Origin of the sequence: Enterovibrio baiacu, from assembly GCF_004120195.1 — a bacterium.
Lineage (GTDB): Bacteria > Pseudomonadota > Gammaproteobacteria > Enterobacterales > Vibrionaceae > Enterovibrio > Enterovibrio baiacui.
This window is the reverse complement of record NZ_SCHN01000006.1, coordinates 1-115343: the sequence shown is the minus strand read 5'-3', so window position 1 is coordinate 115343 and position 115343 is coordinate 1. Positions and strand designations below refer to the sequence as shown.

The 115343-nt window shown below is 48.3% G+C and carries 97 protein-coding genes (1 of these 97 running past the window's edge); 37 read left to right on the top strand and 60 right to left on the bottom strand.

Annotation, left to right across the window (positions count from 1 at the left end; genetic code table 11):
• The 10 genes from EQP46_RS03140 to EQP46_RS03095 form a co-directional block, all read right to left on the bottom strand.
• A protein-coding gene (locus tag EQP46_RS03140; protein WP_129492269.1) for an ATP-binding protein crosses the window boundary here: on the bottom strand, window positions 1-750 show its start. Its footprint begins 1587 nt before the window's first position; the window shows 750 of its 2337 coding nt (coding positions 1-750); it begins with the start codon at window positions 748-750; its stop codon lies off the left edge, out of view.
• Window positions 743-1801: a cytochrome-c peroxidase gene (locus tag EQP46_RS03135; RefSeq protein ID WP_129492268.1), complete on the bottom strand. Its 1059-nt coding sequence runs from the start codon at window positions 1799-1801 to the stop codon at window positions 743-745. The genes EQP46_RS03140 and EQP46_RS03135 overlap by 8 nt, the downstream gene beginning before the upstream one ends.
• A gap of 199 nt (window positions 1802-2000) precedes the next feature.
• Complete coding sequence (locus EQP46_RS03130) at window positions 2001-5333, bottom strand: efflux RND transporter permease subunit (RefSeq protein WP_129492267.1); 3333 nt, start codon at window positions 5331-5333, stop codon at window positions 2001-2003.
• Complete coding sequence (locus EQP46_RS03125; RefSeq protein ID WP_129492266.1) at window positions 5330-6478, bottom strand: efflux RND transporter periplasmic adaptor subunit; 1149 nt, start codon at window positions 6476-6478, stop codon at window positions 5330-5332. The genes EQP46_RS03130 and EQP46_RS03125 overlap by 4 nt, the downstream gene beginning before the upstream one ends.
• Entirely contained in the window at window positions 6475-8076 is a 1602-nt protein-coding gene (locus EQP46_RS03120) for a class I adenylate-forming enzyme family protein (RefSeq protein ID WP_129492265.1), read from the bottom strand. Before EQP46_RS03120 ends, EQP46_RS03125 begins: the two co-directional genes overlap by 4 nt.
• Before the next feature lie 12 nt (window positions 8077-8088).
• Window positions 8089-9444 carry an MATE family efflux transporter gene (locus EQP46_RS03115; protein ID WP_129492264.1) on the bottom strand — a complete coding sequence of 452 codons (1356 nt, stop codon included), beginning with the start codon at window positions 9442-9444 and terminating at the stop codon, window positions 8089-8091.
• Window positions 9441-10553: an acyl-CoA dehydrogenase family protein gene (locus EQP46_RS03110; protein ID WP_129492263.1), complete on the bottom strand. Its 1113-nt coding sequence runs from the start codon at window positions 10551-10553 to the stop codon at window positions 9441-9443. The genes EQP46_RS03115 and EQP46_RS03110 overlap by 4 nt, the downstream gene beginning before the upstream one ends.
• Window positions 10550-11158 carry a hypothetical protein gene (locus tag EQP46_RS03105; RefSeq protein ID WP_129492262.1) on the bottom strand — a complete coding sequence of 203 codons (609 nt, stop codon included), beginning with the start codon at window positions 11156-11158 and terminating at the stop codon, window positions 10550-10552. The genes EQP46_RS03110 and EQP46_RS03105 overlap by 4 nt, the downstream gene beginning before the upstream one ends.
• A complete protein-coding gene (locus EQP46_RS03100) occupies window positions 11158-11976 on the bottom strand; it encodes a hypothetical protein (protein ID WP_129492261.1) in 819 nt (272 codons plus the stop codon). Before EQP46_RS03100 ends, EQP46_RS03105 begins: the two co-directional genes overlap by 1 nt.
• Window positions 11977-12050: 74 nt before the next feature.
• Window positions 12051-12320, bottom strand: a complete 270-nt coding sequence (locus tag EQP46_RS03095; RefSeq protein ID WP_017009302.1) for an acyl carrier protein — start codon at window positions 12318-12320, stop codon at window positions 12051-12053.
• 590 nt (window positions 12321-12910) lie between these two features.
• Here EQP46_RS03095 and EQP46_RS03090 point away from each other — a divergent pair.
• Together EQP46_RS03090 and EQP46_RS03085 are read left to right on the top strand one after the other, a co-directional pair.
• Entirely contained in the window at window positions 12911-13843 is a 933-nt protein-coding gene (locus tag EQP46_RS03090) for a hypothetical protein (RefSeq protein ID WP_240671650.1), read from the top strand.
• Between the two features lie 210 nt (window positions 13844-14053).
• Window positions 14054-14758 carry a VC0807 family protein gene (locus EQP46_RS03085; RefSeq protein WP_129492259.1) on the top strand — a complete coding sequence of 235 codons (705 nt, stop codon included), beginning with the start codon at window positions 14054-14056 and terminating at the stop codon, window positions 14756-14758.
• Window positions 14759-14904: 146 nt separating this feature from the next.
• On the opposite strand, the gene EQP46_RS03080 is transcribed toward EQP46_RS03085, so the two are convergent.
• Window positions 14905-16404, bottom strand: a complete 1500-nt coding sequence (locus EQP46_RS03080) for an Ig-like domain-containing protein (protein WP_129492258.1) — start codon at window positions 16402-16404, stop codon at window positions 14905-14907.
• A 244-nt stretch (window positions 16405-16648) separates the two neighbouring features.
• Here EQP46_RS03080 and EQP46_RS03075 point away from each other — a divergent pair, with 244 nt between their 5' ends.
• On the top strand, window positions 16649-17062 hold the full coding sequence (locus tag EQP46_RS03075) for a GNAT family N-acetyltransferase (protein WP_129492257.1): 414 nt from the start codon (window positions 16649-16651) through the stop codon (window positions 17060-17062).
• Window positions 17063-17174: 112 nt separating this feature from the next.
• Here the strand turns inward: EQP46_RS03075 and EQP46_RS24185 are convergent, their stop codons facing one another.
• The 14 genes from EQP46_RS24185 to EQP46_RS03010 all read right to left on the bottom strand — a co-directional run bounded on the left by EQP46_RS24185 (window position 17175) and on the right by EQP46_RS03010 (window position 31875).
• Complete coding sequence (locus tag EQP46_RS24185; RefSeq protein ID WP_167482745.1) at window positions 17175-17312, bottom strand: hypothetical protein; 138 nt, start codon at window positions 17310-17312, stop codon at window positions 17175-17177.
• Between the two features lie 136 nt (window positions 17313-17448).
• On the bottom strand, window positions 17449-18618 hold the full coding sequence (locus EQP46_RS03070) for a hypothetical protein (RefSeq protein WP_129492256.1): 1170 nt from the start codon (window positions 18616-18618) through the stop codon (window positions 17449-17451).
• 220 nt (window positions 18619-18838) lie between these two features.
• Window positions 18839-19729, bottom strand: a complete 891-nt coding sequence (locus EQP46_RS03065) for a toxin-antitoxin system YwqK family antitoxin (RefSeq protein ID WP_129492255.1) — start codon at window positions 19727-19729, stop codon at window positions 18839-18841.
• 252 nt (window positions 19730-19981) lie between these two features.
• Window positions 19982-20365, bottom strand: coding sequence for a GFA family protein (locus EQP46_RS03060; protein WP_129492254.1), 384 nt, complete (start codon window positions 20363-20365; stop codon window positions 19982-19984).
• Between the two features lie 372 nt (window positions 20366-20737).
• Window positions 20738-21790 (bottom strand): ATP-binding protein, encoded by a 1053-nt coding sequence (locus EQP46_RS03055; protein WP_129492253.1) that lies wholly within the window; start codon window positions 21788-21790, stop codon window positions 20738-20740.
• A gap of 2 nt (window positions 21791-21792) precedes the next feature.
• Entirely contained in the window at window positions 21793-22452 is a 660-nt protein-coding gene (locus tag EQP46_RS03050; protein ID WP_129492252.1) for a DNA-binding transcriptional response regulator, read from the bottom strand.
• A 371-nt stretch (window positions 22453-22823) separates the two neighbouring features.
• The gene (locus EQP46_RS03045; RefSeq protein ID WP_129492251.1) at window positions 22824-23828 is read right to left on the bottom strand and encodes an alpha/beta hydrolase family protein; all 1005 of its coding nucleotides are present in this window, start codon (window positions 23826-23828) and stop codon (window positions 22824-22826) included.
• Window positions 23825-24811 carry a 3-oxoacyl-[acyl-carrier-protein] synthase III C-terminal domain-containing protein gene (locus EQP46_RS03040; protein ID WP_129492250.1) on the bottom strand — a complete coding sequence of 329 codons (987 nt, stop codon included), beginning with the start codon at window positions 24809-24811 and terminating at the stop codon, window positions 23825-23827. Before EQP46_RS03040 ends, EQP46_RS03045 begins: the two co-directional genes overlap by 4 nt.
• The gene (locus tag EQP46_RS03035) at window positions 24798-25766 is read right to left on the bottom strand and encodes a transglutaminase family protein (protein ID WP_129492249.1); all 969 of its coding nucleotides are present in this window, start codon (window positions 25764-25766) and stop codon (window positions 24798-24800) included. Before EQP46_RS03035 ends, EQP46_RS03040 begins: the two co-directional genes overlap by 14 nt.
• Window positions 25763-26749: an alpha/beta hydrolase gene (locus EQP46_RS03030; RefSeq protein ID WP_129492248.1), complete on the bottom strand. Its 987-nt coding sequence runs from the start codon at window positions 26747-26749 to the stop codon at window positions 25763-25765. The genes EQP46_RS03035 and EQP46_RS03030 overlap by 4 nt, the downstream gene beginning before the upstream one ends.
• Complete coding sequence (locus EQP46_RS03025; RefSeq protein WP_129492247.1) at window positions 26742-28289, bottom strand: AMP-binding protein; 1548 nt, start codon at window positions 28287-28289, stop codon at window positions 26742-26744. Before EQP46_RS03025 ends, EQP46_RS03030 begins: the two co-directional genes overlap by 8 nt.
• Window positions 28270-29280, bottom strand: a complete 1011-nt coding sequence (locus EQP46_RS03020) for a 3-oxoacyl-[acyl-carrier-protein] synthase III C-terminal domain-containing protein (RefSeq protein WP_129492246.1) — start codon at window positions 29278-29280, stop codon at window positions 28270-28272. The genes EQP46_RS03025 and EQP46_RS03020 overlap by 20 nt, the downstream gene beginning before the upstream one ends.
• The gene (locus EQP46_RS03015; RefSeq protein WP_129492245.1) at window positions 29277-30866 is read right to left on the bottom strand and encodes an AMP-binding protein; all 1590 of its coding nucleotides are present in this window, start codon (window positions 30864-30866) and stop codon (window positions 29277-29279) included. Before EQP46_RS03015 ends, EQP46_RS03020 begins: the two co-directional genes overlap by 4 nt.
• Complete coding sequence (locus tag EQP46_RS03010; RefSeq protein ID WP_129492244.1) at window positions 30859-31875, bottom strand: beta-ketoacyl-[acyl-carrier-protein] synthase family protein; 1017 nt, start codon at window positions 31873-31875, stop codon at window positions 30859-30861. Before EQP46_RS03010 ends, EQP46_RS03015 begins: the two co-directional genes overlap by 8 nt.
• Window positions 31876-32123: 248 nt before the next feature.
• Between EQP46_RS03010 and EQP46_RS03005 the strand changes: the two genes are divergently transcribed.
• Entirely contained in the window at window positions 32124-32492 is a 369-nt protein-coding gene (locus EQP46_RS03005; protein ID WP_129492551.1) for a hypothetical protein, read from the top strand.
• A gap of 29 nt (window positions 32493-32521) precedes the next feature.
• Window positions 32522-33856, top strand: a complete 1335-nt coding sequence (locus tag EQP46_RS03000) for a type III PLP-dependent enzyme domain-containing protein (protein WP_129492243.1) — start codon at window positions 32522-32524, stop codon at window positions 33854-33856.
• 92 nt (window positions 33857-33948) lie between these two features.
• On the opposite strand, the gene EQP46_RS02995 is transcribed toward EQP46_RS03000, so the two are convergent.
• Together EQP46_RS02995 and EQP46_RS02990 are read right to left on the bottom strand one after the other, a co-directional pair.
• Window positions 33949-34689, bottom strand: coding sequence for a LuxR family transcriptional regulator (locus EQP46_RS02995; RefSeq protein WP_129492242.1), 741 nt, complete (start codon window positions 34687-34689; stop codon window positions 33949-33951).
• Between the two features lie 575 nt (window positions 34690-35264).
• The gene (locus tag EQP46_RS02990) at window positions 35265-36188 is read right to left on the bottom strand and encodes a hypothetical protein (protein WP_240671632.1); all 924 of its coding nucleotides are present in this window, start codon (window positions 36186-36188) and stop codon (window positions 35265-35267) included.
• A 336-nt stretch (window positions 36189-36524) separates the two neighbouring features.
• Between EQP46_RS02990 and EQP46_RS02985 the strand changes: the two genes are divergently transcribed.
• Window positions 36525-37112, top strand: a complete 588-nt coding sequence (locus EQP46_RS02985; RefSeq protein WP_129492240.1) for an acyl-homoserine-lactone synthase — start codon at window positions 36525-36527, stop codon at window positions 37110-37112.
• Between the two features lie 141 nt (window positions 37113-37253).
• Here the strand turns inward: EQP46_RS02985 and EQP46_RS02980 are convergent, their stop codons facing one another.
• From EQP46_RS02980 to EQP46_RS02960, 5 genes are all read right to left on the bottom strand, one after another.
• Window positions 37254-37916: a response regulator transcription factor gene (locus EQP46_RS02980; protein WP_129492239.1), complete on the bottom strand. Its 663-nt coding sequence runs from the start codon at window positions 37914-37916 to the stop codon at window positions 37254-37256.
• 53 nt (window positions 37917-37969) lie between these two features.
• Entirely contained in the window at window positions 37970-39337 is a 1368-nt protein-coding gene (locus tag EQP46_RS02975; RefSeq protein ID WP_129492238.1) for a cache domain-containing protein, read from the bottom strand.
• A gap of 218 nt (window positions 39338-39555) precedes the next feature.
• The gene (locus EQP46_RS02970; protein WP_017010617.1) at window positions 39556-40839 is read right to left on the bottom strand and encodes a TRAP transporter large permease; all 1284 of its coding nucleotides are present in this window, start codon (window positions 40837-40839) and stop codon (window positions 39556-39558) included.
• Window positions 40836-41363 (bottom strand): TRAP transporter small permease subunit, encoded by a 528-nt coding sequence (locus EQP46_RS02965; RefSeq protein WP_017002964.1) that lies wholly within the window; start codon window positions 41361-41363, stop codon window positions 40836-40838. The genes EQP46_RS02970 and EQP46_RS02965 overlap by 4 nt, the downstream gene beginning before the upstream one ends.
• A gap of 58 nt (window positions 41364-41421) precedes the next feature.
• Window positions 41422-42477, bottom strand: a complete 1056-nt coding sequence (locus EQP46_RS02960) for a TRAP transporter substrate-binding protein (protein ID WP_371734831.1) — start codon at window positions 42475-42477, stop codon at window positions 41422-41424.
• A 542-nt stretch (window positions 42478-43019) separates the two neighbouring features.
• Here EQP46_RS02960 and pta point away from each other — a divergent pair.
• Together pta and EQP46_RS02950 are read left to right on the top strand one after the other, a co-directional pair.
• Window positions 43020-44051, top strand: a complete 1032-nt coding sequence (pta, locus tag EQP46_RS02955; protein ID WP_129492236.1) for a phosphate acetyltransferase — start codon at window positions 43020-43022, stop codon at window positions 44049-44051.
• 241 nt (window positions 44052-44292) lie between these two features.
• Entirely contained in the window at window positions 44293-45084 is a 792-nt protein-coding gene (locus EQP46_RS02950) for an FRG domain-containing protein (protein WP_129492235.1), read from the top strand.
• Window positions 45085-45212: 128 nt separating this feature from the next.
• Here EQP46_RS02950 and EQP46_RS02945 read toward each other — a convergent pair whose 3' ends face one another.
• From EQP46_RS02945 to EQP46_RS02930, 4 genes are all read right to left on the bottom strand, one after another.
• Complete coding sequence (locus tag EQP46_RS02945; RefSeq protein ID WP_240671630.1) at window positions 45213-45425, bottom strand: nuclear transport factor 2 family protein; 213 nt, start codon at window positions 45423-45425, stop codon at window positions 45213-45215.
• A gap of 370 nt (window positions 45426-45795) precedes the next feature.
• Window positions 45796-47022, bottom strand: coding sequence for a sodium/glutamate symporter (gene gltS, locus EQP46_RS02940; protein WP_129492234.1), 1227 nt, complete (start codon window positions 47020-47022; stop codon window positions 45796-45798).
• Window positions 47023-47436: 414 nt separating this feature from the next.
• Complete coding sequence (locus EQP46_RS02935) at window positions 47437-49236, bottom strand: amidohydrolase (RefSeq protein ID WP_129492233.1); 1800 nt, start codon at window positions 49234-49236, stop codon at window positions 47437-47439.
• A 79-nt stretch (window positions 49237-49315) separates the two neighbouring features.
• Window positions 49316-50329, bottom strand: a complete 1014-nt coding sequence (locus EQP46_RS02930; RefSeq protein WP_129492232.1) for an adenosine deaminase — start codon at window positions 50327-50329, stop codon at window positions 49316-49318.
• A gap of 409 nt (window positions 50330-50738) precedes the next feature.
• On the opposite strand from EQP46_RS02930, the gene EQP46_RS02925 reads away from it, so the two are divergent.
• Entirely contained in the window at window positions 50739-51209 is a 471-nt protein-coding gene (locus EQP46_RS02925) for a phosphatase PAP2 family protein (protein ID WP_129492231.1), read from the top strand.
• Window positions 51210-51357: 148 nt separating this feature from the next.
• On the opposite strand, the gene EQP46_RS02920 is transcribed toward EQP46_RS02925, so the two are convergent.
• Both EQP46_RS02920 and EQP46_RS02915 read right to left on the bottom strand, forming a co-directional pair.
• Window positions 51358-53187 carry a response regulator gene (locus tag EQP46_RS02920; protein WP_129492230.1) on the bottom strand — a complete coding sequence of 610 codons (1830 nt, stop codon included), beginning with the start codon at window positions 53185-53187 and terminating at the stop codon, window positions 51358-51360.
• Between the two features lie 186 nt (window positions 53188-53373).
• A complete protein-coding gene (locus tag EQP46_RS02915; RefSeq protein WP_129492229.1) occupies window positions 53374-54267 on the bottom strand; it encodes a helix-turn-helix domain-containing protein in 894 nt (297 codons plus the stop codon).
• Between the two features lie 123 nt (window positions 54268-54390).
• Between EQP46_RS02915 and EQP46_RS02910 the strand changes: the two genes are divergently transcribed.
• The 8 genes from EQP46_RS02910 to EQP46_RS02875 all read left to right on the top strand — a co-directional run bounded on the left by EQP46_RS02910 (window position 54391) and on the right by EQP46_RS02875 (window position 61712).
• A complete protein-coding gene (locus EQP46_RS02910; RefSeq protein WP_129492228.1) occupies window positions 54391-55467 on the top strand; it encodes a 4-oxalomesaconate tautomerase in 1077 nt (358 codons plus the stop codon).
• A 100-nt stretch (window positions 55468-55567) separates the two neighbouring features.
• Window positions 55568-56440, top strand: coding sequence for an amidohydrolase family protein (locus tag EQP46_RS02905; RefSeq protein ID WP_129492227.1), 873 nt, complete (start codon window positions 55568-55570; stop codon window positions 56438-56440).
• A gap of 10 nt (window positions 56441-56450) precedes the next feature.
• On the top strand, window positions 56451-57161 hold the full coding sequence (locus EQP46_RS02900; RefSeq protein WP_129492226.1) for a 4-carboxy-4-hydroxy-2-oxoadipate aldolase/oxaloacetate decarboxylase: 711 nt from the start codon (window positions 56451-56453) through the stop codon (window positions 57159-57161).
• Window positions 57158-58207 carry an amidohydrolase family protein gene (locus tag EQP46_RS02895; protein WP_129492225.1) on the top strand — a complete coding sequence of 350 codons (1050 nt, stop codon included), beginning with the start codon at window positions 57158-57160 and terminating at the stop codon, window positions 58205-58207. The genes EQP46_RS02900 and EQP46_RS02895 overlap by 4 nt, the downstream gene beginning before the upstream one ends.
• Window positions 58208-58228: 21 nt before the next feature.
• The gene (ligA, locus tag EQP46_RS02890) at window positions 58229-58726 is read left to right on the top strand and encodes a protocatechuate 4,5-dioxygenase subunit alpha (protein ID WP_129492224.1); all 498 of its coding nucleotides are present in this window, start codon (window positions 58229-58231) and stop codon (window positions 58724-58726) included.
• Window positions 58719-59612 carry a class III extradiol dioxygenase subunit beta gene (locus tag EQP46_RS02885; RefSeq protein ID WP_129492223.1) on the top strand — a complete coding sequence of 298 codons (894 nt, stop codon included), beginning with the start codon at window positions 58719-58721 and terminating at the stop codon, window positions 59610-59612. The genes ligA and EQP46_RS02885 overlap by 8 nt, the downstream gene beginning before the upstream one ends.
• Window positions 59613-59629: 17 nt before the next feature.
• Window positions 59630-60571, top strand: coding sequence for a Gfo/Idh/MocA family oxidoreductase (locus EQP46_RS02880; RefSeq protein WP_074928746.1), 942 nt, complete (start codon window positions 59630-59632; stop codon window positions 60569-60571).
• Between the two features lie 130 nt (window positions 60572-60701).
• On the top strand, window positions 60702-61712 hold the full coding sequence (locus EQP46_RS02875; protein WP_129492222.1) for an aldo/keto reductase: 1011 nt from the start codon (window positions 60702-60704) through the stop codon (window positions 61710-61712).
• 78 nt (window positions 61713-61790) lie between these two features.
• On the opposite strand, the gene EQP46_RS02870 is transcribed toward EQP46_RS02875, so the two are convergent.
• Window positions 61791-63011 carry an NRAMP family divalent metal transporter gene (locus EQP46_RS02870; protein WP_129492221.1) on the bottom strand — a complete coding sequence of 407 codons (1221 nt, stop codon included), beginning with the start codon at window positions 63009-63011 and terminating at the stop codon, window positions 61791-61793.
• Window positions 63012-63412: 401 nt separating this feature from the next.
• On the opposite strand from EQP46_RS02870, the gene EQP46_RS02865 reads away from it, so the two are divergent.
• A complete protein-coding gene (locus EQP46_RS02865; protein WP_129492220.1) occupies window positions 63413-63907 on the top strand; it encodes a DUF2867 domain-containing protein in 495 nt (164 codons plus the stop codon).
• Window positions 63908-63951: 44 nt separating this feature from the next.
• On the opposite strand, the gene EQP46_RS02860 is transcribed toward EQP46_RS02865, so the two are convergent.
• Window positions 63952-65589 carry an MFS transporter gene (locus EQP46_RS02860; protein ID WP_129492219.1) on the bottom strand — a complete coding sequence of 546 codons (1638 nt, stop codon included), beginning with the start codon at window positions 65587-65589 and terminating at the stop codon, window positions 63952-63954.
• Between the two features lie 436 nt (window positions 65590-66025).
• Between EQP46_RS02860 and EQP46_RS02855 the strand changes: the two genes are divergently transcribed.
• Window positions 66026-66463 carry a GNAT family N-acetyltransferase gene (locus tag EQP46_RS02855; protein ID WP_129492218.1) on the top strand — a complete coding sequence of 146 codons (438 nt, stop codon included), beginning with the start codon at window positions 66026-66028 and terminating at the stop codon, window positions 66461-66463.
• Between the two features lie 628 nt (window positions 66464-67091).
• A complete protein-coding gene (locus tag EQP46_RS02850; protein ID WP_129492217.1) occupies window positions 67092-68885 on the top strand; it encodes a M28 family metallopeptidase in 1794 nt (597 codons plus the stop codon).
• A 75-nt stretch (window positions 68886-68960) separates the two neighbouring features.
• On the opposite strand, the gene EQP46_RS02845 is transcribed toward EQP46_RS02850, so the two are convergent.
• The 4 genes from EQP46_RS02845 to EQP46_RS02830 form a co-directional block, all read right to left on the bottom strand.
• Window positions 68961-70814, bottom strand: coding sequence for a bifunctional sugar phosphate isomerase/epimerase/4-hydroxyphenylpyruvate dioxygenase family protein (locus EQP46_RS02845; protein WP_129492216.1), 1854 nt, complete (start codon window positions 70812-70814; stop codon window positions 68961-68963).
• Entirely contained in the window at window positions 70811-71269 is a 459-nt protein-coding gene (gene aroQ, locus EQP46_RS02840; protein WP_129492215.1) for a type II 3-dehydroquinate dehydratase, read from the bottom strand. Before aroQ ends, EQP46_RS02845 begins: the two co-directional genes overlap by 4 nt.
• 28 nt (window positions 71270-71297) lie before the next feature.
• The gene (locus tag EQP46_RS02835; protein WP_129492214.1) at window positions 71298-72362 is read right to left on the bottom strand and encodes a Gfo/Idh/MocA family protein; all 1065 of its coding nucleotides are present in this window, start codon (window positions 72360-72362) and stop codon (window positions 71298-71300) included.
• Window positions 72363-72440: 78 nt separating this feature from the next.
• Window positions 72441-73085 (bottom strand): GntR family transcriptional regulator, encoded by a 645-nt coding sequence (locus EQP46_RS02830; RefSeq protein WP_129492213.1) that lies wholly within the window; start codon window positions 73083-73085, stop codon window positions 72441-72443.
• A gap of 325 nt (window positions 73086-73410) precedes the next feature.
• Between EQP46_RS02830 and EQP46_RS02825 the strand changes: the two genes are divergently transcribed.
• From EQP46_RS02825 to EQP46_RS02810, 4 genes are all read left to right on the top strand, one after another.
• Window positions 73411-74415 carry a sialic acid TRAP transporter substrate-binding protein SiaP gene (locus EQP46_RS02825; protein WP_129492212.1) on the top strand — a complete coding sequence of 335 codons (1005 nt, stop codon included), beginning with the start codon at window positions 73411-73413 and terminating at the stop codon, window positions 74413-74415.
• A gap of 11 nt (window positions 74416-74426) precedes the next feature.
• Window positions 74427-74945 carry a TRAP transporter small permease gene (locus EQP46_RS02820; RefSeq protein WP_240671627.1) on the top strand — a complete coding sequence of 173 codons (519 nt, stop codon included), beginning with the start codon at window positions 74427-74429 and terminating at the stop codon, window positions 74943-74945.
• The gene (locus EQP46_RS02815) at window positions 74942-76237 is read left to right on the top strand and encodes a TRAP transporter large permease (protein WP_129492210.1); all 1296 of its coding nucleotides are present in this window, start codon (window positions 74942-74944) and stop codon (window positions 76235-76237) included. The genes EQP46_RS02820 and EQP46_RS02815 overlap by 4 nt, the downstream gene beginning before the upstream one ends.
• Before the next feature lie 260 nt (window positions 76238-76497).
• Window positions 76498-76851, top strand: coding sequence for a DUF4870 family protein (locus EQP46_RS02810; RefSeq protein WP_129492209.1), 354 nt, complete (start codon window positions 76498-76500; stop codon window positions 76849-76851).
• A gap of 105 nt (window positions 76852-76956) precedes the next feature.
• Here the strand turns inward: EQP46_RS02810 and EQP46_RS02805 are convergent, their stop codons facing one another.
• A complete protein-coding gene (locus EQP46_RS02805; RefSeq protein ID WP_129492208.1) occupies window positions 76957-77892 on the bottom strand; it encodes an AraC family transcriptional regulator in 936 nt (311 codons plus the stop codon).
• A gap of 103 nt (window positions 77893-77995) precedes the next feature.
• Between EQP46_RS02805 and EQP46_RS02800 the strand changes: the two genes are divergently transcribed.
• Window positions 77996-78640 carry a cytochrome P460 family protein gene (locus tag EQP46_RS02800; protein WP_129492207.1) on the top strand — a complete coding sequence of 215 codons (645 nt, stop codon included), beginning with the start codon at window positions 77996-77998 and terminating at the stop codon, window positions 78638-78640.
• Window positions 78641-78651: 11 nt separating this feature from the next.
• Window positions 78652-79203, top strand: coding sequence for a cytochrome P460 family protein (locus EQP46_RS02795; RefSeq protein WP_129492206.1), 552 nt, complete (start codon window positions 78652-78654; stop codon window positions 79201-79203).
• A gap of 136 nt (window positions 79204-79339) precedes the next feature.
• Here EQP46_RS02795 and uraH read toward each other — a convergent pair whose 3' ends face one another.
• Both uraH and EQP46_RS02785 read right to left on the bottom strand, forming a co-directional pair.
• On the bottom strand, window positions 79340-79693 hold the full coding sequence (uraH, locus tag EQP46_RS02790) for a hydroxyisourate hydrolase (protein ID WP_129492205.1): 354 nt from the start codon (window positions 79691-79693) through the stop codon (window positions 79340-79342).
• A 323-nt stretch (window positions 79694-80016) separates the two neighbouring features.
• Window positions 80017-81225 carry an MFS transporter gene (locus EQP46_RS02785; RefSeq protein ID WP_129492204.1) on the bottom strand — a complete coding sequence of 403 codons (1209 nt, stop codon included), beginning with the start codon at window positions 81223-81225 and terminating at the stop codon, window positions 80017-80019.
• Window positions 81226-82348: 1123 nt separating this feature from the next.
• Between EQP46_RS02785 and potE the strand changes: the two genes are divergently transcribed.
• Both potE and adiA read left to right on the top strand, forming a co-directional pair.
• The gene (potE, locus tag EQP46_RS02775) at window positions 82349-83701 is read left to right on the top strand and encodes a putrescine-ornithine antiporter (RefSeq protein WP_129492202.1); all 1353 of its coding nucleotides are present in this window, start codon (window positions 82349-82351) and stop codon (window positions 83699-83701) included.
• A gap of 305 nt (window positions 83702-84006) precedes the next feature.
• Window positions 84007-86304: an arginine decarboxylase gene (gene adiA / locus EQP46_RS02770; protein WP_129492201.1), complete on the top strand. Its 2298-nt coding sequence runs from the start codon at window positions 84007-84009 to the stop codon at window positions 86302-86304.
• 69 nt (window positions 86305-86373) lie between these two features.
• Here the strand turns inward: adiA and EQP46_RS02765 are convergent, their stop codons facing one another.
• On the bottom strand, window positions 86374-87252 hold the full coding sequence (locus EQP46_RS02765; RefSeq protein WP_129492200.1) for a sulfotransferase: 879 nt from the start codon (window positions 87250-87252) through the stop codon (window positions 86374-86376).
• 279 nt (window positions 87253-87531) lie between these two features.
• On the bottom strand, window positions 87532-88275 hold the full coding sequence (locus EQP46_RS02760; protein WP_129492199.1) for a glutamine amidotransferase-related protein: 744 nt from the start codon (window positions 88273-88275) through the stop codon (window positions 87532-87534).
• A 423-nt stretch (window positions 88276-88698) separates the two neighbouring features.
• Here EQP46_RS02760 and uvrY point away from each other — a divergent pair, with 423 nt between their 5' ends.
• Genes uvrY through pgsA form a run of 3 tightly spaced genes read left to right on the top strand, consistent with a single transcriptional unit; the run spans window position 88699 to window position 91780 of the window.
• Window positions 88699-89343, top strand: coding sequence for a UvrY/SirA/GacA family response regulator transcription factor (uvrY, locus tag EQP46_RS02755; RefSeq protein ID WP_102318377.1), 645 nt, complete (start codon window positions 88699-88701; stop codon window positions 89341-89343).
• Window positions 89344-89358: 15 nt separating this feature from the next.
• Window positions 89359-91185 (top strand): excinuclease ABC subunit UvrC, encoded by a 1827-nt coding sequence (gene uvrC / locus EQP46_RS02750; RefSeq protein WP_129492198.1) that lies wholly within the window; start codon window positions 89359-89361, stop codon window positions 91183-91185.
• A gap of 43 nt (window positions 91186-91228) precedes the next feature.
• The gene (pgsA, locus tag EQP46_RS02745) at window positions 91229-91780 is read left to right on the top strand and encodes a CDP-diacylglycerol--glycerol-3-phosphate 3-phosphatidyltransferase (protein ID WP_129492197.1); all 552 of its coding nucleotides are present in this window, start codon (window positions 91229-91231) and stop codon (window positions 91778-91780) included.
• Window positions 91781-92109: 329 nt separating this feature from the next.
• Here the strand turns inward: pgsA and EQP46_RS02740 are convergent, their stop codons facing one another.
• The 5 genes from EQP46_RS02740 to EQP46_RS02720 form a co-directional block, all read right to left on the bottom strand.
• Entirely contained in the window at window positions 92110-93639 is a 1530-nt protein-coding gene (locus tag EQP46_RS02740) for an O-antigen ligase family protein (RefSeq protein WP_129492196.1), read from the bottom strand.
• Window positions 93640-93820: 181 nt separating this feature from the next.
• Window positions 93821-95185, bottom strand: coding sequence for an ATP-binding protein (locus EQP46_RS02735; protein ID WP_129492195.1), 1365 nt, complete (start codon window positions 95183-95185; stop codon window positions 93821-93823).
• A 27-nt stretch (window positions 95186-95212) separates the two neighbouring features.
• Window positions 95213-95887 (bottom strand): response regulator, encoded by a 675-nt coding sequence (locus tag EQP46_RS02730; RefSeq protein ID WP_129492194.1) that lies wholly within the window; start codon window positions 95885-95887, stop codon window positions 95213-95215.
• A 190-nt stretch (window positions 95888-96077) separates the two neighbouring features.
• The gene (locus EQP46_RS02725; RefSeq protein ID WP_129492193.1) at window positions 96078-97763 is read right to left on the bottom strand and encodes an aspartate:alanine antiporter; all 1686 of its coding nucleotides are present in this window, start codon (window positions 97761-97763) and stop codon (window positions 96078-96080) included.
• 295 nt (window positions 97764-98058) lie between these two features.
• Window positions 98059-98325: a GrxA family glutaredoxin gene (locus tag EQP46_RS02720; RefSeq protein ID WP_017011768.1), complete on the bottom strand. Its 267-nt coding sequence runs from the start codon at window positions 98323-98325 to the stop codon at window positions 98059-98061.
• Between the two features lie 314 nt (window positions 98326-98639).
• Here EQP46_RS02720 and EQP46_RS02715 point away from each other — a divergent pair, with 314 nt between their 5' ends.
• The 4 genes from EQP46_RS02715 (at window position 98640) to EQP46_RS02700 (ending at window position 103333) form a co-directional block, all read left to right on the top strand.
• On the top strand, window positions 98640-99821 hold the full coding sequence (locus tag EQP46_RS02715; RefSeq protein WP_129492192.1) for an iron-containing alcohol dehydrogenase: 1182 nt from the start codon (window positions 98640-98642) through the stop codon (window positions 99819-99821).
• Window positions 99822-99931: 110 nt separating this feature from the next.
• Window positions 99932-100654, top strand: a complete 723-nt coding sequence (gene nfsA / locus EQP46_RS02710) for an oxygen-insensitive NADPH nitroreductase (protein WP_129492191.1) — start codon at window positions 99932-99934, stop codon at window positions 100652-100654.
• 422 nt (window positions 100655-101076) lie between these two features.
• A complete protein-coding gene (locus tag EQP46_RS02705) occupies window positions 101077-102294 on the top strand; it encodes an L-lactate MFS transporter (protein ID WP_129492190.1) in 1218 nt (405 codons plus the stop codon).
• 454 nt (window positions 102295-102748) lie between these two features.
• Window positions 102749-103333, top strand: a complete 585-nt coding sequence (locus tag EQP46_RS02700) for an RNA polymerase sigma factor (protein WP_017011775.1) — start codon at window positions 102749-102751, stop codon at window positions 103331-103333.
• A gap of 111 nt (window positions 103334-103444) precedes the next feature.
• Here the strand turns inward: EQP46_RS02700 and EQP46_RS02695 are convergent, their stop codons facing one another.
• The 4 genes from EQP46_RS02695 to pabB form a co-directional block, all read right to left on the bottom strand.
• The gene (locus EQP46_RS02695) at window positions 103445-104806 is read right to left on the bottom strand and encodes an L-serine ammonia-lyase (protein ID WP_129492189.1); all 1362 of its coding nucleotides are present in this window, start codon (window positions 104804-104806) and stop codon (window positions 103445-103447) included.
• A 196-nt stretch (window positions 104807-105002) separates the two neighbouring features.
• Window positions 105003-106271, bottom strand: coding sequence for a serine/threonine transporter (locus tag EQP46_RS02690; RefSeq protein ID WP_129492188.1), 1269 nt, complete (start codon window positions 106269-106271; stop codon window positions 105003-105005).
• Between the two features lie 243 nt (window positions 106272-106514).
• A complete protein-coding gene (locus tag EQP46_RS02685; RefSeq protein WP_129492187.1) occupies window positions 106515-107207 on the bottom strand; it encodes a CoA pyrophosphatase in 693 nt (230 codons plus the stop codon).
• Between the two features lie 85 nt (window positions 107208-107292).
• Window positions 107293-108690, bottom strand: a complete 1398-nt coding sequence (gene pabB / locus EQP46_RS02680) for an aminodeoxychorismate synthase component I (protein WP_129492550.1) — start codon at window positions 108688-108690, stop codon at window positions 107293-107295.
• A gap of 490 nt (window positions 108691-109180) precedes the next feature.
• Between pabB and EQP46_RS02675 the strand changes: the two genes are divergently transcribed.
• Window positions 109181-110695 carry a fumarate hydratase gene (locus EQP46_RS02675; protein ID WP_129492186.1) on the top strand — a complete coding sequence of 505 codons (1515 nt, stop codon included), beginning with the start codon at window positions 109181-109183 and terminating at the stop codon, window positions 110693-110695.
• A gap of 168 nt (window positions 110696-110863) precedes the next feature.
• Here the strand turns inward: EQP46_RS02675 and EQP46_RS02670 are convergent, their stop codons facing one another.
• Window positions 110864-111829: an integron integrase gene (locus EQP46_RS02670; protein WP_129492185.1), complete on the bottom strand. Its 966-nt coding sequence runs from the start codon at window positions 111827-111829 to the stop codon at window positions 110864-110866.
• 338 nt (window positions 111830-112167) lie between these two features.
• On the opposite strand from EQP46_RS02670, the gene EQP46_RS02665 reads away from it, so the two are divergent.
• Window positions 112168-113874, top strand: a complete 1707-nt coding sequence (locus tag EQP46_RS02665; RefSeq protein WP_129492184.1) for an ATP-dependent nuclease — start codon at window positions 112168-112170, stop codon at window positions 113872-113874.
• A 374-nt stretch (window positions 113875-114248) separates the two neighbouring features.
• On the opposite strand, the gene EQP46_RS02655 is transcribed toward EQP46_RS02665, so the two are convergent.
• Window positions 114249-115271 (bottom strand): IS110 family RNA-guided transposase, encoded by a 1023-nt coding sequence (locus tag EQP46_RS02655; RefSeq protein WP_129492182.1) that lies wholly within the window; start codon window positions 115269-115271, stop codon window positions 114249-114251.
• Window positions 115272-115343 lie beyond the last annotated feature (72 nt).

Below are 115343 nucleotides of genomic sequence, written 5' to 3'. Positions count from 1 at the left end.
GCGCTCGGCGTTTTCCGTCATTTCAGTAAGCTTTGCGTTTACTTCGCTCAACTTATCAACGCGATACCATGAAGATAAAAGAATGAACCCAATGAGGCTGACAAGTGACAGGCTGAAGAGCAACACAGACGTTTGGAATGATTGGTATTCCATGTCTTTCAATGCGTGTTCTGTGTTTTCGACAAACTCGCTATGCTGACCAAGCACCATGTCGTTAATCAATCGCGATATTTCACTGTTCAACGTGTTATATCGCTCAACAAATCGGGTGTTCTCAGGGGTTAACACCCCCAAGTTTGCCGTTAATTCAGCGGGCAATCCATTCGCTGATTTGTCGGGTTCAGACAGGGCGTGAATGGCACCGTTTCGGGAAATAATCAATGCGACAAGGTTGTCGATAGACTGGGCGAGGTGCGTAAACTCAGCAGAAAATGTTTCGATGGCGCTGTTGATGAGTTGGGTATTTTTGTCGAAAAACGCAAGGTGAGAGGTATGCGATTCCGCTAAGAAGCGCTCTAAGGCTTTTTCGGTGTTAACGACCCCACGGTTGATGAGATGGGGGGTGACAATATGCCCCGAATTGAAAGCGATCGCCTCATCGCGTAAATACAGAATGTCATGGCCGAGAGACGTGATTTCGGTACTGAGGTGGGCGAGTCTATTTTTGGCGATGTAACCGTTGGCAGCCATCAGCAGCAACACGGCGGAAAGAAAGAGAAAAACATATCGGAAGTGAGGGAGTTTATTCACGTTCTAAAATCTCCAGAACCTTTGGCCTTGGTGCGCTAAGGGCATGCAGGAATGCTGATATATCGTTTATCACTGACTGTTCTAAGGATTGTCCTAATTGAACCTTCGCCATGATTTCGATGGCTTCTTCCAAGTTGTTTGTTCTGCCGTCATGAAAATAGGGCGGTGTGTCTGCAACGTTCCTCAAGCTGGCAACGCGAAAGAGGTATTTGTCTGCATTGTTTTGGGTCATTTGGAAGCGTCCAGTATCGAGATTGCTTGCACTTGAGGTGTTTTTCGTTTCGCTGTCGTAGTAGCCAAAACGTTGCATCAAACTTCCACCGATGTTTTGCCCTTGGTGGCAATTGATGCACCCCAATTTTTGGAATGCCATCCAGCCTTTTTTCGCCGGTGAATCAATGGCGTATTGATCACCGTTGAGATAGCGATCAAAAGGGGAGTGTGGTGTAAGAAGTGACTCTTGGAAAGCAACCAGCGCATGCTGAATGGAATCTGCGCTGATGGGTAAAATCTCCGCTTCTTCAAACAGGGTTTCGTACTCAGGACTAGAGGCCACGTATTCAACAATGGCTGCCCATGACGATGCCAATTCGAGCGGGGCATGAACAGGACCGTCTATTTGTTTTTTCAGGGTGTTTGTTCTTCCATCCCAAAAGAATCGGTAGTTCAGTGCGGCGTTAAACACGGTTAGCGAATTTCGCGCGCCAGCACCACCCACGCCAACAGAAACAGCCGTGTTTGCAGCGCCATTTGTTTGCAGATTATGGCAACTCTCGCAGCTGACGCGGTTGTTTGACGACAGGCCTTTGTCTCTAAAAAGTGTCCAGCCGACTCTGATTAAAGGAAGATCGTAATCCCGATGTTCCTGAATAGGCAAAACGAGGGCGGTTTGGCTTCGATAGCTCACGTCACGGCTTGTTCCATGGTTGTCATTGTCGTGACCATGACCGTGTCCATCACTCAGCGAATGAGTCGGCCAAAAGATGCTACTTAAACCAATGATGATCGCTAGGGAGAGGCACCCGATAAGCAAAACGCGATGATTAACCATATTTTTTATATGTATGAATACTCATGCATAAAGCGTAGTTCACCATGAAGGTTTGTCGAGTCTGTTTTCCTCTAAATACTGTTATAAATATTTATAAAATAATGAGTTTATTGTCACTGATGTTCCAGATCAATCAAGGTGTCATGTATTTGTATTTACCAATTAAACGGCAAGCTCAGCTTGCCGTTTTTGTGTGTATTTAAACAGGTCGTGCTTTATGGTCAGGAATTAGGTGTTCATTGACGGTGTTTACAAAGCCAAGCAGTTTGCAGTACGCACGTTTTGGCAAGCTCATCATCACCAGCGGCACGAGGTACAACACGGTGAAGAACGACGTGGTCATGCAGAACACAATCACCACCGCGATGTTGTATTTCGCCACTGCACCAAAGTTGAATTGGAAGACCAAAGGCAACACGCCGAGGATCAGTGAGAACGAGGTCATAAACACCGCATTGAAGCGCTGAGAACAGCCTTCGATAATCGCGTCTTTCAGTTTGGCGGGGTCTGCATGTTCACGCGCAATGCGAATCACTTCGTACACCATGATCACCGCTTGTTTGGACGACAAACCCACCGCCGTTAATATCGACAAGCGGGTATAGATATTGTCGGACAGGCCAAACAGATCTAGCGCGATATACCCCGAAAAATAGGTCACTGGTACAGTGGAAAGCACGATGATCAGCGGCGCGACCACAGAATCGAACAACACCGTCAGCAGCAAGAAAATCAGCAGTAACGAGAACAAGGTAATGTTCATGTGCTCGGTCACTGACGACGAAATCGAGCGGCTTGAGCCAATGAAGGTGATGTTGTGTTCAGCAATGCCTTTCGACATCAGAATGTCTTTCAAGGTATGAATTGCATCGTACTTGTTCACGTCAGACAACGTAATGCCGCGAATTTGAACACTTGGTAGGCCGTTGGTTTTATTGATGTTCAATGGCTCGAAGGAAGGCTCTACATGCTGAATCGCACTTTTCATGATTTTACGGTCGCCATCGTCATACAAGGCGTAATCATCAATGGTGGTGGTTGCCTGCCCATTGCTTTGCATGGAACTGTGTAAGTTGCTGTTGTGCTCAGACGGGTTCACCCCAAGATAGACCTTCACATTGTCGTTCGCATGGGGCGTTTTACCGATGTAATTCGGCTGAGAAAACGCTGCAATCAATGAAGCAAAGTAGCGACGCTCTGCGCTGCCATACGTTGTCGAATCCACCAAGGTATCGATCTTAAACTGGTTCGATACGTATTTCGCATCGTGCACCAAAAACTCGTAAAGCCCCGTTGCACGCGCTTCTCGCAATGCTGCTTCTACCTTATCCAACACTTGTTCCGTGTCGCTGCCCATGATCGCCATGTCGATAGGGAAGGTAGACGCGCCTGGAATGTCCGTTGGCAAAATCACAAACGAGCGGCTCAATGTTTCTTGGGCGAGCATCGACGCCAAGCGCTCAGATTGCTCAACCAGCAAATTGTTTTTCTGCGGGTTATCAACGAACTGCTGCAGCGTGTTTTGCATCGGCAGCGTGATGTGTTCCCACCACGCCAGATTGTCGTTGCTTTCCTGCGTTTCAAAGACAGGTTCTTTCAGGCGCACGTAATGGGTGATCATGTTGCTGTCAGGCAGGCCAGTGACATAGTTGGTGGAATCCACCCAATCGAGCGCCAAAATACGTTGCGTCAGTTTGCTGGCTTGCGCCTGCACGTCGGATGACGTTGCATTCGGACTGACCTCACTCAGCACGAGCAGCAAGCGCTTGTCTTCCGGCGGTGCCACTTCACTGTCGCCGTTTTGCCATGCGTAAAAGCCTGCGACTAACACACCCATGATGACCACCGCTGTCAAAGAACGCATCATGCGGCTTTCCGCGAAATGGCACAGAGATTGGTGATACGCGCGCAACACCGGGTTTTGATACGCTTCGTTTGTGATGTTGCTTGCTGTGTTATGTGGAGTGTTGTTTGCCGCCTGATTTGCATACGCGCGCGTGCTCGGCAACAGCTTGGGTGTGATAAGCACAGACACAAACAAAGAACACAGCAGGGCGATGGAAATGGCGATGCCGAACTCTTTGCTGACCACACTGTAATCGGCACTCGAGAAAATATACGGTAAGTACACCACCACCAAGGTCAGCGTAATCGCGACCAATACCATCAAGATGGCGCGTAATCGCATCAACTGGCTACCAGATTGTGTGCTGGCTGTGGTTGGCGCGGAACTGTGTCCATTTAAGTAATCTGTCACCACAATGGAATCATCCACCACAAGGCCAATGGCAATGATGAGCGCCGTAATCGTGATCAGGTTGATGGAATCGAGCGACACGGAATAGAACGCAAAGGCCAACAGCAACGAAAGGGGAATCGACAGAGAAATCGCAAAGGCCGAGGCGACGGAACGCGTGGTGAAATACACGATCAAGCAAGTGACCGCGATAGACAAGATAATCGAGAGCAGGGTTTCCTTGATGGAGCCATACAGCATCACGGTGCTGTCCATGATTTCCTGCGCTTTAATGTCTGGCTCACCGACCAAGAAATCGGTGATCATGGTTTTCACTTCTGTTGAAACCGAAAGCGGGTTAGCGCGGCCATCGAAGGTCGCCAACATCACCACGCCGTCTTTGTCATTAAACTTGGCTTTCACGCGGGTGTATTCGTTGGCGACACGAAATGTCGCAATGTCCGACAGCGCGTGAACCCCTTGCGTGCCGTCATCCTCAAGACGCAAGGTCGCCATTTTTTGAATGCCGTTATCGACGGCTTTATGGTGGTAAATCTCGTAGTTTTCACCGTCCACCAAATAGCTCGCTGGCTGAGTGAATGCCGATTGCACCGTGTCATACACTTGGTTGAGCGCAAGGCCTGCGGCGTTCAAGCGATCTTGATCCACGTCGATGTAAATTGCGTCGCTCGGGCCGTAAAGTGCGACCGATTGAATGCCGGGCAAGCTGCGAAGAATCGGCGTTACCTCACTTTCCAGCAAGCGACTCACCAAGGAATCAGACCGCTCGGCAGAGGTAAAGACATAGCCCAAGTCGGGGGCGAAATCGCCTTTATCTAAACCCGATGTCAGCTCATCAAGGTTGTTTTGCACCATCGGGCGGTTGGTGAGTTGGTTACTGATGTCGCGGGCGACGGCATCAATGTCCACGCTTTTGTCGAATTTCCCCGTGACGCGCAGTGAGTTATTGCCCACGGTGAGGCGGGTGTATTCCAAGCCGTCTTGCTCCGCGAAGATGTCTTCAATGTCGCTCGCGACATGAGTGGCAATGTACTTCGCAGGCTTATCGTAAAATTGGGCGGAAACAAAAATGGTGCTGCTGCGAGAGTAGGGGAAAGACGTGAGCGTGACGAATTTCAGCGCCGCCAACCCGCACATTGTGATGAGCAACATCAGAATGATGTAGCCCATGCGGGATTCGAAGTAGCGTCCTAGCCAAGAGGCCGTTGAGTTATTCATGCCGTTATCCATCGCTCCATGTTTTCCCGCATCAGGTTTCATCGGACCACGTTTCATCTGACCATTCCCACCAGTTGTTCGGAATCATTGGTTTCTGTGTTTGACGGTGTGTCGCGTTTTAAGACAGGTCTTTTCACGCGCACCAGCTCGTTATCCAGCAACTTGAATGACCCCGCCGTGGCGATGTGATCGCCTGGATTCACACCGCTTTCAAGTTCCAGCACACCGTCGTCGTACCAACTGACTTGAACATAACTTTTCTTTACGCGGCGACCATCAAGCTTGAATACATAAAAGCCTTTGTAATCCAAATGCACATACTTGTTTTCAAGGAAAATACCTCGGTCAGCGTGTTGCAGCGGCAAGTTAGACATGCAGCGTTCGAAAAGTGAATGGTTCACCAAGTTGGCGGGTGTCCTCGTGCTTTCCATCATCACATCGTCTGGGCTTAACGTGCCGTATAAAGTGACAAATTCGCCGTTGTCTTCTGGCTCGTGGTGGCTGTATTGCGCCGTGGCAATCACGTCACCGTTATCGACAGAGCGCAGGGCGATTTCATCCCGAAGCGCGATGGAAGAGAAGATGTGCAGCGGGATTTTCGAGGTGAACTCGAAGGTTTGGTTACCGTAAAACGTCAAGACAGACACGCCCGGGCTCACGCGGTCATACTGCTTCACTGTTGGGGTCTCAAACACGCCGTCTTCCGGCGCATAAAACTTGAAAGACTCAAACAGTGCGCGTTGATACGCCACTTCAGCCCGAAGGTTATCGACCTTCAATTGCAGTTCATCGGTTTCTTGTTTCGAATTTTTCACGCGGAGTGAACGGTAGCGTTTCAGATTCAATTCGTTGAGGCGCAAATTGTTTTGCGCCACTTGATAGTGATAACGCACCGATTCGTTTTCAATTTCGAGCAATAACTCGCCCTTCTTCACCTGATGGCCGCCTTTGCGCACATACACCACTTCCCCTTCCACTTTGGGTGCGAGGTGGTAAATGTTCTGCGGTGCGATCATACAAGCGGATTGATAGATCTTGTTGCGACGTTCCGTCTGTACCAGCAGGCTTTCCACGGTTTTCATTTGAAAGCCCGCAGGAATGTCCGTGTTGGGCGTTTTTTTCTTCACGCCCGCAACAGAAAACAAGGAAGCACCGAGTGCGACAGCAAAAACAGGGATGAGAAGTGCGAGTTTATTGTTCATAGTGTCTCTGCTAACTGTCTTGGTTGAACATGGGTGATTGGCTCAGGCAGCTGCCATTCAACGAGGTCATTGTCGAGCAAGGCTTGTTTCAGCTTCTGCTTGTTGTGCTTGCCGTTGTCGTTGATGGGAATATCCACCAAACGTTCCACGCGCTTCGGCAAGTGCGATGACAAGGCAGAGCGTTTCAACAAGCGTTCGCGCAGCAGTTCGTCAGACATTGATTCGCCGACTTCTTCCACGATAAAGGCCGTGATTGCCATGGTGTCTCCGTTCACCAAAATGCAGGCATCGCGGATTTCAGGCTGCGATTTCAACCACTGCTCATGCTCTTTGCAGGAATACTTCAAGCCATCAATTTTGAACACTTCGTCTTTGCGGCCACTGAGGTAGAGGTAGCCTTCGCTGTCCATGCGGCCAAAATCACCGGTTGCGAGTTTCTTCTGGCGGTCATTCTCGTCAAAGAAAATTGCCTTGCGGGTCGCGTCTGGGTTATCTAAATACTCTGTCATGACATGCGGGCCAGACACCACGATTTGCCCTTCAGTGCCAGCGGGAACAGGTTGATTGTTCTCATCCAAGATCTCGATGCGTGTCCCCGGAATCGCAATGCCGACGCTGTCAGGTTTTTTCGCGTACTCGTCTGGGTGCAGCCAGGTGGTGCGTTTGCACTCGGTCAAGCCATACATGGAGAAGAAGCGGCAGTTCGGGAAAATGGTTTGCATGTATTCCACTTCACCGCGGTGAATCGCTTCGCCGGTATTGGTGATGGTGGTGACAGATTCAAGTTGCTTGGCACTGCCGAACTGCTTAATCAAACGCGCCATCGACGGCACGATAGGGAAGTGGGTTGCGCTGATTTTTTGCACTTCCATCAAGTTCTTCTGCGGGATCATGAAAGAGTTGGTCAAGAAGGTCTGACAGCCCGTAAAAAGCGGGAACAAGATTTGATAGAAACCGTAATCAAAGTTCAGCGGCAAGGCGTTGTAAATCACGTCATCGCCATCAATTTCGAGGTACTCGATGATGGATTGCGCCGCAAACAAGACGTTGGAATGGCTCAGGGCTACGCCTTTCGAGCGGCCAGTTGAACCTGAAGTGAAGAACACCAAACCAATGTCGCTCGCCACAGGTTTGCGGTTGCGTTGTTGCGCAGACACGTCGGTTTCGTTCACGCCTGTTGCACGGTCATTTCTGATCCAGCTTGGCGCATCCAGCGACGATGTTTCCACCTCGCGATAGTAGCTCAACTGATAACTGGCTTTGCCTGCGTGTTCAGGGGCAATCAGCAACATATCTGCTTCGTATTGGTCTATGATGGATTGGTTTTTGAGCTGGTCGGCGCGCGCATCAATGGTGGCGAACAACACGCCAAGTTTGTTGGCGGCAAGCAGCAGTGGCAAGGTGTTCATGCCACGACCTGCGATGTACAGCAGGCGGTCGCCCAGCCCTAAGCCTTCCTTCACCAGCGCGTCTGCATGGCTGTTGGCTTTGTTGAGCAAATCCGTGAAGGTCCAATCGTTTTTCGCGTCACTCAGGCAAACTTTGTTGGGTTGCTGTTGTTGGATGTGTACCAACTGATCGTAAAGTGTCGTTTTCATAGGGATATTCCTTTATAGAGTCACAGACTGCATTTTCTGCATGAGGTGGTATTCGTAGCGTGAGCGACCAATTTCAAACAGGATGAAAATAGCGGACGCAAAGAAGGCCACGGCGAGTAAGGCATAGAGTTCAGAGCTGGTGGTGCAATAAGGACGAACAATCTCAATCAGCGCGATTTCACCGCCGAGATAGAGCGCGTTGTAGATAAAGGCGCGACGCGAGCGGAAGGTTTGCTCCATGTACACCGTCATGCCGACATAGGTGGAGAGCACCAAGAGTGCTGGCGAAATCATGCGAAGGTATTCGGCACATTCCGCGGCAATGGACGGTTCGTTAACCAGCCACAGTGCAATGTTTTCGCTGAAGATAAACACCGCCAGCAGCACAGGGATTTGGTACAGAATTGATTGGCTCACAAACTGCGTCACACTGTTTTTCAGCATGCTGTAGTCGTAATCTGCCGAGTTCTTGTTGAAGCGAATCGCTTGGCTGACACCCACTGCAATCGACAACATGATGATGAGGTTCTGAATGCGTGCATAAAGCGGGAAGGCAGAAGCCGCAGCATCGCTGTATTGCAGCAAGACGTACGTGATGTAAAACAACCAAGCAATCAGTAACAAGTAGCTGGAAAATATAGGCACAATAATGGACAGCAGTTGCTTCACTTGGGCTTGCATGGCAGAGAAATACGCCAATGCGCGAGGCGCAATGATTTGGCGCAATGTGGGCGATAGCGTCAGTCCCATCGTGATGGCAACCACGGTTGAACATGCCGCCGCGTAAGGCATAGACATCACGCCGTGGCCTTGCTTAGCGAACAGGAAGATCAAGCTAAGCTGCAACACGTTGGCGACAACCACTATGCTGGTGGCGAGCGCGTTTTTCTCTTTCGCAAACAGACAGGTCGTTAGAATGGAAGAGACAGTGATTGGCAAGAACACCAAGGTCATGGCGAGCAGCAAATCAGAAAAATCGAGATAGGCGACGATAGGCAAGTGGAAATAAGATTGGAGCAGGGGCATGAGCCCCCACACCATCGCGCCTAACCCACCAAACACCACCAATGCCATACCAAACAAAGTGGCAACTGCGCTGTGAACCTCGGCTGAGCCGGCATCTTCATGGCTTGATACGATAGGCAGCGCGCCAGCTCGCATCGCATCCGACAAAGACGACAAGGTGAAGCCAAACGGCATAAACACCGTCAGGATCAGCAGCGCGCGTTGGTCTTCTTGGCTGATTAACCACACCGCCAGCAATTGCGTGACAAAGGTGGACGATGACGACGCGAAAATGGACAGCGTCGATGCAACCGAGGAGAAGGAAGAACCAACCGAAGAGAAGATAGAGGCGATATTTTTCATAGTCCGCTCCATGGGCTCACGTAATCGTTCCGCTTCAGGATGTTGACCAAGTTATGCTTCTGGATAACGTGCGTGCCTTCCATAAAATCAAAGGCGTAGCTGTCACGCATGAACTTGCGAACATGGGTGAAGTGGTCAGATTGAAGCTTGCTGACGTGCTGGAACAAGAACGGGCGCATTTGTTTTACCAAATCATCCAGTTCGATCTTCGCCAGCGACGAATACGCCATGTTGTCAGGCTCTTTATCCGCTGTTTGCGCCGCAACCAAATTCACGTCACGAATGGTGGCGAGAATGGTGTTGAAGTGACGACACGCTTCAAGCGGAATACCGGCCTCTTTGCCGTGATCAAGCAGCACATCTACGGCGGCTTGGGCATAGCCAATGCTGAGGCCAACCACGCAGGGGCGCATTTTGTTGAAGGTGCGGATCATCGAAAACAAGCCGCGTTCACACGGGTGAAGGTGTTCACCGAGCAACTGTTCCTGTGGGATGGGCAACCCATCAAACTTTAAGTAAGACAAGCGTGCGCCACGCAAACAATGTTGCTTCAACAAACGGCGTTCAACCTGCGGCGACTCAATCATCTCCTTGGTGAGCAAGGCCGCGCGAGTTGCCAGTGGGCTAGCCCCCGTTTTGAACAGCACCACGCCCATGTCGCCTTTGGTGCCGTTGCCAATCAGCCATTTTTCGCCGCTGAGCGTGCCTTCGGTGTAGCGCGATTCCAAGCGCCCCGCATCACTGCCTTTGCTCGGTTCAGTGACCGCAAAGAAGGTGCGGCAGTTATGTTCTTTCAGGTAATCGTAGAACTGGGCTTTCTGTTCTTCTGAGCCGGCTTCATTCAAGATCACCCCAGACAAACTTGGGCCTGGTGAGAACAGCAATGCGCCGGGGTCGCCGTAAGAAAGCTGCTCAAACATGCGCACCCGTTCTTCCGTGGTCATGGAGAAACTGCTCAGGAGCAGCGCGTCTAATTGCTCATTGCGGAAGTCCGTGTTGCCGTGAATGTCTTGGTAGTTATCGACCGCGCTGGCCACCTCGCGAAGCCACTCAATGTGTTCGCCGTATTTCTCGCCGTAGGTTGCGGCATATCTGTCTAAATTGATCATCGCCATTGCTCCAAATCGTTCAGTAAAAGGGCATATTGCAGGTGATGTTCGACGCCGCTTCCGGCAAGAATGGAAATGCCGCCTTGCAGGTTCGAAATAAGGTTTGAGGCCAAAAGCACACGCTCTGACACCGGCGCAAGTGAATCTGGCAGGGTCTCCGAGGCAAACTGGAGTTGGAACAGAAAGCGGTGATAGTCGGTAACGGACAAGCTGACGTTTTCAATATCGAGCAAGGTGTTATCGCCGACCTTCTTCGTTTTCAGCCGTGTTACGAGGTGGCGGAAAAACACCGACATTTCTGTGTGGAAGCAAGAGAGGGATTGCTTAACGAAATGTGCCCATGCGTCTTGCGTGTGTTCTGAGGAAGGCAGGCTTTTTCCTGAGCGCGATGGCACCTTCACCAGATAGGTATTGGGGAGCGCGACGAGGTTTTCAGCCTCAATCGCATCAATGCTGACGGTTTCCCCGTTGGCATTGCCTCGGCGGTCTATCATCACGAAGGTGCTGTCAGCACCGTGAAAAACAGAGACCAAGGTTCCTTTTAGTTGCTCTTCTTGCAGATCATCAATGATGCTGCAACTGTTTTCGAAATCGAGACGATACATTACAACGGCCTCAACAAGCTGATGGTTGTATTTAGCGATTCGGCATCTTCGTCAATGAAAATCCAAATACTGCTGCGAAATGAATCGGGGCTTCTCTGATATTCATCCAAGAGTTTCGGTAGCGTATTAACGGAATACTCTGGCGATAAGTAGTGCGCGTTCTTTAATAACTCTGGCGAGATTTCTCGTTTGTCAGATAAATAATCTAACTGTTTAAACGCGGCCGTATTTCGATGAAGGAACAAGGTGCAATCGCCAGCGCCTAATGTGTGCTTATTTAGCAGGGTTTTTAATTCCTCTGCCAATGCAAAGCTCGACGAATAGATTTTGTTCTCATTCAAAAATACGGAGTCTTCAAGTTTAAACAGCGCACCGTCGCTGTTGGCTTGGCTGACAAACATTGCTGAGCCACTCGAACTGCCCGGCATGATGTTGTGGTCAGGCAGATAGCGCGGCACAGAATTTTGCTCCATGCCCACCAAGATTTTGGTGCGAGAATCTTCCAAGCTGTCGGTATTGAAAAGGATGTGAAGTGCCGTGGTGGTTGCGATTGAACCCACATCGCACACATCAATAATCTCAGCCTCTAGGTCGCTTTTCCAAAGGAAGTAGGTCGCAAAGGCGGAGTACTCTGGGTCCCACTCGGGTGTCCAATAGCTAAAGGCGACATCAGAAATATCTGGGTAAGCGGCAAGCGGTAAATCGCTCTCAAGTACCGTATCAATGATGTTGGTGTAGCTATATTGGTCACCCGTTAAAAAGGTTTCTTGCGACAGGTCTTTATCGGAAATTCGGTATAAATCCTTAAAGTAGGTCATATACCGATCCCGCGGTTCCTGTCGTAGGCTCCTTTTTTCAAGTGGGAAATATTGGCAATAATTAATGTACATAATTAAGCAGCCGGTGCGAGTTCTACATTTTCAACAATGTAATCAACCATTGCGCCAATTGAACTGAAATGGCGCTCTTCCAAACTTTCAGGATTAATTGAAAAACCATCAATCGATTCTTCAAGTTCCATTAAGAATGTCAGCGAACCCAATGAATCCATGCCTAAATCGTCTCGAAGGCTCGTATTTTCCGTTAATACAACATCCTCTGGAATCGTGATGGTTGATTTCAGGATGGCTACCATATTTTGATACGCGTTATCTCTTTGCATAATTAACTCCATTTACGTGCTTTGGTTAGGTTGTGTGTTGCTCAAATTCCATGTGTTCAAATTAAGCGTGGGAGGGTGATTTGATAACCTGACACTTTTAACAGTAAGGGGGTAAAACGAGAGATTTGAACGAGGGTGTTGTTTGTATGTGTCTGAAAAATATAAAAATAAATAAAGGAGATAGTGGGCACGGGGTTAAGGTGAAAGTGGTACTGTCATTTGTGACAGGCGAGGGGGTGCATAATGCGTAAGAGCAGAGAAGAGCAGATTTGAGTTTCGAGATACGAGATAAGAGATAAGAGCGAGAGAACAGAGCAGGAAGAGTAGGGTTGAGTTTCGAGATTGCTAGATAAGAGCAAGATAAGAGCAAGATAAGAGCGAGAGAAAGGCGCAGAGCAAAAGGGAGAGGCTCGCTATGACTGCGCTGTAAGCGAGACCTGTATCCTTATTAGTACATGTACCAATGAGTAACTGTTGAATATGGACAGGTTAAAATTTGAGCGTTAGCCTAACCTTGATGAGTCATTACTCAAATAATAAGGCACTAAAGAATGCATCAAGCGAAGACACAGGTTGCCCTATGGGCGGGAATGACAATGGCGTTAAGTTTTCCAATTCAAGGGCTTTCAGCGTCAAGTGGGGCTTATCAAGGGACAGGCAGTATTACCCAAGGTGCTGCGACAACGATTGAAACATCCATGTTTGAATGTAAGAACGGCCGCAGCCGCGTGTCGGGTGTTGGTGAAATCAAAGACAGTGACGGCAATGTCTGGGTTGTGCCTGCAGATACACAGTATTTAACCGCGACGAAAGCGGTCGATCTCTACGAAGAATGTGCCAACATTACGCCAAAAAACATCGATCAGGTTGATCTCGACAGCGTGCCAGTTGTGACAGTGGATGAGGATGGTGATGTGGTGACGGGCTACATTTTTGCGGATAACTACTTTGAGCTTTACGTGAATGGCAAATTCATCGCGCTGGACTCCGTGCCGTTTACGCCTTTCAATTCAAGTGTCGTGAAGTTCAAAGTCAGCAAACCTTACACAATCGCTGTAAAACTGGTCGATTGGGAAGAGAACCTTGGTTTGGGTTCTGAAAACAACCGTGGCAAGAAATACCACGCAGGCGATGGCGGTTTTATTGCCAGTTTTAGTGATGGCACCGTCACTAATGCAGAGTGGAAAGCACAGGCTTTCTACACCTCGCCAATCTACGATCTCACCTGTTTGAGCGAAGAGAACGGCGCGAGACTGTCAACGGAGTGCACCACCGAAGGAACCGATGATGGCGCAGATGGGTACGGCGTTCACTGGAAAACGCCTGAGAAGTGGATGGATGAAGCATTCGATTCTGCCTCATGGCCACAAGCCACGCTGTACACAGAAGATGAAATTGGTGTGAATAACAAAAAGTCTTACATGAATTTCAGAGAGAAATTTGCAGGCGCGGGCGCGAGCTTCATTTGGTCTACCAATGTTGTGCTCGATAACGAAGTCTTGCTGAGATACACCGTAAAATAAACGCCGCGTTATGGTGACAACATCACCGCTATTTCGCATATCAAAAGCGCCTTAACACCTTTTACTTCGTCCGAAGTTTGCGGTGTTAAGGCGTCTGCATATTCGCTTTGAAACTATTTCGAACAAAAAAGGCCTAACAGATGCCTACCCATTGAATTTCCTATTCGATAGTATTGGCGATGTCTTCGAAATAGTTTGGAAAACGACACAATGAAGAGTGTTCCTACACACAAGCCACGTCCTATGGTTGACCTTCTGGTCAGTATTGTTGTCCCTGCATTTATTCTCATGAAATTGAGTGGTGAGAATGAATTGGGTGCGAGTGGCGGTTTGATCCTAGCGTTGAGCTTCCCATTGGGATGGGGTTTGTTCGAGCTAGTGAAATACAGAAAGTTTAATTTCATCGCTTTGCTGGGTTTAGTGAACGTTCTGCTAACGGGGGGCATTGGCTTGCTTGAACTTGATACTAAATGGTTAGCCATCAAAGAAGCGGCCATTCCTGGTGCTATCGGCCTTGCGGTACTTGCCTCAACCTTTACCTCATCACCAATGATCAAAGCATTGCTGTTTAACCCATCAGTGATGGACGTTGAGAAAATCAACGAGCGTCTACAACAACATAACAGTGTGGCGGAATTTGAGGCGCGTTTGCTAAAAGCCACTTACTTTGTCGCTGGCTCGTTTGCTTTCTCTTCCACCATGAATTACATCCTTGCGAAATGGCTCGTCACCAGCCCAGCAGGGACGCCAGAATTTAACGAGCAATTGGGTCAGCTAACCCTCTACAGTTACCCAATGATTGCACTGCCTTCTACCGTAATGATGATGGCCATTTTCTACTACCTATGGCGTACCATTCATGGTTTGACTGGGTTGAAGCTCGAAGAAGTGCTGGCGAACAAATCTGCGGGTTAAACATGCGCAAGTGATAGCGACATTGATAAAACACGAAAAGGCCGCTGAGAAATCAGCGGCCTCGTTCTATGTTCTTTCGATGATTAATGCCCCATGCAACCAGCTTTGAATACGTGTGGATTACGGAGTTAATGGGTTCGCAATGACTAAGGATCAGACACACAAGATGCGTAGCCATCATAAGCGATGGAGAATGCAGTCTGACTATCTTGTCGCAGAGAATGCAGGTAATACGCGTTTGAACTAAAGCCAGTGGAACTGCCGTAGCGCAGGCTAACCGGCCAGCCATACGACTGCATGCTCCCTTGATTGGCATACAGATTGTCTAATTCAGTGAGGGAAGGAACACGCCAATTCTGTCGCTGGTTAAATCGAATGTTTGATAGGTTTTCACAATATCGGTCCAATTGCCCACCTTGCCCATAGGTCGGGCTGGCGATGTCATTATTCCACCCGTTGCCAGCTTTTCTAAACGTCGCCACATTACCAGAAATATAGCTATCGCTGACTATCGAATCGTAGGTTTGTCCGGTATTTGAGTTATTTACTGAACGGGAGTAGCCCAGTGCGAGAATCGCCGATTCACTCGGTGTCCCGGTAAACAACATCCCCGTGCTGAGGTAATCGACGACTTTAATACACGCCCCCGTTGCATTGCTGCCATCACTGTCATTCACCGCGCCACCGCAGAGCGGGAAGGTGCTAACAGACAGTGAACTCGTGTTACTGGTGACAGCATTTAGCGTTGCACTAATGGATGATGAGCCTGCCGCATCACCCGTCGCTGTATTGCTAGAAAACGACGCAACCCCTGTATCTGAGCTTTGCCAGCTCACACTGCTTGATATATTGATGACATTCCCGTCGGAATACGTGCCATTTGCGGTATAAGCTTGCGTCGCGTTAAACGCAATGCTGCTTGTGGTGGGCGTAATCGCAATGGAATCGAGTTCAGCGGCGGAAACGGTCAATGTTGCGTCATTCGATGTGATGCCATCGTATTCAGCGGATATCGTTGTGGTTCCCGTTGATAGGGTGGTTGAAACGCCCAGCGATATGGTTGATACAGCCACATTACTGCTTTGCCAGTTCACCAAGTTAGACGCGTCTGCCGTTGAGTTATCGCTGTAGGTGGCTGTTGCGGTGAATGTTGTATTTCGCCCCAGAGCAACGGACGTGGAGGTCGGGCTAAGGGAAAGTTGGGTCACGTAAGGGGCAGATACCGTGATGGTGAGAACGTTGCTGGTAATTCCATCGTAAAAACAGGTGATGACCGCGCTGCCTGGCGATACAGCGATAAGTTTATCGCCTTCAACTTTGGCGACGGTAGCATCGGAGCTAGAAAATTCAGCCTCAGAGGTGATGTTCTGTGACGCACTATTTGAATATTCAGCCGACACACTAAGGGTAATTTCATCGCCTGTGTTGAGAGTCGATGCCTGATCACCGTTATCAGAGACAGTGAGTACGATTGCGGAAGGGGCATCAGAAGACGGGCTGGTTTGGTTGGAACTATAGTGAATCCACGTTGGGTTACAGCCAGCAAGTAGCAAGCTGATGGCAACAACCCACCAACACCTTAACCATGTATTTTTCACCCACGCCCGCAAAGCACCCACACGACAACCATATTCAATGTCTTTCATTTACTTTTAAAGCGTAGTTGGACTAAACGGAATGCTATGTGTTAATGCTTTGTCGATAATTGAAACTGTGAAGGACAACATTGTTCCACTTGATTCAGCATCAATATCAAAAGCGACACCTCGATTTCATTCTCATCATTTCGGAGGCGCGGTGCTCGCAGATTCATATTGAGAGGGAGTGCTTGCCCTAGCGAGCCAGTCTCGATAGGTTATGTAATCAATCACATACGAGAAGGAAGACGCAGTGACGATCACTTATGAAGTTAACCGTGTCATTACCGCAGCAGAATTTATCGACGTATTGGCACATTCGAGCCTTGGCGTGCGCCGTCCGATAGATAATTTGGCAACCATGGAGGGCATGGTAAAGAACGCCGACCTTACAGTGACTGCGTGGGATGGTGAAACAATCGTCGGTGTGTCACGGTCTATCACCGATTTTCACTATGCGTGTTATTTATCCGACTTGGCGGTGAAAGAAGCCTATCAAGGGCTAGGTATTGGCAAGAAGCTGATCCAATTAACGAACGAGCAGTTAGGGCATCATTGCAAACTATTGCTGATTTCAGCGCCAGCCGCCAGCGAGTATTACCCGAAGCTAGGCTTCGTAAAGAATGATAGAGCGTGGGAATTACCACGTGATAAGCAAATATCTTGAATATTCGAACTGCCGATAAATGGCCGCTGAGAAATCAGCGGCCTTTTCGTTCTTAGCATATGTTATGCGTCGATTTCAGCCAGAATGCAGAGGCTGGCAAAGGGGTATTCGTTTAGTAGTGACCGCCATGGTCACACCCGAATATTGAGAAGCTCGGCATATCCAAACCGTGTGTCCAATGCCCATCAAACGCAAATGCCGTTCCCATCAAACCAAACAGAACCAAAGCGCCAATTGCGAGTTTTTTCATTGAGTTATTTCCTTTTAGTTAGAACTCAAGTTTCGGCGCTAGTATCGCCATTTTCACTGGGATGAGAAGGCGATTTACGTAGCTTTACTTTGCTTTACGGTTTGATAACTCGCAGCGTCCGTCTCAGGAATATGGGTCAGTTGATCCAACAGTTCCCGTTGACTTGATCGTTGATGTTTACCCAAAACCGAGAGGTTTCGATCGGGTTTCCGTATGCCATGAAATTCCATCCCCAGCCGTCATGAAACTCAGCCACGCGCCAGTCTTCACCAAAGGTCTTCTCACAGAACTTGTTCACCTCACTCACCGAGTCAAAATTCTCCGCTTCTGGGGAAACCGCAGGAGACGTCGCGATAACGCCGCCAGACCACTGATGATATTTATTCGGTTCGCTTAGCCACCCTGGTTGATAAATACCAAGGTTGCCTTCGGGTTTCGTAAAATTAGAAGGGTGAATACACAACACGGGGCGACGTTCAGTGCAGAGCGTATCCCCTTGTCTCGGATCGCATTTGTCTACCCCGTTCCCGCAGCCCACATCCACAACCGCGGCGACATCCCCTTCGCTGTTCTTTTCCCATGTCATTCCCTTTCTTCCGGGGTCACACGCGTAAATATTTTCAACGTTGATGGTAACGCTTCGCGAGCTGCTGCACGTGAGAGAAGAGGGGCTCCAAATGTTCGACAGGTTATATGTTTTAGAGCCCGTCACCGTAAACATCTGGGAAGACATCAGAGAAGCAGTGGGATTCGGAATGGTGCTTGAATTCAAGCCCGAAGCGGGCGACCACGAATACGCGTCTGCGCCAGTGGCGGTGAGTTGCACATTCTCGCCTTGGCAGGCTTGTGTGCTCGGTGTTGGTGTGGTCAAAACGGTGGGCTTAAACGTCGATAAATTGATGTTGTCGCCTCTCTCCGCATTCGCCGCAATCCCAGTGCCGTAATGCTGCACCCTGAGGTTTAGCCCGCCGCCCGTAAAGCTTTGGCATACCTGAATACTTTTCACTTCACCGTAAGCCCAACTGTCCGCCGTGAAGGTGGCAATCAATTGATACGGCACGCGGCGAAACACCTTGTATGTTCCTGTGTTCAACGCATTGCCGATTGGGCTGTTGTTTGCGCCGTGAGTAGAGAGATTTTTTAGGTAGATATTTTCACATTTACAGATGGCGCGATTGTGCACGTCATTCCCCCCGCTTGAATCCGTAAAGAGGAAATTGGCGTGAAAGTTTTGAAGATCTGCAGCAAGGGAATACACGGGAAACATAAGAGCGAAAATGAAAGCTACCTTTGCAAAACGACTCATAGTAAGCGCCTATAGGAATGTTCGAACATTTGAATGCTGTAAACGTAGACGCACAGTCAAAGCGGAAAGATCCTTTGTAATAACGCCTAAATAAAACAACAGGAAAGCGCAATAAAACACATTGCGTCGTTTGAACTTAGCAAAGGTGAACACGGGTACATGCGTCGTTATTGGGAATTGTTTGCTTGCGAGGTTTTTTCGTGCTTTTAGACGCTTTTAATTAAAAAGGAGACGCCTCAAAAATAATTGTCACGTCGCGCCATAGGATTCCAATCCCACCGACGGGTTCATTGTCATGAACCTCTCTTTCTTGAACTACTTCCATTTTCTTGTCGCCATTGAAATCATACTCCACCTTTACCCTGCGGGCTTTGTCGTTTATATCTAACGTGTTGTCTTCATTGTAGGTTATGCGCTTTTCGACAAAACCAAAACCATCCCAAAACGCCGTGTGTTTTAACGTGGCGGTTGGAGCAATACGGCAATCATTGACGAGAGTTTTTTCTACGTTGTTACAGTGGTAATAGTATATTTCGCGCGTCGTTAATTCATTGGTGACGTTCTTGGTATAGCGTAATGAACCATCAAAGAAATAGTGAGAAACAACATAGTCCTTTGCATTATTGCTATAAACTTCTTTGGTGCTTACGGTGCCGTTTTCTTGAAAATTTATCCATTCTCCCTCAGGAAATCCCTCTTTATAGTTGTTTGAGAATTTTTTATTCCCATTGGAGTAATACCACTCCCATTTTACTTGCTCATTATTCTGATAATAAACAACCTGCTTTTCACCATCGTCATAGTATTCAGTAACCGTTTTCGATGCAGGGTCGGCTATCACTTCTTCTCTGAACAACCGCTTGTCACGCGTGTACGCTCTAAATTGGTAGAGAGCGCCGTCTCTTACGTACCATTCACGCGTTGAGCCATCTTCACCAACAGCATGAACCACCCCATTGCAGCGTGTATCAGACTCCTTTTCGAAGCAGATATTTTTTTTGATGTCCGTGTTTTCCGCCGTGTAGTGTCTTAGACCATCATCAGCCATGGCACTTACGCTGACACCAAGTGCAAGAAAAACAAACCCAAATAGCTTGCTGATACTTCTCATACCGTCTCATCTTCCGCTAAACAAGCATGAACATAGTATCTGTATTGGTCTTAGAGTGGTGATTTAAGTCGCAAAGTGGGATGTGTGTCAATCGTTCGAAATCGCACTCAATGGCGAATTTTTCTTTGAACGAAAAGCGGAAGGCGTGCAAGTCACGAGGGGCGAGATAGGGGTAAAAGACGAGAAGCGAGATCGCGAGTGTCGAGATAAGAGAAAGAGCCAAAGCGAGCTGGCTCTTTGGTTCTCCCCACGTTACAAATTAATCGAGTCTTTGGGATGGTGAATACCATCGTAGATTTTCACAGGCTCTAGGTCGTAGGGATTAATGCCTTCTAAACACGCAACATTTATCGCAAATTGATGCGGGTTCGAACGTCTTTGGTGGTGCGTATAAATGCCACACGTTTTACAAAAGTAATGCTTTGCCGTCATTGTATTGAACTGATAAAGCGTCAGATTCTCTTCGCCTTTGATGATTTTTAAATTTTCTAACAATACTGAAGCTGCAATTGCACCGCGTTTCCGACACATAGAACATGAACAACGACGCGGGTCTTCAAGGCCATTGGGTAACCGCAATTCAAGCTCGACCGCGCCACAATGACATTTTGCGATGTGAACCTTTTTCACTTCCATTTCCTCTTCTCCCTGTCTATGCGCAGATTGGTGTTTTATAGCTCATTCTCGGGTCTAGCCTACCCGATACGTCATGAATGCCTCTACGAACGTAGCATACAGACGCAATGCATCGGTTGAATGATGTGTGGTATTGCGACAGGAGTAATAGGTCAGGGGCGAGAGGTGAGATAAGCGCGAGGGACTAGAGGTGAGATTGCGAGTGTCGAGATAAGAGCAAGGGACGAGAAGTGAGATTGCGAGTCTCGAGATAAGAGAAAGAGCCTGAAGCGTGAGCTAAATGGCTCTTAGATCCTCCCCACTTTTCAAGGAGGAGTTATAGGGGGTCATTGTGACGGAAAGTAGTATTTAAAATGCATCACCCCGCATGATCTATCTTTCAACTTCCAGAGTTAAGGTGAAATCTCCAAATTGAATGCCATTTAATTCGAACATTGGTGCTCCAGATTTAACTGATATTTTGATATTGTGCATATCACAAATCATCTTGGCAAAATACAAACCATACCCACCACCTGTCCCATCAAATAACTCAGCTTGATTTCCTCTATACTTTTTACAGAATATTTTCTCTATTTCGGATTCGGTATTGCAGGGGCCTATAGAAGATACTGAAACACTTAAAGAACTCTGGTTTACCTCTTCAAAATGTACGGATACGCTTTGATCTTCGGGTGAGTATTTTATTGCGTTCTCAAGGATGACAAATGGAATGAGGTCGAAGATTTGATACATGTCGATTGTCATATGTGACGTGCCGCGAAACGGCATGATTCTTACACCTCTATCTCTAGCATAAGTGTCAAGGCAGTGGCTGGCTTTTTGAAATTTCTTGAAAATACCCGTGTTGAACTTTGACTGAGATGTTATTACTTCAGGGTTTTCCTCTAGATCGAAAGCGTTTAGCCTTACAGATATTAAAGAGCTAGATGCAAAGATGTTTTTAACTTTCTTCTGTACATGAGCTAGATCGTTCTCTTTGATTAGCAGAAGCTCTTCACTGACTCGTTTTATTTCACCATTGAATCTACGCACCTCATGTATTGAAAAATCAACCATATCAGAGTCAATCTTACTTCCTCTTACAGGATTGTTCAGCAGTGCTCGCGACTTGTTGATGCTTGCAAGGAAAACTTGAGGCGGCATTGTAGGAAGATAATCTGGTAACTTTTTAGTTTTGGTTACATCATAATATCCCTGAACCTTAATGGATGAATATAAGCTAGGTTCAGCATCTCCGGTACTGTAACTTGTTAACCCAAAGGGGCAAATGTGAAACCCTTTCACGTTTCTTATTTTTTCGTAATGCTTCACGCAAGTTCTAGTCTTTGCCTTAAGGCATTGCGTTGATACATTTAAAAATGTGCCATCTATAATTTTGTTATTATTAATATCCCATACAGGGAATGCGCTAATATTTTTCATTGTTAACCTATCACCAACTTAAAGACTAGGCTGGCAATAAAACCTTGAATTACACCCCTTACATCTTGAGATAGTAGATTAATGGTTTTTGGCTTTGCAAATTTAGATGCGTCTTTGTTTAATACGGCAGATATATATTCTTGCTCTAGTTGGAATATAATTTTTGTTGATGTGTTATTATCGACTAAATACTGGCGTATTCTTTTCCACTGTTCTGTTGGTGATGTGATTTTTCTCACTGTGTCATCCAAAGTATCTACCCATTGATCTGAGTCTATATCCTTGGATAAGACATAATCTGACATCTTGAAGTATTTATTGTATTTCGCATCAAATTGATGGCCGGAGAAAGCTATGACAACTTTTGAAGGATAGTGCTTTTTTATCTCTTGGATGATGTGCCCTCCCTCAAAAGGAGAATTAAAAGCTTTGCCAACACCTTTAATATCACAGATTACAATAGGGTAATCTGCCACAGATTTGATATCTTCAATATCTCTTAACACTCTAATGCTGAAACCATGATGACGTATTATTTCTTCATATTGAAGACCTTGGTCATCAATGCAGAGTATGTCGACTGCATTTCTCTTAAATTCAGATTCTCTATTTAAGCTGTCTAGCTCGCTTAATTCATGGGTTCTACCAAAAAACCAAACCATTTATTATCTCCAATTTTTATAAACAATCTATATTAAAATTTTATGATTGTGTAATTAATATTAAAAATCATCAGCTTTAAAAATTTTTTTTATTTTAATTATCATCTTCGGTTATAGGTAATAGGCATGCTGAATGACAGGTAAACTGGTCATCAAGCGCATCATGGTGTGATAATAAAGGCATATAGAAGTATGGCTTATTGATATGACTCATAATTTTGAACAATGAGTGGTAAAAAATGATGTTATTCAAGGGGATGGTTTCAGTGTGAGAGTTGTTCTTGTGGCTGGTTGTGCCAGGAACCAACACTAAGCACATCTATCCAGACATGCTTAGCGCCATTCAGTATTATTTCTCACCGACGTTCGTTCTAATTCGCGCCTACTAAATTCTCATCAAAAAACGCCACCAATTCGTTCGCTAACGCGGTTTGCTTGGGTGCGCGCTCAATCGGTTTCGGGTCTTTGCAGTTCTCCATAAAGAGGGAGAGCGGCCAAGGGCAGGATGGGAGGTACACATAATGGCCGGCATCTTCCAGCTCCTTGTGTGCCTTAATGTAGTTGTGCGATTGCGCGAGGGATTGCATGTCCGTCGGGCTCACGTATTCATCTAACTGACCGTTGGCAAGAAACACGGGTGGAGTGTTTTCTTGGTCTGCCATGTCCACAAGTTGCGTGTAAGCCGGTGCAAGCAATGCAATGGCGGATGCTGGAATGGCTGGGGTTTGGCTGCGAGCGGCGGCATTCGGTTCTTGTGCCAGAATCGCTTGAATGCGTTGCCCAAAGCGCGGGTTACATAACAAGATGTTTTCGCCGCGTGGCTGGGTTTCACAAAACGCGGGTTGCTTGTCGAGCACTGGCGGAAATGCAGTGCTGGTGAGCGCGGCATAGCCACCGAGGGAGTAACCCAGAATGCCAACAGGTAAGTTGCGCAGGGTGTTTTGTTCATCACTCGCGTAAAGCTGTTCGAGCAATAGCTGCAAGTGGCGCTGTCTTGCGACCATGGGGTCGTTTTCTACCAGGCCGCTGCGCAAACCTTTGAGATCGTCATGGGTGACGGCGGCGACCACATAGCCAGCGCGCGCCAGTTGGGCGGCATAAACACGCAATGTGCCTGCAGTGGCGGAAAACCCGTGAGACATCAAGATCACGCCTTTTGGTGGCTCCGCGTTCTCAGTGGGAACTTGCCACACTTGGGCGGTAAGTTCGGTTTGGCCTGTTGCATCTTCCACGGTGAATTTAGAGACCTGTAAACCTTTCTCTAGCGCGGGGTCGACGGGCGGGCGTTGCAGCAGAAAAACTGCCAACACGATAACGCCAAGCACGACGATAGTGGAAATCAGAAAAATACTCATTTTCTTCAATCGACCTCTCATTCAGTTTCCTTTCCTTTAGATATGCCGAAGAGGGTGGCACCAAATGAGGCACCAATACCTGCCGCAACTGCCAAGCAGGTGACGGTTTGGGGGCTATCTAACTCGTTATACAAATCATTGAGATTGACGAACAGATCACCACCGAAGCAGTGACCATATCGGGCGATGTTTTTGGTGTAAACCTTATCAATAGGGATGCCCAATTTTGCAGCCAATTTCTTCCATGTTTGTGCGTTCACGTTGTGTGGCAACACCACATCAATGTCTTCTCGGGTGAGGTTGGCCTCCGCTAAACAGCGATCGACCACTTTCTCGACGTTGATTTGGTAGAACGCGTTGTACTTCTCTTGAATACCGTCATTGGATTCAAGGTAAATCCCGCCGGAAAACTGGCCGTCGAACAAGGTCGCGACAGACAACACGGAGATATCGCTCGGGGTGCGGCTGAGTTTCACCATGTTGATGGTGTCTGAACTCAAGGCGACGGGGTTGACGCGCATGTCCACGTTGTCTGCAATGTCACCCGTGACCAACAAGATGTTGTTGAGGGCGCGGTTGCGCTCGAAGTATTTCATGAGCTGCATGGGCGTGGCGCATTTGGCGGCAGACGAGGAAAAGGGCAACCAATTGCTGTCTTCTGCATCGTCGTTGCTGAGTGTGGCGCGACTGCTTCGCAGCATGACGCGCTCGCCGAACACGCCGCACAATGCGCCGGTATGGTTATGTACCACGGCATCGTAAGTGTGAGGTTCAGTGGCCGGCGCAGTGCTGCTTTTCGCATCGTCCGATTCCACGTAGGTTTGCAACGCCTGTTGGTAATACTCGGTACAGGGTGTGTGATCGTAAAACGGCAGTTCGTTAAACCCATACCACTGGCTAAACACTTTGGCGGAGGATGCGCTCAGGAACAGCGCATCGTGGTCGTCCAACACATTCAGCACCCGCGGCGCGTCAGCCGTGATGTTGCGACTAATATAGAACATAGTCTTCCTTCCTTACTGACAGGGTTGAACGTTTGCCAAGGGTGGGTGATACGCTGATTTCACCGTCAGGCAAAAAGCGTTCGTCTTGCACCAGCAGTTGATAGCATTCGGCGAAGGCTTGCTCATCCAAAAAGTCGGTGGCGGCGATGCTGTCGAGCGCCTCTAGGTGCGGCTTGAACTTCGGCATCACGCCGGGTTTTGAATCGGTCAAATAGCCCCATAAATCGAACACATCGGCTTCGTATCGGCACAGGCTCGCCAAATCAAACAGCATGATTTTTCTCACGTACCACAAGCCCATTTGTGCATTGGGTGTTGTGCCGCTGAACCATTCTGCGCGCATGTTTTTATTGCGGATGTTGTGCCACGCTCGCGGGCCATTGATGAATTTCTTCGGATCAACGTCGATGGGGTTAATGCCCAGATCTTGGTGTGCCATCAAACGCGAGCTGCCGCGCGGCTCTAGGATCTTCCAGCGTCCCTCATCGAAATATTCCACCACCACATGGTCTGCCAGCGCGCGTTTTGTGTCGTAATACATGTGGGTGAAGCCAAAGCGAAGGCGAGCGGGCACGCCTTGGGCGCGAAATTGGCTACACACCAGCAGCGCCAAGTCGCGGCAGCGTCCACCCACAGGGGTGACGGGCGCTGAAGCGTCGCTGTTCAGTTCGTGGTAACGCGCGATGATGTCGTTCACCGAGCGCAATTCGAGATCGTCAGCGCGCTCTGGCGCCATTTTGTGAAACTCTGAATGGTTGTAGTGCGCGACCAACTCATTGGCCAAATCAATCGCGCTTTGTGGGTCAGACAAAATGTCGTCGCCATAGGCGGGGTTGAAGCGGCTCCAATCAGCAAACGCGGTGTAAGGCGTTGGGGTGGCGTAAACGTCATTGATGTTGGTCATGACGGTGCGTGCATCTTGGGCGTTAAGGGTTTGTGTGGTTGTTGAGCTCATCGTGTTTCTCCATGAATCAGACTGTCGAGAACCGCCAAGCATTCCTGCTTTACCGCGCGCTCGTGTTGGGATTGGGCGAACCCGCCGGTGGGCGTGGTGTTCGTGTCTTTGGTGACGGACAACGGAAGGTGAATGAAATCGTAGTGTTCACCTTTTGACAGCAAGTGAAGCTGCGTTTGTGACGCATCAAAAAAGGTTAAGTAGTGCAATGGGTCGCCAAACGTGGGGTGCGTGTCTTGCGCTGAATGAATCAGGTCCATTCGGGATATGGGTGCCTGGGCGAGCAACTCCCCCAAGCCTGGGGTAGCGGATAACCCCGGTGCCATCAGCAATAGGCGGTGTTGCCACTGTGGGCAATGGCCTTTTCTGACTGCGCGCACCAGCGGATATATGCCCGCGGAAAACGAGGCATAGCGAATTTCGCCTAAGGTCTCAGGTGTGACGGAAAGCCCTGTTAGCTGAGTAAATGCCTGCAAGATAGAGGGATAGGCCGCGTAAGCATCTTCAAGGGCGAGGGCGATTTTGTCCGGATCGTCACTCGGCTTGAGTTCAGGGTTGATGTAACACCCCACGGACATGACCCAATATCCTGCATTGGCGAGCGCTTCAGCTAAGTGAAACTGATCTAACGGCCCGCCGTTGAAGCCGGGGAAGATCAGGCAGAACTTGCTTACCTGAATATCGGGCTTGGCCTGAATGCAGCGTGCTTTTATCGCGCCGCCTTTGTGCGTGAGGTAATAACGCATGGGCTTGGCGGGCGCAGATGCATCGGCGTGTTCTGCAGTTTCCTCTTCCGGAGCCCAGATCGCCACGTTGGTCGGCTTGCCATCAATGGGCACGAGCCGATTAAACACACGGATCGCCTGTTGCCGTGCAGGCAGCGCATCAGTGGTCGGCTGCACCTGTGGTTGCAGTGGAATAGCAGACTGCATTTGGGGCTGAGTCGGGGTTAACGCCATCAAAGGCGTATCGTGATCAAACATGGCAGGCCACCTTTTCCATCAAGGCTTTCTTGTCGAGTTTGCCGTTTCGGTTCATCGGCAGCTCAGAGACGTTGACGAAGTGCGGCTGCACATAATTATCGTATTGGTCGCGGAATATGCGGGCTAACGCGGCTTCGCTGATTTTGGCGTTCACGGTGACCACCAACAGACGATCGAAGGTGGCTTCGTTGCTGTGGGAAAAAGGCGTGACCACCACATCTTCTGCCTGCGATTTTTCTTCGACAAAGGTGCGACAGGCCGCAGTGTTAAAGCGGTAACCCCCGATTTTAATGTCGTCATCTTGGCGTGCGATAAACACGTGGTTGCCGTCTTCTTCGATGCGAATGATGTCGCCCGTGCGGAAGAGATAGCCGTGTTCAGGGTGATAAGAAAAACGCAGCGCCGTTTGTTCTGGGTTCTTCCAATAAGCTTTCAGTACTTGTGGTCCGGCAATGTAGGCTTCGCCCGTGCCTGTTGCATGAAATGCGCCGTCGGCCTCGGTTTGAATCAATAAACGGTGTCCGCCGAACGGCCTGCCAAGGGGCATGTGTTGGGCGTACTCTTTGGTTGGGTCATACCAACACGCCATCATGGCGACGGTGCATTCGGTAGGGCCGTAATAGCTGTACACGGTGCAATTCGGTGCGGCGAGTGTCAGGGTGTGCAGCAATGAGGGTTGCACGGGTTCGCCACCGACAAACGCCAAGCGCAGTGCTGGGTATTGGCTCGGGTTCAACTGGCGGGTTTTGTTCAAATACGCCACGGTGGACGGCACGGATGCCCACACGCTTACCGCGTGGCGGGTGAGATACCCTGAGAAGTTGAATTTGTCGTTTTCACGCAGCACGGCAATCGCGGCTTGATTGAACAAGGCAATGAAGATTTCGTGAATGCTGAAATCAAAACTGAGCGGGGAAATGTGGCTCAGTACATCGTCAGCATGAATACCGAATTCGTCTCGCGTGGCTTCGAGGTAGTTGAGCAGGTTGTGCGTTTCAACACTCACGCCTTTCGGGTTGCCCGTGCTGCCTGAAGTGAAAATCAAATACAGATCGGGGTTATCTTGGCTGGGTGTAGCAAGCCATTCGCTGTTGGTTTCAAGCGGCGGTAAGGGTTGATTGAATTTCCCTTCACTCAAGGGCTTGCCGCGCGCGGCGACGAAGGTTGGGCAAGCGGCTTGCTGGGCGACGGAGAGCAGCCGTGACGAGCCGGTATCGTTAAGCGTGTCGGTAAAGAAGAAAGCCACGGGCAATTCGTTGATCAAACGCGCTAGGGAACGGTTGTCGATCTCCGCCGTCACGGGCACAAGGGTGTAGCCATACACCACGCTGAACACGTACATCACCACACTGGTGTAAGAACGCTCAGCGGACATGAGTATGTGTGTGCCCGTTGGCGTGCCTCTTGCCGCGGTGTTTAGCTGCGCGTGTAGGCATGCGGCGTCGTCTAAGACGTCGCGATAACGGTAGGTTTTATCTTGGTCGAGAACGGCAACGCGGTCTGCCGCTTCCACCATGATCTTATATAGCGTGTCTCTCATTGCGTAATCCTTCTAGCTGCATAACATCAAGCACACAGGCGCCGAACATCCCGCCAGCGCCAGCGGCCACGGCGAGAAAACGTAATGGGTTTTCAGCGGTGGGAGGTGTGTCTTCATGGGCGAATGCTTCAAGTGCATCGCTGAGGTTGATCACCATGTCATTGCAGAAGCAGTGACCTTCGGTCTGTATGTTTCGCGAGAACAAACGCGATTCAGACACGTCGAGCGATTGGCAAAGAAAACGCCATGATTTGATGTTGATGTTGTGTGGGAGTAAGTGGTCTATCTGTGACAGGGTGACGCCCGCTTTGTCTAACGCGCGATGGATCACCTGATGCATGTTCTGCCGATAGTTTTCTTCGTAGGCTTTGGTTTCGACGTTGTCGCCCCAAATGCCCCGCGCAAAGCGACGGTCGTAATGCAAATGCACGCTGCTCACCCGAATTTTCGGGGTGTCGGTGTGGCTCAATCGCAAGCTGGTGTTGCTGTCGCCTTGCACGGATAAGCCACGGGTGATGCGCATTTCTTTACTGAACGCGAGTTCGGTATTGTGAATGCAGTATTGACGCGGCGCAGGGGCTGAACGCGCAATCATGTCGAGTTGCTTAAACAGCGACACACAGCGGTTAGCGTTGCTTAACCCAAGCGGCGTGAGGTCGTGAATGCGCGCGAGTGCACGATCAACCGATTGCCCGAACTGCGCCCGCATTGCCCCAGTGTTGGCGCTACGAAGTTCTACATCGTTGCCGTATTCTGTGCTCGCTTCTTCCTTCGAAAGTGACACTAACGGCATCATGAGCGCCTCGTGCGGTTTGCCTTCGGGCAGCACATTGACGGTTTCAATGCCCATCATCTTTTTCAGAATGTGGGCGTTGAACGAGGAGCAGTGCACGGCGTCAAACTCATCCACCAACACGAGCTTTTTCTTCGGCCTGACGACGCGAATGGCGTCTATCGACAGGGCGACGCTGTTGTTATCTTCGAGCCTCATGAAGTTTCCGCCTCTGGGTTCACGTGCGTATACAGCTTCTTGTGGTCAATCTTCATGTTTTTGTTCATCGGCAATGGGCCGATATTGATCTTTAGCGGCAGGGCATAGCTGGGCAACGTGGCTGCCAATCGGCGACGAATATCGACTTCTTGCAGGTTCTCCCCAGAGATGAACAACACGATGCCGATGGTGGTGCCGTTGCAGGAATTTTTTTCGACCACGGCGAGGTTAGAGCACGGAATGGTTTGGCAAATCAGGTGCAGAATCTCGTTCTTTTGGATGCGATGTCCGCGAATTTGCAGCTGATCGTCGCCACGTCCGAGGTAGTGGTTCGGCTTGTTGGGTGAAAGCTCTACGTTGTCGCCCGTGCGGTAAAGCAGTTGCCCGCTTTGCGGCTCTTCGACCAGTTTTTCTCGGCAGACGCTGCCTTCGCGAAAGTACCCATCAAAGACTTGTGGCCCGCCAACAAGCAATTCGCCGCGTCCTTCTTGGCTGATGTGTCCTTCATTGAGCACGTAGAACAGGGTGTTATCCCAGGCTTCGCCGATGGTGAGCACGCCATTTCGAATGTCGTCTTGCTGCGGGTAGGTGATGTCTTTCCCTGAAACGGAAACAGTGCATTCAGTCGGGCCGTACAAGTTAAAAATGCGGCTGTTTGGGGCGAGGGCGCGCCAGGCTTGTTGAATCACTAACGTCAGCGCTTCACCGCAAATCATGGTTTTGCGAATGCGGTTGAAGGTGTTGCTGTTGAACTTGCGTAAGTGGTCTAAATGGTTGATGAAAGAGGGCACGCAAGACCAGAAGGTAACGCCGTGGCGTTCAACGAATTTGCTGACGGTTGCGGGGCTAAGCAAGTCAGATTTATCCGCGATGCACAGGCAGCCATGATTGTGGATGGGTAGGTACAATTCATGGATGTTGAAGTCGAAACAGACATCGTGGATCACGGAGAAATGCTCATCCTGTTCGACGCCAAAAAAGCGCGTGGCGGCAGACAAGTAGGCATCGAGATTGTGGCTTTTTATCGGCACAGATTTCGGCACACCCGTGGAGCCTGACGTTGACAGTATGTAGACGCACTCATCGAGGGAAAGGTGATTGTCTCCCGCGTTTTCAGGGCGCGAATGGGTGCGGTAAGACAAGTCTTCATCGGCAATCACCGTGAGGCTGGCACGGGCGGAAATTGGGCCCAGCTCACTCTCGGTGTGGGTGTCTGTCAGCAAGATGAAGTTTTGCCATTTACTCGCTTTGGCAATGGCGCGATCAAACGGTTCATTGAGTGACAGCGGCTCGTAGGGAATGCCTTCCAGCCCAAGTAAAAGGTTGAATATGTTGGCAAACAGTGGCGATCGTGAGCAGGTCAAAATCGGCACGTTTTTCTGAATGCCACCGTGTGCATCTAGCATGTCGCGAAGCTGGCTGGCGAGCACCAACAAGCCGCGATAGCTGTAGGTTGAACCACGATATCGCACCGCGGGTTTATCGCCAAATTGGTCGATGTTCGCCACGATGGTGCGTCGCAGTGCTGTGCTTTTTTGCATTGAGTCGTGCGCGGTTACACGCTCATTCGAGGGAGTGTTAGTCATAAGACGGGTCCTTATTGGTATCGGTCCGTTTCAGCGTCACGCTTGAGAAGAAACCACCCACACCCGCGGTCACACACAGGAAGTAATCGGGTATCGGGTGAGGTGGCGAATGGGGGGCGTCGTATTGTTCTGCAGAGTCTTTTTCTACAGAGAGTTGCGCGGCATGGCGCTGTTCGAGCAATTGCAGGTTGATGAAGGCATCGCTGCCGTAGCAGTGTCCGTGGTCAGCCACGCCGTCGGTGAAGAAGGAAAGTTGTGGGTTGTTGAGTTTCTTTTCGATGGCTTTCCAGGTGTACACATTGACATTGTGAGGCACGATGGCGATGCGACTTTCTGCATCTAACGTCAGCCCAGCCAATGATTGTTCGATCAGTGCAACAATCCGATCTTTATAGGTTTTCTCGTAAACCGAATGCTTTTCTTCGTCTTCCCACGCGCCGCCAAAATGGGCGGGGTAAACCTGCGATTCGTAACTGATCAATTGGTAGTCGCCCGCTGCGCTGTCATCCAAGCAAATCGCACTGCGTGCATCGCCTGTGACGGTTGAACCGGGAATGTCTTTGAGGATCGGCGTGAAGCCCGTATCGCAGGTCACGATAACGTGGCGTTTTCTCGCCGATGCGTTGCTGTCTGCGTGTTGCTGACGGCGGCGATACAAGTCGATGACTTTGAACGTGGACGCGCAATTGCAGGCGGTTGAGCCAAACAGCGCGCCATTTCCGCGACTTGAACGGTTTAGCGAGCGCAAGCATGACTGCCCAAAGGGATACACTTCCTGCCCTGTGTGGGTGTAGGTGAGTGCGTCGGATTCCAGCAGCTCGGTTTGCTGACAAAAGGCGTCTTGCATCAAATATTGCTGCGGCGACAGTTTAGATACTGGCGTTTGTGCAATGCGGAATATCTTCTTGATGATGCCGACATAGCCGGCGTCATAGCCGAGATGGGAGAGGGTCGTTTCTACAGGCTCTCTGTTGGTTGCTGTGTCCGACCAGTAATTCAATTGGGTCATAGTGCCTATCCACTTGCGAACGTATGACTCACATTGTTGTTGGTTATTTGTTCTTCACCCAGCTGTCAATTCTGACAGTTAGCCCCATTCCTTCGATATGCGATGGTGTATAGCACAGTGGGAATTTCCCCATCCCGCCTTGATGCGCGTTTGCTTCTAAAACCGGCTGAGACCCCTTCAGGTGAGTGATGTTAAGTGCGCGAGGAAAGGTGACAGCGTTATACCAAGGAGGATTTATGTTTAGGTCTATGTTCAACACCCTAATGAAGAAACGCTACGTGCTCGCGCTTTTGCTGGTGGTGCCGTTTGCGAGTGCCAAATCCAGCTTCGATAAAGCGGAAGTGCGGAACATGTTGAACGGCCATGAGCTGTCTGGCAGCCCGTGGGTGTTTGAGGAAAGCGATGAAATTAACCATTTCATGTTTCTGCGCGAAGAACGTAATCAAGAGTATCTCGAATACTTTGTTTACATGAGCTTACGCGCTGAAAAGGCATGCCATAACGTGCTGAGCCTTATCACGATCAACACCAATAACGATGAGTTGGAATCGGTAGACATGGTGCACCACGCCCCTGCAAAACGCTGCCTGACTTACGTTGAGTTTAAGAATCCGTAAAGGAAAGCACCCCGAATAGGACGTTTAAGATGTTAAAGACTTCGATGCCTCATACGCCATTTTATGTGTATGACCAAGCTGGGATTCAGCAGCAATGTGATCGCTTAAAAACCGTGACTCTGCCGGATGTCGCCACTGTATTGTATTCCCTGAAAGCTAACCCAAATCCGTCGCTGGTTGAGACCATTGTGAACCAAGGGCTAGGCTGCGATGTGAGCAGTGCTTTTGAGCTAGACGTGGCACTTTCAAGCGGTGTTGCGCCGAAAAACATTGGGTGTGTTGGCCCCTATAAATCTACACGACTTCTCACCGAATGTGTGCGAAATAACATCGCGTTTGTTGCTGTAGAAAGTGCCGAAGAGCTGGTGGAGCTTGGAGCGCTAAAAAGGCGCTATGGTTCGGACACGGCGATCTTATTGCGCTTAAACCCGAACGTGGAAATCTCTGGCGGTTCAATGAAAATGGGCGGCGCGGCATCGCAATTTGGTATTACGGAAGACGACTTGCCGACCGTGTTGGCGCTCGCCAAATCCCACCAAGTCGCGATTTCTGGCGTGCACATTTACGCCACGACGCGGGTGCTCGACCCTGACAGTTTTATCGCTAATTTTTCGGCGCTGTGTGAGTGCTTGATTGATCTGCAAACGCGTTTTGCATTGCCGCTTGATGCGATCAATTTGGGGGGCGGTTTTGGCATTCCTTATTACAAAGGGGAAGCGGCACTTGCCGTCGAGCCGATGCGAGAGGCTTTGTTATCTTTGCAGCAGAACTTGATTGAAAAAACAGGGGCGACACGCCTGTTTTTCGAAAGTGGTCGCTTTATCGTCGGCGAGAACGGCAAGGCCGTGATTCAGGTGAAATCCATTAAGCAGTCGGGCGGCAAAACCTTTGTGGTGTGTGATGGCGGCTATAACCTGTTTCATGGTGCAACGGCGTTTGCGAACTTGATGCGAAAACCGTATTTCATCAATAAAGCAACGCGCTTGAACGTGGCTGAGATTGCATGCGCGGCGTTGCCAAATCGTGAGAACACAGCGTGTGGTGAAGCTCTTTCAGGAACAAAAGCAGAAGCACAGCGATACACCCTTGTAGGCCCGCTGTGTACGCCGTCTGACATCATTGCTGACAAGTTTGATTCTGCACCGCTCGCCGTTGGGGATTACTTGGTGGTGCATCAAGTGGGCGCGTACGCGATCACCAGTTCCCCTGGGCTGTTTATTGGCCACGGTTTCCCGGCTGAATATTTGGTGACGCCAACCGGGGTTCAACAAGTGGGTAAGCAAGATTCCATCGAAGAGATGAAGCGCAGATACACAAACATCGAACAGGAAATGGCTTCAGAATCGCTGCGACGAGTGAGCTAATGCGAACGTTATGCGCAAAAACGCGGAGCCTTTGGGCTCCGCGTTTTTCGTTGTGCGAGGGGAAGGCGAGAAACGCCTTTTTCACCGCGCTGCTATAGATTGGGCTTGAGTAATCCTTTTTTAACCGCTAGGGCAACCGCGTGTTGGCGGTTCGAGGCAGCGAGTTTTTTGGTGCAGTTATTCAGGTGAAACAACACGGTTCGTTCAGACACATTGATGATCTTTGAAATTTCCCATGCGGTTTTCCCTTCACTTGCCCAAAACAGACAATCGGTTTCTCGTTTGGTGAGAGACACTTCTTCGCAGTCTTGGTTTTTGATCTTCATGGTGAGGTAGCACTCAAGAAGATGGGTGGCGAGCGTGTGTGCGAAAGGGATGGCGGCATTGAGCTTTTCGCATTGGTTTTCAACATCCCCAATGGCCATGCTGAGCAAGACAAAATCCCCGGATGCAGATTTGATCGGTACGGTGAACCCATTACACAGGCCATATTGGCTGGCGAGTGCCATCAGTTCTTGTTGCTGAGGCGCTTGAAATTCTTCACGTTGAACAAGGGAATCCCAGCGTATCGGTGCTTGCTGCGTCATGATGTAGCTCACCACAGGATCGACACGTTGTTTATTCTGTTGAAAATATTTTTCTAACCAAGGTGCTGGATAATTAGTGAACGTATGAATGACGGGCGCATAAAGTGATTCTTGCTCAATGACACCAAATAAATAATAGGGGAGTTCAACGAGTTCACAGAATTGTTCGCACAAAGATTCAAGCTGTTCTTTATTTTTTACATCGTTCAGTTTTTCAATAATGGTATATAGCTGATCGGTATCCATAAATACTACATTTTCATCCTTGATGTGAAAGGCTGAGTGAGGCGAATTAGACATCGTTATCGAGTGAGGGCGATACGGTTTGCGGCGACGTACTTGTGCCACGGTTCGCTCTAACGCTTGCTGTATCAAGTTATCAATGCACTAAAACATAGCACTGCGTTCCAGAAACGGTCAAACGAAAGGCCAGTTTTTTGGGCGGTATTGGATGCATTTTCCATATTGAATCTAAAGTGAGAAAAATAAAGTAATTGCTCTTGTCGCTTTATTAGAATGTCCTGACGTGTGATAGGGAAATATCAAGAAAAGAATGAGATCAAAATTTGGTTATTTTTTAATCATTACTGTCATTGGAATTAAATAATGTGCACTGAGTGTGAGAAATATAATAGTGCTGCTGCCAGTTTTAATTAAACATGAGTTTAATCTGTTTATATCTATTTAGATGAAGGGGTTAATATTCGTGGGCAAAACGAAAGGATACAGAAGAGACGCTCAGTGTGGTGGCGTGGTTTTACTCACTTCAATTCTCTGTTTTCTATTCATAAAATCGAAGTGAGCATTCCAAGGCGTGGAGATCAGACATCTATTGCGCTTGCTTCATCCATATATTGGATTTTACGGCGCATTTGGATCAGTACACCTGCATCAAAACTGTGGGTGGATGTTACCTGCCAACCAAAAAGGCTCGGTACTGCTTGTGCTTGCTTTCCAAACGATGCAGTCAACGGCTGAAAGGTTGGCAATTCGGTTAATGCGACATAAGTTCGACATTCATCCACGGTGTTGGCGTTCGCGAGTTCACAAAAGAAGGCGTAGTCGCACAGGGTGACTAAGGTGCTTTGTCCGCCACGGGCGAGTTTGTTCTGCAATTGAACAAGGGCATCGGCACTTTCTATTTCGATGGCGCAGCATTTCTCTTTGATTGCGTTTAGCTGAGGGTCGCACTGGGTCAGGCCTTTCTGGATGGCCACAATCGTATGCTTGGTTAACGTGTGATGAAAGGTACTTTCCGCACCAAACCCTGATAAAAAGTGATCGTATTTCACCCCCTGACCTTGGCTGTTCATCGAAATAAAGCAGGTTGTCCAAGGCCTATGGTGCTTTTCGAGCATGGCGGGACCAAAGAAAATCGATTCGCTTTTTGGGCTCAAAGTGGGGGTCGTTAGGGTGTAATTCTCTGGCTCATGAGCTTCGACCGCCAAAGCGCTGTTCATGGCGTCCGACAACTGGGGGAAGCAGACCAAATCAAGCTCCCATGTTTCTGCGACTTCTTCCAGTTCACTGCTCTTATAGGAATGACGATGAGGTGGGGAGGAGATATAAAGACGACGCTGATGCGCCGCAGGCTTCACGCGTTCTAAAGACGCGAACATGGGGTCACCTGCAAAGCCGCTATAACTCGCAATGAGCTGATTCTTTTCGAACATCAACCAAGCAACGCCGTTACGACTCGAAAGCGCTTTCGCCTTGTTTAATGCCATGACTAATTCATCTGGCATTGCGTTTTCCTCTTGTGAAGAACTGAGTATCGTCTGCGCAAATGCGCGTTTTCTATTTGGATTATCCAAGGTGTTCTATTCCTGTTTCCTCACGCGATTTTGCCGCGCTTTTGTATAGTCCAACCATAGAAAAATGCTGCCTAAAAATCCCCTGTTACAAGTGATAGGGAGGGGGTTGTATCAAGATAAAAATGCTTTTTATCAACAAGATAAAGTGTCCAGATTTATGACTGTTATTTCCGACAGCTTACCGATGTCGAGGGGCTGCCATAGCCTTGAACTCGTTCTCAAGCAATCGCCTTAAACGATTACCACCGACAAGTTGAAGGAATAACCATGAGCCAGCTAATTACCCTGACACCAGAATCAAAATTCAATAATCCTGCTGTTCTGAACAATATCTTCCGTCTACGTCATCGCAGCTTTTTGGAGCGCTTAGGGTGGGAAGTCGATTCAACGCAAGAAATGGAATCAGATAACTTTGATGAAATGGATCAAACCAGTTACGTCGCACTGACGGAAGAAAACCAAGAAGTGATTGGTTGCTGGCGTGCCATGCCAACACAAGGCGAATACATGCTGAAAGACGTGTTCCCCCAATTGCTGCAAGGCGAAGAAGCGCCAATGGAAGAGGGCGTTTGGGAAATCTCGCGCTTCACGACGTCGAAAGAGAGCTACGAAAACACCAACGGCTGGTTCGGCAACAACGCCCTGACACTCATCCGTTCGTTCTACGATTTCGCCCAAGAAAACGACATCCGCGCTTACGTGCTTGTTACCACCGTCGGCTGCGAAAGAATGCTCCGCTCACTCGGCCTAAACATGCGCCGCATGGGGGATGGAAAATCCCTAAAAGTCGGTAAAGAGCGCTCAGTTGCCTTACGCTTGGAAGTGGATGAGAGCTTGAAGATCAATATTAATTGAGCTCATTAACAAACAGATGCTAATGCCGACATGCTTCTCTTTTGTTCCTACTTTTATGTCGTCTTTACAAAAAGAAATCCCGCCTAGTTGGCGGGATTTTTTCTTCATTCTCATCACTGTTTAATCCTCAACCTTCAATCATCACCCAACCCCATCAATCAGCCCGGCTTGCACGGCATAAGTGATCATTTCGGCGGTGGAGGTAATGTCGAGTTTGTGTTTGATGTTTTGGCGGTGGGTTTCGACGGTTCTGACGCTGATGTCGAGTTCTTGGGCGATGTGTTTGCTGCTTTTCCCTTCGGTGACGAGCAGGAGTACGGTGATTTCTCGGCGGCTGAGGACAGATTTTGTAGTGGTTTTTACAGGGCTCTCTTCTGGGGTGTTGAACAGGGCTTTGCTGGCGGATTGACAGAAGTAGCTTGCGCCGGAATGCACGGTTTCAATGGCTTTGACCATTTCCTCGGCGGAAACATCTTTCAGGATGTAGCCGGACGCGCCGCATTGCATCACTTCCAGAATGTATTCGCGGTTGTCGTGCATGGTGAGCATGAGGATTTTGGTGTTGGGATGTTCTTGCTTGAACAAAGCGGTGGCTTCTAGGCCGTTGAGGATCGGCATAGTGATGTCCATGAGCACAACGTCAGGGTCAAGCACTTTGGCTTGTTCGAGGGCTTCAACGCCGTTGCTGGCGGTGCCGACGACAGCAATACCCGGTTCGCTTTCCAGCCTTGCGATAAAGCCTTCGATGACGACGCGGTGATCATCTACCAGTAATACGCGAATGTCGTCTGTGTCTTGGCGCATGGCTTATCTACTCCTGTAAATCCTTGAACACCCAGATCCCGTAACGTCCCTGATTACACGTCTTTGGTGATTACTGATAAGTCTAACAACACCATGATTTCCGTGCCGTTTGCGGTGCTAGAACTGATTTCCAGATCACCCCCAATGAACTCGATGCGCTCTCGCATGTTGCGTAAACCAATGCCGCGACCTTTCAGTGCGTCTGACACTTTAAAGCCAATGCCGTTGTCTCGAATAATGAGTTGAAGGCGCTCGCCAAGCTGTGTCACTTCAAGCTCAACAAGGGAACTGCCACTGTGTTTTTCAACGTTCACCAAGGATTCTTGCACCACGCGATACAAGGTGGTGACCACATCCGGGGGCAGGGTGGCATCAATTTGGTCGAGGTGAGTATCGACTTGAACATTTGTGGCTGACGCAAAGTCAGTGGCGAGGCTTTCTAGCGCCGCGGTCAGGCCGATGTCATCAAGTGTGGTTGGGCGAAGAGTACGAGACATTCGGCGCACTTCACTGATGGCCATCACCAAGGAACGTTCACTCTTTTGAAGGTGGGTGAGTTCGCTGTCTTCGTTTCGATAGAGTACGCTTTTGGCCAGCAACTCCAAGTGGCATTTGGCAGATACGAGTAGCTGATTAATGCCGTCGTGCAATTCGCGTGAGAGGTGTTTTTTCTCGTCTTCTTGCATCATGACAGTGCGGTAGGCGAGTTCCCTGAGCCGCATATCGGCAATGCGGTGTTCGTGTAAATTCACCGCCAACGCTATCACGATCATGATCACTACAGAGGTAATGAGCACCACAATGATGGCGAGGTAAGTGGTGTTGATACTGGCTTGAACCGACGTTTTTACTTCCTCTATTTGATGACCAATGTCTTCAATGTACAAGCCCGAGCCGACCATCCATTTCCATTTGGGCAACCACACGGAATAGCTGAGCTTGGGCACGATTTCATCGGTAGACGGTTTGTGCCAAAGGTACTCATGAAAACCGCCACCTGCTTTGGCGGAGGCAATCAGGTTTTGGATCAGAAAATCTCCGTTTGAATCTTGAAGGCCAATGAGGTTTTGGCCTTCAAGCTCCGGCATGATCGGGTGAACAAGGTTGTAGCCGTTTTCATCGTAAACAAAGAAGTAGCCGTCATCGCTGTAACGCATCTCGCGCAAGATCTCTAGTACCTGCAGCTTGGCCTCAGCGTCATTCGCATCGGCGTTATCGTATATGTGCTTGATGCTTTGTGTCGCGAGGTTCACGTAATCTTTGATCGATTGCTCACGGGAAGAGAGCATGCTGGCACGAAAGGTGGAAACCTCTTTCACTCCCAATGACTCCGCTTGCTGAATGGTGATCCAGCCAATCATGTAACTGATGACAATCAGCGGGATCACCGTCAGTAAAATGATTTTAAGTTTGAGTGTCATCCACTGCTCTCCCTGCGTGACCACCATGACTCCCCTCAGTGTAGAACCCTTTTTGTAGCGTTTGTGGCGACTTTCTACTGCGTTATCGGCTTCTCATGTAGGCCTGCTACACATCGAAGCCTCCGCCTTGTATAAAGCCGCCACAAACTGTTGCAAGAATTACCAATATTCGTCAAGCCATAGGCGATACTCGCGAAGGGTTTAGCTCGTCTCCAACATCAAAACCCATACAGTTCTGGCAAGAGCAAAATACTGGCAAGCACCGCCACTTGGATAAAGATAAAGGGCATGACACCGCGGTAAATGTCCCGCGTTGTTATCCCATCAGGGGCACAGCCTTTTAGGTAGAACAAGCTGAACCCGAACGGCGGCGTTAAGAAGGAGGACTGTAAGTTCATCGCAATCAAAATCGCAAACCACGTCATGTTGATGCCCATCAGCTCCGCAACAGGGGCAAGGATCGGCACAATGATGAAACAGATTTCAACGAAGTCGATAAAGAAGCCCAACAGCAAAATCACGAGCATGGTGATGATCAAAAATCCCCATTTTTCACCCGGCAGCGCCAGCATCCACTCTTCAACCAAATAGTCGCCGCCCGTGTAGGTAAACGCCATGGAAAAGGCGGTCGCACCCAGCAAAATACCGAACACCATGGCCGTCACTTTGACGGTTTCAAAGGCACTGTCATACAACAGCTTCCACGAAAACTGGCGATAGATCAGAGACAGAAGAATCGCGCCAATGCCGCCCAAAGCAGCAGACTCTGTTGGTGTCGCAATGCCCGCGAAAATTGAACCAAGCACCACGATGATCAGTGCCAGCGGCGGAATGACCGCTTTCAAGGCTTCGATGATTTCTTCTTTGCGTGATTGGCCTTCAACGGGCTCCATGGCTTGCGCGGCTTCAGGGTGGCGAAAGGCGAAATAGAGGATGTAGAGAATGTATGCGCCGACCAGCATTAAACCCGGCCAAACGGCTGCTTGGAACAAATCGCCGACGGGAATGCCGAGCACATCGCCAAGCAGGATGAGCACGATAGACGGGGGAATGATCTGCCCCAAGGTGCCGGACGCACAAATAGTGCCGCAGGCGAGGCCTTTGTCGTATTGGTACTTGAGCATGACAGGCAATGAAATTAAGCCCATTGCCACGACAGATGCGCCCACCACGCCGGTTGATGCCGCGAGCAAACTGCCCACTAACACCGTTGAAATGGCAAGCCCACCGCGCACGCCACCAAACAGGCGTGCCATGGCTTCGAGCAATTGCTCCGCTAGACGTGTTTTCTGCAGCACAAGGCCCATAAACACAAACAGCGGCACCGCCATAAGTACGGTGTTTTGCATGATGCTCATGATCCGAAACGGCATGAACGCGAAGATATCGAGACCTTCCGCCCACACACCGAACAGCAACGCAATGCCACCGAAGGTAAAGGCAACAGGAAAGCCGATCAGCAAGGCAAACAGGGCGACAACAAACATGATAATGCCAATCATTGGAGACTCCCTGATACGGCTGGGCGAAGAAGACGCGAGAGGGCGTTAAGGATTAACCCTAACCCGGTGACGGCGATAAAGAAGAAGGAAAACGGGATCATGGCTTTGATGATCCAGCGATGTGGCAAACCACCGGGGTCGCCACTACTTTCGCCAAGCTGCAAGGACTCATTGGCGAAGTCAATGCCGAAATAAACGATGAGAATGGCAAACGGCATCAGGAAAAGGACACAACCGAGCAGGTCGACCAGCGCCTGCGTTTTCTCGCTCCAGCGTTCATACAGCACATCAATGCGCACGTGTCCGCCTGCTTTCACGGCGTAAGGCACGCCCAATAGAAAAACGGCAGAAAACAAATGCCATTCCATTTCTTGCAGTGCGATAGACACGCTGTCGAAGGCGTAACGCATTACCACGTTGTAAAATACATTGAGCATCAATAAGAGAAATAAGGAACTGGCTATCCAACCGAGCGCGTCGGCGATGCGGTTTATGAGCCGTTCCAGAACTATCAGGCTTTGCATAAGACATCCTGTTCAAGCAAAACGAAAAAGGCGCCGAACAATTGCTCGGCGCAAAAGGCTACTCAGCGGTCTGCTGACTGTTGAGGTATGCCTTGTCTGAAATCGTGGTCCAGCGGCGGGCTTTCTTGAGGTATTCCGCTTGTGAATCGAGAATTTTCTTGGCTTGTGCGTCGTTTGCTGCGTGTTCAGCGAGCAAGGCATCGTTGGCGGTTTTCATGGCCGTAAGCACAGATTCTGGGAACTGCTTCACTTGGATATCGGGGTACTCATTCAACATGGTTTCCCACGCTTCTGCACTGGCATGGGCGTTTTGAATATACATGTCGTAAGAGGCAGTGCGCATGGCAACGCGCAGGATTTCTTGCAGATCTTCTGGCAGCCTGTCCCAGCTACGTTTGTTGAACAGGAACTGCAATTCCGTTGCTGGCTCATGCCAACCTGTGTAGTAAAGGGGGGCAACTTTGTGGAAGCCCATGCGCAAATCAAGACCTGGGCCAACCCACTCAAGAGCATCAATCGTGCGGCGTTCTAGCGCTGTGTAGAGTTCGCCCGGCGCAATGTTGGTTGGGCTTGCCCCAAGTTTGGCAAGCACTTCGCCCGCAAAGCCGGGAATGCGCATTTTCAGGCCATTCAGATCATCAACACTGTTGATTTCTTTTTGAAACCAACCGCCCATCTGCACGCCAGTGTTACCGCCAGGGAATGATAGCAAGTTGTGCGGGGAATACACCTCTTCCATCAGTGCCATGCCACCGCCGTGGTAGAACCATGCGTATTGTTCAGAGGCGACCATGCCGAATGGCATTGTGGTGAAATACAGGGTATTCGGGACTTTTCCTTTCCAGTAGTAAGAGGCGGAATGTCCCATGTCGTACTGGCCTGCTTTTACCATGTCAAACACACCAAACGGTGCTTTGTGCTTGTTTGATGAGTCGATACGGATTTGAAGACGACCGTTCGACATCTTCTCAGCCATCGCTGCCATATTCTTGGTGGCATCACCGAAGATGGGGAAGTTTGGCCCCCAGGTTTCCGCCAGCTTTAAGCGATAAACCTTGTCGGCAGCAAAAGAAGAAAAACTTGCTGTCGTAAGCAGTGTGACCGTGCCGAGCATGAGCAGCACTTTTTTCGCGGTTGAGGTAACAGTGATCATGATTCACATCCTTTTGATCGTTGCGTTCGACCTCAAGAATGCGAAACATCTTGTTAACAAAATAGCCGTGTTACTTCGCACGTAGCACGACAAAAGAGAGGGGGCTGGTGGCGCAGAATCTCCGTATATCTACGTAAGGGTTTTGCTGATTCTTGTTGCAAGTGGTTGATTGTGGATTTCTGCACCTCGTCTATACCCCGTAAAAACTACGTAGTTTCCGAAGCGCGAAAATCCCGATATTTTAATAGGTTATGTGATCTGGATTTAACAGAGGTTTAACGCGAAGGGTGGAAGAACCCGAAACAAATGCACACCTTTGAAAAGCATAAAACCGCAAAACGCTCTTCGCTTCGGCTTCTCTTTCTTTGCATTCTTCTCCCTCATTTGTGTTGACCTTGTGTGAAAAAATGGTTATTAATTGCTCGTTATTTTAATTTGTGAAACGATACGTTTCATTAATTGATATTCATTGTCGTGAATCGACACTCACTGGACGGTGCAGCATGAAAGCCATGAACAACATCATCGAGAAAGCAAAGGATCGGCATTCAAGAATCGTGTTGTGTGAAGGCGAAGACCGACGGGTTTTACACGCTGCATTTGAAGTTCAAACGCGCGGGATTGCCAGCATTATATTGGTGGGGAACAGAGCGAACATACAAGAAACCGCCGATGCCGCCGACATTCCTCTTGATGATTTTGACGTGATTGACCCTGATGTCAGCCCATTGACGGATGATCTCGCTGAACATTACTTTTTATTGCGCCAAAAGAAGGGCATCACGCGTGAGCAAGCGTTAACCGAAACGCGAAAACCCATCAATTTTGCCAACCTCATGGTCGCAAAGGGCATGGCGGAAGGCTCTGTGGCGGGCGCAACGCACACGACGAAAGACGTGGTACGCAGCGCGATTCAAATCATAGGGTTAGACAAAAAAGCTACCATCGTATCCAGTTTCTTTTTGATGATGCTGTGTCAGCCCTTCCACACCTTAAAAGGTGGTCTGATTTTTTCTGACTGTGGCTTAGTGATCGACCCTACCGATGAAGAGCTGGCAAACATTGCACTGGCGGCTGCAAGGAGCGCTGAAAATCTGCTGATGGTTGAGCCTAAAATCGCGATGTTGTCCTTCTCGACCAGTGGCAGCGCGCAACATGAATCTGTCAGTAAGGTGGTGCGGGCATCGCAGTTGGTGAAGCAACAAGCCCCCAACATCGCCATTGATGAAGACGTGCAGCTAGACGCGGCAATTGTTGCTGACGTTGCCAAAAAGAAGCTGCCGAATTCCAACGTGAAAGGGCAATCCAACGTCCTGATTTTTCCAAATCTCGAAGCGGGGAACATTGGTTACAAACTCGCGGAACGCATTGGTGGGGCAGTGGCGATTGGCCCGTTATTACAAGGCTTGGCAAAGCCTGCGAATGATTTATCGCGGGGGTGCAGTAACGACGATATCGTCAACGTGATCGCGGTGACGGTGATGCAAAACGAATTGGCATTAACCGACAGTAACAGGGTGAAAGGTTCGCCATAAATAACAGCAAATGATCCCTTGTTGGGGCTTGATGCAGCAAAGCAGATGCAGACCATTGACGACGTGCACGTCTGAATTTGATATTTGTTCCGATAATTGGAATAAATAATTTCATTAAATGTCTATATTCAATCAGTGAACATTTTCAACACTGACGATTACCGCAAGTTCAGCACTCACTGTGATAGTGAGAGCAAGGACGGACAACCATTCGAATTGGCTTTTCGATAACGAGGGTTTCATGAAACATATCAACTATATCGACTCTTTATCCAAATTTACGGCTGCCATTGAAGACGTCAAAAAACAGCATAAAACGGTGTTGTACCGAGGCCAGCCTAACATTCGAAGTAAGTTGCTCCCCCAAGCGGCGCGAAGCATAACGAAGTCCAGTGACATTGAAGCCAATATGTTGGCCGTGATTAATCTTTATGGCCGCGATTACATTGATATGGAAAACCCAACAACGTGTCAGTTGTTGGTTGAAGCGCACAATGCAGGGCTAGAAACGCGCTTGCTGGATTGGAGCGTCGACCCGTATGAAGCGCTGTGGTATGCCTGCCACAGCCCTGGCTCTCAACCTCATGTGTATATGCTGATCGCAGAAGACATCCCGACACTCGGCATTAACGAGAACCCGTTCGAGATAGAACAACTGCACATCATGCCCGTGAATCCGAATTCCCCGTACAAAAACAAGCGCCTTACCGCGCACCCGTCGCGGTTAGAAAACGGCGAGCCGGTATTCACCGCCTTGGAAGACGAAGAGGGTCTGCAATCTTTGCTAACGGAATTGCCAATCATGCCGGATTTGAAAGACAAAATTATTTATGAACTGAATGAAATGGGCATTAACGAGCACTCGATTTACAACAGCCTCTATGGCCTATGCCGACACATCAACCTGATGTATGACAACAACCAATGCAGCCGCATCACCCCTGAAGATGCAGACTTACCGGCTGATGCATCCGCAGACGGCGACTTAAAGCAATTCAAGAAGAAATACGTGCCTGATTTTGACTTTGATTGAGGGCGTTTTTGAAGGGCCAAGAAAGAAAAAAGAGAAGGGCGACCGCATGGGTCGCCCTTTCTGAATTTGGTGTTGAGTGAAGGGTGCGTGTACTAATCACTCTTAAACATTATGGTATGTCGCTAATACTAACTTGGAATGGGTAGATTGTGCGCTTTGAGGAAGCTCAATTTGTCCCAATAACCGCGCTGGAATACAATTAGACCGTTTTCAAATTGGAAGAAACCGCAACCACGCAACCCAATTGGATCTTTCCACTCTAAGATAGCCCATTGGCCATCCTGGAAAATATTTTCAACAATGCAAACCATTTCAGCAGCCGCAAACTCGTTTGTGAACATCTGTTTAATTGCGCCTTCACTGTAAAATTCAGTAATTAAATCAGCATCGCCTTTGTTGAACGCTTCAACCCACTTTGAACAATTTGCTTTGGTTCCATTACGTTATTACCCGCACAAAAAACACTTATATTTCAATATTTTTGATTTTGAATGTTATCGCAACAAAATGCTCTGCCTAGAGTTGAGTAACCTAATGCCAAAGCCACCACACACCGCTTTAATCACTAATTTCATACTCTGACGAGGTTATCTTTCTAGAAAGTACATAACTGGACTCACAGGATCTACAGTGCCATCAAAAGGGACTTGGATGTTTGAGAAAAGTGCGAAGCACCACCGCTCCCTCAAGAGAGAGCGGCAATAAGGCTCATTAACCAATAATGGTCAACGTCGCCTGCAGGATAATCAGGTTAACGATATCAATGAAGAACGCGCCGACGATCGGCACCACCATGAAGGCTTGTGGTGAGGGACCGAAGCGGTTGACGACGGAACCCATGTTCATGACTGCGGTTGGGGTTGCACCTAAGCCGAAGCCGCAGTGACCGCTGGCGATCACGGCGGCATCGTAGTTACGTCCCATTACGCGATACGTCACGAAGTAGGTGAATGCAGCCAACATCATGGATTGAACAATCAGGATGATGAGGAAGGGCACAGCCAGATCAAGAATGTTCCACAGTTTTAGGCTCATCAATGCCATGGCAAGGAACAGTGCGAGGGATACCGTGCCGAGTATATCGACGGTTTCCACGTCCATTTTTTGCACTTTGGTGACTTCCACCACGTTGGTGATCACCACGCCGATGAACAGCGCATACACAAAATCGGGGATCATCAGCCATGTGATGCCGAAGCTGCTTACCCATTGTTCGAGGTACTTTGCGCCAGTTACGCAGATCAGCAAGATGAACAGGGTTTCGATGACCTTTTTCGCCGTGACGTTATCTTCTTCGTTCTCGCTGTATGTCACGAGTTCTGGGAATTGGTCGTGGGTTTTGTTCGTGGTGCCGTATTGGGATTGCAGTTTGTTTTTGTCGATCAAACGCTGCGCCACAGGACTGCCAATGATACCGCCCATGATCAAACCGAAGGTGGCGGATGCCATCGCGATTTCCAGCACGTTATTCATGCCGTAAACATCTTGGAAGGTTTGTGCCCACGCCGCCCCTGTGCCGTGTCCGCCAGACAGGGTAATAGAACCTGCAATTAGTCCCATGAGTGGGTCTAGGCCGAGCGCGGTAGCGAGAGACACACCAATGCCGTTTTGGATCATGATGTAGAGTGAGGCGACACCGAGGAAAATGAAGACTTTCGCGCCGCCTTTAATCAGCTGTGTGTAGTTAGCCGCGAGGCCAACGGTGGCGAAAAACATCAGCATGAAAGTGTGTTGCAAAGGCAGGTGAAAATCGAGTTCTATGCCTCTAAAGTGCAAGACTGTAATCGCACTGGCAACGACTAAACCGCCGACAATCGGCTCTGGGATGTTGAATTTTTTGAGTACAGGAATTCGTGCGTTGATGAAGTGGCCGAGGAACAGCACAAAAATGGCGATCAGAAATGATTCAAGCGCACCAACAGAAATTAATTGATTCATAAAGCCTCTTAAGCCTCAACATCCTCCTTAATGTTTGAGTGCGAATTGTTCTTTGATTTTACGGGTATGGAGCTTAAAAACGTGGCATCGGCATCCATTGCCGAGTATGCAGATTTGCTGCAAGGGCGACGTTATCTCACATTGCGGGTGTAAAGCACAGCCTTTGGTTACAAAAATATTCATTTTAAATGATTAAAATTGCTAACTAAGAAGCGAGGAACTAGAGGCGAGATTAGAGGTACGAGGAGCGAGAACGAGCAAAAGCTTAAGAGCTAGAGAAAAACGAGTTTCTAGCGTTAGGTCGTAGCTATCTACTCTAGTTTCTAGTTTCTAGTTTCTAATCTCGTCTCTCGTCTCTCTTATCTAGTATCTAGTACCTCGTCCCTCAAATCTCTCTGTCTCGCCCCTCTGCTCTTAATGCTTATGCGGAATCAGCCCCGCAATCATCATAGTGTGTGCTGCGAGTGCCTGACATTTCTTCGATGCGGCGCAGCTTCTGTCGGCGGTGTCGGGTTGTTGTGCATAAATCACTTTACCGTCTTTAATGGTGCTTAACACTGTGATGTCGGCGAGCTCGAGAGGATTAATCTCAAGCGGGTCGTCGGAGAGCAGCACTAAGTCAGCAACTTTGCCCACTTCAATCGAGCCTTTGGTGGCTTCTTCGAAATGTTGATACGCCGCCCAGAGGGTTTGGGCTTTGAGTGCCGTCATGGCGTTAACGCGTTGGTCTTTGCCTAATACGCGCCCGCTGCGTGTGATGCGGTTGACGGTGGCGGAGTAAACGCGCATCGAATCTGGGAAGGCGACAGGCGCATCGTGGTGCGAGGTGAAGATCATGTCTCTGTCCATTGCCCAGCCTGTGGGAGAGATATTCTCAGCGCGTGCATCGCCAAGCACTGATTGCGCATGCCAATCGCCCCAATAGAAGGTGTGCATGGGGAAGAATGACGGAATGATGTTGAGTTCTTTGAATGACTGCACTTGGTCTTCACGGGCGGTTTGTGCATGAATTGCCACAAAGCGTCGTTCGCCTGCACCGTAGGTTTTTGTCGCCTTCTCGACGGCATGAATGTACTGATCAATGGCCGCATCCCCATTCACATGGGTGAGCATCTGCCAGTGGTTTTCCATCGCCATTGCCACGTATTTATCGGCCTCTTCATCCGACATGATGGGGTAGCCCTTATATTGCGCGTTCTGGCCTTGAGGCGGCACAAGGTAGGGCTTGGTAAGCCATGCGGTTTTGCCTTGTGGTGAGCCGTCTAGCGTGAGCTTCACGCCACCGACGCGAAAGCCGTTCTTGTAGCCGTCACCGTAATAGGGCGCTTTCATGGTCTCGGTGCCGAGTTGGATATCCACATAGGCCACCACATCAAGCAGAAGCTTTTCTTTTTGCGCAATGTCGTACATGGCCAGCACGCTGTCTGTCATGGTGCGGCCTTCTTGTGCAGTGGTGTAGCCATATTTTGAGTAGAGCTTCATGCCCGCTTGGAACAGGAGTTCGTTTTCTTCAGGGCTGATTTGCGTGAACAGCGGAATGAGCGCGCCGAAAAACGCGGATTCTTCCAATACACCGCTCGGTTCTTCACTGTCTGGCAGGCGGCGAATTTGTCCGCCTGGTGGGTTTTTACTTTTGGCTGTAAAGCCAAGCATGTCGAGCGCTTTGCTGTTCAACACGCCTAGGTGACCCGATTGGTGGATGATCATTATGGGCACGTCGGTTGAAACGGCATCCAAATCGTAGCGGGTAGGGTGCATCTGCTTTTTAAGCTGTGAATCGTCATAGCCAAAGCCAATGATGAACCCCTGCTCTTTGTTGACGGGTTTGTCTGCCCACTGACGCAGGGCATTTTGCAAGGTTGGAATATCCGTAACGGGGCCATCGGGTGGCGACAGCAAATTCGCAGAAACAGCTTGAAGGCCTGTGTTCATAACGTGGCCGTGGGCATCAATGAAGCCCGGCACCATGGTGAGGCCTTTTAAATCGACCATTTTGGTGCGGTCTGATGCCAATTGCAGCACATCTTCGTCACTACCAACGCCCAAGATTTTCCCATCAAGAATGGCCACGGCTTCCGCGGAAGGCTGTGCATCATTCACGGTAATGACATTGGCATTGCGATAGATGGTGTCGGCGTAAAATTGAAGTGGGCTTTCTGCCCATGCGGCTTGAGAAGCGATAAGAGCTGCAAGGGTAAGTAGTTGCGCTTTCATGAGTGTTCCTCTGAAATGAATAAAGCGGGGCAATCCCCGCTTTATTGTTGTGCTGATACGATTCGTTTGGGCATATAACTCAGTGTATGCCGTGCTTCGCCCAAAAGTCGTCCAGATTTTGAATCAGAATCTTACGCTCATCCTCCGTTAAAAACGATGCCTCAATAGCATTTCTGGTGAATTGGGTAAGTTGTTCTTTTGACGGTGAAAGTGCGGCGTTTAACGCAAGGAAATTGTCGTTCATGTATCCGCCAAAGAACGCGGGATCGTCCGAATTGACCGTCACGCATAGCCCTTCATCTAAAAGGGTGAGGATATTGTGATCTTCCATGTTGTCGAACACGCGTAACTTGGTGTTAGAGAGCGGGCAGACAGTCAGTGGCATGCGAGTGCGCGCCAGTTCTTGTACAAGCTCGGGGTCTTGCACACATTGCACACCATGGTCGATACGATTGACATGCAAAAGACGGATGGCATCCCAAATGTTGCTGGCTGGGCCTTCTTCGCCAGCATGGGCGACGGCGTTTAATCCGAGTGCACGTGCCTCCGCAAAAACGCGTGCGAATTTCTCAGGCGGATGCCCAACCTCTGACGAATCTAACCCCACACCCACAAGGCGATGAAGGTGAGGCTTGGCTTGCTCTAGTGTCTCAAATGCGGCCTCTTCTGATAGGTGGCGAAGGAAGCACATGATCAGTTTGCTGGTGATGCCGAGCTCTTTTTCGCCCTGTCGCAAGGCGTGATAAATGCCATTGATGGCAGTATCGAACGCAATACCACGGTCAGTGTGTGTTTGTGGGTCGAAGAAGATTTCAGTGTGCATGACGTTGTCGGCTTTACAACGCATCAAATACGCCCATGTCAGATCGAAGAAGTCTCGCTCCGTGATCAGCACATTAGCGCCTTGGTAGTAGATATCTAGAAAAGATTGAAGGTTATGGAAATGGTAAGCCGCGCGCGCTTCTTCCACATTGGCGTAGGGCAGGGCAATGCCGTTACGTTCCGCCAATTCGAACATCAACTCCGGCTCTAACGAGCCTTCGATGTGAAGGTGCAGCTCTACTTTTGGTAAGTGTCGGATAAAGTCTTCCATAAGATTCTCCCTTACACGTTTTGTATGTGTGAAGCATTCACATTGCCAACGAAATATGACAGTTGGCGCGGTGACGATGATTTCTCCCGTTTCGATGCTGTAGAAGAGGGGGTTTATGACTGTCTTGGACAGTATTGGTTGATGAGAAGACAAGAAAGCGCACATTCCGTATGCACTCCACTATAAAAAAGCTAGTGGTTACTGACCGTTCGGTCAACTTACAAGTCTGTCTTGTCTTTCACTGTGTGCGTTATCATCCAAAATCACACGGATGCTTAACGAGGGCATTTTCCCGCTTTCAGCAGGATGTGGCGCAATATTTACTTACACTCTATAGGGATACTCACAGAGAGAGTCTGACATACTCAGGGTTGCTTCTTTATTGCACAAAGGATGAACCCAAACACCGATGACGATTCTCTACCCTGCTTTATTGCTGATTACCTTGTGGGTGTGCATTTTTGTTCACTATTCCAGTTCGTTTAACTGGCAAATGGTGAGTGATGTCGGTGTTTATGGTTTGGTGGCAACCGCCGTTGTGTTTCCTGTTTTGCAGGGCGAATGGGGCGACTTTAAGTTCGCGGGATACATCATCGTGATCGCGTCGGGCATTGGTTTGCTCGGTAAAATGCTCATCGATGCCAAGCGCCCAGATAAAAGTGGCAACGATAGTTTCCCTTCAAACCACACCGCCAACGCCTTTGCTGCCTCGACCGTGCTCGCCATGAGCTACGGCTGGATCATCGGATTGCTGTCTTATGGTATGGCAATGCTGGTGGGATTAGGGCGAGTGAAAGCCCTTAAGCATCATTGGCGAGATGTCATCGTCGGCTTATGCGTCGGTCTTTCGACCGCAGTTTTCGCCGTCGCTTGGCTTTAGGAGCGAGAGCGCGAGATTCGAGATTCGAGATTCGAGAAAGAGCGAAAAGCATAAAGAGAGAAAACGAGAATGGGGAGTTGCTCTACTCTCGCGTTCTCGTTATCTCGCAATCTCGCAATCTCAAATCTGCTCTTCCTCGCCCCTGCTCTTAAGCATCAAACGCCAAATGCTTCCGTCCTGACCAATTCGAAATCACATCAATCATGCGCTTTTTGCTCACCGGCTTGGCGAGGAAATCATCCATACCGACGCGTTTACACTTCTCTTTATCTTGATCGCTGACATTGGCGGTCATGGCAAGGATGGGCAGGGTGCGTCCGTGCTCGTTGAGGGTTCTTATCACTTCACACGCTTCAAATCCGTCCATTTCTGGCATTTGTAAATCCATCAGCACCATCTCGTATTGTTCCTTACTGATGGCTTCAATCGCTTCACGGCCATTATTGGCGGTAACGACGTTAAAGCCTGAACGTTCCAACATGGTACGTGCGACGAGTTGGTTGGCTGGGTTGTCTTCCACGAGCAAAATACGGGTTTCACGCACTGGGCGGTATGGCTGACGCGCTTCATATACTGTGGCCGATTCTTCGGGGTAATGCATTTGGCATGGCAAGTGGATGGTAAATTCACTGCCAACCTCCACTTTACTGCTCAGGCTCATTTTCCCGCCGAGCAATTCGACCAGTTTGCTTGAGATTGCCAGCCCCATGCCGACACCGCCATATTTGCGCGAGAAGGTGGCATCTTTTTGTGTAAAGGGTTCAAAAATGACCGACTGATAGGCCTCTTCAATCCCGATACCTGAATCCCTGACTTGAATGAACACGCCTTTTGGAAACGCGTGGGACATGACCAATTCAACCTCACCTTCTTTGGTGAATTTAAGGGCATTCCCCACTAGATTGGTGAGCACCTGAGACAATTTCCCTTTGTCTGTGTTGGCAAGAAAGCGGTGGTTCAGTTCATCGTCAAAGGTGAGGGTAATGCCTTTCTCTTTAGCGGTGGTTTCGAACAAGGCCAGTACACTTTTACCCAGTTCACTGATATCGAATTCCGTTTCTTCGAGCTTGAGTGCACCCACATCGATTTTTGAGTAATCAAGAATGTCGTTGAGCTGGCTTAGTAACAAGTTCGCGGCATCGTCGGCCATTTCCGTCAAGGTTTCACAATGAGCAGGGAGTTTTTCTTCTTTGAGGATATCGAGTGCACCCATGATGGCATTCATAGGGGTGCGAATTTCATGGCTCATGGTCGCAATAAACTGGGATTTAGCGATGTTGGCAGACACCGCGGCTTCTCGAGCTTGGTCCAGCTCGATTTCGCGATCTTCTTGGCGCTTCATGTGTCTCGCGAGCATGGAGACGCTGTTGTCTAATCGGCTCAGTTCGTCTTGTCCCTTACTGAGCTTTGTATCTTCGTGGGCGAGTGACAGCAAGCGCTGGTTGATGCGAGAAATGGGCGAGATGATCAGCACTTGGGAGAGTAAATAGATCAGGCCTGCTAGCGACAACAAGGTGGCGGCGGTGTACATGCGCATTTTCTCTACGTGCATGTTTATTTCTTGCAGCATCTGTTTTTTGCTCAGGGAAATGCGCATAGAGCCGACATGTTCGCTGTTGTGCTGCACATTGTTGGTGAAGTTCAATGCCATGGGGTTGTCATCATGCGGGCGATCGCCCCATTGCCCCACTTCTAGCCCGTTGTTGTTGAGAATGGAGACATAGCAAAGGTCGGGGTAGTGCACCGCAAGTTGTTCGAGTTTTTCATTCAAGAACCCACTCTTTTGGGCAATGACATCACCCGAAAAAGTAGTAGCCAGTGCAGAGAAGTGCGATTTGATTTGGTTATCGAGTTGCTGTTCAAGGTAGCGCTTTTCGAATGAACGAATGGCTTCACCCGCCACGTAGCTCAGGCCTGCGGTCAATAACAGTACTAAGGTGACGTATTTGAACCAAAGCGGTAAACGTAAAATTGCCATCAGCTATCTCCCACAATAACAACGATGAGGTGGTGTCATTGTGAAATCGCATTTCTCAATTTGAGAGTGATTATGCATCACGTTGTCGCAAACTGACGCGATTTCACGGGGTTATCGACACGGTTTCATCCGGTAGGAGTACTTATGCATGGAGCTTGCCAAGTTGTTTTAGGCGAGAGAAACGGGTTACTTCTGCGGTTGAACCTGCTCCCTGAGCAACTGTTGCTGGAATTGTTTGGGGGCTTGTCCGACATGGCGAGTAAAGAAGCGGGAGAAATAGCCAGGGTCTTTGAAGCCTAACTGATAGCCAATCTCTTTCGATGACAGTTGGGTGAAAATAAGCAGGCGTTTGGCTTCATCCACAATGCGTCCGTGAATGATTTCGAGGGCTTGTTGGTCGGCGCTACGCTGACAAGTGCGGTTGAGTTGGCCTTGGCTTAACCCTAACGCGGTGGCGTATTCGTTAACACTCCAATGCTGGTGGTAGTGCTGCTCAACCAGTGCAGTGAATTTCTCAAACAGGGCGGTTTTTGCGTCAGAGGGTTGAGCAGGTTCGCGGTGTTGTATTTGTCGGCTCAATAGCACGAACACAATTTTCAGGTATGCGCCGATCATGGACGCTTGTCCTGCCTCTCTGCCTTGGTATTCCGCTAACAAACGCTCGCCCAATGCTTTCAATTCAACAATGTGTCTGCCTTCTGTTATTGGGATCACGAGGGGTTCACGCAGCACGGATGAGAGCGCCTGACGCTCGGATTCGTTAAACAAGCTCAAAATGAAAGGTTGGGATATCGACAGAATAAACCCTGTTACCCCTGGTTGATGAACGAATCCGTGAACTTCCCTTGCGGGGATGGAGAGCACACAGCCACCTTGGTATTCCTCGCTACTTTCTCGGATTTGTGCGGTCATCGAACCGGACTCGAGGATCATCAATTGGTGAAGATCATCATGCCTGTGCGGATGAATTTCCCAGTTGTGTTTTGGCAGCGACTGCTCAAGCCGTGCGATATGCATGTAATCCGGTGAGCTTTCAGGCAGTTCCTCGCCGTAAAGGAAATAATGGGGGATGTTCGACATCACACTCGCGCTTCAAAAATCTGGAATGTTAAAAATGTACAACAAAATGTAAAAAAGTTGAATTTATTGCGAGTCACATCATGACTATTCTGATCTTAATTCTCATGCGAAGGTCAGGAAGACATGGTTTCGATCCCTTATATGCAGCTCAGAGGCGGAAGCTCCAAAGGCATTTATTTCCTTGCAAGTGATTTGCCGGAAGACGTTGATGCGAGAGACCAAGCCATTCTCGATGCTGTTGGTCGTGATGCACGCCAAATTGATGGTTTAGGGGGCGCAAACCCGTTAACGAGTAAAGTGGCGGTCGTCTCGCCTTCAACGGATGCTGACTGCGATGTGGATTATTTGTTCGTTCAAGTCGTGGTGGGCGAAAACCGCGTGGATACCACACCCAATTGCGGGAATATTTTGGCGGGTGTGGGTGCCTTTGCCATTGAATCTGGCCTTGTTGAAGCGACCCATCCAAAAACCATGGTGCGTGTGCTGATGACCAATAGCGGCAATCGCTGTGATTTGGAAATCGAAACACCCAACGGTGACGTGAAATACGACGGCGATGCTGCGATCGATGGCGTGCCCGGTACCGCCTCTCCGGTGATTTGTCACTACCAAGACATTGCAGGCTCGATCACTGGCGCCTTGCTTCCCACGGGCAATACCCGCGATACATTTGAAGGCCTAGACGGTCATTACGAAGTGACCTGCATTGATAACGGCATGCCGGTTGTGGTGATGCGTGCCGAAGATTTTGGCGTAACAGGCTACGAAAGCGCCGATGCGTTGAATAACGACGCCGAACTGAAAGCGCGTATTGAAGCCGTGCGTTTAAAAGCAGGCGTGGCGATGAACCTTGGCGATGTGACTGACAAGGTTGTGCCAAAAATGTGCCTGATTGCTGCGCCTGTTGAGGGCGGCAATGTCTCTTCCCGTACCTTTATCCCTCATGTTTGCCACTCTGCCATTGGCGTGTTGGGCGCGGTGTCCGTTGCGACGGCATGTGCGTTATCCGGCTCGGTCGCAGAAGGGATTGCCTCCATCCCGGACGGCTTGGTGAAAACCTTGTCCGTTGAACACCCTTCAGGGGAATTCTCCATGACGTTGACGTTCGACCAATCTGGCGCAGTGCAGAGTGCCGGGTTGGTCAGAACGGCGCGTTTGCTCGCGAAGGGCGAGCTTTATTTGCCCAAGAAACCTTCATAGCAACACAGAAACCTCTGTAGAAACACGAGAAAACACCAATAACGATAGCCAAATACGAATAACGATACGCAGCCACTAAAGGCTGCGCAGGAGTCACGGAATGACCAAACCAAGTTGTATGCCACCTGATAACGACACGCGCACACCGCGATTTGTGGCACCTGCGAATGCGTGCGATGCCCATTGCCATGTGTTCGGCCCTCATGCGCAATTTCCATATGCGGATACCGCGACGTATTGGCCGCCTGATGCCGGTAAAGATGCACTCAAACGTGTGCATGACAAGCTGGGTATTTCCCGTGCTGTGTTGGTGCAAGCGAGCTGCCATGGCCGTGATAACCGCGCCATGATGGATGCGATCGCGACCAGTAACGGCGCTTACCGTGGCGTGTGCATGGCTGACGATACGTTTACCGATAATGATTTTCAGGATCTTCATGAAGGCGGCGTTCGCGGTATTCGCTTCAACTTCGTGACCCACCTTGGCGGCGCGCCCAACCTTGACATGATGGAAAGGGTATTGAAGCGTGTGAAGCCGTTTGGTTGGCATTTGGTGATTCACGTTAATGCAGAAGACATCATTCGCTACGAAGACTTCTTCAACCGTTTCGATATGGACATCGTGGTTGACCACATGGGCCGAGTGCCGACATCAGAAGGGGTGGGCCAAAAAGCGTATCAAATCCTGCTTGATTTTATGCAGCGTGATAACTGGTGGGTGAAGGTGTGTGGTTCTGAACGCATCGCTATCGCGCCGCCTTTTTACGATGCAGTGCCATACGCGCAAGGACTGGTGGAGGTTGCGCCTGACCGCATCCTTTGGGGAACCGATTACCCCCATCCGAACATCAAAAAACACATGCCAAATGATGCAGATTTACTGGATCTTGTGCCTTTGATTGCGCGTGATGAAGCCACGCAAAAGAAGATTTTGGTCGACAACCCAGCACGCCTTTACGGTTTTGACGAGTAAGGAAAGCAGTATGTCTATGAGAACAATCCAAGGCGTCGCCGTTCGACACATTGAGCGTGCTGACAAGGCAGTATTGGAAGGGCTCGCCGAATGCGGAAGCGCCACCGTGCATGAAGCGCAGGCGCGCACGGGCAACTTGAACCATAACTTGCGTCCTATTTATTCTGGCGCACAAATCGCAGGCAGTGCCGTGACGGTATTGGCTCAGCCTGGCGACAACTGGATGGTGCATGTGGCCATTGAGCTTTGCCAACCGGGCGATGTGTTGGTGATTGCGACCACCTCGCCGTGTACTGACGGCTATTTCGGTGACTTGCTGGCAACGTCTGCCCAAGCACGCGGCGTGCAAGGGCTGATCATTGATGCCGGCGTACGTGACACGAAAGACCTTACAGAAATGAGTTTCCCTGTTTGGTCAAAAGCGGTGTCTATCAAAGGCACGGTGAAGGCGACATTAGGGTCGGTAAACGTGCCCGTTGTTTGTGGCGATCAACCCATTTACGCGGGTGATGTGATTGTTGCGGATGATGATGGCGTCTGCGTTGTGCCAAAAGACCAGGCTGAAACGGTATTAGCAGCAGCGAAAGCGCGTGCGGCATTGGAAGAAGAAAAAAGACAGAAACTCGCCACCGGCATTTTGGGGTTAGACATGTACAACATGCGTCCGAAGTTGGAAGAAGCGGGTTTTCGCTATGTAGATAAATTGGAGGATTTGGAATGAGCACGGATACGCTAATTATTGATTGTCATGGTCACTACACAACGGCGCCGAATGAGTTAGGGGAATACCGTGATCAGCAAAAAGCCGAGCTGGCGACCGATCCTCTGTTCGATCATGTAAAAGGCGTGGTGAACATCTCGGATGATCAAATCCGCGAGAGCCTTGAAGGTGCGCAGTTGAAGCTGCAAAACGAGCGTGGTACGGACGTGACTATCTTTTCGCCGCGTGCAAGCTGGATGGGTCACCACATCGGCAACCAAACCACGAGTAAGTACTGGACAGAGCATTGTAATGAGCTGATTCACCGCATTGCAGAGCTTTACCCTCAAAACTTCATCGGTGCGGCGCAATTGCCACAATCACCCGAGGCAGATTTAACCGCGAGTGCTGCCGAGCTTGAGCGCTGCGTGAAAGAGTTTGGCTTTGTGGGCTGTAACTTGAGCCCGGATCCATCAGGTGGCTATTGGACTGCACCGCCATTGGATGACAAATACTACTACCCGGTTTATGAAAAAATGTGTGAATTGGATGTCCCTGCGATGATCCATGTGAGTGGTTGTTGCCACCCTTGTTTTCACACCACAGGCTCACACTATTTGGGTGCTGATACTACCGCGTTCCAACAGTTGATGATGTCGAAAACCTTGTTTAAAGATTTCCCTGAGTTGAAGTTCATCATTCCTCACGGTGGTGGCGCAGTGCCTTACCATTGGGGACGCTTCCGAGGTTTGTGCGACATGATGGGCTTACCGCCACTGAACGACATCATGGGCAACAACATCTTCTTTGATACCTGTGTGTACCACCAAGAAGGTATCGATTTACTGCTCGAAGTGGTGCCTAAAGACAACATTTTGTTTGCATCTGAAATGATTGGTGCTGTGCGTGGTATCGACCCGCAAACGGGCAATTTCTTCGATGACACAAAGCGCTACATTGATGGTTCATCATTGAGTGACGAGGACAAAGCCAAGATCTTCAATGGCAATACGCGTCAGGTGTTCTCTCGATTAGATGCCAGACTAAAAGAAGTCGGATTGATTTAAGCGTTATTTAAGGAGTGAATAATGCGCGAAAAAAGAGATTATGACGACATTCCGGGCACCTATGTGTTTGATGGACAGGCATCGCGTCAAGGCTATCACTTAAACATGTTTTGCATGTCGCTCAACAAAGGTGAAAACCGTGATGTGTTTCGCCAGGATGAAGCCGCATACCTTGATAAATACCCGATGACAGCCGCGCAGCGTGAGGCCGTATTGACGCGAGACTGGCTTGGCATGTTGCGTTTAGGTGGCAATATTTATTACACCTTCAAGCTGGCCATTTTTGATGGCATGACCATGCAACACGCGGGCGCAGCGATGTCGGGCAACGACATGACCGTTGATGATTTTCGAGACATGATGCTCGCGGGCGGTCGCGGTATCGACGGGAATCGGAGTAAGCAGGAATGGGCAGAGTACTATTCCAAGCCAGAAAACCGTGCGCACTATCAAGGCGATGCGAACAGCGATGTTGCTCGCCGTGCGGCCAACAAGAACAAGGATGATGCGAATGGGTAAAATAGTCGGCGGTATTGGTACGTCTCATATTCCGTCAATCGGTGCGGCTATGGATAACGGCACCATGTATGACCCCGCGCACAGCGACTATTGGCAGCGCTTTGTTAACGGTATTCAGCCTGTACGAGAATGGATGGAAACCGTGAAACCTGATGTATGCCTGATAGTGTATAACGATCATGCGTCTGCTTTTTCGCTGGAATCTGTGGCGACGTTTTCCATTGGTGTGGCGCCGACGTTTAACCCGGCTGACGAGGGCTATGGCCCCCGCCAAGTACCGGCATGTGAAGGTAACAGCGAGTTAGCGTGGCACATTGCAGAATCGCTGGTGCTTGATGAATTCGACATGACTATCGTGAGTGACATGGATGTGGATCATGGTCTGACCGTGCCACTGTCTGTGGCTTACGGGCAGCCTAAAGCATGGCCTTGCCAAGTGATCCCACTGGCGGTGAATGTGGTGCAATACCCGCAACCTACGGGGAATCGATGTTTTAATCTTGGAAAAGCTATCCGTAAAGCGGTGGAATCTTTCCCTGAAGAGACGAAAGTGGCGATTTTTGGCACAGGTGGTTTATCGCACCAGCTTCAAGGTGAGCGCGCAGGATTGATCAACACCGAGTATGACTGCCATTGGTTAGACATGATGGTGAATGATCCTGATGCAGCAAAGGCGGTGTCTCACACCGAGTATTTGCGTGAAGCAGGCTCAGAAGGCATCGAAGCGATCATGTGGCTTGTGATGCGCGGCGCGATGGATGAGAAGGTGGATGAAGTCTATCGATTCACCCATGCACCTGTGTCGAATTCCCACTATGGGTTAACCGTTTTAGAGAATGCCAGTGACAGGGTCACGGAAGGCACACTTACGTTCAAGGCAGACTGAGGCTCAAGGAGCAGAGAATGAAAATCATCATGGTGGGAGAGGGTGCATTCGGTCACAAGCACTTGGACGCACTAAAAAACATAGACGATGTGGAGGTTGTGTCGATCGCGGGTGGTGTAGAAGAAAGCACCCGTGCGACCGCAGAGAAGTATGGCATCACGCACTGGACGTTGGACTTACAGGAAGCGCTGGCACAGCCGGGTGTTGAGGCGGCAATTATTACGTCGCCGACACCTATACATGCCCGACAAGCCATCGAAGTGATGCAAGCGGGCAAGCACGTCATGGTTGAAATCCCGATGGCGGATTCACTGGACGATGCAGAAAGCATTGTTCGCGTACAGAAAGAAACGGGCAAGGTTGCCATGGCGGGACACACACGCCGTTTTAACCCTAGCCACCAGTACCTCAACAAAAAATTCCGTGCCGGTGAGTTGAAGCTTCAACAACTTGATGTGCAGACCTATTTCTTCCGCAGACAAAACCTTAATGCATTGGGTGAGCCACGCAGTTGGACCGATCATTTGCTTTGGCACCATGCATGTCACACGGTGGATTTGTTTGCTTACCAAACGGGTGAAGAAATCGTGCAGGTTCAAGGTATGCAAGGGCCTAAACACCCTGAGCTAGGCATTGCCATGGACATGAGCATTGGCTTGAAAACCGCCTCTGGCGCGCTGTGTACCCTGTCGTTGTCGTTCAATAACGATGGCCCGTTAGGTACCTTCTTCCGCTATATCTGTGATAACGGTACTTACATTGCGCGTTATGATGATCTGGTGGATGGGCGTGAAAACCCTATCGACGTGAGCAAGGTCGATGTGTCGATGAATGGCATCGAGCTTCAAGATCGTGAGTTTATCGCGGCTATCCGCGAAGGTCGTGAACCGAACGCCAGTGTGAATCAAGCCCTCGCAGCAATGAAAGTCTTGGATCAAATTGAGAAAGTGCTTATTTAAAACGCTGTCTCTTGATGCGGATTCCCGATAGCACACTCAGTTCGACACGCAGTGTATTAACCCTCCCTTAAACGCGGAGGGTTGTTTTGTTTAAAGCACACTCGTTATGCATAACACGGAAAAATACAACATGGATAAGCGCAAAATTGGTTCGCTACAGGTTTCCCCCATTGGTTTAGGCTGCATGAGTATGTCTCACGGCTATGGTCCTGCAGACGAGCCAACGTCAATCAAGCTGCTCAATGAAGCGCTAGACGTGGGCTATGACTTCCTTGATACCGCCACCATGTATGGCGGCGGTAAGAACGAAGAACTGCTAGCAAAAGCGCTCAAACCCCGCCGACAAGAATATGTGCTTGCCAGTAAATGCGCGCTGTTCAAAAAAGAAGGTAAACCCACCATTGATGGCCGCCCAGAGACAATTCGCCAGCAATGTGAAGCGAGTTTACAACGCCTACAAACCGACGTTATCGACCTGTATTACCTGCACCGATTAGATCCGAATGTGCCGATTGAGGAGAGTGTCGGTGCTTTGGCTGACCTTGTGAAAGCCGGTAAAATCCGTGAAGTTGGGTTGTCAGAAATATCGAGCGACACACTGCGTCGTGCGAATGCGGTACATCCGATTGCGGCAGTGCAATCTGAGTACTCTTTGTGGTCTCGTTTGCCTGAAATTCAGATGCTGAAAACCTGCGAAGATCTGGGAACGACCTTTGTGGCGTTTTCGCCATTGGCACGCCAGTTTTTAACTGGAAAAGCCAAAGATGCCACGCATTACGGTGACGGTGACATTCGCACCAACAATTCACGGCCGCGTTTTGAGCCTGAAGCGTTTGCCAAAAACATTCAACTGCTCGAACCGCTCAAAGACATCGCCGCACAGTTGTCTTGCACCACAGGGCAACTTGGGTTGGCGTGGTTAATGGCGCAAGCGGATAGCCAAGGTAACAAGACCTTGGTGTCGATTCCGGGTACCAAACACATTGAATATATGCGTGAAAACATTGCTGCCTCGAACATTGCGTTGAGTGACAGCCTGCGTGATGAAATCGGTGCCTTGCTGCATGAAGACATGGTGATCGGTGCGCGGTATGCACAAGGGCAGATGAAAGTGATGGATTCGGAGCGCGACCGCGACTAGCCTTTTTCGTCATTGCGGACACAGAAAGAAAGCAGAAAGCCGTCGTTGTCGACGGCTTTCTGGTGTTTAGCGGTCAGGTTAACTCACAAACTTGCTCACGAAGTTACCAATGTTGCTGAAACTTGCAGCGGCCATGATAACAACAATCAACGCGCCCGAGAGGGTGAGGTATAGTGGGTGTTTGTAGTTGCCGACGATGTCTTTGCGGCGGGTGGCAGCAAGCACAAAGGCAAGCACCACTGGCAGAATAATGCTGTTCACCAAGCCTGCCAGCATGAGCAACAGAATTGGCATGTTCATCATCACGGTGCCCACACTCGTCAGGATAATGAAGCCAACACACCATGCTTTTTCGTTACGCGCGACCACTGGGAACAGTGTCTTAATCAGCGAAATCGCCATGTAGGAGTTGCCAACAACCGACGTGATGGAGGCAACAAACAACACCAAACCGAAGATGAAGTAACCGACTTCGCCCGCGCCTTGGCGGAACGCATCAGCGGCTGGGTTTTTAGCATCAAGCGTAGCACCCGTTGCGATAACACCGAACACGGCGAGGAACAGTAGGATGCGAATCACCACCGCAATGGAAATACCCGCCCATGCTGCCGTTTTGATGGTCTCAACGTTTTCTTTGCCTTGTAGACCAATATCCACCAAGCGTTGTGCGCCCGTGTAGTAACCACCCACAGCGCCACCCACGATGGTTAGGGTTGGCAGTAGAAGGTTACCAATGTCAGCAGGCATGACGGCGGCAGTCAGTGTTTCGCCCATTGGTGGCAAACTCGTCATGGCGACGTAGGCAATCAGCACAATCATGAACAGGCCCAGATAGCGCGCCATCTGATCCATGCGTTTTGAAGCGTTATGTACCACAAACAGCAAGCAACCAATCACGCCCGTGAACAATGCACCCCATGTGGTATCCACACCTGTCAGAACATTGATGCCTAGCGCAGAACCGCTCACGTTACCGAAGTTGAAGGCAACAGCGCCAAGGGCAAGTAAAATCCCGATGAAGTAGCCCGCACCTGGGGCGATTTTGTTGGCGATGTCTTGAATGCGAAGGCCAGATACACCCACGATGCGCCAAAGGTTCATCACAATACCGAAGGTGATAAACATTGATGCGAAGACTGGGAAGGCCATGTCCATCTTGTAGATGTTGGTGAATACGGCAGTTTGCGTAAGAAATCCTGGGCCAACGGATGTTGTAGCCATAAGGAAGGCGACGCTAAGAATGGCTTTGCTTTGCCAAGACGTTGTAGGGGTGTTTTGAGTAATCGTTTGCGTGGTCATGCCGAATCCAAAAAGTGTTGTCTCTCTCTTTATAAAAAAAGAAAAACAACTGACCGGGATCAGCTGACGTTTGGCGGGTAACTTGTTGAAAAGACTCACCGTTGCGGCTTGTCTTTTTGCTGGGAGCGGATACTAAAGACTCACTAAAAGTAAGTCAATCATTAAGTCAGGAAAAACTGAATGTTTTAATGCCATTGCGTACGAGTGAAGGGTTTTTTGATGATGTAACACGTCCACATTGTTCGACAGTGTTTATGAGAAGTGGTCAAGGTTTCTGCCAAGTGCGGTGAATATGCAAGCGATTGAGCAGCTTTTGCTATTGAATCTGGACATGGCAATTCGTAAGGTCAAAACAGCAGAAAATTTTATGACTTTCGATTTCAACTTTTGAGGAAGTGCCAATGGATGGAATACCTAACCACATCATGCTCAAGCAATACAGTCAAGACGCGACGTTTTCTGATAATCATGTGCGAGAGATCCCTTATAACGGGGAGACGGCGATGGACGTGTATTTGCAGTTAATGAATAGCACGCCAGGATGGGTTGACGCGTTGATGCGGTTGCGAAATCGCATTGCATCCTCGCTCGGTTTAAAGCACTTGGGTAATTTTGAGGATTTTTCTCCCGCGAAAAAGGATTACAACGTTGGGGATCGCGTGGGGATTTTCACCATGATTTACCGCTCGCCCGTTGAAGTCATCATGGAAGACCGAGATAAGCACCTTGATGTGAAAGTCTCCTTCCATATCACCCCAAATGGAAACCGTGCCACGGTCACAGCAAGCACCGTTGTGCATGTGAAAAACCGTCTTGGCAAGGTGTACATGTTTTTCGTCGGTCCAGCCCACAAGCTGATTGTGCCTGCGACATTGAACAAGTTACCTAAAATCTAGGACGAATAGACCTTCGTTAAATATCTTTGTTTTGGCACGTTCGATCAGTTGTTCGGCTGTGCCTTTGACGTATCGATGTCATTGCTTTCTTCAAGCTTTGTTTTGATTTCATCAATCAAATCCATGATGGCGGAGGCTTCATCGGCTGAAGCGCCATCTAACAAGGCTTCTTGGATCAGTGTGTTGATGCGTTCCTTCCTCAATATGAACAAATCGTGAAGGGAGTAAGCCACTTCGAGTCGACGTTTCGGAAATTGTTCTATCAAGTGACGCAGAATTTCTCCGGAACGTTTCGGATAGGCCAAGACGATGTTTTTCGCGACGTCATTTGCGTTCAACGCAGAACCTTGCAACGCCAATTTGATCAGCAAGCCGGGGTCTGACGGGTTTTGCCCGAGCGCAGCAATCAAAAGTTTTAACTCTGGGTTGGTGGTGTTGGTGTCTTTAAAATCGAGCATCGGATCGAGTTCAGATGCACCTGGAATAGGCTGAACATTGACCTTGAACGGCGTGGTTGCTGGCAATGTTTCGGTTCGGACAAACAGTTTCCTGAACATCAAAAACGTGAACACAAAAATGTGTACTGTGATGATGTAGTAGTACAGCCAAACCACGCTGAAGGCGTTCATCAACTGACTGGCAATAATAGGCCCAATGACACCGCCTGTGCCGAGTAAGATCTGCATGGTGCTGGTGGCGGGCATCGCTTCTTTCGCGTCAATATGGTCGAACACCTGTGTGACGGCGAGTGGGAACAAGGCCACACCAGACCCGCCTGATATCCAGAACAAGACGGCGAGGAGCTCTATGGGGTAGGGGTAGAAGTTATCCAACACGATGAGGCTATTACTGATGATCCCCATGACCATTAGTCCTGATGCGACGACGCGTTTGTCAAAGCGATCAGCGAGCCAACCTGTTGGAAACTGCGTGAGTAGCCCGCCCATTTGGTAAGAGCCCAAAATCAGTGAAAGCCAGATGCCCGAAATTTCTTTGTCATAGGCGTACAGCGAAATCAGCGACACGCTGGCGGCGTTGATTAATCCCGCACAGAAACAAGAAAGGGTGCCGGATGGCGAATATCGCCAAAGTTGTTTGAGTGAAAGCGGTGCGCTTTTTGCGGGGAGTTCAGGGGCGGGCAATCGGCTCATCGACATGATGATGAGTGAAAAGCACAAGAACACAGAGATTAGGCCGAACAACCTTGGGTCGCTTTCGCTAAAAATACTGAATAAAAAGGGTGCTGTACCAAAGCCAACGGCGAAGCAAATTTGATACGTGGCATAAACACGGCCACGGTTGCTCCGGTCACTTAGAACGTTTAGCCAGCTCTCCAACGTGATAAAGCTCGTGACATAACAAAATCCCGCAATCATTCGCAGGCCACCCGTTAACCAGATATTGCTGGTGTAACTGTGGATGACGGAAACAATGGAAATTGTCGCCGCCATGGAGGCAAAGGCACGAATATGACCCGCCCGAAGTACTGCTCGCGATCCAAAAAGCCCCGCACAGATGGCGCCAACCGCAAACATACTCATTGCTAGACCGATGTTTGAGGTTTCATACCCCGTCTCTTTCATGCGTATTGGCAGCATGACGAAAAAGAGGTTATGGCTGATCGCGAACCCAAAAATGGTAAACAGGATGGGTCTGATCCTGACAAAAATACTCGTATTCATATCCGTATGTTTCGAGGTTAGATTGGCGATAGCTGAGGATATCCAACGTTCGCACTAAAAATGATGAATCGTGCTACTCTGCGGCTTAGAAGAGTAAAATGGTACTTTGGCGCTGTTTTCATTAATAGAGAACGCAGGGACGCGAAAATACAGATTTTAAGGTGTTATGATACCACCTAACGTCCTTAATATTGTGAGGGTCTTAGGACGTCTATACGCGCCTCTCGACACTCTGACATGATTCTTATTACTGCAAAATAACCGATGTTACTGATAGAACTAATATTAGGGTCTTTTCAGTATTTACGTTGAAAATATGCGGAAAAAAATCAAGGAATGTGCGTTGGTCGCTCAATATAGAGAGCGCATCATAAAACGCTGATATTTCAACACAACGACTTGTGAGTGCGTTGTAACCTTTATGGAGCAATATGTTATGGACAACATAAGGATCAGTACCCAGTTTGACGATTTTGATATCAATACCATTCATGAAGTGCTTTCGAACAGTTATTGGTCAAAAGACATTCCTAAAGAGATACTGGTGAGAGGCATACGGAACTCGCTGTGTTTTGCGGCACTGACTGCGGAAAGTGAGCAAGTGGGGTTTGCTCGTATGATCACTGATCGTGCCACGTTCGCATATTTGGCCGATGTGTTTGTGGTTGAGGCTTACCAAGGGAAGGGGATCAGTCGAAGGATTTTGGAAAGTATTTCAGCACACCCCGAATTACAGGGGCTACGAAGAGTCATGCTAGCAACGAAAGATGCCCATGGTTTATATGAGAAATATGGTTTTGAGAGTGTTGAAAATCCAGAAATACTTATGCAGATTTGGAACCCCGATATTTATAAAAAAATCCTCGATAATTAATTTTTATTTTAGTTTATTATTTTAATGTATTGTGATGTGGGTTTTCTTATTTTTATTGAGGTTTGAATGACATAGAGTCTCAGAAGCCTTTAAATAATTTGAAAGAAAATAATGTAAATATTGGTCATCTTTAGATGTGTTTGAACAAACAATGGTTCTGTGGAAAGTTGACCTTTGCGCGCAAATTACTATCGTGGTTGCATATTGGAATTTGCTGCACCTCCCTCCTGCCCCTTAAAGAACGAGGCTGTTGGCCTGATGTGATGATCTAGCGCACATATTTTCTTTTTACGTATAAACCTCGGTATTTGCTTTATGTGAATGGCTATGCGTTTGATGTTTAAATATGCTGTTGAAAACGACACGCTGTTGTTGTTCTTATATTTATGTGTTTTAATAATTATATTGAAAATTTGAATTTCACGATGAAATTTAAATTTGTCGCTTTTTATATCTCTCTAAGAATATGTCTCTTCATCAAGCCGGAAATACCTTATATGACTCATTTATATCTTAAGTGAGGAAGTGTGACTCTCTGCCAATATATTTGAATTTCATTCGATTGATTTCTGGAACATTAATTTTATGAGTGTTTGACTGATTGGGTCTTTTAAAAAGGATGACAATAATGAAAACATTCAACGTTAGTGGAAAGAAAGTCATCGTGGTTGCTATCAGCGCCGCCCTGTTGACGGGTTTTGCTGGTTGTGAAGACCCACGATGGGTGGCTAAAAAGGTCAGCAACGCGATGAAAGAAAAACGCCTTGTTGATCATTTGGAAGGCTTGGAAGTGGCCGCTGTTCCGACACCCGATGGTGAATCAACAACTCGGGCTGCAGGTTCTGATGGCTATTCGAACTCTGTCGATTACATAACAGAAACCCTTCAACGCCACGGTTATGAAGTGACTTATCAAGCGTTCGATTTTCGTGCTTGGGAAGAGCAAAGTGGCACCTCCCTAAGTGTAAACGGTCAAGCTCTTGTGCATGCGCGTGATGCAACGGACGATATTCCTGCCGACTTCGCAACCATGTCTTACTCTGGCAGTTCTAACGGCGCAATCAGCGCTGATATTGCATTTGTAACTCCCGATTTTAATTTTGAATCGCCAGATTATGACGACACGGATGGCTGTGAAGCATCGGACTTCGATGGTGTCGATGTGTCAGGGAAGGTTGCCGTTATCCAACGAGGCGGCTGTACGTTCAATGCCAAAGTGGTAAACGCTGAAAATGCGGGTGCTGTGGGGGCTATTGTCTTTAACCAAGGGAATGATGAAGGCCGTAAAGCGGTTGTAAACGGTACCTTGGGTAGCGACAGCGAGGCGAGCATCCCCGCGTTTGGTGCGCGCTATGATCTCGGTAAAGCATGGTATGACGCGCTCGAATCAAACACGATTGCTGCAGCGCTGAGTGTCTCTGTCGAAGATGAAGTGGTTGAAACTCGAAATGTGTTCGCTGAAACCGAAGGTGGCGATCCTGACCAAATTATCATGGTGGGCGCGCATTTGGATTCAGTTCCTGAAGGTCCAGGCATTAATGATAATGGCTCAGGCACAGCGGGCATCCTTGAATACGCGATTCGTTTGAAGAAGAAACTGAAAAAACTGCACGTTGATCAGAAAAACAAGGTGCGTTTTGCTTGGTGGGCAGCAGAAGAAGCAGGTCTTGTTGGGTCTGACTACTATTCCAATGAAGTGTTTGGTGCAATTTATAACGATGCACAAACCCAAGTCATGGAAGAACTCGGTATCACGGATCCTTCTGAGCTAACGGATGCACAACGTGACTTGGTTGAAGCGCGCTACAACGAGATTAATCCCATTAAGATGTACCTGAACTTCGATATGATCGGTTCGCCTAACTATATCTACGGGGTGATGGATGGTGATTTATCAGACACGAAAGACGATCCAAACAATGCGTATCCGGGGGATTTCGAGCCACCAAAAGGCACGTCTGACATCGAGAGTTTGTTCAATGAATTCTTTGCCGATAACGATGAAGCCACCGTTCCTCAAGCACTGTCAAAACGTTCTGATTATTCAGGGTTTGCTGACTGGGGTGTTGCATTCGGTGGTTTGTTCACCGGCGCAGAGCGCGTGAAAAATGCTGAAGAAGCCGAGCAGTTTGGCGGTGAAGTGGATGTTGCATATGACAAGTGTTATCACCAAGCGTGTGACGACTTGAACAACGTCAGCAACGAAGCCTTGACCAAAAACTCACGCGCGTTGGCCTATGTGGCGACATACTTTGCGATGACAGAAGAGCTATTTGAAGAGCAAGAAGAACAGAAACAACGTTCGCTTCTTCGTTCAGCTCCTCAAGATAAACACCGCATCGGAGAGAAAATCAAAGCAGCGTCTCGCGAGACGGCTGACCACGGTCACTTCCACGGAGATTTTGACCAAGATCGTGACTAAGTTTTCTCGATATACGTAAAAACAAGGGAGCCAAGTGGCTCCCTTTTTAGTGGTTTTTGCCGGGAATAGAAAGTGTTACCCCGCCAATTCTCTCGCTTGCATGGTCAAACGCATTTGACTGTTTGCGGCGCCAAAACCTTTATAGCCATTTCGTTGCAAGATCTCGAAACAGAAGCGACCTGCGAACAGCGTGGTATACAGCTGGAAGAAGGTGCCGTGTTCGTCTTCGTCATAGAGAATGTTGAAGCGTTTTAGCTTTGCTAACACGTCATCAGACAAGGAGAATCGGGCAGCGATGTCGTCATAGTAATTCGCCGTAACCGTCATAGTGGTGCTGGATTGTTTCTCCATGAACTCGGCGACAGCAAAAATGTCTGTGGTGGCGAACGCGATATGGTTTACGCCAGTTCCGGCGTACTTATCCAAAATGCGTGTTGAAACGGTTCTTGCTGATTGGCTGCTATTTAGCGTGAAACTGACTGCACCGTCTGGTGTTTGTAACGCCTGACTTTTTACAAGACCACCTGGGTCTGAGACATCCACCGTTGGCATGGTTTCCATGCTAAACATGGAGCGATATAAAAGTACGGAATGCAGCATCTCTTCATAGTTCATGGTTGTTGCAACATGATCGACGCGGTTTAGAAAACCCTGAGGCTGCACGTTGTCGTGCCAAGTGAATTCCCGTTCCCAATGGGCAGGCTTATCTGCATCATCCACCATGTAGAGTAGGCTTTCGCCTGGGCCATAGATTGCAGGAATACCGTGGGTATCTGTTTCTGGGTTGCCATAAACCGGCGGGAAGCCCAGTTGATTGGCGCGTTCAACCATATCACTAACCTTGTTACAGGTTAGCCCTACAGCGCAAACAGACACCCCATGTTGCTGGTGGAATTGCTGTGCGAAGCTGTCAGGTTCCATGTTCATCACGAGGTTGATGTTACCTTGTCGCCAAAGCTCCACGTCCTTCTTTCTGTGTGTTGCTGTGTGACAAAAGCCCAGCTGCGCTAAAATTCTGCTCAGGGCGTCTTTTTCGTTGGCACTCAACGCAAACTCAATGAATTGGATTTCAGAGGGCGGAGAAACCGTTGAAATCTTTTCAGGCTCGACATCCGGCGTTTTCTCAATGGCTTGATTGGCAAAAACCAACGAGCGATAGCCATCGCGCGCTGTTTTTTCTGTTGAGCCAGAGCGGAATTGGTCATTGAAAATCTCGAGAGAGAAGGGGCCGTCGTATCCGGTTGCACGCATGTTGGCTACGAACTTATCGAGCGGCAAATCCCCTTGTCCGGGGAAGCATCGATAATGACGACTCCAGCTTAAATGATCCATCGATAGGCTCGGCGCGTCAGCAACTTGTACCAAGAATATGCGGTCGCCAGGGATATTTAGCATGGTATCGAGTTCGGTTTGACGCGAGAAAATATGGAAAGTGTCTAGGCACACGCCCACGTTTTCATGGTTTGCGCGGCGCACGATTTCCCAAGAATCGCGGTAATCACACACGTACTTCCCCCAACCGAGGGCTTCATAAGCCACGCGCATATTGCGTTTTGCCGCGCGTTCGCCCAATTCGTGGAAGTCATCCGCAGCGCGCTGAATTCCCCCAAGTGCGTGTGGTGACACGCTACTACAAACCATTAAGAGGTCGGTGCCCAATTCTTCCATTAAATCGAATTTACGCTCGGCGCGATCAAAGGCTTTTTGGCGATAGGGGGCTGGTAACCCTTCAAAGTCTCGAAAGGGTTGATAGGTGACCACATCCAAACCGTGATCGTCTAGCATGCTACGAATTTCATGCACCGAACCGTTGTGGGTGATCAGGTCATTTTCAAAGATTTCGATACCGCGAAACCCTGCTTTTGAAATGGCTTCTATCTTTTGCCTTAGGGTGCCAGAAAGGCAAACCGTTGCGATGGAATAAATCATGATGATAACTCCGCACAGTCTGCCAACGCTTGAATAGCCAATGTGTAACCATTGACGCCAAACCCTGCGATAACACCAATAGCCACTGGGGTTAAATAGGAGTGATGACGGAATGACTCGCGCGCGTGCACATTGGAAATGTGCAGCTCAATCACAGGGACCTGAGCACCTTTGATAGCATCATGCAGGGCGGCTGAAGTATGCGTATAGGCACCTGCATTAAAGACAACACCAATCAACTCTCCGCTTTTATGCTGTCTTCCCGCTTCATGGATGGCATCAATCAGAACGCCTTCGTGGTTGCTCTGCAAGCACTCAACACTAAGGTTTAGAGATGCCCCTTTTTGGCGACAAAGTAATTCAACATCATTCAGCGTTGAGGAACCATACTGCTCAGGCTCTCGCTGTCCGAGCAAATTCAAGTTGGGGCCGTTTAACACCAGTAAAGATTTCATCGTTACAGTCCTTTGCCATTCCCTAGGGTTAACCAATGTCGTTCACAAAAACGGTTCTTCCGTTTTTCACCGCTTCAACAACGGCTTCCGTGACGCGGAGGTTTTGTAAGCCATCTCTTACTGTCACTAATGGCTTTTCTTCTTTTTTGATCACGCGACAAAAATGGGTAAGTTGCTCGACCAGTGGATCTTTACGTTCAAGCGATATGTTGTCGCATTCGAACGGCTTCCACCAAGAACGGTCTTCTTTTTCTTTATAGTATTTCAATCGCATGGTGGGGACGGAAATCGAGCCGTGTGTCCCTGCAATGTGGTAGCAATCTTCGTCTTCATAGCTCGAATAGGCTTTGTTTTCTTGGGATGTTTGCTCCCAGCTTCTGCCTGACCCTGCTGTGTCTGATAACAAGAAAGTGCCAAGCGAGCCATTTTCGAAATTGAAGGTGATTGATACGGTATCTTCCACGTCAAACCCGCGACGGCGATTGGATGCCATGGCTTGAACAGCAACGATTTCACCACACAAATAGCGCAGGTTTCCGATGTCATGGATTAAGTTAATCAAGATCGGGCCGCCACCTTCTTTGGTGCGCCACGGTGCAGCATCGAAGTAGTCATCGGGCTTGTAGAATACGGCGCTGCCTTGTGATGCCACTAAGGTCCCTAATACGCCAGAGTCGATGATTTCTCGTGTGCGTTTGATGATGGGGCTGTGCATTCTGTGGTGCCCAACCAGCAAGGTATCCCAAATGCCAGGGGTGTTCACCGCGATATTGAGCAGCTCTGTTGCTTCTTCAACGGTGTGTGATACGGGCTTTTCAATGAGCACGGGGATGGCGTGCTGGATACACACTTTTGCTTGGGTAACATGAAGGTTGTTCGGCGTTGCTAAAATCACGCCATCGACATCGATCGCGTCGATCATGGCTTCCAGATCAGCAAAATGGGGCGTTTTGTACTCTTCTGCAAGCTGTTTGCTTGCTTCGAAAGGATCGACAATTGCTGCGAGCTGGCAGTTTGGGTGTGCATCAACGAGTCGAATATGGTTTTTACCAATCAGCCCAGCGCCGACCACGGCGATACGTAGCATTTCCATGTTTTCTTGCGTTCCTTGTCTATTGGGTAAAAGCACGCGTTTTAACGCGTGAAAATAGCGATCGCGTCTTACTGTTTGTTATTTTTCTGTACTTGTTGCTTTCACGCGTTCTACAAAACCACCTAGGTGGGATTCAAGCGCATGAATGCAGGTGTCAATGTCTCTGTTTAATGCGGCCTCAAGGATGAGCGCATGTTCGTCCACAATGTGTTTTCCGCGAAATCCAGACGTGCGTAATTCCATCATCACGAATTGTCGAAATTGGTCATAAAGCTGGCGGTGGTAATGCATATGAAGCTCTGAGTTGCACGCGCCTATGAGTGCTGCATGAAATTCATAGTCGCAGCGGTGCCACATGACAAAATTGTCTTCAATGCTGTTTTGCATCTTGCTCTCTACGTGTTGTAGCTTATGGTGAGCAGCAACGAGATTGCTTTCCCATTCCATATCGCCCACTGCGAACGACTGTCTTGCACCATCGCTTTCGAGCAAAATGCGTAGTTTGGTGAGTTCTTCCATCTTCTGAACTGAAAAGCTGGCAACGTGGAAGCCTTTTTGGCCTTCAGCCACGACCAATCCATCGCTTGCTAAACGCGTGAGGCTTTCACGGAGCACGTTAACACCACTGCCATAGCGAGATTTCAGGCTTTCCATTCGCAGGCGGCTGCCTGCTTTGAATTCGCCTTTCAATAAGTCTGTTCGAAGTGTTTCGTAGAGTGTCATTGCTACTTCTCTTTGTTTAAAACGACGAAAGTAACGTCTTCAACGCTTCTATTAATGCACCAATTGCTGACGAACATTGGTGCAAATTTGAGATGAACCTACGTTTTGATGATTTCACTATAAAACAAAAAATATCACCTAAAATTAAAAATAGATGATGTTTTAACATTTGAGACACAATTGGCTAACATCGTGATCAATTATTCGTCTACGCTAATGACATATTCATGGTCAACTGTTGTTTTGATGTGTTTATTCATATTACGCATCAATGCGTTGACCCTATAAGGGCCCGCAGTAAGGGCTTTAATCAAAGGAGTGGTGTATGAAATTGTTGTCCCAATCATCAGCAAGCTGGATGAAGAACCTGATGAAGATGACTGCGCTATCAGTAAGTATGTTTGCTGCAACAGCGGCTGGCGCGGCGGATATGAAATTGCGCTTGTCGGCACCGAGTTCAGAAACTGATCAGCGTGCGGTTGCGCTAACAACGGTATTTGGTCCTGGTGTTGCAAGTTTTGCAGAATTTGAACCGCACTGGAATGCATCACTGTTCAAGCAAGGCACAGAGCTTGAAGCGATTGCGCGTGGCAACCTCGACATGGCAATGGCATCGGCGCAAGAGCTGGCAGAATTTATCCCTGAGTTCTCCATTTTCTCTGCTGGTTACATGCACCGCGATGCGGATCACCAAGTGGCGGTATTTAACGCTGACTTCATGGAGCCTCTTAAAGAGCAGGTTGAAGACACGTTGGGCGTGAAACTATTAACTGTTATTTACCTTGGCCGTCGTCAGTTAAACTTGCGTACCGATCAAGAAGTGATGACACCTGCGGATCTTGCGGGCGTGAAACTGCGTATGCCAGGTTCAGACTCATGGCAATTCCTAGGTAAAGCATTGGGTGCCAACCCAACTCCAATGGCCTTTACCGAGGTGTACACAGGACTACAAACTGGCGCGGTTGATGGACAAGACAACCCGCTTCCTACGGACAAAGATGCAAAATTCTACGAAGTGACCAAGCAAATCGTATTGACGAGCCACTTGGTTGACTTGAACTACCTTGCTATCTCTAAAAAGGTTTGGGACAAGCTGACGCCTGAACAACAAGCACAACTTCAAAAAGCGGCTGACGATGCAGCAGCATTTGGTCGCAAAAACCAATTGGCACTTGAAGGTGAGCTTGTAGACTTTTTCGTCGAAAAAGGTCTTAAAGTATACGAACCTGATCTAAATGCGTTCCGTACTCACGTACAAAAAGCGTACTTGGAATCAGACTTGTCTGACACTTGGCCTGAAGGCATGGTAGAGAAAATCAATAAGCTGTAATGAGGTCGCGTGTGAAATCGATATTAACTTGGTTTCAGCGAATTGCAGATGGCATTGCCGTCGCTATGTTGGCGGTAATGTTCCTGATGTTTTGTGCTCAGATTTTCTCACGCTATGTCCTGAATTCACCCATAGGTTGGTCATCAGAACTCCTGCTGACCTTATGGCTATGGGTGATTTTCTGGGCGGGCGCGTTTTGTCTTCGCCATAAAGACCACATTCGCTTCGACCTTCTCTATTTAAACGTGCCAGGAAAAGTCCAGCGTGTATTTCTCATCCTGTCAGCATTGGGCATCATTATCGGTTTCGGAATGAGCTTTTTGCCAACGTGGGATTACATCACTTTTTACAAGATCAAGAAGAGTGCCATTTTGAAGTGGCGTCTTGATTACGTATTCAGTATTTATGGCGTTTTCCTTGGTGTCATTATTCTCCGCTATAGCGTGTCATTGATTCAGTATTTGAACCCGAAATACAAGATCACGGATGAAAACGCAGATGCCAACAAGGATGAGCAGGTGGAACAATGAGTTTAGCGTTAACACTTTGCTTGGTGACTGTCCTTTTACTCGCTGCCTTTGGTACACCAGTGTCGTTTTCTATGATCATTGGTGCCATTGTTTATTTGGCTGTCAGTGGTCAAGATCTCGCCTTGGCGGGTGAGCAGATTATCCAAGGTTTTTACAACAGTTTTATCTTGCTTGCGGTGCCTTTGTTCATTGCGGCTGCCAATATCATGAATGCAGGAAGCATCACGGATAGGTTGCTGCAATTTTGCGTTGCATTGGTGGGTCACTTACGTGGCGGACTAGGGCATGTGAACATTGTGTCGAGCCTTATTTTCTCGGGCATGTCAGGATCTGCAGTGGCAGATGCGGCAGGCATCGGTCGCGTTATCATTAACATGATGACCAAAGATGGGCGATACCCACCTGCGTATGCCGCGGCCATTACTGCGGCATCAGCAACCATTGGCCCAATCATCCCACCGTCAATTCCGATGGTGATTTATGCATTGGTGTCTGATACGTCTATCGGTTATTTGTTCATTGCTGGCCTGATCCCAGGCTTGTTAATGGGGATTATGCTGATGGGGATGAACGCGTACCTTGCTACCCGCATGGACATCGTGAAAGAACCTCGCACACCGATTAAAGAAATTCCTGGTATTACCTTCCGTGCGCTACCAACGCTCTTAATGCCAGCCATTTTGCTGTTTGGTATTTATGGTGGTATCACAACGCCAACGGAAGCAGCTGCGGTTGCAGCAGCCTATGCGCTGTTCCTCGCGGCAGTGGTGTATCGCTCAATCAGCTTTAAGCAGTTGTACCATGCGTTAAAAGAAAGTGCCTATTCGTCTGCATCGGTAGGGTTAGTTATCGGCTCCGCGCTGATCTTTAACTACATCATTGCGACGGAAAATGTGCCGACCTCTATTGCGAACATGATTGCTGCGGCTGATTTGTCGCCAATGGCCTTTTTGATCATCGTTAACCTGATTTACTTGGCTCTGGGTTTCTTATTGGATGCGACGACCGTTATTTTGGTTATCGTTCCACTGTTTATTCCTGCATGTCGTGAATTGGGCATCGATTTGGTGCACTTTGGTGTTATCACTATCGTTAACTTGATGATAGGGCTGATAACACCGCCTTATGGCGTGCTGTTGTTCGTGATAAATGGAACAACAGGCATACCGTTAGCGGGCATTATCAAGCAGATCATTCCTTTCATCATTGCGCTGCTTGCAGCTTTGATAATCATGATCTTGTCGCCGGATTTGGTGCTCTCATTACCACGTATGATGGGGTATCAGGGTTAGCATCTACCTCAGATGAAACCGCGAATAAAAAAGGCCGTAACGGCCTTTTTTTGTGCCAGTTCGTATGTTTATGTCTAAAAAAACATTACAAACAATATTGCTGATTACTGAATGATCGCTGGCTTATCGCAAAAATAAAAACTTCATCATGGACGTATCAATGGGTTTATGTGGCTTGGGTATATTAGTTGTCAGTCTAACTACAAAGCGGCGTTATACAGAATCTGACGCGTTTTAATACTATTCACAAGGAGAGGACAATGAGTGATACCGTGGTAGAAAGCGGATCTTCAACTGAAGGCACTGCAAAAATCGTTTATGTGTTGTATTTGGTGGGTATTTTATTTGGTCTAACGACGCTTATTGGCGTTGTTATGGCTTACGTGAACCGAGGTGATGCGCCGGAATGGCTAAAAACGCACTACCAATATCAGATTCGAACGTTTTGGATTGGAGCGCTATATCTGATCATTGGTGCAATTACATCACTCGTGCTTGTTGGCTATCTGATCTTGTTGTTTTGGCTCGTGTGGACTGTGGTGCGCATGGTGAAAGGCATGAAACAATTGGATGCCAAAAAAGCCGTTGAGAACCCAACAGGGTGGCTTTTCTAACCCATCACCACGAAGACAGAAAAAACCGCATTTTCCAATGCGGTTTTTTTGTGTCCTCATGTTTCTCATTAGGTCTGATTGAGGCTTTTTGGGAGAGCTCGTTGACTAGGTTTTTTTCTGTTTTCGTAACTCGCCTGGGCTAATGCCCATTTCACGGATCATGGCGCGGCTAAGTGTTTGACCAGAGGTGAAGCCTAAAGAAACCGCGATCTTGTCGACGGATTCATCTGTGTATCGGAGGGCTTGATAAGCTTTTAGCCTACGCCAGTGATTTAGATAGGCAATAGGGGCCATGCCGATGGCATCTTGAAAGTGGCGCACCAAGGTCGCACGAGACATGCCAATTTGTTTTCCTAGTTCATCAAGTGTCCACTCCTTTGCAGGGTTTTCATGCATGAGGGACAAGGCTTTCAGGATTCTTTTGTCTCGCGTGTTAGAGATGAAATCCAGTATTTTGTCGTTTTCATCCAGATAGTGCCTTAAAAGCGTTATAAATAACACTTCCGTAAGTTTGTCGACGATCAGGTTATCTTGATACCCCGACTCTCGAATTTGGTGGTCAATGAGAGTGATCAATGTCCATATTGGATCGTCATGTGAGATGTTTTTGAAGTGCAGAATATCAGGTAAAGCATCCAACACTGGATGGCTTAGTCCTTCATCAAACTTTACCATGCCACACATGAGTCTATGAGTGGTTATTCCATTTTGAAACAATGGTTTATGAAGTGCGCAAGCCTCTTCCATGCTCTCGCTCGCTATGCGAGGGTTACTGGGATCATCGGCCAGCCAATGTTTATCGCCATTCGGTAGAAAAACGAGTTCCATTTCATCAGCTTGCAGTTCTTGGTCACCCTTTATACCGACGTAGCATTTGCCTTTCATGGTGATGTGAAAGCGAGGATACCCTGTCTGCTCGAGGGATATGCCCCATGGTGCAGATAAATCAGAACTTAGAAAAATAGAACCTCTAAACCTAAGTGTTTCAAGGATATCTGTGAGTAAATTGAAGCTTTCGTCGTTTTTGATTCTTCCAAGCACCAATGTGAGTCTCCTGATTATAACGCCTTTTCCTTGTATAGCCTAAGCTCTGTACAAATGCTTGTCTACTGAGCATTTTGTCACTAGAAAGGAGTAACTATAAATGGAAGCAAAAAAAGCATTCGCAACAAAAACAACTCCATCTTCAATTCTGGCTAAAGGGTTGGGGGCGGCTGCTTTATTGAGCGCGTTAACCTTGGCGTCAACCAGTGTTTCTGCAAAGGAATACTTCACCATTGTAGACGGCGCATTGGAACGTCCGACCGGTTATCGTGAATGGGTATATGTTGGAACACCCGTTACACCTAATGATATGAACAATGGCAAAGCGGCTTTTCCAGAGCACCACAATGTTTACATTGATCCTGAAAGCTGGGCGCATTGGAAAGAAACTGGCGAGTTCCGTGATGGCACCATTATCATCAAAGAGCTTGTGGATGTTGGCTCTAAGGCTGCAGTGAGCGGTGCAGGTTACTTCCAAGGGGATTTCATTGGCTTGGAAGCCACGATCAAGAGCAAAAAAGTGAACCCTAACGAGCCGGGCAATTGGTCTTACTACAGCTTTTCTACACCGGATCATGCTTCATTGACTGAAACCGCAACGGCATTCCCAGCGGCTGCATGTAATGCTTGCCACGCTGCTGCAGCAGCGGATGATTTTGTATTTACCCAGTACTATCCGGTACTGCGCGCAGGTAAAGGAACCGGTGAGCTTGCCATTGGTGGCGTGTCTTCATCATTAAAATAAGGTAGACAAAAATGAAAAAAAGCATCATAGCTTTCGCTTTACTGGCGAGCGCTGGAGTCGTTACCACCTCCATTGCATCAGATAAGACCTCGTTTTCAGGGCTTGTCGATGCAGATGGCAACATTGCTTTTCCTGAAGGGTTTCGTACGTCAATGGTCCATCTTGGATCTTGGTTTGTGCCTGATGGTGGTGCGAGCGGTTTCCACGGCGTTTATACAGAAAAGGAAACTGTAGAGGCGTTCCGTAAAACCGGTAAATTCCCTGATGGCGCGACGCTTGTTAAGGAACTTCGCGCGCACGCGAGCGGGGATTTCACCACGGGCGCTGGCGTGAATTATGAAACCGGAAACCTTAAACAATGGTTTGTCATGGTAAAAGACACTGAAGGTCGCTTCCAAGACTCGGGTGTGTGGGGAGATGGATGGGGTTGGGCGCTCTTTAAGCCTGATAACCTTGGCGTCAATGTTTCTTCAGACTACAAAACTGATTGCTTAGGTTGCCACATTCCAGCGAAAGACAAGGATTGGATCTACACAGAAGCGTACCCAATCTTAGCGGAATAAATGTGCTTCTGAATGTCCCTCAGTAAGATAAGCCAGCTCGCCAAGCTGGCTTTTTTCGTTCTAGGCCCGCGACAACCCGTCTTGTTGATATGGCTTTAGGCGTTAAATCAGCGAGTGAGAAGCGAATTGCGTCAGCCTAGCTTCCTCTGTATGTCGAGTAGCTATAGGGAGAAACAAGCAATGGGACGTGAAAGTGCTGATTGTGATCTGATATGCCAAATCGAATAACAATTTCGTCAAGAAAGGGGATGGGGTCTAGAGGTGTGTTTCGATTGCGAAAATACGCTGCCGTTGCAAACACAAGCTGATAGTGGCCCGATCGAAAAGCATCGCCTTCTAATAAAGGCGCATTGGTTCTGCCATCTTGATTTGTTGATGTGGAAAGAAGCGGTTTAAGTCCGTCATCATCAATGCGATAAAGCGATAGCTTCACACCTGCTGCAGGTACACCATTTGCGGTATCAAGAACATGTGTCGTGAGTTTCCCCATTTTTTAGCCTCCTAATAGTTGGTGTATTGACTGCATTTTTTTTTAAATTAGCAGGGAGGCGAGGTAGATGCATATCTAGAATCGAGAAATGATAACAAAATCAATAACACATTAACGCTTTCGTTACATTGTTCAATAAAATTATGCAACTGATATCATTTGTTTGTGTATTACGTGAACTATGAAACGCGCATTGTTTTATGGATGTTTTTCCCAGGGACAGACGTGAAAATCATAGAGCGCAAAAACGAAAATGGGTCGTAGAACGACCCATTTTATATTCGGTGTATTTTTCGCAAACAGCGATATTAACCAATCGTGGTTTACGCTGGCTGCGCCATTACTCGGACGATGGGTTTATCGTTAATCGGTAAGTGCAAAATCGCGGCTGTAAGTGCGAGAACAACTGTTGCCCACCAAATCGGTTCATACGAACCATAATGGTCGAAGACGCGGCCACCGACCCATGCTCCCATGAAGCTGCCAATTTGGTGGGTGAAGAAGACCAAACCGTATAAGGTCGACATGTACCGTGCACCAAAGATTTGGCGAACCAATCCTGATGTTAATGGCACTGTGCCTAACCAACAAAAACCAATGGCTGCACCAAAGAGGGTGGCGGTTTCTGTGGTCAATGGCAACGTCACGAACAGAGCCAGCACCACAGAACGCATCATATATAAAGAAGACATGACGTAGCGCTTGTTAAATCGGTCGCCCATCAACCCCCAGAAATACGATCCGAAGATATTAAAGATACCCACGTAGGCCAACGCCATCGCCGCCGTATTGCCGGGTAGCCCTTTATCTGCAATGTAGCTTGGCAGGTGAGTGGCAATGAACATCACTTGGAAGCCACAAACAAAGAAACCCGCGTGAATGAACCAGTAACCTTTGTGCTTGAACGCTTCTTTCAGCGCTTCTTTTAGCGTTTGGGAATCATCAGCAGGGTTCGTCATGCCTGCACCTTGCGATGTTTTGATAAACACCGAGAAGGCGATCATGATGGTGCAAAGCACGGCGAAAACCTGCATGGCCGTTTGCCAGTCAAAGTTCGCCAAGAGTGACTGGGCACCAGGAATAACGGCAAACATACCGAATGAACCCGCAGCGGTGGTTAAACCGAATGCTTTTGCTGTGTGTTCAGCCGGAACCACCTTGGCAACCGCCCCCAAAATGATGACATAGCTTGTGGCACTGAGACCCAAACCCACCAAAATACCGAGGGACACATAGAGCATGCCGGCGCTGGTCGCGATGGACGTGAGGTAGAGACCGAGAGCGTACGCAACACCCCCCATTGCAATGATGCGTTTTGCGCCGAATCTGTCAGCTGCCATACCGATAAAAGGTTGGAACGCGCCAAACATGAGGTTTTGCACGGCAATAGCGAGGCTGAAAAATTCACGTCCTGTTTGGAACGTGTCGCTGATAGGCATCATGAAGATACCAAATGATTGCCTGATCCCTAGGCTGATGATCAATATCCCTATTCCCATCCAAACGACGAGCGGGAACCGGAAAATACTCATTGAACTACCTTAACGTTGAGAGTGAATCATGTTCACTTATTGCTTATAAATTCGAAAATCGCGTGTACTTGACGCTATTTTACGCACCGCTTTGCAGTGACGTGCTGTATATGTCTTGTTCAGTGGTGGGGCGCGTCTCTGTGTTGTTGATGACAACCCCCATCCACGGCGTAGTCCGTTAATGCACGTTGAAGTGGCGTGCAGTGATGAACGACGATAAGCGTTAGCACAAGGACGATTGCCCAGCGACAGAGCTGAGACGCCAAAGATTGTGATTGCAAAAAGGGTGGAAACATAGCGACCTCAGGGTGAGAAAGGCGCGTAGAGTAGAGTTATCAATGGCATGAAGCAAATGAATTAGATGCAAAAAGGTCATGCGTTTTTTGCATGGCGAACGCATCAACACGATTAAGAGGTGCTAAGCACCATAAAGAAATGACGAATGTCCGCGCTGAACCGTCATGGTGTTTACACTTATGCGCGCCAAATTAAGCTTCTTTTCTCATAAGTACCTGCTGGAATGAAAAAATCAGGACAAGTAAAGTCACGCATTTAGTGAATAATTATTTGCAGGGGCGTGTCAGAGTCATCCGCAATATTGATAGGTCTTAAAGAAGTAAAACACGCTATGAATGATGCTAAGTGATTGAGTTTGCGATAATGCGTGATATTCGTCACAAATATTTTTCATGGAGATTTTCCCTTGCACGTCGATGTTCACGCATTGAATAGTGATTTAGATCACGGTCAAAAACTCATTTTTGCAATGCTAGATTGCATTTTTAGGGGTTTAAAAAATTCGAAATCGGAGAAGAATACGCTTCATCGAATAGAGCTATCTTGTTTAAGTACGCTAAGCTGCCTAAGAATGAAACGGTCTAAACGATTTAATGAATATGCTTTTCTCTAATATTCATTAATGGATGTATTTGCATGGCATTATGTCTATGTAAATATTGCTGTAGTAAGAGCACATTCGTTATTTCTGATTATCACCAATATCAAAATGCCGCCCTTAAATATATTCAAGTAAAATGAACGCTTGGCTATATACAGTCGCCATGGATCTGGCCGCCTGAAATTAATCTATTATTCTATCTCGTCTGAATTAAGGGTTTAAGTGATGTCTTCAGATGCCAATAGTAAAAAAATGGGATTGGTGGGTTTAACCGTTCTCGTTGCAGTAAATATGATGGGCTCAGGTATTATTATGTTACCTGCGAGCTTGGCACAAGTTGGAACCATTTCTCTCCTTTCTTGGGTTATTACAGCCCTAGGTGCAATGTGTATTGCGTATACCTTTGCGAAGTGTGGTGCGATTTGTAAACGTTCCGGTGGTATGTCTGCGTATTCCGAAGAAGCGCACGGAAAATCGTCCTTCTTTATTGCGTCTTATACCTACTACGTTTGCCTAGTTATCAGCTGTGTCGCTATCGCGGTCTCTGCAGTGGGTTATATCAAACCTTTCATGCCATGGCTTGATACGCCGATGCACACCTTCTTTGGTGTTGTCGCCATCCTTATCGTGACCATGTTGGCGAACTTTGGTGGTCCTAAAATCACCGGTCAAATTTCGTCATTGACCGTGTGGGGCATTATCCTTCCTGTGCTTGGTTTATCAGTGATTGGCTGGTGGTGGTTTGATCCACAGACCTTCATCTCTGCATGGAACCCACACCATGATACAACCATGCACTCTGTGTCTTCAGGTATCGCGCTGACACTATGGGCTTTCTTGGGCATTGAATCTGCCGGTGCTAACTCGGATGCGGTTGAAAACCCAGAGCGCAACGTACCGCTTGCTGTGTTATTTGGTACAGGCTTCGCCGCGGTGGTGTACATCCTTTCTACCACTGTGATCCAAGGGATTATCCCTAACGCAGAATTGGCGAATTCAACGGCACCGTTTGGTCTTGTATTCAGCCATATGTTTAACCCAACCGTGGGCAATATTGTCACCATGGCAGCGGTTATCGCGTGTATCGGCTCGCTATTGGGTTGGCAGTTCACCAATGCGCAGGTTTCAAAATCTGCGGCGGAAGAAGGTTTGTTCCCTAAAATCTTTGCGAAAACCAACAAAGCGGGCGCGCCAATCATGGGCATGCTGATCATGTTGGCGGCAGAACTGTTACTTGCCCTGATGACCATCTCTCCTAACTTGGTTAATCAATTCAACGCATTGCTCAACCTTGCGGTGTTCGTGAACATGGTGCCTTACATCCTCTCCATGACAGGATTGGAAGTGATGCTACGTAAAAACAAAGTCACACCTGCACAATACAAATTGGGAGCGACGGTGGGTACGCTGGGCGTGGTTTACAGCATCTATGGCGTGTATGCCTGTGGCGCGGAAGCCGTATTCGGCGGCACCATACTGACCCTGTTCGGCTACATCTTCTACGGATTCATTGCGGCGCGAGATATTAATACCGACGCGAACGAAGCAATCGCAAACGAAAAAGAAGTTAACGCGTAAGCAACACATTCATTATCTGCTTACCCTAGGAATTAGCATTAAATAACCAGCCTCATTTTCTCTCCAGTTATTGGGGTTGGCTATTTCCCTATTTTTTATAAAAGACATGAGCCAAAGAAATAACGCCGATATGGGTATTTATTCTTTGGTGGATTGAACGTGAAAGTTAAATTTAATTGCGCTGGCGTAATGGTCAGCCTAACCCTGAATTAACGTTAACCACTCTGCCTGACTTATTTGTATTACATACACAAGCCATCCAAAGCGTTGACGCTGAAATGCACCTTGTCGATTAGGTAATTATTATGAGCAACTACTTCAGCAAAATGCGCACTCTGGTTGTAGAGCCGCAAAATATTGATCCAAGCAGCTATGCTGCACGCACCACACAATCACTGATTGCAGAATTGCACGAACGCACGATTGAAATCGTCACTGCAAACTCTTATGAAGATGCGAAGGCTGTGATCCTCGCAACGCACATCGACAGCTTAGTATTGACGCTCGATAAATCAGAAGAGCAGATCCTCCATTCAAACGAAGAAATTGAACTGCTAAACACGCTCAAAGATCGTCAGTCAGAAGTGCCTGTCTTCTTGCTTGCAGAGCGAGCGCGAACCTCGATTCTTGCGAACCGCAAACTGATGGAACGTGTGGATGAGTGTTATTCCGTGCTGGAAGACACCGCAGATTTTGTTGCGGGTCGGATTGTTGCTGCCATGAAACGTTACCGTGAACATGTGCTGCCTCCGCTGATGAAAGCGATGATGCAATACAACGACATTCACGAGTACTCATGGTCAGCACCGGGTCACCAAGGCGGCATTGGCTTTACAAAAACGCCCGCAGGTAATCAGTTCTACCAATTCTACGGCGAGAACTTGTTCCGCTCAGACATGGGCATTGAACGCGCGGCGTTAGGTTCACTGTTAGACCACACAGGCGCGTTTAAAGACAGCGAAGAAGAAGCATCAAAAATCTTCGGTGCACACCAATCGTATTCCGGCATTGTGGGTACATCGGGCTCGAACCGCACCATCATGCAAGCGTGCTTGAAAGACGATGACATTGCCATCATTGACCGCAACTGCCACAAATCGATCGAGCAAGGTTTGATCCTGACAGGCGCGCGTCCTGTGTACATGGCACCCAGCCGCAACTGCTACGGCATCATTGGCCCAATCAGCCAAGCAACCATGTCTGCGGCGTCCATCAAACAAAAAATTGCAGATGGCAAACTGACCAAAGAATACACAGGTAAATCACCACGCTATGCTGTAGTCACTAACTGTACGTATGACGGTCTTTGCTACAACTCAGAGCGCGCTGAAGCCTTGCTTTCTGAAAGCTCTCATCGCATTCACATGGATGAAGCGTGGTTTGGTTATGCTCGATTCAACCCTGTCTACAAAGGTCACTTTGCCATGCGTGGCAGTGCTGACGGGCACAAAGGCCCAACGGTGTTTGCGACCCATTCAACCCACAAACTGTTGAACGCGCTCTCTCAAGCGTCTTATATCCATGTACGTAATGGCGAAGATGCGATTGACTTCGATCGCTTCAACCAAGCGTACATGATGCATACCTCCACATCGCCGCTCTACGCGATCTGTGCGTCTAATGACGTGGCAGCAAACATGATGAAAGGGGAAAGCGGTTTATCGTTGACAAACGAAGTGATCCGCGAAGCGGTTATCTTCCGTCAAAGTGTGCGCAAACTGTTCAACGATTACACCACTGATGGCGATTGGTTCTTTAAACCGTGGAATGCGGAAGTTGTGACTGACACCAACGGCGAGAAAGTGAAATTCGAAGATGCGTCAGTCGAATCGCTCATGACAGTGCAAGACAACTGGGTACTGCACCCAGAAGACAAATGGCATGGCTTCGACCACATGGACGACAACTGGTGCATGTTGGACCCAATCAAAGTGAGCTTGCTCACCCCAGGTTTGGATGACAAAGGACAATTCCTTGAAAAAGGTGTGCCAGCAGCGTTGGTGAGTGCGTATCTAGGTCGCTTTGGTATCGTGCCAACCCGTACAACGGATTTCCAAGTGATGTTCCTGTTCTCTATGGGTATCACCAAAGGTAAACGCGATACGCTGATCAATACCTTGCTGTCGTTCAAACGTCACTACGACGCAAACGTGTCTTTGGAAACCATGCTGCCAGAATTGGTAGAAAGTGCGCCAGAAATCTACAAAGGCTTGGGCCTGCGTGATTTGGGTGATCGCATGTTCCAATACCTTGTTCGTCATAATCCAGCACAGGTATTGAACGAAGCCTATTCAACCTTGCCAGAAGTAGAATTGAAACCACGCACGGCTTACCACCACATTGTGGCAAACGAAGTGGAATTAGTGCCTTCAGACAAACTGGAAGGCCGCGTTGCTGCGCACTCAGTGATTCCTTACCCACCAGGCATTCCAATGCTAATGGGTGGCGAGAACTTTGGTAACGAAAGCAGCCCGCAAATACAGTACCTTAAAGCCCTTGAAGCGTGGGATGACGAGTTCCCAGGTTTCGAACATGAAACCGAAGGGGCTGAGAAAGAACACGGTAAATACCACGTGCTTTGCATCAAATCTGATGCGCTGTAGGTGAAATGAAAGAAAACGCCTTCCCATTGGGAAGGCGTTTTTTTATCTATCTGTGTCCCCTGAGAGAACTCAGGATGCAGGGCACCATGTATACACGGTGTTGATGTCTGTTGCTGGCATCTTCATGACTTTATTGCTGCATCGAATCTCGTTTTGTCGTATCGCAGCGTCGATATGGGGACTGGCAGGTAAATCTGCAAATTTGAGGATGGAAGCCATCGTATCGTAAGGGTTGGCCGAGAAATGTTCATAGTCAATGCTGAGCATATTGATGTCCAACTCTTCCTCTTCTTGCTTGGTCGTTTGCAGCAATTTATTCAATTGGAACGCCGTGCCTGCAATAGGGTGGTCTCGTAGCATGTCATATTGTGCAAGCTCTCTAATGGAGTATGCACCACGCCACCACAGCATATGTTTCCCTTGGTATTCCCATTCTTCTGTTGAGAGCATGGAGTTCACCGTAGACGCCGGATCACGAACGATGTTCACGAACTTCGCCTCAGGAAAAAGGCTGCTCAAATAGTGCAAGCGCGATGGGCCTGTGAATTTCAACGCAAGGCGAGGGCGTTGTGTAGAGATTAGGCGTTTTCTCAACACGTCTTTAATGGTTGAGATTTCAATGGGAGTAGCGTGCTTACTTTTCGCAAAGCCACGGAAGAAGTCGATCTCATCTCGAGAATAGCCATCCCAAAATGACAGCGCTTCCGAAGGTGTCGGCGAGAATTCACGCGCTAATCCTGAAAACATGGCGTTACCAAGCACCGCGGAAGAGCGCCATTGGCTGGTCTGGGTAAATACATGGTTTTGCCATTGCGAGCGAGGGTGTTTTTCAAAACTCTCATCGAGCCAACACAGATCCGTATGATGGAAAACCAAGTTAGAAATCAGCGTCACGCCTGAGCGTGGTGGCCCAACAAATATCAGTGGCTGGTTTAACGATGATGTCATGGCTTCGCTCCCGTCGTATGTAATGAACACAAAGGAGCAAATTAAATGCCAGTATAGTAAGTGCTATTTTTCAATGAGATATAACCGAACGCCGTGCGTATAGCCACCTTGGTTTGCATATTGAGAATGTACACAGCAAAAAATGCAATGAGGTTCGAGATTAGAGGTACGAGATAGGAGTTTCGAGATAAGAGATAAGAGATTAGAGATTAGAGATAAAGCAGAGTGTTGCGATCCGAGGTTGAGGATGTGGTCTTCCCAATCTCGGATCTTTCACCATCACGCTTGGCGTTTTTCTCGTGACACCACTTGCTGATCTAAAAACGCAAACAGGCGATCGATGACGATGTTTCTGTCACCCATGCCGTTCGCACGAATAATTGCTGCGGCTTCATCCACTTTTTCATCGCCTGCTTTTTCTCTTAAGCGCTCAATCAATTGAAGCAGAAATGCATCCGTGAACTCGGGGTGGCATTGCATGGTCAATACGCGGTTGTCTTTTTGCGTGATAGCAATCGGGCAAAAATCGGAACCCGCTAGAACCTTAAAGTCGGGGGCGGCGTCTAAGACTTGGTCTTGATGCACTGCGATCAAGTCGAGAGACGTTTGCTGATGTGGGGCATCGAATGCTTCGTGGTCCAAAATGTTAACGGGATAGAGTCCCATCCCCCATCCCTTGTCGGATTTGGCCGCCATTCCGCCCAATGCTAAGTGGATCAATTGATGACCAAAGCAAACACCGATTAACGCTTGGCTTTCTTGGTCGCAGCGTCTAACAAAGTCGATGAGTTGAGCAATCCAAAGATCACTTTCGTACACGCCCCATTTACTGCCCGTAACGAGCCAAACATCACACTCTGACGACGAAGTGGGAAAGTCATCTTCAAACACACGGTATGTGACAAAGGATGTAATCGCACTGTTTGCGAAAAGGCGTTTAAATGCGTCGTCATAGTGACCATATACCGCTTGAGATTCTGGATAATGGTCATCACACAGCAATATCCCAAGGGTTAAAGTCATGTTTTCTTCCTTCTTCGTGGTGGGGAACATTGTCTTTTTAGCGTACTGATGAGAGCAAAAATCCGCCATAACTTTCTCTTGGCCTGTTCTCAATTGCGCGACTTTTTGATACAAAATAACGAACTTAGGCTTAATTAAGCCATTTAATGCATTGAAAGATGGACAGCTTTGTTTTTGTGTGCGATACGGAGGTTGACGCTAACTTAATGGGTTTAAACAGGTTTTCTCTCCAGTGAAGGGGGTTGTGCTGAATTTTTTGACCTTGTTGGCTTATTTGTTACGTTTTAAAACGAAAAACATGTTCTTTTACACAGAATCAATGTGTTCGCCCTTTTATTGTTGGGTTAAACTCAAGTAATATGCAGTTCAAGTCGAGCGCCATCCCGGCGCAAGGCGAGCCAAAATCATAGTGGAGAAACAAGCTTGATAAGTGTTTTCCTTGTAGATGATCACGAGCTGGTTCGCACAGGGATACGACGTCTTCTCGAAGACGTTCGTGGTGTTAAAGTGGTAGGGGAAGCCGAAAGCGGTGAGGAAGCAGTCAAGTGGTGTCGTAGCAATCATGCTGACATTATCTTGATGGACATGAACATGCCTGGTATCGGTGGCTTAGAAGCAACGAGAAAGCTCCTACGCTACAACCCCGACGCCAAGATTATTGTTCTAACTATTCATACTGAAAACCCATTTCCAACCAAAGTCATGCAAGCAGGAGCGGCTGGCTACCTCACGAAAGGTGCAGGGGCGGATGAAATGGTTCAGGCAATTCGTGCGGTGAACAGTGGCCAACGCTACATTTCACCAGAAATTGCACAGCAAATGGCGCTAAGTCAGTTTTCGCCTGCGGCTGAAAATCCGTTCAAAAACTTGTCCGAACGTGAACTTCAAATCATGTTGATGATCACCAAAGGGCAGAAAGTGACGGACATTTCCGAGCAGTTGAGCCTTAGCCCTAAAACCGTCAACAGTTATCGTTATCGATTGTTCAGTAAGTTGGGGATTAACGGCGACGTTGAATTAACCCATCTGGCAATTCGTCATGGTATGCTAGACACAGAAACTCTCTAACTATTTCTGTTCGCTGTGTTTGATGCCAAAGATTTCTTAAAAACTGTCTCAGATAAGCCAGGCGTCTATCGGATGATGGACGCCTCTGGTGAGATCATTTATGTCGGTAAAGCCAAGTCGCTAAAGAAGCGACTCTCTAGCTATTTCCGCAAAAACGTCCCCGGTGAAAAAACACGTGCGTTGGTGCGAAACATTGCCAATGTCGAAGTGACGATCACCCACAGCGAAACAGAAGCGCTCATTCTTGAGCACAATCTGATCAAGAAACACCTTCCGCGCTATAACGTCTTGCTCCGTGATGACAAGTCTTACCCTTATATTTTCCTTTCTGCCAGTAAACATCCTCGATTGTCCATTCATCGTGGTGCGAAAAAGCGCAAAGGCGAATACTTCGGGCCATTTCCTGATGCGGGTGCTGTTCGGCAGAGCTTGTATCTGCTGCAGAAAATCTTTCCTGTACGCCAGTGTGAAGACTCGGTCTATGGCAATCGTACACGCCCATGTTTGATGTATCAGATTGGACGTTGTGCGGGTCCGTGCGTCGAAGGCATCATTTCCGATGAAGATTATGATGAACTGGTGGATTTCACCCGCCTGTTTTTGCAGGGCAAAAACCGACAAGTGATCGCAACGCTGGTGGAAAAAATGGAAGCTGCGAGTCAAGCCTTGGAGTTTGAAAAAGCCGCTGAGTTTCGTGACCAAATCCAATCGCTTCGCCGTGTTCAAGAGCAGCAATTTGTTTCCCAAGACAGTGATGACGATTTGGACGCCATTGGTGTGTCAGTCGAAAATGGCATTGCCTGTATTCACGTGTTGTTCTTGCGCCAAGGCAAGGTGCTGGGAAGCCGCAGCTACTTCCCGAAAATGCCGGCGAACACAGAAACCAATGAGCTGGTTTCTAGCTTCATTGGTCAGTTCTACTTGAATCAGGCGGAAGGGCGAACCATCCCAACAAGCATTCTGATTGGTCAGGAAATGGGGGAGGAGCTCGAATCTCTCGCCGGTGCATTGTCAGAAATTGCAGGGCGGAAAATTCATCTTCAAAGCAAACCTCGCGGTGCGCGTGCGCGTTTCCTCAAGCTGGCACAAACCAATGCTGCTACGGCGTTGACCAGCAAAATCAATCATAAGATGACGATCCACAACCGCTTCGCGATGCTGACAGAAGCGTTGAACCTCGAGTCAGTAAAACGCATGGAGTGTTTCGACATCAGTCATACCATGGGTGAACAAACCGTCGCATCGTGTGTGGTGTTCAACCAAGACGGGCCGCTGAAGTCTGAATACCGACGTTACAACATCACGGGCATCACGGGTGGTGATGACTATGCGGCGATGGCACAAGTGCTAGAACGCCGCTACAGCAAGCAAGTAGACCCTGAGAAGATCCCTGACATCATTTTAATAGACGGCGGTAAAGGACAGCTAAATCGTGCGTGGGAGGTCGTCAGCCCGCTTATGGCGGATTGGCCTAAGCATCCGCTCATGTTGGGCGTTGCGAAAGGTACAACGCGCCGTCCGGGGCTTGAGACGCTGATCAAAGTGTCTGGCGAAGAGTTTTCCATGCCGTCGGATTCACCGGCTTTGCACCTTATCCAACATATTCGCGACGAAAGTCATAACCACGCGATCTCAGGTCACCGAGCAAAACGGGCAAAAGCGAGAAAGAGCAGTGTGTTACAAGAAATCGAAGGCGTTGGTCCAAAACGCCGACAGGCACTGCTCAAGTATTTAGGCGGAATTCAGGAGCTTAAGCGTGCTTCTGTTGAAGAAATAGCCAAAGTGCCGGGAATTAGCCGAGTTTTGGCTGAGAAGATTCATTCGTCATTGCAACAGCCGTGAGTTTCAAGCACCATAACGCGGTCATTCATAAGAAATAAAAACTATGCGACTGAACATTCCTATTATTCTGACCCTCATACGCATCGCATTAATTCCGGTTTTTGTTGTCGCGTTCTATTTGCCTTATGAGTGGTCGGCCTTCGTCGCTGCTCTGATTTTCGTTATCGCTGGTTTCACTGACTGGCTCGATGGTTATCTCGCTCGAACCCTAGAGCAAACCACCCGATTTGGCGCGTTCCTCGACCCTGTTGCCGATAAGGTGATGGTGGCAATTGCATTAGTACTGATCACTGAGCATTACCATTCCATCTGGGTCACCATTCCTGCGGCGACCATGATTGCCCGTGAAGTGATCATTTCAGCACTTCGAGAGTGGATGGCGGAGCTTGGCAAACGTGCGAGCGTTGCTGTCTCTTGGGTGGGGAAATTCAAAACCGCCGCGCAGATGTTTGCACTGACCATGCTGATTTGGCGACATGACGATATCGTGGTGTACATCGGCTATGCAGCGCTCTACATCGCAACCGCGCTGACGTACTGGTCAATGTATCAGTATCTGCTTGCTGCGAAAGATGACCTGCTGAACGCCGACTAAACCAGCCGTTGTTCATTTAACGCTTTCCACGAAAAAGGCCGCTCAGCGGCCTTTTTCAATTTTCTATTCTCGCCAATTAGCGCGTGCCTCTTACGTCGATATCTCCACGCTTTTCTAGTTTCTAGTTTCTAGTTTCTAGTTTCTAGTTTCTAGTTTCTAGTTTCTAGTTTCTAGTTTCTAGTTTCTAGTTTCTAGTTTCTAGTTTCTAGTTTCTAGTTTCTAGTTTCTAGTTTCTAGTTTCTAGTTTCTAGTTTCTAGTTTCTAGTTTCTAATCTCTAATCTCTAATCTCTAATCTCGCATCTCGCATCTCGCATCTCGCATCTCACACCTACCTTTTCTTTGCATACGGATTAGGGATCACGGATCGAGCAGAGCGTGAAAAGGCGTTCTTGGCTGTCTGTGGCACATCTTCGGGTTCATCGACGGCATCTCCTCTGGCTTCGGCCTCTTTCTTCCTTTCAACCTCTTGCTCCCTGACATAATTTGAGACTGCCGCGGTCAGTGCCAACAGAATGTAGATAGGCCATGTAAAACCTTGAGTGAGGAAGGTGCCTGACACACAAAACGCGATAATGCCCGAGTAAAGCCCTTCGCCAATGGCGAGGACAATAGGCGAATAATAGGCGGCGTTTGCCAACACAGTGTTGACCGTTTTAAGGGCGGAGCGATAGATAATGATGGTCATGACAAGGAAAGCGATCAGGCCGAGAAAGCCTGTTTCACCCAATACGCCAAACCACGTACTGTGAACGGCATGGTTTAACCCATCCCAATGGGATGAATAATAGAAGTAGTTGAAATAAAAGTTGTTGAGGCCGACGCCGGAAATCGGGTTGTCGACAGCCATAAAGAATGCAGCTTCCCATGCGTAAAGGCGGCCTTTTGCAGAGGCATCTAATCCTTCTTCTGCCGCTCCGCCGGATTTTCGATCACTGATGCCTGCTGCGAAGAACAAGATTGCGCAGACGATACTGCCCAAGGTGAGCAACAAGGCTTTGGACTTTATCCGTCGCCACGCCAGTGTGCCCAATGCTGACAAGATGCCCAGCAAACCGCCTCGGCTTTGTGTACAAATGATGGCGATGAAAATCGCAATAGCCGTAACAAGGCCGAAGAAACGTTGCTTCTTCGACAAGCCCGGTGTCATCGCGATACCCAAGGTGAAAGAAAATGGAAACAGCAATACCAAAGCTAAATCATTCGGGTCACCAAGTACCGACCCTAAATCACGGCCAACGGTGACGCGCGTTTCTTCCACCAATCCAATGCCGTTGACTTTGTTGTAAATCGTCACCAGCGCGATCAGCAAGCCGGATATCGAAATCATGTTCAGGGCTTTTTTGTAGTGCTGAACGTTACACAAAAGCCAAGCAAGGGCGGGGGTCATGATGCCGATTTTTATATACGTCTGTTTGTAGTAGTTGAAGGCTTCGCCGAGGTTTCCTGCAAGGGGAATACCGATGGTGACCAGAGCGAAAAACACGTAAAAGGCCGTGAGTTCGGCACTATTAAACATACGGATTTTGCCACTGATACCGATGTGCCACGCCAAGGTGGTCAATGTGCCTAGCGAAAGCATTAACGGTATTTTTAACGAGTACAGCGGGGCAAAGGCTTCATGAATACGGAAAAACGAAAAAGCGATGAACAACAGCCCCAGTAACACAGGTTGGCTAATGGTAATTAGAAGAGCTAAAGGAATAAGGCCAATGGCAACAGGAATGATCGGGTGAGGAATGATGAACCACAGGCCACACGCGAGCACGACGAAGAGCGCCGTTGCATGCACAAAATGTGTTTGGATGCGAGTTAACAACAACCGTCGTTGATCGTTAAGCCACTGGATTGCCTGCATCATTTACTCTCAATAGTTTCTAACAGTCTATTAGAGCAATTGCTGTGCCACCAAATATTGCGGACAATTAATGCCTACCATCGCGGCATTTGACGATGAAACAGGTGTAGGTAAGTCGCTGACATTGCCACTTTTCTCAAATTGCATGTCAAAGTGCCAAAAGCGGCGTTCTGATCCTGGTTCGTTAAGGTTGTTTCGGAAACTGAATCACGAATGCAGCGCCTTCGAGTTCTGACGTGGTGACGCTGATGACGCCTTCGTAACTTTCTACGATTTCATGACAAACCGCCAAGCCAATGCCCGTTCCTGGGTTAAGCTGATCAGCGCGAACACCTCGCTGAAACACCGAGTCTCGGATGGGTTCTGGAATGCCAGGGCCGTCGTCTTCAATCAGCAAGATGTAGCTATCGGGTGAGTCTTGAGTGCGAACCCGCACTTCGCCAATACAAAAGCGGAAAGCATTCTCGAGCAGATTGCCGAGCAATTCGGTCAGGTCGTTCTTGTTGATCGGCAGAGACTCAAGATCATTGAAATCTTGCGTCACGGTGACGGGCTTGTCTCGATACACTTTTGACAGCATACCTGTGAGGCTATCTACTGAAGGTTTGATGGCTGATTTTTCGCGCACAAGTCCGCGCTGACCCACCAAGGCGCGCTTGAGTTGGTATTGCACCATGTCATCCATTTGACTGACCTGCTCAATGATGCGCTTACTCATCATTTCTCGACTTAATGCACTGTCATCAAGCAGGGCATTGGTGGCAGCCAAACGGCTTTTTAGGCTGTGTGCCAAGTCATCCATGGCATGACGATACCGCTGTGTTTGCTCCTTCCTCAATTCGATCATTCGGTTGAGCGCGTCGGTAACGTCTTCCAATTCCGATGGGTAATCGGTATTGAGTTTTTCGAGGCGAGATTCCGCTATCTCGTTGAGTTCGCCTGCGAGTTTGCGCAATGGGCTGAAACTCCAGTAAGACGCGGCGTAAAGTAGGGCTGTGGTGGTAATGAACAAAATGCCGAGATAGAACCACGTTTTACGTTTTATCGCCGACAATCGTTCAAGTTGAGGTGCAACTTCGCGCACCACGAAGAATTTGTCTTCAATTAACCCCGAGCCTTCTGCAATCTCGTGAACCACGTACGGGTGTGCGTTATACATGATGAGTTCAGGGTCAACGAGATCATAGGGAAGGACTTGGCAGATATCACTTAGGCCGAGTCCTTTGGCGTGGCTAGACATCCAAAATAAGGACTTATCAGGCTGACAGATAAATGCCATGTAGTCTGTTTCCACCGAACCCATTTCAGGGCGACTTTCAGGGGCAATGTGGATCCTACTGGCGTCGATTTCAAGCAAGTTATCGCGTTTGAGTTCGCCCACGATTTGAGGAACCGCAGAAAGCAAATCTGAAGAATACAGTGCTAAATAGCTTTTGTTATAAAGCTGGTTGAGCACTAAGCCTAACGCCACGGTAAACACCAAAATAATGGAGATAGAGGTGGTGATCACGCGTCGATGGATCGGAGAAGGCATTTTAGGTTTTATCATCAGATTCTTCGCAGCGGTGTGTGGTGGTTAACTGGCGTTAATTTCGAAAATGTATCCCTGACCACGAACGGTAGAAATGGGATTTTCTTGTCCAGCTTGTGTCAGCTTTTTGCGAAGTCGGCTCATCATGACTTCGATGGTGTTCGGGTCGCCTTCTTGGTCTTGGTATAGCACATCAAGTAAACGCTGCTTTGATACCACTTGGCGACTGTGTCGAATCAGGTATTCCAGCAGATCGTACTCGAAGGCGGTGAGCTCAACGGGTTGTGCTTTCACACTGACCTTCTTGGCCAGTAAATCGATGCAGATATTGTCGGCATTGATTTCAGGTTTCACGAACCCTGCGCTGCGACGTACCAAGGCATTTAAGCGCGCGACGAGCTCTTCTTTTTGGAAGGGCTTCACCAAGTAATCATCCGCACCAGCATCAAGGCCCGAGACTTTGTCTTGCCAGTTCGCACGCCCGGTCAGGATCAGGATTGGCATACGGATGCCCGCGCGGCGGATATCTCTGATCAGGCTTAGGCCGTCACGGTCGGGTAACCCTAAATCCACAATCGCGATGTCGTTGGGATAGTCTTTGGCGACAAACAACCCTTCTTCTGCGGTGTTTGCACAATGCACTTGGTTTCCAAGCTCTGACAGTTCAGATTTTAGGTGATGGCTCAGAAGGGGATCATCTTCAACAATGAGGACACGCATATTTCGACACCTATATTTCGCCGCTATATTTCGCTGCTATTTTTCACAACAACCGTTACGTCCGGCAACCTCTTTCGGCGGCAGAGAATGCAGAAAAATGGAGGCCAGCGAGATGTTAGGAATAAAAAAATTCAGCGAACAGTGTAACCTTGTTCGCTGAATCTTGGCTGACTATTGGTTCGATTCTCGATCAGAACAGAATAACGAGCAGCGTACCTGCAAAGGTCAATAACACGTTGGCGATGGCATAGGTGCCCGCATAGCCAAGGGCTGGAACGGTGCTGCGCGCGTGTTGGTTGATCATGTCCATGGCGGGGGCACAAGTTCGCGCACCGATGATGGCACCGAACAAGAGCGCACGGTTCATTTTAAGCACATATGCACCCACAAGGTACGCAAGGATAACAGGCACAACACTCACTGCCAGCGCACCAAACATGATGGTGAAGCCCATCTGTTGCAGGTACTCCCAAAGGTTACCACCTGCGCTTAGGCCAACGCCGACCATAAAGGTCATCAAACCAAGTTCTTTCACCATGTTGATAGCGCCTTGCGGCACGTAACCAAACGTTGGGTGGTTCGCACGCAAGAAGCCAAGCAAAATGCCCGCAATCAACAAGCCGGATGCATTACCAAGGCCCAAGGTCATTTGGCCGAATGTCATGGTGATCAAACCAAAAATTAGGCCGAAAATGAAGAAGGAGCAGAACGCCAACATGTCAGAAACCTGACTGTGGATGGAGATAAAACCAATGCGCTCAGCAAGCCCCATTACGCGGCGCTTTTCACCACTGACCTGCAATACATCCCCTTTAGAAAGCAGGATGTTATGGTCCATCGGCATTTCAATCTGTGCGCGTACAACACGGTTCAAGAAACAACCGTATTCTGACAGGTTCAAATCAGACAAGCGTTTCCCAATGATGCTGTCATTCTTGACCACGATCTCTTCTTCAACCACGCGTAAATCAAGCAAGTCGCGGTCGAAGACTTCTTTACCGTTGCGGAATGACGGGTCAAGACGTGCGTGGCTGTCTGGGTAGCCCACCAACGCAATTTCATCGCCTTCTTGCAAGATGGCATCACCATCTGGGTTCGCCAGAATGCCGTTGCGTCGAATACGTTCTATGTAGCAACCGGTTTGGCGATAAATGCCCAATTCACGGAGGTTACGTCCATCTACCCAATTGATGAGTTCTGGCCCGACGCGGTAAGCACGAATGATCGGCAAGTAGACTTTGCGTTGAGAAGAAGACCCTAAGCCGCGCTCCATGGTGATTTGCTGTGCGGAATGCTCGAGGTTTTCCTTTTGCAGTTTTGGCATCAAGTTGGCGAGAAGAATCAAGCTCACCAAACCGACCAAATACGCAAGGGCGTAACCGACGCTCAAGTTGTCGATCATTGCGGCGATTTGGGCGGGCGAGTAATTCATGCCAGCGAGACCCGCATTGAGCGCATCTTTTGCGCCTACCAACACGGGTGTTGCTGTCATTGCGCCAGCCATCATGCCTGTGGCAATGCTGCCGTCGACACCGAATTGGTACTGCATCAATAGCGTAATGCCAATGGACGCACTCAATACCGTGAATGCCAGCACCAAATAGGATTTACCGTCTCGAAAGAAAATACCGAAGAAGTTAGGTCCCGCTTCGATACCCACGCAGAAAATGAACAGCATGAAGCCAATGTTGAGCGCTTCAGGGCTAAAACTAAAACCTGCGTGACCAAAGCTGAGGGCGGTGACAAGTACACCGATGGAGTTGCCAAATTGGAAACCACCAATTCTGATTTTGCCAATGGCTAAACCAATAGCGAGAACAACGAAGAGCAAGAGAATATCGTTTTGTACGAGCAGGTTGTAGACGTCTATGTTCACTGAACCGTAATCCGCGTGCGGGGGAAAGGGAAATTCTGGGCGGCCATTATACGCATTTTGGATGATTTGTAATGGAAAGTTGCGGTAATTTTGGCATTTTATTTCAGGGGCTTGTCAGAGTTTGGACAGTTGTTTGAAAAGCATCAAAATACGTTGGTTTTTATGCTGATTTATAACGAAAAAAGCCAGCGAATATGCTGACTTTTGTATGAGTGTTCGAACGCCTTGTGTCTATTTTGCTGCGAAAGCAGTAGATGTGCGTTTGAGCAGTAATAACCCGTTCTACAAAGCCGGATTACTCGTTGTACAGACCGAGGTTTGCTTTTGCGTACGCTTCGAATTCTGTAAAGCCGCCCACGTGCTCTTGGTCAACAAAAATCTGTGGAACAGTTTCCACTGGCTTACCAACGGTTTTTTCTAGGTCAGCTTTGCTGATGCCTTCAGCGTGAATATCAACATAGCGGTAGTTGAAATCATCGCGCTCAGCTTTTAGTTTGTCTGAAAGATCTTTTGCGCGAACACAGAAAGGGCAACCTGGACGACCAAAAATAACAACGAACATACCTAGAATCCTATTTTCATAATCAATGGTGAGAGATATCAGCCACCAACACATCCCGTGTTTGGTCTATCTCTGAAAGTTGTCATTACTATGCCTTAAGCCTAAAGAAGAGAAAAGAAGGTTTTGTCTCTTAATTCGATAGCGCTTACCTATCAATACATCTTGTCCTCTCTTTGATGCGCCGTAGAGATGTGATGGCATCGACACTAGCGAAACACAATGCCCAATGAACAAGCGAATACTGCGTTGAATCAAGATGCTATGAAAAAGGTTGGGTGATGCTGGTCGGCAGATGTTTTTGAAAAGGAAGAGCCATGTTTCAATTCATGACGGCGACAAGGATCATTTTTGGTGAGGGTGCATTAAGTAACTCCCTCTCAATGCTCAATCAATTCGGTTACAGCGCCCTGGTGGTCACAGGCAAGGATGAACAGCGTGCCGCGCCTTTGCTGGGCTATTTAAAACAACAGGGAATACGTTACCAACAACTCTCTGTGCACGGCGAGCCGCTCATCGCGATGGTCGAAGAAATGGCCGCGACAGGGCGAGTGTTTAAACCTGACATGGTGATTGCCGTGGGTGGTGGGAGTGTGATGGATGTAGGTAAAGCTTTATCCGCACTCATTCCCAACCAAGGAAGCGTTTACGACTATGTCGAAGTGGTGGGGCGCGCACTGCCGCTGACCGCCAAACCGTTGCCTTGCATTGCCGTGCCAACCACCGCGGGCACAGGCTCAGAAGTGACGCGTAATGCGGTGCTCATTTCCGCGCAAGAAAACGTGAAGGCAGCACTTCGCAGTACAGACTTGATTCCTGATATGGCGATCATCGACCCCACATTAACCTACGGCACAGACAAAGAACTGTCTGCGCGCTGCGGGATGGATGCATTTACGCATTTGATGGAAGCCTATGTGTGTGGCGACCCCAATCCACTGACTGACATGGTGTGTGAAGAAGGTTTACGCCGTTTAGCGCCAGCCATTATTCATGCGTGTGAAGAAGATGATCCGAAAGCGCGCGCAGACATGGCATTTGCTTCCATGCTGGGTGGCATGGCGCAATCCAACGCCAAGCTTGGTGCTGCCCACGGTCTTGCCGCTGCCCTTGGTGGCATGCTGGATGCGCCGCATGGTGCAATCACTGCGCAACTCGCGCCTTACGTGATGGCGGAAAATATTTTGGCAGCACGCGAAGCAGGGCGCATCACGCTGCTCAATCGTTATCGCCAATTGGCCGTTATTCTGACGGGAAGGCAAAATGCAGAACCCAGCGATGGCATTGTGTGGGTGCAGCGCACCTTGAAACGCCTCGGCTTGCCTTTGCTAACAGAGTTGGGTTTGTGTGACACCTTGTTTGAAGATGTGGCGTCAACCGCGATGCGTTCAAGCTCAATCAAAGGCAACCCATTACCATTGAGCAAAGACAGATTGATGCACATTCTTGAGCGGGTTTGTCAGGCAGAAAACATCGCGGAAGAAGTCGGGCCTTATTGATATCAATACGATAACTGTTGTGATCCAAACGGGTACCTTGTGTGCCCGTTTTGCTTTTTACAGCACAATCGCAGAATAATGGTGTTCTACAAAGGAACTGAGAGTTTGTTATGAACGACGTTATAAACACCTTACTTGCCCACCGCTCGATCCGTAAATTCAACGATCAACCGATCTCTGATGAACAGCGCAACGCGATTTTAGATTGTGCACGTGCCGCATCGACATCCAGCTTTATACAGTGCACCAGTGTTATTCGTGTGGTGGATAAAGAAAAGCGTCGTTTGCTGGCTGAATACGCAGGTGGGCAGGCGTATGTCGCCGATGCGGCTGAGTTCTTTGTGTGGTGTGCCGATTTCAATCGCCATTTACAGATCAAGCCAGATGCCAAGGTGGGGTTCGCCGAACAAACCCTGATTGGTGCCGTCGATGGCGCACTGGCAGCACAAAACGCATTGGCCGCGGCGGAATCGCTGGGGCTTGGCGGTGTGTATATTGGTGGCCTTCGAAACAACCCAGAAAAAGTGAGTGCGTTGCTAGGGTTACCGAAGCATGTGATCCCTTTGTTCGGCTTGTGTCTGGGGTATCCCGCGCAAGATCCAGAAGTGAAGCCGCGTCTACCTTCTTCTTTATATGTACACGAAGATACCTATCAACCCATGGATGAGAACGCGTTAGAGGCGTATGACGAAACCATTCGTGAGTACTATCGAACCCGCACGGGCGGCAGCAAAGAAATGAGCTGGAGCGAACAAATTTCTGGCACTTTAGATAAAGAAGCGCGTCCTTTTATGAAAGCATTTCTGGAAAGCAAAGGTTTCTCTGTTCGTTAGTCTTGCCTCATTTATGTTGAATCATTAATGACACACTGTCTTTGAAATAATTGTCAGATAGGTTGTGATTTCTCAGCCTATCTGGTTCATCATTTGTTACCGCATTTTTTAACAGAGATGTCTAGATGTAAAAGAATGTATATTTCACTGAAGCCTTTATTTAAAAGGGTTTTTTGTGCATTTTGCTTTTAGCACCTCACTTCCCCATTCACACTTCATGATTGTTTTTTCGTCAAATAAGCAACTATTTTGACCCTAATCAAAAGTAGATTTTGATCACACTGAAAATCCCTGATAGACTCCGCGCGCTTTGGTTGTTCTCAAACTATTTTGAACATTTCCAAAAATATTTTATTTCGTGGGTGACGCAGCCTTTTGGATTGTCGCGACACCTTATATTTGTGAGTCTATTGAGTCGTAACATGAAAAAAATGAACAAAGCTGCAGGCATCCTAGCCGCTGGTTTCTTTATCAATATGTGTATCGGCATCCTGTACGCATGGTCTGTTTTTAAACAGTCTTTGGTAGAGCAGGGCTGGTCAAATGCTGATGCATCTATGCCTTACACCGTCGCAACCATCTGTTTTGCGCTTTCTTTGCTCGTGGCGGGTAACCTTCAAGATCGCATGGGTCCACGTAAAGTGTTGATCCTGGGTACAGTAATGGTTGGTCTTGGCATGATCGTTTCTAGCTTTGCTGATTCTCCAATGACACTTCTACTAAGCTTCGGCCTAGTAACAGGTTGTGGCATCGGTTTCGGTTACGCATGTCTTGCTCCAGCAGCAATGAAGTGGTTCCACCCTTCTAAGAAAGGTCTGGTTAACGGTCTTATCGCTGCGGGCTTCGGTCTGGCTGCGGTTTACCTTGCGCCATTGACGTCTATGCTGATCAACACGTACGGCATTCAATCTAGCTTCATGATCCTAGGTGTGGGCATCTTGGTTATCGCTGTGCCATTGGCGCTGACCATCAACAACCCGCCTGCGGACTACACGCCAGAAGCGCCTGTGGGCTACGTGGCGAAAAGTGGCGCTGCGAATGCAGACATGGGCTGGCGTGAAATGATGAAGACACCACAGTTCTACTCACTGTGGCTAATGTACGCATTGGCGTCTTCTGCAGGTCTTATGATCATTGGTAACATCACGTCTATCGCTATCAACCAATCTGATTTGACCCAAGTAGCATTCCTTGTTGTTGTACTGGCTATCTTCAACTCAGGTGGCCGTGTTGCTGCGGGTATCTTGTCTGACAAGATCGGTGGTATCAAAACGCTGATGATTGCCTTCATCATGCAAGGCATCAACATGATGATGTTCGCGACTTACCAAACCGAGTTCACTCTGATGGTAGGTGCTGCGGTTGCAGGTGTGGGTTACGGTACGCTTCTAGCAGTATTCCCATCTATCACTGCTGATTACTACGGTCTGAAAAACTACGGTGGTAACTACGGCGTGCTATACACCGCTTGGGGTGTAAGTGGCTTCATCGGTCCAGTTGTTGCAGCTACCGCTGTAGACATGACCGGTAACTATGTCATGGCATACACCATCTGTGCAGCGATGCTGGCAGTGGCTGTTGTTCTGTCATTCGTGACCAAGCCAGTTGGCGCAGTTTCAGCGAAAAAAGCAACGGCATAATCGCCGACGCAATTCGCATTGAGAGAGCCCGCTATAGATAGCGGGCTTTTTTTATGCCTGGTGTTTACCCAGCACATTACGGTGGGAAAGAAGGAGAAAACGCGTTGCCTTCTTTCATCATTTCTCTGTTGGCGGGTGGCTAAAAAAATATTCATTATTGCCACCTGATGTATAAGAATTTAGTGGTCAGACCTGCGGCCAGTTTTGATAATGTGTGTCAGCGGTGAGAAATTCACTATCTGATTGAAAGCACAAAATTTGTGTGTCAATTGAACGGCGTTCGATAGTGATGTTTGTAAGTCGTTGATTAAAAAACGCCGTTCAATATTTTTTTGAAAACGCGCGTTTGCATTGCCCAAAAATTTGTCATTTTTGAATAGAAAACACTGTTTGATTGTTGATCTTCGTTTGGCTAGGTTGATTACACCACTCGAATACCAGGAGGGTATTAATCATGCATTCAGTGGATTCAAACTGTCTCAACAGTGAGCGTGAACAGATAGCGAAGATTCAGGCGGGGGACCCATTAGCTCGCCACTATTTTGACCAAGTGGTCGCTCGTTATCTTTCACCATTACATCGTCGATGCATGGCGTGGCTGGGTTGTTCTTATGATGCGGATGACGTATTGCAAGAAACCCTTGTTCGTAGCTACCGCTACATCCACGCCTACCGCGGCGAAGCGGCATTCAGAAGTTGGTTATATGCGATTGCAGACAATCAATGCAGAAGCTATTTAAAGAAACGTGCGACACACCATCAGCGTTTCATTTCGGAAGAGCAATCAGAAGAGCAGGGCAGTGAAGAAGTGTGTCCCGTTGCTGCAGAGCAACAAGGCATCGCCAACACTGTTCGAAACTTGGCAAAGACGGCACAAGAGATACTCGTACTGCGTTTTGAGCACGACTTATCCCTTGAGGAAATCAGCCAAGTGCTTGGACTGGGGCTTAGTGCAACCAAGATGCGCCTTTATCGCGCGATAGACGCTGCAGAGCGGCATGTCGTGAAAGAAGAAGAACGTATGTTGGCCACCGCTTGAAATGAAAAGTGATGGATAAAAGAAACCCGCCAATTCGGCGGGTTTCTTTTTTCTGGTGATAACGCAACGTCGTCACGTTATCGCCAAAGACGATGTCTTCGTTACTGCGTATTAGCAGATAACTTTGATGGCGAGACCACCTTGAGAGGTTTCACGGTATTTCGCGTTCATGTCTTTGCCGGTTTCCAGCATGGTCTCGATCACTTTGTCCAGCGACACACGCGGCTCAGACGAACGACGCAGCGCCATACGCGTTGCGTTGATCGCTTTCATTGCAGCGATACCGTTACGCTCGATACATGGCACCTGAACCTGACCTGCAACAGGGTCACACGTTAGACCTAGGTTGTGCTCCATGCCGATTTCAGCCGCGATACACACTTGTTGCGCACTACCGCCCATCAATTCAGCCAAACCTGCAGCCGCCATCGAACACGCCACGCCAACTTCACCCTGACAGCCCACTTCCGCGCCAGAGATAGATGCATTTTGCTTGTACAGGCCGCCAATCGCGCCAGATACCGCAAAGTAACGCATGTATTCACGTGGCCCTACGTTTTGAATGAACTTGTCGTAGTACGCCAATACGGCAGGGATGATGCCACATGCACCATTGGTAGGTGCAGTAACAACACGGCCACCCGCGGCGTTTTCTTCGTTCACGGCGAAGGCAAACATGTTCACCCAGTCAACCACTGCCATAGGGTCGTTAGAGAACTTCTCAGACGCAATCAGCTGTTGACGAAGTGCAGCCGCACGACGTGGAACACGCAGTGGACCCGGCAATACGCCTTCGTTGCTCATACCGCGGTCCAAACATTCGCGCATGGTGCGCCAGATGTTACCGAAGTAGGTTTGAATTTCGTCTTCTGAGTGCATCGCACGCATGTTAGACATGACCACAGCACTGATCGACAAACCCGTTTCTTTACAATGTGCCAGCAGCTCTTCTGCGCTGTTGAAATCGTAAGGTACTTTGATTTTGTTTTCGTCTTCTTTGCCGAAGTTCTCTTCGTCAACGATGAAACCACCGCCGATAGAGTAATAGGTTTTGGTGTAGATCTTTTCTTCACCGATCCACGCGTGGATTTCCATACCATTTTCGTGCAATGGCAGGTTAGACGTGTGGAAGTTCATGCCACCATCACGTGGGAAATCAACGGTGTGGCAGTGCATGCCAACTGGCAGACGCTCGGTTTCTTCAACACGCGCGATAAAGCCAGGAATGCTGTCGATATCAACGTGCTCTGGGGTGTTACCCGCAAGACCCATGATGATAGCAACGTCGGTGTGGTGGCCTTTACCTGTCAAAGACAGAGAGCCGTATACGTCAACGGTGATTTTTGTTACATCACGCAGTTTTTCCATACTGCGCAAATCGTCGATGAAAGACTTACCTGCTTTCATTGGACCCACGGTGTGTGAGCTAGATGGGCCTACGCCGATTTTATAGATGTCAAAAACACTGATCATTTGTCATACCTCAGTCAATGCTCGCGGTTTACGTTAAGCGGGCATTTGGATTTATTCTTAAATAGTTATCCATCCGTGGAGGCGACCAGATTCAGAGCAGGAAAGGAATTCCGTGGCTCGTGATTGGAAAGCAAAAAAGAGCAAGGTCATTAGAGAATCCTTGCTCTTTTACAGGTCGGCTAGTTTACACGAATTTTTACGATACGAAACCGTACATAATCGCTGAAATCGCTACCATACCCATGAAAGTCACGAAGATGTTGCTGGCTTTGCCGCCATACTTCTTCATCGCTGGTACTTTCTTGATTGCGTACATCGGCATGATGAACAGAATCGTTGCAATGATAGGGCCACCTAGCGACTCAATCATACCCAAAATGCTTGGGTTGATGGTTGCAACAATCCAGCTTGTGATGATCACAAACGCAACAGTGAACATGTCGATTTTCTTCAGGTTAACTGTTTTATTGCGTGAACGAAGTTGCTTGATGATCAAACCGTTCAGACCTTCACGTGCACCCATGTAGTGACCGAAGAAAGAAGAAACGATAGCAACGAACGCAACGATTGGACCCAAGTAAGAAATGAATGGGCTTTCGTGCTTGTTTGCAAGGTATGACAGTACCGCCAAGTTCTGCGCTTTTGCTTCAACAAGGTCAGCAGGCGTTAGGCTCAGTACGCAAGAGAACACGAACAGCATAACGAAACCAAGCAGCATGCCCGCGGTGCGGAACAAGATTTGGTTTGATTTGCGCTCAGCGTTGTCACCGTATTCACGTGTTTGTGCCATAGAGAATGCAGAAATTGCAGGGCTATGGTTAAACGCGAACACCAATACAGGGATAGAGATCCAGATAGTTGTCATGAAATCACCTGCGGTTGGAATTTGCTGCAGTGCAGATGTGTTCCAATCAGGGATCAGGTAGATAGACATGAACAGAAGGATAGCAACCAGTGGGTAAACCAAGAACTGCGTGACTTTCAGCATCAGTTTCTCACCCGCAAGCATGACAGACATCATACCTAGGATAAGAACGATAGACAGTACGGCACGTGGAAGTGATTCCATGCCAAGTTGGTTCACCATGAAAGAGTCAACCGTGTTGGTAATACCAACGCCGTAAATCAGAACGATCGGGTAAATCGCGAAAAAGTACAGAAGAGTGATGAGTTTACCCGCGGTCGCGCCGAAGTGTTCTTCAACCACTTCAGTGATGTCGCTTCCTGGTTTTTTAGAAGACAGTACAAAACGTGCTAAGCCACGGTGGGCGAAGTACGTCATTGGGCCAACAAGCAGCGCCAACGCAACCAGCGGCCAGAATCCGTTTAAGCCAGCATTGATTGGAAGGAAAAGAATACCTGCACCTACCGCTGTTCCGAACAGAGATAGCATCCAAGTTGTATCTTGCGCAGACCATTTCATTTTGGCAGCGCTTGAAGTGGTGGTGGATTGGGTGGTTTGCATCGTTTAATCACCAAAAAAATACGTAACGGATCATAGTCGACGCGTATTGTTTACATATTTGCATTTCAAACCGTGATTAAGATCACTTTTCTTTGTAAATGTAAGGAAGCGGAAAGAATATTTTTTGTTACACGCTATCGCTTTTTTATCGTTTAAAAACGATGTTTAATAGGCTAAAAATAATTTGAAATAATCAACAAAAGTTAATATTTGTCGCGTGTGAGGGCTGGGCAAATTTTGGCATCACTGGAGGTGAAGTTGTTGGCTTAATGTATGGAGAATTTGTGCCGTCACCCCCCAGATTAAGTGCTCTTGGTAGGTCATCGCATAAATGTCGTACGTTTTTCCACGCACTAAAAAAGGCTGTTTGGCGATGGCGTTGCGTCTCATAAATTGGGCGAGTGGCACTTCAAATAAGCAGTCCACCTCATTGGCATCAATCACAGCCTCATAATCCGCGTCAACAAAGGCGATCACTGGCGTAACCAAGTAGCCGCTGACCGTTGGAAGCGGGGCTAAACAGCCAAGAAGGTTGTCGCGCGTGGTCGTCACGCCGATCTCTTCTTCCATCTCTCTGATGGCGGTTTCAACGATGTCTTTGTCAGATCTCTCTACTTTGCCGCCAGGGAAACTGATTTGCCCGGGATGATGCTTCAAATGCATGGCTCTTTTGGTAAGCAACACCTGCAGTTCGCCATTGCGTTCTGCAAGGGCGATCATGACGGCGGCTTCTCGAAGTTCGGTGGTGTTGTTTTGCGTGAAGGCATCACGAGCGCGCTGTAACACGCGCTCATCATAATTGTTACAAGGACTTAGGCTAAATCGTTGAACAAGCCAGTGACGGGACAGGGGGCGCATAGGGTTCTGGCGAGTGCATCGCTGCAGAAACTCTAAGGTTAACGGTTCGTCGTTTTCCATCCCTGGCGTTTTTAACATGATTTCCTTTCCATACGTGTTCATCAAAGCGCTGCGTTAACGAAGCACGGGTTCTGCCGTAGGGAAGAGCCGGTGCAGTAGCGTGTTACGCAGAGAGAACGGGTAATATCTTGCTCAATTTATCGAGAGTTTCTTGGTATTCCGATGCGGCTTCACTGTCAGCAACCACTGCACCGCCAGCCCAAGCGTAGATCCGCTGTTCGTGACACACCAAGGTACGAATGGTGATGCTCGTGTCCATGGTGCCGCAGCGGCTTAAATAACCAATGCTGCCACAGTAGATGGTGCGACGGTGGGGTTCTAACTCTTCAATGATTTCCATTGCGCGCACCTTGGGTGCGCCAGTGATTGAACCACCGGGGAAACATGCCCTCAGCAAATCAATGGCATGCTCGTTGTCTGCCAAGGTTCCCGTTACAGTACTGACTAAATGATGGACAGCCGGAAACGTCTCGATATTGAAAAGTTTAGGCACATTTACCGAACCCGGCGAGGCCACGCGGCCAATATCATTTCGCAACAGGTCCACAATCATCAAATTCTCCGCGCGATCTTTCTCCGCGGTGAGCAAGTCTTCCATCTTTTCGGCGTCTTCAGACGGCGTTTTGCCGCGGGGCCTTGTTCCTTTTATCGGCTTGGTTTCGATTTCTTTACCGTGCAATTGCAAAAAGCGTTCTGGCGACACGGACAAAATCGCCGCGTTATCTAATCGCAAGAAGCCCGAGAAAGGTGCGCCATTGTTTTCTGCCAAACGTTGATACGCGTTCCATTCACTGCCTTGGTAGGGGGCTTCAAAGCGTTGTGCCAGGTTGATCTGGTAGCAATCCCCCGACATCAAATAGGCTTGCACCGCATCGAATTTGTTCTCATAGCTCTCTGGCGTCATGTTGGCTTGCCAAGCGTCAGTGAGTGAAAACGCCGCGGCGTGTTTGTCCTGCTCAGACGATGAAAACGTTGAAGGCGATTGTTGCGCATTCAGCCACGCCCAACGATCTTGGCCTTCCGGCTGGATCAGCACCAGCTTTTGTTCTTTATGATCAGCAATCAGCGCCCAATCATAAATGCCAATCGCCATGTCAGGGATCGCAATGTCGTTTTCAGCAAGGGTCGGCAAGGTTTCAACTTGTCGGCCTAAGTCGTAACTGAAATACCCTAATGCACCGCCTAAGAACGGCCAAGGTGCTATCGGCTCAATTTCTGGGAGTAACGCATCTTGTAAACGACGGAGCACTTGGAAGGGGTCATCGTTGTTTTGCGCCATGGTTTCATTCTTATCAGAACCATCACGATAACGAACCGTGTTTTCGCCATTCTCACTGCACAGTGTCGCGATAGGGTCTGCAACCAGAATATCAAAGCGATTATCAGGGTGAGACGCTGCGGCAGATTGCAACAACATTGACCAAGAATGCGCTTCAACGCGTGAAAATAGATCGGCAAGGCGAGTCGGTGAGTACTCAAAAAACTGCAGGGTGATGGGCATTCGTCTCGATTCTGTCATTTTCGTGTTTTTGTGATCGGTATTGACGCGTCTGTTGGCGCTGAATGGACCGTAAGAGTATCATAATCGCGGGTTTTATGACGAATATTCCCGCGTTCAGATTTCGCAGAATCAAAGGCATTCAGGTCAAATAGCGCAGATTGCATACTCTATTGTGTTTTTACGTTATTAGAAGAAGGTTTCGCTGCCTTTCTTAACGCTTTTCATCGGAATATTGTTATAAAATCGCACCGGAAAACTGCATTAACAAGGATACGTAACAGGTTGCTACGTTTGGCGAATTCGCGGGGTGATTGATGCCCTGTGCGTCAAAGCAGCCTACACTACCCAAATACATGGATGTGACAAAGGCAAGGCTTTTGCACCCGTGTAAACAGGGTAGGTAACGAACGTTAACTGGAAGCACTGTATAGCTTGTGACTACAAACGGGCAGACAGGGCCATGGAATCTATAACAATTAAAGAGGCAATTATGACTGTCATTCGTAAGGAAGACGTCATCGACAGTGTCGCTGACGCCCTGCAGTATATTTCTTACTATCACCCTATCGATTTTGTTCAAGCGCTAGAAAAGGCGTACAACAAAGAACAAAGCCAAGCCGCGAAAGATGCCATCGCACAAATTCTTATCAACTCACGCATGTCTGCAGAGGGCAAACGCCCAATCTGCCAAGACACCGGCATCGTGACGTGTTTTGTAAACATTGGCATGAACGTGCAGTGGGAAAGTGACCTGACAGTACAACAAATGGTGGATGAAGGTGTGCGCCGTGCGTACAACAACCCTGACAACCCATTGCGTGCATCTGTTGTTGCCGACCCAGCAGGCAAGCGCTCAAACACCAAAGACAACACACCCGCGGTTGTTCACATCAACATGGTGCCGGGCAACACGGTTGAAATTCAAATCGCAGCCAAAGGCGGCGGTTCGGAAAACAAAACCAAAATGGTGATGCTGAACCCGTCCGATGACGTGGCAGCATGGGTAGAGAAAACATTACCAACCATGGGCGCAGGTTGGTGTCCACCAGGCATGTTGGGCATAGGCATTGGCGGTACGGCTGAAAAAGCGGCAGTGCTGGCAAAAGAATCCCTCATGGAACACATCGACATCCAAGAGCTGATCGATCGTGGTCCTGAAAACGCGGAAGAAGAACTGCGTTTAGACATCTTCAATCGCGTGAACAAACTCGGCATTGGCGCACAAGGCCTTGGCGGTTTAACCACAGTGGTTGACGTGAAAATCAAAACCGCCCCAACGCATGCCGCTTCAAAGCCAGTGTGTTTGATCCCGAACTGCGCAGCAACGCGACACGTTCACTTTACCCTTGATGGTTCAGGCCCAGCCGACCTTCAGCCACCAAAACTGGAAGAGTGGCCAGAAGTGACGTGGGAAGTGGGCGATAACGTGCGCCGCGTAAACCTTGATGACATCAGCAAAGATGACATTCAAGAGTGGAAAACCGGCGAAACCGTTCTGCTTTCAGGCAAAATACTGACAGGTCGTGATGCGGCACATAAACGTATTCAAGAGATGTTGAACAACGGTGAAGGCCTGCCAAAAGGCGTCGATTTCAACGGACGTTTCATTTACTACGTTGGCCCTGTTGATGCAGTGGGTGATGAAGCGGTTGGCCCTGCTGGCCCAACAACCTCCACCCGTATGGACAAGTTCACCGACATGATGCTGAACGACACCGGCCTTATCGGCATGATCGGTAAAGCAGAGCGCGGTCCAGCAACGGTTGAATCCATCAAAGAGCACAAAGCGGTTTACCTCATGGCTGTTGGCGGCGCTGCTTACTTGGTAGCAAAAGCCATCAAAAAAGCCCGCGTTGTCGCGTTCGAAGATTTGGGTATGGAAGCGATCTACGAGTTCGACGTTGTGGATATGCCAGTGACCGTTGCCGTTGACTCACGCGGTGATAATGCCCACCAAATCGGCCCTGATACGTGGAAAGTAAAAATCGCGGAAATGGAAGATTAATTTCAACGCGATTTTAGAATTGAAAACCGCGGCTTCGGCTGCGGTTTTTTTATGGGCGTTGCTTTGAAAATCTGCAGGTATAATTCTAATGTAGGTTGGATCTGCCGACCATTTATGACTTCAACGAATTCCGCTACTGAATGAAGAATCCTAGGATGTTAGCAACGTTTAACCTAATCGAGACAGCGGACTGATCACGCCATTGGCGCCACTATTCAAAACATGTGTATAGATTTGTGTCGTCCGAACGTCAGAATGCCCTAACTGCTCCTGAACGGTTCTGATATCCGCCCCAGCTTCAAGCAGGTGCGTTGCGAATGAATGACGCAGTGTGTGACAACTAACTGATTTCCCGATGTTAGCTTCTTTTGCGGCGTGCTTTATCGCTCTTCGTACTGTGGTTTCGTCTATATGATGGCGTCGAATGAAACCCGAAGCAGGATCAACAGAAAGTTTATGAGAGGGGAACAAAAAATGCCAGCCAAGCTGTTGACTCGCTGATGAGTATTTTTTGGTTAACGCGTTTGGTAACCAAACACCACTGTAGCTGGGATTAGATAAGTCACTTTCAAAGTATTTTTCGACAACGGACATTTGATTTCTGATTAGTGGAACAAGCTCTTTTGCGAGTGTGACACGTCGGTTTCTATTTCCTTTACCTTGCCATATCAGAACTGAGTAATAATCAAAATCAATATCTTGCATTCTTAGCCGTAACATCTCCGAGACCCGAAGCCCACTTCCATACATCATTTTCACTGGAAGGTTAAAGCTTGGAGGGAGATGTTGAAATAGCAGAACAATCTCGCCTTTTGTAAGAACGACTGGAAGCTTAGGCGCTTTATTGGATTTATTGAAAGTCAAATTTCCCGCAAGGGGCTTGCGAATAAAATGTCGATAAAGAAAAACCAATGCATTTAGAGCGATGGATTGGCTTTTTACTGATAAATTCCTATCGTTTGCTAAATAGGTAAGAAACAATTCAACCTCAACGTCTCCCATATCATTGGGGTGTTTCATTTTGTTATGAATGATGAAGATCTTTATCCAATAGAGATAAGTGTCTACAGTCCGTTTTGCGTAGTGACGAGAATACATAAACTCGCTTATGGCGCGTAGAAAAGGCGATTTCATACCGGTCTCAATATGCTGTTTATTTATACAGTTTGGAGTCTATAGTAAAAAATCGGTGTTTTTTAGGTCGGGACGCCCGTTTTTCTCGGAATGCAGAGAGTGTCATGCTTCTATGTAACTGATAAATTGCGGCTTTGTGGTAAAGTAGAGCAAAAGCAAATGGACTAGTCGGGCGTCCCGGTTTTGGACTAATCGGGTAAGTTGCCCGCTAATATGTTGTTATGTGCCTAATGTATAAGCCGTTGTTCTAAATGCCATTACCTTCCTATTGGCTGAATGTATGTGTTACATTTGGCATTATGGATAGGTTTATACCTTGTTTGGTTAGTTTACTATAGATGAAAATTAAAATAGAAAAATTCAAAAAGATTGATAACGTTGAACTCGACTTGGCTCCGCTTAACGTCTTTATTGGAACAAATAATTCAGGAAAAAGTAGTTTTATTCAAGGGATTCAATTTGCAGTATCTAGTTGTCAGACTCTGAAGTTGAAAAAAGGTAAGTGGGTTAAAGGAGAAACCAAAACACTCTCTCTTGATTCAAGTGAGTATTTATATACTCCAACTAGTGATATAGCGTATCTATACCATGGAAAGCCATTGTCCGGAGCAAAAAGAAGAGGTGATCGCCCTTGGATCAAGTTCTCTTTTGACAACGGAAATTCTTCAACAGTGCAAGTCTCGCGAGGTAAGAATGGTGGTTTTACAACTATGCTTACTGGGAAGGTTTTAGGTGACTCTTTAAGTGAAATAGAAAAACCTTATTGCGTTTATGTTCCAGGTATTGCTGGTATCCCTATTTACGAAAAGTTTGAGGTCGCTATAGCCGTAAAAAAATCAGCTACTCGCGGTGATAGTAACAATTACTTAAGAAATATACTGTATACAATTAGTGGTGATCTTGAAAAATGGAATGCGTTTAAGGCTTCAGTCAACGCAATTTATCAAAATATCGACTTTAGAGTTGAATTTGATGAGCATACTTCAGAGTTTATATACGTATATGTTAAGAATGGTAAAGTTGAACTACCGCTAGATTCAGTCGGCACAGGTTTACTGCAAGTAGTTCAGATTTTTGCATACATAGAATACTTCAACCCTAAGATAATTTTACTTGATGAACCAGACTCTCATATCCATCCAACGAAGCAGAAGTTGCTATCAGAGGAGTTGGTTAAACGGACACATAATAATCCTGACTTGAAAATTGTATTTTCGACCCACTCAAGATACATACTTGAGTCTTTGGAAGGGCAATCGAATGTTGTTCACTTTCAGAAAGGAGCCGCTATTTCTGGTGTGAAAGGTAGTAACATATTGTTAGATATAGGTGCAGCTGACGCCGACTACTTATTCTCTAAGAAAGAGCTAAAGTACATCATTGTTACTGAAGATAAAGTTGATAATATTTCAGAGAAAAAACAATTTCTAAAGAAGTTTTTATTAGCCAATGGACTTAATGAAAATGAATTTGTTTTGCACTCTTATGAAGGCTGTACAAAGGTAGATTTTGCAAAAATCCTACAAGGATTTGTTAGGAAGCAAATACCTGGAGTTAAAGTCATTGTTCATATTGATAGGGACCAAAAAACTGACAGTGATCGTGAGGTGATAAAGCTCCGCGAAGATTGTGAGAAACGAGAACTATTGTTCTTTATGACTAAATATCAAGAGGTTGAGAACTATTTCTGTCAGCCAGTTCATCTGAACAATATTTATGGTACTGAAATAGGTACATTAGAAGGAAAATATTTCGAGTTTGTGGAAGAGCTCAAAGAGGAGACGAAAAGGAAGCTAACTAACTTCATTCTTAGAGACAGAATTGAATTGAGTAAGAATAAGAAGGGGCATACAGATATTGATCTTGTTGATTCTTATGTTAAGGACTGGATGGATGAATACGGTGATCAATTTACACCAGGTAAAGAGCTTCTAGGCAAAACGAAACACTATATTCAAAATGAATTAAAGTGTAATCCTAACGACTTATTGAATTTATCGGATGCATTAAAGTGTGAAGCCTTTATGAGATTAATTGAGCAATAGGCACATAACAATCTGTTTAAGAGTGATTCGCAACGCTTGGCATTTTTACTATGCGTTGCGTTTAGTGTTTAAGGTGGTATGCGGAAGCATCGGTATTGCGTTGCTCACACCTTAACAGGGCTACATGGATCCCCCCGTTCGTCAAACATCCGCAAGACATTCTGAGATACGTTATGGACTGCCGCTCTACATTCGGCCTTTATCTGACTCTCGTCATGGCCCTGATGACATTGCGCGGTTGCAGTGCCTTATTCGTTAGAAGGCATCAAATGTGCCCGCCGCATTAACAGGCTCTCTGCAAATGGTCTTAACCTATTCTCATCAGCTGCGTCTGCAATGACCCGGTTGGGGTGTTTCTCTACGTGGTTTGTGTCTTAGGCCGCGTAGTCTTGATATTCGGTTTGGTTGTGTAGTAGTGCCCAAATAATTCGCGCATTCTTGGCGGCGAGCGCAACAATGGCTCGGTTCATGCCTCTCCGTTCAAGAACATGCCGTCCCCACGTACTGAGCCTGTCCTGTTTTTCTCCGATATTAGTGATGGCAGCTCTCGCTCCGTGAACGAGCAAGGTTCGAAGATATTTATCACCATGCTTTGTGATGCGCCCGAGTCTGGGCTTTCCACCCGTGGAGTACTGTTTTGGGACTAACCCTAGCCAAGCGGCAAAGTCTCTACCTGAATCAAATTGCTCCCCTTTGCCGATAGTGGCGATAATTGCGGTTGCTGTTTGAGGGCCGATACCTCTTACTTTCATGATGCGCATAGCATTGGGGCTGGCTTTAACAACAAGATCAAAGCTTTGCTCTGCTTCATTGATGCGCTGATTAAGCGTTTGAAGATGTTCAAAACAGTCAGCTAAGACAGCGCGTGCAATATCGGGTAACCCGTTTTCAGCCGCTTCTAGAATGAGTGGCACTTCGCGATGAATAGCAGCGCGACCTGTGGGGAAAACAATACCAAACTCAGCGAGCAGAGCCCGAATACGGTTGATGAGAGCTGTACGCTCTCGTACCCAATGTTCACGCATTCGGTGAATAGCCAAAATGGCTTGGCGTTCAGGAGATTTAACGGGAACAAAGCGCGTGTTGGGACGTTGAACGGCTTCGCAGATAGCGATGGCATCGTTAAGGTCATTTTTGCCTTTGGTACGATACGGACCCACATATTTCGCCGCCATAATACGCGCATCATGACCGAGTTGAATGAACTCTCTCGCCCAATAATGCGCACCACTGCAAGCTTCAAGACCTATACGCATGGGTGGCATATTTGCTAATGTAGTCAGCAATTTAGCGCGGGACACCGATTTGTGAAGAATGACCTTTCCACGGTTATCAACCGCGTGCAAAGAGAAGTGGTGTTTGGCAAGGTCAACGCCGCAAAAGATTAAAGAAGACATGGAACCTCCGGTTTTGAAAAAGACACCTAAGTGTGGAAAATCCACATGAAGGGGGATCCATGTCATTCGTTA

What these genes read in the sequence shown, in the direction of transcription:
- pta (WP_129492236.1), top strand. Translation starts at nt 43,020, where the DNA reads ATGAAAGCCATGAACAACATCATCGAGAAAGCAAAGGATCGGCATTCA.
- EQP46_RS02975 (WP_129492238.1), bottom strand. Translation starts at nt 39,337, where the DNA reads ATGACACTCAAACTTAAAATCATTTTACTGACGGTGATCCCGCTGATT.
- EQP46_RS02860 (WP_129492219.1), bottom strand. Translation starts at nt 65,589, where the DNA reads ATGAATACGAGTATTTTTGTCAGGATCAGACCCATCCTGTTTACCATT.
- EQP46_RS02795 (WP_129492206.1), top strand. Translation starts at nt 78,652, where the DNA reads ATGAAAAAAAGCATCATAGCTTTCGCTTTACTGGCGAGCGCTGGAGTC.
- EQP46_RS03085 (WP_129492259.1), top strand. Translation starts at nt 14,054, where the DNA reads ATGAAGAGTGTTCCTACACACAAGCCACGTCCTATGGTTGACCTTCTG.
- EQP46_RS03035 (WP_129492249.1), bottom strand. Translation starts at nt 25,766, where the DNA reads ATGAGCTCAACAACCACACAAACCCTTAACGCCCAAGATGCACGCACC.
- EQP46_RS02970 (WP_017010617.1), bottom strand. Translation starts at nt 40,839, where the DNA reads ATGATTGGCATTATCATGTTTGTTGTCGCCCTGTTTGCCTTGCTGATC.
- EQP46_RS02965 (WP_017002964.1), bottom strand. Translation starts at nt 41,363, where the DNA reads ATGCAAAGCCTGATAGTTCTGGAACGGCTCATAAACCGCATCGCCGAC.
- EQP46_RS02760 (WP_129492199.1), bottom strand. Translation starts at nt 88,275, where the DNA reads ATGACTTTAACCCTTGGGATATTGCTGTGTGATGACCATTATCCAGAA.
- EQP46_RS03050 (WP_129492252.1), bottom strand. Translation starts at nt 22,452, where the DNA reads ATGGTTTGGTTTTTTGGTAGAACCCATGAATTAAGCGAGCTAGACAGC.
- EQP46_RS02810 (WP_129492209.1), top strand. Translation starts at nt 76,498, where the DNA reads ATGAGTGATACCGTGGTAGAAAGCGGATCTTCAACTGAAGGCACTGCA.
- EQP46_RS02910 (WP_129492228.1), top strand. Translation starts at nt 54,391, where the DNA reads ATGGTTTCGATCCCTTATATGCAGCTCAGAGGCGGAAGCTCCAAAGGC.
- EQP46_RS02670 (WP_129492185.1), bottom strand. Translation starts at nt 111,829, where the DNA reads ATGAAATCGCCTTTTCTACGCGCCATAAGCGAGTTTATGTATTCTCGT.
- nfsA (WP_129492191.1), top strand. Translation starts at nt 99,932, where the DNA reads ATGAACGACGTTATAAACACCTTACTTGCCCACCGCTCGATCCGTAAA.
- EQP46_RS03090 (WP_240671650.1), top strand. Translation starts at nt 12,911, where the DNA reads ATGACAATGGCGTTAAGTTTTCCAATTCAAGGGCTTTCAGCGTCAAGT.
- EQP46_RS02845 (WP_129492216.1), bottom strand. Translation starts at nt 70,814, where the DNA reads ATGATTTATTCCATCGCAACGGTTTGCCTTTCTGGCACCCTAAGGCAA.
- EQP46_RS03000 (WP_129492243.1), top strand. Translation starts at nt 32,522, where the DNA reads ATGTTAAAGACTTCGATGCCTCATACGCCATTTTATGTGTATGACCAA.
- EQP46_RS02700 (WP_017011775.1), top strand. Translation starts at nt 102,749, where the DNA reads ATGCATTCAGTGGATTCAAACTGTCTCAACAGTGAGCGTGAACAGATA.
- aroQ (WP_129492215.1), bottom strand. Translation starts at nt 71,269, where the DNA reads ATGAAATCTTTACTGGTGTTAAACGGCCCCAACTTGAATTTGCTCGGA.
- EQP46_RS02995 (WP_129492242.1), bottom strand. Translation starts at nt 34,689, where the DNA reads ATGGATACCGATCAGCTATATACCATTATTGAAAAACTGAACGATGTA.
- EQP46_RS03015 (WP_129492245.1), bottom strand. Translation starts at nt 30,866, where the DNA reads ATGACTAACACTCCCTCGAATGAGCGTGTAACCGCGCACGACTCAATG.
- EQP46_RS02930 (WP_129492232.1), bottom strand. Translation starts at nt 50,329, where the DNA reads ATGGAAGACTTTATCCGACACTTACCAAAAGTAGAGCTGCACCTTCAC.
- EQP46_RS03045 (WP_129492251.1), bottom strand. Translation starts at nt 23,828, where the DNA reads ATGAGAGGTCGATTGAAGAAAATGAGTATTTTTCTGATTTCCACTATC.
- EQP46_RS03030 (WP_129492248.1), bottom strand. Translation starts at nt 26,749, where the DNA reads ATGTTTGATCACGATACGCCTTTGATGGCGTTAACCCCGACTCAGCCC.
- EQP46_RS03100 (WP_129492261.1), bottom strand. Translation starts at nt 11,976, where the DNA reads ATGACCTACTTTAAGGATTTATACCGAATTTCCGATAAAGACCTGTCG.
- EQP46_RS02990 (WP_240671632.1), bottom strand. Translation starts at nt 36,188, where the DNA reads ATGCCAGATGAATTAGTCATGGCATTAAACAAGGCGAAAGCGCTTTCG.
- EQP46_RS03125 (WP_129492266.1), bottom strand. Translation starts at nt 6,478, where the DNA reads ATGAACAATAAACTCGCACTTCTCATCCCTGTTTTTGCTGTCGCACTC.
- EQP46_RS02825 (WP_129492212.1), top strand. Translation starts at nt 73,411, where the DNA reads ATGAAATTGTTGTCCCAATCATCAGCAAGCTGGATGAAGAACCTGATG.
- adiA (WP_129492201.1), top strand. Translation starts at nt 84,007, where the DNA reads ATGAGCAACTACTTCAGCAAAATGCGCACTCTGGTTGTAGAGCCGCAA.
- EQP46_RS03010 (WP_129492244.1), bottom strand. Translation starts at nt 31,875, where the DNA reads ATGACCCAATTGAATTACTGGTCGGACACAGCAACCAACAGAGAGCCT.
- EQP46_RS02865 (WP_129492220.1), top strand. Translation starts at nt 63,413, where the DNA reads ATGGATGGAATACCTAACCACATCATGCTCAAGCAATACAGTCAAGAC.
- EQP46_RS02875 (WP_129492222.1), top strand. Translation starts at nt 60,702, where the DNA reads ATGGATAAGCGCAAAATTGGTTCGCTACAGGTTTCCCCCATTGGTTTA.
- EQP46_RS02665 (WP_129492184.1), top strand. Translation starts at nt 112,168, where the DNA reads ATGAAAATTAAAATAGAAAAATTCAAAAAGATTGATAACGTTGAACTC.
- EQP46_RS24185 (WP_167482745.1), bottom strand. Translation starts at nt 17,312, where the DNA reads ATGAAAAAACTCGCAATTGGCGCTTTGGTTCTGTTTGGTTTGATGGGA.
- EQP46_RS02655 (WP_129492182.1), bottom strand. Translation starts at nt 115,271, where the DNA reads ATGTCTTCTTTAATCTTTTGCGGCGTTGACCTTGCCAAACACCACTTC.
- EQP46_RS02735 (WP_129492195.1), bottom strand. Translation starts at nt 95,185, where the DNA reads ATGATAAAACCTAAAATGCCTTCTCCGATCCATCGACGCGTGATCACC.
- EQP46_RS02850 (WP_129492217.1), top strand. Translation starts at nt 67,092, where the DNA reads ATGAAAACATTCAACGTTAGTGGAAAGAAAGTCATCGTGGTTGCTATC.
- EQP46_RS02925 (WP_129492231.1), top strand. Translation starts at nt 50,739, where the DNA reads ATGACGATTCTCTACCCTGCTTTATTGCTGATTACCTTGTGGGTGTGC.
- EQP46_RS02675 (WP_129492186.1), top strand. Translation starts at nt 109,181, where the DNA reads ATGACTGTCATTCGTAAGGAAGACGTCATCGACAGTGTCGCTGACGCC.
- EQP46_RS02720 (WP_017011768.1), bottom strand. Translation starts at nt 98,325, where the DNA reads ATGTTCGTTGTTATTTTTGGTCGTCCAGGTTGCCCTTTCTGTGTTCGC.
- EQP46_RS02920 (WP_129492230.1), bottom strand. Translation starts at nt 53,187, where the DNA reads ATGGCAATTTTACGTTTACCGCTTTGGTTCAAATACGTCACCTTAGTA.
- EQP46_RS03070 (WP_129492256.1), bottom strand. Translation starts at nt 18,618, where the DNA reads ATGAGTCGTTTTGCAAAGGTAGCTTTCATTTTCGCTCTTATGTTTCCC.
- EQP46_RS03060 (WP_129492254.1), bottom strand. Translation starts at nt 20,365, where the DNA reads ATGGAAGTGAAAAAGGTTCACATCGCAAAATGTCATTGTGGCGCGGTC.
- EQP46_RS03095 (WP_017009302.1), bottom strand. Translation starts at nt 12,320, where the DNA reads ATGCAAAGAGATAACGCGTATCAAAATATGGTAGCCATCCTGAAATCA.
- EQP46_RS03130 (WP_129492267.1), bottom strand. Translation starts at nt 5,333, where the DNA reads ATGAAACGTGGTCCGATGAAACCTGATGCGGGAAAACATGGAGCGATG.
- EQP46_RS03055 (WP_129492253.1), bottom strand. Translation starts at nt 21,790, where the DNA reads ATGAAAAATATTAGCGCATTCCCTGTATGGGATATTAATAATAACAAA.
- EQP46_RS03110 (WP_129492263.1), bottom strand. Translation starts at nt 10,553, where the DNA reads ATGATCAATTTAGACAGATATGCCGCAACCTACGGCGAGAAATACGGC.
- EQP46_RS02695 (WP_129492189.1), bottom strand. Translation starts at nt 104,806, where the DNA reads ATGATCAGTGTTTTTGACATCTATAAAATCGGCGTAGGCCCATCTAGC.
- EQP46_RS02705 (WP_129492190.1), top strand. Translation starts at nt 101,077, where the DNA reads ATGAAAAAAATGAACAAAGCTGCAGGCATCCTAGCCGCTGGTTTCTTT.
- gltS (WP_129492234.1), bottom strand. Translation starts at nt 47,022, where the DNA reads ATGAATCAATTAATTTCTGTTGGTGCGCTTGAATCATTTCTGATCGCC.
- EQP46_RS02980 (WP_129492239.1), bottom strand. Translation starts at nt 37,916, where the DNA reads ATGCGCCAAGACACAGACGACATTCGCGTATTACTGGTAGATGATCAC.
- EQP46_RS02835 (WP_129492214.1), bottom strand. Translation starts at nt 72,362, where the DNA reads ATGGAAATGCTACGTATCGCCGTGGTCGGCGCTGGGCTGATTGGTAAA.
- EQP46_RS03135 (WP_129492268.1), bottom strand. Translation starts at nt 1,801, where the DNA reads ATGGTTAATCATCGCGTTTTGCTTATCGGGTGCCTCTCCCTAGCGATC.
- EQP46_RS02905 (WP_129492227.1), top strand. Translation starts at nt 55,568, where the DNA reads ATGACCAAACCAAGTTGTATGCCACCTGATAACGACACGCGCACACCG.
- EQP46_RS03120 (WP_129492265.1), bottom strand. Translation starts at nt 8,076, where the DNA reads ATGAAAACGACACTTTACGATCAGTTGGTACACATCCAACAACAGCAA.
- EQP46_RS02690 (WP_129492188.1), bottom strand. Translation starts at nt 106,271, where the DNA reads ATGCAAACCACCCAATCCACCACCACTTCAAGCGCTGCCAAAATGAAA.
- EQP46_RS02800 (WP_129492207.1), top strand. Translation starts at nt 77,996, where the DNA reads ATGGAAGCAAAAAAAGCATTCGCAACAAAAACAACTCCATCTTCAATT.
- pgsA (WP_129492197.1), top strand. Translation starts at nt 91,229, where the DNA reads ATGCGACTGAACATTCCTATTATTCTGACCCTCATACGCATCGCATTA.
- EQP46_RS03025 (WP_129492247.1), bottom strand. Translation starts at nt 28,289, where the DNA reads ATGAGAGACACGCTATATAAGATCATGGTGGAAGCGGCAGACCGCGTT.
- EQP46_RS02765 (WP_129492200.1), bottom strand. Translation starts at nt 87,252, where the DNA reads ATGACATCATCGTTAAACCAGCCACTGATATTTGTTGGGCCACCACGC.
- EQP46_RS02830 (WP_129492213.1), bottom strand. Translation starts at nt 73,085, where the DNA reads ATGACACTCTACGAAACACTTCGAACAGACTTATTGAAAGGCGAATTC.
- EQP46_RS02985 (WP_129492240.1), top strand. Translation starts at nt 36,525, where the DNA reads ATGAGCCAGCTAATTACCCTGACACCAGAATCAAAATTCAATAATCCT.
- EQP46_RS02950 (WP_129492235.1), top strand. Translation starts at nt 44,293, where the DNA reads ATGAAACATATCAACTATATCGACTCTTTATCCAAATTTACGGCTGCC.
- EQP46_RS03020 (WP_129492246.1), bottom strand. Translation starts at nt 29,280, where the DNA reads ATGAGGCTCGAAGATAACAACAGCGTCGCCCTGTCGATAGACGCCATT.
- EQP46_RS03115 (WP_129492264.1), bottom strand. Translation starts at nt 9,444, where the DNA reads ATGAAAAATATCGCCTCTATCTTCTCTTCGGTTGGTTCTTCCTTCTCC.
- EQP46_RS02880 (WP_074928746.1), top strand. Translation starts at nt 59,630, where the DNA reads ATGAAAATCATCATGGTGGGAGAGGGTGCATTCGGTCACAAGCACTTG.
- EQP46_RS03005 (WP_129492551.1), top strand. Translation starts at nt 32,124, where the DNA reads ATGTTCAACACCCTAATGAAGAAACGCTACGTGCTCGCGCTTTTGCTG.
- EQP46_RS03040 (WP_129492250.1), bottom strand. Translation starts at nt 24,811, where the DNA reads ATGTTCTATATTAGTCGCAACATCACGGCTGACGCGCCGCGGGTGCTG.
- EQP46_RS02685 (WP_129492187.1), bottom strand. Translation starts at nt 107,207, where the DNA reads ATGTTAAAAACGCCAGGGATGGAAAACGACGAACCGTTAACCTTAGAG.
- potE (WP_129492202.1), top strand. Translation starts at nt 82,349, where the DNA reads ATGTCTTCAGATGCCAATAGTAAAAAAATGGGATTGGTGGGTTTAACC.
- EQP46_RS02715 (WP_129492192.1), top strand. Translation starts at nt 98,640, where the DNA reads ATGTTTCAATTCATGACGGCGACAAGGATCATTTTTGGTGAGGGTGCA.
- EQP46_RS02785 (WP_129492204.1), bottom strand. Translation starts at nt 81,225, where the DNA reads ATGAGTATTTTCCGGTTCCCGCTCGTCGTTTGGATGGGAATAGGGATA.
- EQP46_RS02915 (WP_129492229.1), bottom strand. Translation starts at nt 54,267, where the DNA reads ATGTCGAACATCCCCCATTATTTCCTTTACGGCGAGGAACTGCCTGAA.
- EQP46_RS02935 (WP_129492233.1), bottom strand. Translation starts at nt 49,236, where the DNA reads ATGAAAGCGCAACTACTTACCCTTGCAGCTCTTATCGCTTCTCAAGCC.
- EQP46_RS02895 (WP_129492225.1), top strand. Translation starts at nt 57,158, where the DNA reads ATGAGCACGGATACGCTAATTATTGATTGTCATGGTCACTACACAACG.
- EQP46_RS02855 (WP_129492218.1), top strand. Translation starts at nt 66,026, where the DNA reads ATGGACAACATAAGGATCAGTACCCAGTTTGACGATTTTGATATCAAT.
- EQP46_RS02815 (WP_129492210.1), top strand. Translation starts at nt 74,942, where the DNA reads ATGAGTTTAGCGTTAACACTTTGCTTGGTGACTGTCCTTTTACTCGCT.
- EQP46_RS02730 (WP_129492194.1), bottom strand. Translation starts at nt 95,887, where the DNA reads ATGCGTGTCCTCATTGTTGAAGATGATCCCCTTCTGAGCCATCACCTA.
- uraH (WP_129492205.1), bottom strand. Translation starts at nt 79,693, where the DNA reads ATGGGGAAACTCACGACACATGTTCTTGATACCGCAAATGGTGTACCT.
- EQP46_RS02900 (WP_129492226.1), top strand. Translation starts at nt 56,451, where the DNA reads ATGTCTATGAGAACAATCCAAGGCGTCGCCGTTCGACACATTGAGCGT.
- EQP46_RS02960 (WP_371734831.1), bottom strand. Translation starts at nt 42,477, where the DNA reads ATGCTCGGCACGGTCACACTGCTTACGACAGCAAGTTTTTCTTCTTTT.
- EQP46_RS02740 (WP_129492196.1), bottom strand. Translation starts at nt 93,639, where the DNA reads ATGATGCAGGCAATCCAGTGGCTTAACGATCAACGACGGTTGTTGTTA.
- EQP46_RS03065 (WP_129492255.1), bottom strand. Translation starts at nt 19,729, where the DNA reads ATGAGAAGTATCAGCAAGCTATTTGGGTTTGTTTTTCTTGCACTTGGT.
- EQP46_RS03080 (WP_129492258.1), bottom strand. Translation starts at nt 16,404, where the DNA reads ATGAAAGACATTGAATATGGTTGTCGTGTGGGTGCTTTGCGGGCGTGG.
- EQP46_RS02870 (WP_129492221.1), bottom strand. Translation starts at nt 63,011, where the DNA reads ATGACCACGCAAACGATTACTCAAAACACCCCTACAACGTCTTGGCAA.
- EQP46_RS02885 (WP_129492223.1), top strand. Translation starts at nt 58,719, where the DNA reads ATGGGTAAAATAGTCGGCGGTATTGGTACGTCTCATATTCCGTCAATC.
- ligA (WP_129492224.1), top strand. Translation starts at nt 58,229, where the DNA reads ATGCGCGAAAAAAGAGATTATGACGACATTCCGGGCACCTATGTGTTT.
- pabB (WP_129492550.1), bottom strand. Translation starts at nt 108,690, where the DNA reads ATGCCCATCACCCTGCAGTTTTTTGAGTACTCACCGACTCGCCTTGCC.
- EQP46_RS03105 (WP_129492262.1), bottom strand. Translation starts at nt 11,158, where the DNA reads ATGTATCGTCTCGATTTCGAAAACAGTTGCAGCATCATTGATGATCTG.
- EQP46_RS02945 (WP_240671630.1), bottom strand. Translation starts at nt 45,425, where the DNA reads ATGTTCACAAACGAGTTTGCGGCTGCTGAAATGGTTTGCATTGTTGAA.